The sequence below is a fragment of the Streptomyces sp. NPDC002669 genome (assembly GCF_042889165.1).
Taxonomy (GTDB): domain Bacteria; phylum Actinomycetota; class Actinomycetes; order Streptomycetales; family Streptomycetaceae; genus Streptomyces.
Window position 1 is genome coordinate 482,138 of the sequence record NZ_JBIAQQ010000001.1, and the last position, 90,136, is coordinate 572,273.

Consider the following 90,136-nt stretch of genomic DNA (forward strand, 5'->3'; position numbering starts at 1 on the left):
GTCGCCGCGCTGCTCGCCGTGTGGAAGGCCGGTGCCACCCAGCTGCCCGTCGATCCCACCCATCCCCGTGATCGCATCGCCCTGCTGTTCGACGACGCCGAGCCCGTCCTGCTGCTCACGTCGCAAGCGGTCGACCCCGCACTCGACTGGTTCACGGGCGCCCCCCGCTTCGTCGTCGACACCCCCGCGTCACAGGACCTGCTCGCCGCGTACTCCTCGGCGAAGGTGGTACGCGCGGACGATCCGCAGGCCGTCGCCTACATCATCTACACGTCCGGGTCCACCGGACGGCCCAAGGGCGTCGCGGTGGCGCACCACCCCGTCCACACCTATCTGCGCTTCGCGCTCGACACCTACACCGGGCTGGCACGGGCGTCCGTGGTGCACTCGCCGGTCTCCTTCGACCTGACCGTCACCGCGCTGTACGGCCCGCTCATCGCGGGCGGCAGCGTCACCCTCGTGGACGCCTTCGAGGAGGGCGCGCACGTACCGTTCGTCAAGGCCACTCCTGCCTATGTGCCGCTCCTGGACTCGCTCGACGTGCGGCAGTCCCCGGACAGCGGCCTGGCCCTCGGTGGTGAACTGCTGCTCTGGCAGTCCCTGGCCGGCCGTCGCCGGACCAACCCGCACACCACGATCTTCAACGAGTACGGCCCGACCGAGACCACCGTGGGCTGTTCGTACCTGCGGATCGGCCCCGAGGACGCCCTGCTCTCCGGCCCCGTCCCCATCGGCCGGCCCATTCCCGGCACCCTCATGTACGTACTCGACTCCCTGCGCCGACTGGTGCCGCCGGGGCGGACCGGCGAACTGTACATCGCCGGCGACTGCCTGGCCCAGGGGTACCTCAACGACCCCCGCAGGACGGCCGAGCGGTTCCTCCCCGACCCCTTCGGCCCCGAGGGCACCCGGATGTACCGCACCGGGGATCTCGCCCGCTGGCGCACCGACGGAAACCTGGAGTTCATGGGCCGCACCGATTCCCAGGTGAAGGTGCGCGGACACCGGATCGAGCTGGGCGAGATCGAGGCGGTCCTCGCCGGACACCCGTCCGTGGGCACCGCGGTCGCGGTCGCCGAACCGATCGGTGACACCGACCACCGCCTCGTCTGCTACGTCACCCCGGAGCCGGGCCACCCCGCTCCGGATCTCACGGACCTCGCGTCGTGGGCGTCCGCGCGACTGCCGGAGTACATGGTGCCGCAGACCTTCATGGTGCTCGCCGAGATACCGCTGACCGACAACGGCAAGGCCGACAGGGATCTGCTGCCCTCCCCCCGTGAGCGGCTCGCCGGCGCCGGCACCAAAGCACCGGTCACCTCGGAGGCCGTGATTCTCTGCGGTCTGTTCGCCGAGATCCTGGGGCTGGAACAGATGGACCCGCACGACGACTTCTTCGACTGGGGCGGCAGTTCGCTGACGGGCGCCCAGCTGGTCTCCCGGGTCCGCGCCGTGATGGGAAGCGGCTTCACCCTTGCCGATCTGCTGCGCCTCCGCACGCCCGCGGCCCTGGCCGAGTGCCTCACCCCGCAGCGGAAACTGCCCGAACTCGTGCCGCGGAAGGGCGCCCGGGACCACCTCCCGCTGTCCTACGCGCAGCAGCGGCTGTGGTACCTCGCCAAGCTGCACGGAAGCACCGACGCCTACCACATCCGCAGCGGCCACCGGCTCCGCGGCCTGCTCGACGAGGCCGCGCTCGCGGCCGCCCTCGTGGACGTCGTGGAGCGCCACGAGGTGCTGCGCACGGTCATCCGCACCGAGGCCGGCCGGCCGTCCGCGGTGGTGCTCCCGGCCGGGGAGGGCCCCCCGCTCATGGTGTCGCGGACCTCCGGGGCCCGGCTGGACGAGGACGTCGCCGCCCTGGTCCGCAAGCCCTTCGCCCTGGACAGGGATCTGCCGATCCGCGCGGAGCTGCTCGCCCTGGACCACGACGACCACGTCCTGCTCCTGACGCTGCACCACGGTGTCGCCGACGGCTGGTCACTGGCTCCCCTGCACCGCGACCTCGGCCGCGCGTACGCGGCGCGGGTCCGGGGCACCGCCCCGCAGTGGTCACCGCTGCCCGTCCAGTACGCCGACTACGCCGCCTGGCAGCGGACCGCGCTCGCCGACAGCACCGCACTCGCCGAGCAGGAGCGCTACTGGACGGAGCGGCTCGCCGACGCGCCGGCGCTGTCCGGACCGCCCGCCGACCGGCCCCGGCCGCCCGTCGCCGGCCACCGCGGCGGCACCGTGCCCTTCGCTCTGGCCGCCGACGCCCACGCCCGCCTCGCCGCGTTCTCCAGGACGTCCGGCGTCACCCTCTTCATGGCGCTGCACACCGGTCTCCTCCTCGCGCTGAAGCGGGTCGGGGCGCCCGACGACCTCGTCATCGGTTCGCCGGTCGCGGGCCGCTCCGACGAGAAGCTGGCGGATCTGGTGGGCTGTTTCCTCAACACGGTGCCCCTGCGCACCGATCTGTCCGGCGATCCCACGGTGGCCGAACTGGTCGGCCGGGTACGGAACGAGGACCTCGCGGGGCTCGCGGCCCAGGACGTGCCGTTCGACCGGGTGGTCGAGCTGGTCAAGCCCGCCCGGGACCTGGCCCACCACCCCGTCTTCCAGATACTGCTCTCCTTCAACAACACCGCGAGTGCCGCGCTGCGGATCGAGGGGCTGGAGGCGGAAGCGATCGCGGTGGAGTCCCCCGGTGCCAAGTTCGACCTGACCCTCGACGTCACGGAGCGGCGTACGCCCGACGGGCGGCCGGCGGGACTGGCCGGGACCCTGGAGTACGCGACGGACCTCTTCGACCGGAGCAGCGCGGTGCGGATGGCGGCGCTGCTGGAACGGGCCTGCGTCGCGCTGGCCGCCGCAGGGCCCGACGACCGGATCTCCGGTCTCCTGACGGACGCGCCCGGAGCCGGCTCCCGGTTGCCGGGGGCGCGGCGGGGCGGTGGCCGATGAGCCTCCGCGTGCTGGCGGCGGACCGGAACCGGGCCGAATGGCTCGCCGCGTGGGAGCGGAGCCGTTCGAGGGAGCCGTTCGGTCACCCCGACTACTGCGCCCTGTTCACCGCGCCGGGCGTCACACCTCTGTGCGCGGTGCGGGAACCGGAAGCCGGCGGGGAGGGGCGCGCCGCCCTGCCGGGGGCTCTCTTCCCCTTCCTGCTGCGCGAGTTGTCCACCGAGCCGTGGACGGCCGGCGGTGAGGCCCGGCGCGATGTCGCCGTGCCCGCCGGGTACGGCGGTGCCTTCCTCTTCGGCGACGCGCCGTTCGTGGACCCGGCGAGCGCTGCCGGGTACGCGGCCGAGTTCTGGGACGGCTTCGCCGCGTGGTCCCGGCGCAGCGGGGTGGTCTGCGCGGACGCGCGGATCTCGCTGTACGAGGACGAGATCCTGCCGATGGCCGGCTGGACGCGCACCCGGTCCTCGGACAACGTGGTCGTCGACATCGACCGGTACCGGGCACACGGCGGCGAGGGCTTCTCCAGGTCGCTGCGGAGGAACGTCCGCCTCGCGGTGCGCAACGGGGTGCGGGTCGAACCGGACGACTCCCCCGAGGCGTTCGAGGCGTTCCTCCCGCTGTACCACGAGACGATGGACCGTCGCGGAGCCATCGACTACTACCGCTTCTCGCCCCGTTTCTTCGACGGGCTGAAGGAGCTGGTGGTCAAGGGGCTCGCGCGCCTGTTCCTCGGCCGCGGCCCGGACGGAACCCCGCTGTGCGGCGAGGTCGTCCTGCTCGGCGGGACGCGCGCGTACGCGTTCCTGGCCGGCGGCGACAGAACGGCCCACCGGCTGCACGCGAACGAGCTGGTGCGCTCCACCATCTGCTCCTGGCTCGCCGGGGGCCACTGGAACGAGTTCGTGCTGGGCGGCGGCAACAAGCCCGACGACGAACTCTTCCAGTACAAGCTGCGGTTCGCCCCCGAAGGGCGCCGCCCCTACCACGTCGGGGCGGTGATCCATGCGCCGGACTCGTACGCCGAACTGGTCCGGACCCGCGCCGCGTACCAGCGGTCCCGGGGGCTCCCGCCCCATCGGGCCCGGCGTTTTCCCGAATACCGCTAGGCCGCGGCCGGAACGGTTCGCCGGCTCGCGACGCCCGGCGGGCCGCCCGGTCACGGCACCGGCCGGTCCCAGGTCCGAAAGAAGGGAAATACCTTGAAGAACCCCTTGCCCGCCTCGCTCGGCGGTGTGCCGGTGCTGGAGACCGAGATCCCGATGGCACGCCCCACGGTCGTCTCCGACGGTCCTCTGTTCGAGTCCATGCGGGAGATCCTGTCCTCCGGCCAGATGACCAACGGCCGTCACGTCGCCGCCTTCGAGCGCGAGGTGGCCGACTGGGTCGGAGTGGAGCACGCCGTAGCCGTGTCGAACTGCACGACCGGCCTGTTGCTGGTGCTGCGCTGCCTGGGGGTGAGCGGCAGTGTGGTGCTTCCCAGCTTCACCTTCATCGCGAGCGGCCACGCGGTGCTGTGGAACGGGCTCGCCCCCGTCTTCGCGGACGTCCGTACCGACAGCTTCTGCCTGGACCCGGATCGGGTGGACGCCGCGCTCGGCGGGGACACGGGGGCGATCCTGTCGGTCCACACCTTCGGCGCCCCGTGCGACATGGAGGCGCTGGAGTCCTTGGCGGCCGCGCGCGGGGTCCCGCTCGTGGTCGACGCCGCCCACGGCTTCGGGGCGCGTTACGAGGACGACAGCCGGGTGGGGACCAAGGGCATCGCGGAGGTGTTCAGCCTCAGCCCCACCAAGCCCTTCTCCACGGGGGAGGGCGGTATCGTCACCACGAATGACGCCGCGCTGGCCCGCGACCTCAGGATTGCCCGGAACTACGGCAACCCCGGCTCGTACGACAGTGTGCTGCTCGGCCTCAACGGGCGCCTCCCGGAAATCGCCGCCGCGATCGGCCGGCGCAGCCTGCCCCATCTGTCCGGCTGGCTCGACCGGCGCGTGGCACTCGCCGAACGTTACCGGAGCAACCTGGGTGATCTCCCGGGGATCTCCTTCCAGCAGGTGCGGGACGGCGCCAAGAGCGTGTACAAGGACCTGTGCCTGCTGGTGGAGCCCGAACAATTCGGCCTGGACTGCTCCCAGTTGGAGCAGGCGCTGGCCGCGGAGAACATCCCGTCCCGGCGCTACTTCGCACCGCCGCTGCATCGCCAGAGCGTCTACCGGAAGTGGGCGAGCGGCACGGCCGATCCCCTGAAGGGCACGGAATGGCTCGCCGACCGCGCGCTCACCCTCCCGCTGTACTCCCACATGGCGGCCGACGTGGTGGACAGCGTCTGCGAGGCCGTCCGCCGCGTCCATGAACACGCGGACTCGTTACGGGCCGCGCTGCCCCCGCGGTGAGAGCCGGGGTCCGCCGTCCGTACGGCGCGGTCGGGCGACCGGACGTTCCACCGAAGATCCTTTCGGCGCACGGCACTTGATATACATCAGGGTTGTACCGTCGGTCCCGGTGCACGTCGGCGGGACCGACGGGAGGGTCCGACAGCTTGACGAACCGCGCCGCGGAGGCGCCCTGCGCCAGGGAGAGCGCTGCATGAACTACGTTGCCGAACTGCGCCGACTCGTCGGGACGCGGCCGCTGATCCTTCCCGGCACCTCGGTCCTGATCCTGGACCGGGCGGGGCGGGTCCTGCTCGTGGAGCGTACCGACATCCCCGGCTGGGGCCTCCCCGGCGGGCTGATGGAGCCGGGCGAGTCGTTCGAGACGACGGGGCGGCGCGAGGTGCGGGAGGAACTGGGCCTGGAACTCGACGAGGTGAGCCTGCTCGACGTGTTCTCGGGGCCGGAGTACTACTTCCGGTACGACCACGGGGACGAGGTGTTCAACGTCACCGCGGCGTTCACCGCCGTGGCCCGGGGGGACCTGCGCATCCACGAGGACGAGATCCGCAGTGCCGTCTACTTCCCGGTCGACGAGCTTCCGGAGCACGTCATCGATCCGGAGATGCCCATTCTCCGCCACTACCTGGAGAAGCGCCGCCGCGAGGCGGCCGACGGGACCCCCGGACCGCGATGACGCGGCCCGCCGACGACGGCGGGGCGGGGGCGGCGGGGCCGCGACGTACGCGCCCGCCCGGCCCGACGCGGTCCGCGACCCGCCGGCCGCGTGACTACGGCGCCCCGTCGAACTCGACGAACACCACCGCCGCGTCGTCGACCGACTTGTCCCGGGGGAAGGAGTCCCGCCCGGCGTCGGCCCGCTCCGCCGTCCGCACCCGGCAGATCAGCCCCTGTGGGCCCTCCCGCTCCAGCAACTCGACGCACTGCGTCCAGGTACCGAGGCCGAACGTCTCGACCCAGTTGCCGGCACCGTCCGTGAGCGCCGCGAGGGAACGCACCTCCGAGCGGGGGAGGGTCCCCGTCAGCGCCTTCGCCGCGACGTCCGGATCGGCCGCGGCGGTGAAGAATCCGCCGGGGCTGTTCCGCAGTCCCCTGCTGACCCGTGCGTACTCCTCGGCCGCCGCAGCCCGCTCGGCGGAGCCGACGGGGTGCGCCTCCTCCACCTCCCGCAGGGCGGAGAGCCGCTTCGACGGGCCGGGCTCCAGGCGGTCGAGCGGCTTGTCGAGAACGGGCCTCACCACCCGGTCCCGGCCGCGGATCAGCAGCATCGAGTCCGAGAGCACCAGGTGATCGAGGCGGTCACCGTGCCAGCGGGCCGCCACCACCGTCGACTGCGGGGTCTGCACCTGGGTGAGATCGCAGCTCGTGGCGTGCGCCCCGGCCGTCCGCGCGATGGCCTCGCCCAGGCAGTCGGCGAGCGACGCGTCGGCCCTCGCGCAGGCGAGCCGCAGCAGCTCCCCGCCGAGCCGGGCGGTGAACCAGGGCACACCGTGACGGCATCCCACGCCCGAGCCACCGACCCCGTCCAGCACCACCAGCGCCCCGACGTCACCGGCCAATGACACCGCGGCGTAGTCCTCGTTGATCTGCCCGGCGCCCCGGGACACGCAGTCGAGCTGTACGCGCATCAGGCCGCTCCCCCGTCCGACATCCGGACGATCCCGGTGCGGTGCGAGCGCACCGCCTTCTCCAGACTCCTGCGGTCCAGCTTCCCGCTGAGCGTCAGCGGCATCCGGTCCACCTCGACGATCCTTGCCGGAACCATGTAGGAGGGCAGGAAGGCGGCGAGTTCGGCGCGCAGCCGGGGGGCCGTCGGCGCGGTGTCCGGCTCGCTCGGCACGAAGCAGCCGACGATCATGGGGTCTCCCTGTCTGCTGGGCAGCACGACGGCGGCCGCCTCCCCGACGCCCGCGCACGCGTTCAGCCGTGCTTCGATCTCGCCCAGCTCGATGCGGTTTCCGCGCAGTTTGACCTGCTCGTCGTCACGGCCGAGGAAGCGGAGCGTGCCGTCTTCGTCCTGGACGGCCAGGTCGCCGGTGCGGTACCGCACCGGCTCGCCCGGCCGCCGCACGAAGGCCGCCGCGGTCTGCTCGGGACGGCCCAGGTACCCGAGGGCCACCGCGCCGCCGAGGCAGATCTCGCCGGGGACGCCACGCGGAACGGGTCGGCCGTCCCTCAGCAGTTCGACGCGCACATGGGGCATGGCGGTGCCGATCGCCGTACCCGGTCGGCCGGTCGGGGACAGGACCTCGGGGGTGAGGTGCTGGCAGGTGGCATAGACGGTGCCCTCCGTGGGGCCGTACAGGTTGTGGAACTCCGCCCCCGGCGTGATGTCCCGTTCGATCCAGCGGGAGACGGTCCGCGGTTCCACCGGTTCCCCCGCCAGGAGCACGTGGCGCACGGCGGGGAACGTCACCCCGGCCCGCTCCGTGGCCCGGAGAAGGTAGCGGAAGACGGTGGGCACGTGGCTGAGGACCGTGGCCCGGCCCTCGGCCAGCAGACGCACGAGACGCCGCGGATCCACGGTGGCCTCCTCGGGAACGACGAGCAGCCGGGCCCCGGTGACCAGTGGGGTCCACGACTCGGCCACGCTCACGTCGAAGCACGGGGAGGTGAACTGCGCCCAGACCTCTTCGGGTCCGAAGCCGAAGCGGTCGACGAAGCCCTCCAGGAAGGCCCGCACGCTCGGGTGGCCGAGCACCACGCCCTTCGGCCGCCCGGTCGATCCCGAGGTGTGGATGACGTACGCGGTGCCGGGCGGCACCTCGACCCCGGCGGCGTCCGGCGGCGCGCATTCCCTCAGCAGGAACGCGTCCCCGTACGCGTCGTCGCCGTCGCCGTCCTCGACGAGGAGTCGTACCCCGGCGTCCCGGAGAATGTACTCCTGGCGTTCCTCCGGATAGGCGGGATCGATCGGCACGTAACCGCATCCGTGTTTCCAGATGCCCAGCATGGCCGCGTACATCCGCCATCCGCGACGCATGCGGATGGCGACGAGCGAGCCGGCGCGGATTCCCCCGGCGGCGATGCGTTCACGCACCCGATCGGCCACCGCGCCGAGTTCCGCGTAGGTGACGGTGCGTTCCGCGTCCTGGATCGCCACGGATTCCGGAAAGGACGCGATCGTTTCTTCGACCCACGCGTCGACACGTTTCCCCATCGCGAAGCGACCCCTTCCGGCCGGGAACTCGTATGCGGGACCGTGTTCCCCGCCCCGAGAGGCTGCCGCCCGCCACGGGGCCGGTCAACCCCGTCCCACCGCGTGAGGTCATCAGTTGACCCATCCCCAGGGGTCGTATTGCGATCCGCCCGGGCCGGTGGTTGGCTGCGGAGCCGTGCCCGGCCCGTGACCCGCCGGACGGGCCGACCGCGCCGGACCCGGTCATCCGGACACCAACCCGCCCGCCTGGAGGTTCGCTTGCGTATCTATTTATCCGGCCAAGGGGCATTCGCCGTGCAGGTGGCCGAAGCGCTCGGGGATTCGCACCACACGGTGGTCGGCATCGCCGCCCCCTATCTCCGCCGGGGGCAGTCCGACGACACCAATCCCATGCACTGGGACAGGCTCCGCAACTGGGCGCTCGCCCACGGCATTGCCTGGACTCCGTCCGAAGACCTGCGGGCCGACCGGGTTCCCGCCGGCACCGATGTCGTGCTGGCCGCTCATTCCCACGCCTTCATCGGCCGGCACACCCGCGCGCGGGCCCGGGTCGCGGCCCTCGGGTACCACCCGAGCCTGCTCCCCCTGCACCGCGGACGCGACGCGGTGCGCTGGACGGTGCGGGACAAGGACCGGGTCACCGGCGGAACGGTCTACCACCTGACCGAACGGACCGACGGCGGCCCCATCGCCGCGCAGGAGCACGTGCTCATGCCTCCGGGTCACACCGCACAGCAGTTGTGGCGCGATCTGCTGGCACCGCTGGGCATCCGTCTCATCCTGCGCGTGCTGCGCGACCTGGAGGACGGCGTCCGGGTGGAGGTGCCCCAGGACGAGGCCTGCGCGACCTGGGAGCCCGCCATGGAGACCCCGCCGTTGTTCAAGCCCGAGCTTCCCGCCCTGGGCAACACGTCGACCGAATCGGTCATCGCGGACCGGTGGGCGCTGGTCGACCGATGAGGAGCCGGTGAGCCGGACCGGTACCACCTTGCGGCAAGGAGGCGGAAGAGGGTGTCGTTGATCGGGACCACCGCGGCGGACCGGCGAAAGCCCGCCCACCGCGACCCCAACGTGCTGCGATGGGTGGCGGCGTACACCGCGTCCGTCGCCGGGGACTCGGTGTACTTCCTCTCCCTGGCCTGGGCCGCCGCGGCGGTCGGCGGCCCGTCGGCCGCGGGCTGGGTCACGGCGGTGGGCGCCCTGCCGCGGGCGCTGCTCATGCTGGCGGGCGGGGTGATCGCCGACCGCTTCGGTCCTCGGCCCACCATCATCGTCAGCGACGCGAGCCGGTGCGTGTTCATCCTGGTGGCGGCGTACCTGCTGTGGGCCGTGTCTCCGGGGCTGTGGCTGCTGCTCCCGCTGGCGGCCGTCTTCGGCATCGTCGACGCGTTGTTCATGCCGGCGGTGGGAGCTCTGCCCCCGCGCATCACGCGGCCCGATCAGCTCGGCCGGGTGCAGGCCATGCGCTCGCTCGCGGTCCGGGCGGGGAACCTGGCCGGGCCGGCGATCGCCGGAGCGGCGCTCACGACCGGGCGGCCCGCGGTGGCGTTCGCGGTGGCCGGGGTGCTCTTCCTGCTGTCGCTCGTCCTCCTGATCGCCGTACGCACCCGGCCGCTGCCCGCCGGGGAGGCCGGTGACAAGCCGGCCCTGCAGGACTTCAAGGACGGCCTCGTGTACATCCGGCGCCATCGCGTCCTGGCTCCGCTGCTCACCGTCATCGGACTCAGCGAGATGTGCTTCTCGGGTCCGGTGGGGCTGGCCCTCGTCCTGTTGGCGGACGAACGCGGGTGGGGCGCCTCGTCGGTCGGCTGGATGCTGGGAGCGTTCAGCGTCGGGGGCGCCGCGGGGGCGATCGCGCTGGCCGCGCGCCCGAGGCTGGACCGGGCCGGGCCGGTGTGCGCCGCGTTCTTCGCCCTGACCGCCGCCGCCACGGCCGCGCTGCCCGCGATGCCCGGCCCTCTCCCCGCGACCTGTGTCGCGGCGCTGATCGGCACCGCCAGCGGCATGGCCGGCATCGTCGCCCACACGCTGGTGCAGACGCACAGCGACCCCGACTACCTGGGACGGGTCACCGCGGTCCTCACCCTGGGCACCGTGGGCCTGTCCCCCCTGGTGTTCCCCCTGACGGGCATCGCGGCCTCGGCGTGGGGCACGGGTTACGTCCTCGTCGGCTGTGCCGCGATCACCGCCTCCGCCGCCGTCACGATGACGGCCAAGCAGGCCCTCAGAAGAGCCACGACCTAGTCCGTGTCCCCGAGCCGCCGTCCACGGCACGGAGCCGGGTCGGGGACAGCCCGCGCAGCACCGCATATCAGCCGGACAGCTTCACGGAGGAGCGCATATGACTGCATCACCTGATGAACCGGTGTACCTCGGGATATCACTCGGTCCTATCGACCCGGCCGTCGCCGCCGTGCGCGGGGGCCGTGTCATCGCGTACGCCGAGGAGGAGCGCTTCGTCCGGAACAAGCACGCGGACGGCTTCTACCCGATCCGGTCCCTCAAGTACTGCCTGGCGGAGGCCGGAACCACCCTCGACGGCGTGGCGGGGGTCGGTATCGGCTGGGACCTGCAGGCCTACACCGACGGCACCATGGCGAAGTTCTACGCGCAGATCTCCCAGGACGCCGCCCCGGACCAGGCCACGCTCGACTGGCAGGCCGGCACGCTGAGGACCTACCACTCCGATGTCATGGAGTCGGTCCACCACCGCGCCTGGCGGCGGGAGTTCGGTGACCTGGCCTTCCCCCCGCTGCGTTCGGCGCCGCATCACTACACGCACGCGTTCCAGGCGGCGATGGAGTCGCCGTTCGAGACCGCCGTCACCCTGACCGCGGACGGTTCGGGGGACCAGCACACCACGGTCGTGTGGCTCAAGCGGGGAACGGAACTCAGGCCGATCCGGGAGATCCGGATGCCCCATTCGCTCGGCTGGTTCTACGCCGCCTTCACCGAGTACCTCGGATTCGACGCGTACGACGGCGAGTACAAGGTGATGGGCCTCGCCGCCCACGGCTCCGCGGACCCGCGACTGCGCGAACTGGTCGGCCAGGTGCTGCGGGAGGCCCCCGACGGGATCGAGTACCGCCTCGATCCCACGTACATCCACCACGGGAAGCACTCGTACTCCGGGCGCTTCACCGACAAGTTGCCGCAGTTGCTCGGGGCACCTCCCCGGCTGCCGGGCCAGGAGGTCAGCGGTTGGCACATGGACCTGGCCTTCGCCGTCCAGGAGGCCCTGGAGGACGCCGCCTGCCGTCTGGTCCGCTGGGCGATCGCCGAGACCGGGATACGGAACGTCTGCATCGGCGGGGGCGTCGCGCACAACGTCAAGATGAACTCACGGATCTTCGAACTGCCGGAAGTGGCGGATGTGTTCGCGCATCCGCTGTGTGCCGACAGCGGTGGCGCGGCCGGGGCCGCTCTCGTCCTGTGCCACACGGAGACGGGGGCGCTTCCGGGGCCGCTGCGCACCCTGGCGCTCGGACCGGCGGAGCCGCCGGAGACCGTCGAGCGGGTGCTGCGCAATGCCAAGGTCCGGTTCGAGGAGCCCGAGGACGTCTTCGCCGAGACGAGTCGCGCGCTCGCGGCCGGTGCCGTCGTCGGCTGGGTGGAAGGCCGCCTGGAGGCAGGCCCCCGGGCCCTCGGCCAGCGCAGCATCCTCGCCGATCCCCGCTCCGTCGCCACCCGGGACAAGGTGAACGCGGTCGTCAAGCAGCGCGAGTTGTGGCGGCCCTTCGCCCCCGCGATGACGGTGTCGGCCGCCGACCACTACTTCGAGCGCCACTCGGACTCGCGCTTCATGACGATGGCGTTCCGGGCCGGCGAGTCGCTGTCCGCGCAGGCCCCCGCCGTCGTGCACTCGGACGGGACGTCCCGGGTCCAGATCGTCCACAAGGACAGCTGCCCCCAACTGCACCGGCTTCTTGAGGAGTTCGAGCGGGAGACCGGTGTTCCCGTCCTCCTGAACACCTCGTTCAACGTACGGGGGGAACCGATCGTGAACACCACCGAGGACGCCCTGCGCACCTTCTGGGCGACCGGACTGGACCTGCTCGTGCTCGGCGGACGCTTCATCGTGAGGAAGGGCGACTCATGACAGACCGGATTCTGGTGGTGGCCGCGCACCCGGACGACGACGTCCTGGGCATGGGCGGTACCGTCGCCAAACACGCGCTCGTGGAAGGCGCGGAGGTGTCGGTGCTGTGCGTCACCGACGGGAGTTCGAGCCAGTACCCGGGCGACCGGAAGATCCTGGAACTGAAATGGCAGGAGGCCCAGCGCGCGGCCAAGCTCCTGGGGGTCCGCGAGTACCTTCAGAAGGACCTGCCGGACATGCGCCTGGACTCGGTCCCCCACGTCGAGATCAACCGGGTGGTGGAGGAGGCCGTCGAGGCCATCGGTCCGAACATCGTCTACACCGTCCACCCCGATGTGAACCTGGACCACCGGGCCGTCTTCCGGTCCGTGATGGTCGCGACACGTCCGCGTACCGGCGGTCCGGTGCGCCGGGTGCTCAGCTACGCGCCGATGTCCAGTGTGGAATGGACGCCGCCGTTCGAGGCGACGTTCCGGCCGACGTGGTTCTCGGACATCTCCGCGACCCTGGACACCAAGGTCGCCGCGTTCGCGTGCTTCGAGACGGAGACGCGCGCCTGGCCGCATCCGCGGTCGCCCGAGAGCATCCGGGCCCACGCGGCCGCCTGCGGCAGCGGCATCGGGCGGGAGGCCGCGGAACCGTTCGTCCTCGTACGAAACATCCATGACTGACCCGGTGGGGACCCGGCGGACGCAACGGGCGATCGCCGACCTCATGGGAACCCTGGACCGCACCGACCCTTTCGGGGAGGCGCAGTTCGCCGCGCTGGAGACGGCGCTGTCGCTCCTGAGGGCGGGCACACCGCACCGGGCCCGGGTCCCGGACCCGCCGCAGGAACACGGGGCCGATCCGCTGAACCTGCTGTCGGAGGCACTCGCATCCGCCCGCGCGACCGTCGTCGCAACCAGCTACGCGTTCACCAGGCTCAGCGACGCGCGGCGGGCCCCACGACGTACCGGCCCCGCCGATCCGCCGGCCCGCCCGGCACGCGTCACCCCCGGAAACGGCTCACAGGTAGACAAGGCGAGAGGAACAGTCAGTTGAAACAGCTGCATGCGGACTACGGCGACCTCGCTGCCGCACGGCCGATCGACGTCGACACACCGGACGGTGCCGAACAAGTGGCCCGCCACGCCGAGAGTTTCGGATTCGCGGTGGCCCGCCCGGGCGCGGCGGGCTCCCCCGAGGAGATTCTCGGCCACCTGGCCGAGGTGCTGGGGCTGGGCGCCCCGCACATGCCGGGAACCGCCCATCTCGAAAGCAACACCAGCCCCTACAAGCACGTCGTCAACGCCATGGACCCCGAGGGCTGGCACGTCGACGGACTGCTGGAGCAGCTCGGCACGGTCCGTACGACCGCGTTGTACTGTGTCCGGCCCGCCCTCCGGGGCGGGGCCACGGCGCTCTTCAACTCCATAGCCGCCTATGGCGAGTTGCGTCGGACCGACCCGGAGGCGGCCGACGCCCTGCTGGCTCCGACGGTTCTGACCCGGCATGCCATGCTGCTCACCGGCGGCTACGGCGAGGGGATCACCGGGCCCGCGTTCGCCGTGGCCGATGACGGCACGGTGAGTACCCGGTACTCGGACAACCACACGTGCACATGGGACCGTTCGGTGGGGACCGACGGGAGCCTGGACCGCGCCCTCGAATTCCTCCGGAAGGCGGCGCACGAGAGCCGGTACCGCGTCGACGTACGCCTCGACGCGGGAGAGGTCCTTCTCCTTCGCAACGACCGGCTCGCCCACGACCGCATGCCGTTCGAGGAGGACCCGGCCGCCCCGCGCCGGCTCGTCCGGGCCCTGTACACCAGGCCGCCGCAGGCGCGCCGGGACTGACCCCCGTCCGCTCGCTCCGGCCCCGGCCGCACTCCGGGGCCGGCGCGTACGGGCGGGAGGTCAGCGGTGCTGCGACAGACGGGCTCCGACCGACGCGCAGACGTCCCGGAGCGGGGCGACGAAGGCCGGGATCCTGGACTCGCACTCCTCGCGCCTGCCGATGACGCTGAGCGCACCGAGCGGGACATCGCCCTGCAGCAGCGGGGCGGCGACCATGAGGTGGTCGGAGGTGGGGCCCACGGTCACGGAGTAGCCCCGGGCCCGCACCCTCCGGAGGTCGCCGGGATCGCAGCCGTTCCCCAGATGGGCGAGGATGACCTTTCCCGCGGCGTCGGCGGTCAGCGGCCGGACCGTTCCCGGGGACGCCTCCGCCGGCGCGCCCTGCGGCCCCCGGCACCATTCGATGCAGGTCTGCTGGGGGGTGTCCACCAGAAGGGCCGCATGCAGACAGATCGTCATTCCCAGCCTTTCCCTGAGGGAATGCATCTCCTGCCGGGTCTCCGGTGAAGTGGACCTGGCGTCGAGGGTGCCCGGACGCCCCTCCCCCACCAGGGAAAGCGCGTAGCGCCCGTGCCCCATCTGTGTGATCAATCCTTCCCGCAGGGCGGATTGCATGATCCTCTGCACCGTCGAACGGCTTAACTCCGATCTGCCCACGATCGCGTTGAGTGAATGCGCCCCGGGTCCCATGTTCCGCATCGCCCCCAGCACCCGGAAAGCCCGGTCGGACACTCGCTCTCCACTCCGGGGCGGGGCAGGCTCAAAGCGGGGCATCTTTCCTCCAAATAGCCGCTGCCGAAAATGAGCGGTGGATGAGATCGGGCCAACCGGAGCCGCCCCCGGAGGACGCCGAACCGATCACACCACAAGCACCCGCATCAATACATACGGGATTTCGATCATGCGTCGACCCCACACGCCCGGACACCACCGAGCCGAATACATCAACTACCGAATGACACTCCGGGCATAAATAGCAACAGGAGTCGAAGATCACTGGAAAGCGACAGTAATCCGCACCCATATCGGCGTCAACATGGCCGAACACCAGCCAGGAATGCACCGAAAGTGCAAACGGGACACATGGGAACCATTGCTGACCGAAATTCGATCGTTTAGGAAGCGGCCGAAACAAGGGCTGCAATAGCCGGAAAACGAAAAGCCACAGAGAGCCCTATAGCACACACCTCGACACCGGTTTTTGGCCTGAGTGATTGCCTCCTCCCGGCTCTTTCGGCTCCGCCGTTCCTCCTGCCGGGACTCACCGGTGGGGTCCGAGTTCCGCTTCCGCCCTTTCAGCGGCCGACATCGCGGGCGAGATCCAGGCCGAGGACGCGGTCGAGGTGGGCGAAGGTCTCGAACTTGGCACCCGGGGGGACGTCGGGGCGGTCGGTGAGGGCGGTGAGCAGGTCGAGGACGGCGGCGGCGTCGAGGTTCTCGGTGAGGGCCGCGTACGACTGGCGCAGCAGGTCGGCGGGGATCGGCTTGGAGGGGTGGCGCGCCCAGTCGGCCACCTGTCCGCGCCACCGGCGCAGGGTCTGCCGGGCCGTGGCGAGGGCGGGGCCGGTGATCGTGAGGGGGGTGGTGTGGGGGTGGCCGAGGAACAGCAGGCGCACGGCCAGGGGGTCGGCGGTGTCCGACGGATCGGGAGCGCCCAGGAGTTCCCGGGTGGAGGTGCCCTGTTCCGGCGGGGCCGTGTCGACCCGGCCCACCTCGATCCGGACCCCGGTCGCGAGGTCGCCGTCGTCGCCCGGCGGGAGGACGCGCACGTCGGCGGGGCCGCCGAGGGCCGCGTCCGGGCGGTGCGGGGTGAGGGCGTTCGGGGGGTGGATGCCGAGCACCGTCATGATCCGGTCCAGCGCTCCGGCCCGGTCGGGCGTCAGTTCCCCGGTGGTGAGGGCCGTGACGACCTGGAGTCCGTTCAGTTCCGCGGTGCGTGCCAGGACGTCACCGACCAGGAGCACGCGCAGGTGCCACGGGCCGATCCCGGTGCCGGGGTCCTGCGTCGTGCCGGTGCCGATGGGTGGCAGGTGGACGCTGCTGCGCAGCAGGCGGCGCGGGGCGGCGGGGACGTCCACGAGGTGGCCGGTGCGGGTGTCGGTGATGCGCAGCATGGTGCGGAGGCTAGTCGCGGGGGCCTCCCGGGTGGGGGAGCCCGTGCGGTGTCGTCCGTGCGGGGCGGGTGATCGGGGGTGGCCGGTTCCGGGTCACTCCTCCTCGGTCAGTTGCTCGTCCAGTTCGTCGAAGAGCAGCTCGCCGTGGTCGATCTGGCCGGTCCGGTAGGCGGACCGGGCCACCAGGTGGGCGGCCACGGGGCCGGTCATCAGCTGGAAGAAGCCGATCAGGCCGAGGGTCGCCAGGTCCATGCCGCTGCGCAGGCGCAGGGCGACCCCGGCGAGGGCCAGGAGCATGCCGAGGGTCTGCGGTTTGGTGGCGGCGTGGCTGCGGGAGAGGACGTCGGGGAGGCGGAGCATGCCGATCACGCCGAGCAGGCAGACGGCCGCGCCGACGAGGACCAGTACGGCGCCGGTCATGTCGAGGACCTGGAGCCAGACGTTCACCGGGGCTCCCCCTCGCCGCCGCCGTCCGGGGTCCGGCGCGGCGGCCGGTCCCGGACGGCGATGAAGCGGGCGATGCCGACCGACCCCGTGAACCCGAGGAAGGCCAGCACCAGCATGATCGGGAAGTAGAACGAGTCGCGCGCGAAGGCCGACTTGGCGGCCAGGCCCGCGATGATGAGGGCGGCGCACACGTCCAGCGAGATCGCCCGGTCCAGCATGGACGGGCCCCGCCAGATCCGGGCGAGCAGTCCCGCCCCGGCGACGACGATCAGCACGACGGACGCGGTGAGCAGCGCCCGTTCGACGGTTTCCGGCGTGCTCATGCACCGACTCCCTTGCCGGGTGCGACGGGTGGCGGTGGCTCGGCGACCCGGGCGATCTCGTCGGCGGTGCCGAAGGCGCGTACCGTCAGCGCCTCCAGGCGCCACACCGAGCGCCGTGCCGCGTCGAGCACGGCGGGCCGGTCCGCGTCGAGGACGTGCAGGAAGACGGTGGCCGTGGCGCGGCGCACCTCGACGACCGATCCGCCTGGGACGTTCGACACGGCGACGGCGGTGGCGGCGAGCATCAGGTCGGAGCGGCAGCGCAGCGGTACGGCGATGACGGCGGCCCGGTGCGGATGGTCGACGAAGATCTGCCGGGTGACGCGTACGCCCGAGGTGTACATGTCGTAGAGCAGATAGCCGGCGAGCATCAGGATGCCCCAGGGGTGCAGACGGAGCCCGAGGTCGACCCGGGGCAGCGGGAAGGCCAGGCAGACGACCACCGCGACGACCGCGCCGGTCAGCAGGTTGGCCCAGTTGAGGCCGGACCAGAGGAACATCCAGATGAAGGTGAGCCAGGCGATCAGCGGGAGGTCGAGCACGCGCCGTCGGCGTCCGGTGAACTCGCAGCTGAAGGGCGGCAGGTCCTTGTTCCGGAAGGACAGTTTGATCAGTCGCTTCACCGGCCGAGCACCGCCTGCGTGTAGGGCGTCCGCGCGATGAGTTCGGCGGCGGCGCGGTCGGTGTAGGAGGTCAGCGGTCCGGCGAACACGGTGAAGGCGAGACCGAGTCCGACGGCCGCCGCGGTCGCCCCGGTCATCGGCCGGGGCAGTTTCGTCGTGGTGGTGACGGCGTGGCCGTGCAGGGTGGCCGTGACCGCCCGTCCGGCGGGCTGGTGGCGGGGGTGCACCGGTTCGTCGCCGCTGGCGGGGATGTGGTCGGGGCCCTCGTCGGTTTCGGTGTCGTCCTCGTCGGAGCCGGACTCCAGGACGGTGCCGTACGCGGCCTGTCCGGGCGGCGCGGCCCGCCAGAACGCCAGGTTCCAGACCTTGGCCATCACGTAGAGGGTCAGGAGGCTGGTCACCGCCGATCCGGCGACGAGGGTCCACGCCCAGAAGCCGCCGTCGGCGACCCCGGCCCGCATCAGCCCGAGCTTGCCGATGAAGCCGGACAGCGGCGGGATGCCGGCCAGGTTCATGGCGGGGACGAAGAACAGCGTGGCGAGCAGCGGGGCCGCCTTGGCGAGGCCGCCGATCCGGGTGAGTTCGGTGGTGCCGCCCCGGCGTTCGATCAGCCCCGCCACCAGGAAGAGGGTGGTCTGGACGGTGATGTGGTGGGCGACGTAGACGATCGCGCCGCCGTACGCGTCCCGGGTGGCGAGGCCGATGCCGAAGACCATGTAGCCGATGTGGCTGATGAGGGTGAAGGAGAGCAGCCGTTTCAGGTCGGTCTGGGCCACGGCTCCGAGGATGCCGACGACCATCGAGGCGAGCGCGGTGGCCATCAGCAGGTCGCCGAGCCGGTTGCCGGGGAAGAGCAGTGTCTCCGTGCGGAGCATGCAGTAGACGCCGACCTTGGTGAGCAGGCCCGCGAAGACCGCGGTGACCGGGGCGGGTGCGGTCGGGTAGGAGTCGGGGAGCCAGGCTGCGAGCGGGAAGACGGCGGCCTTGATGGCGAAGACGGTGAGCAGCATCGCCTGGATCAGGGTCTGCACCCCCGGCGGCAGTTCGCCGAGCCGTTCGGCCAGTTGCGCGAAGTTGGCGGTGCCGGCCGCCGCGTACGTCATGGCGATGGCGGTGAGGAACAGCATCGACGAGAACAGCGAGATGATCACGTAGGTGGAGCCGGCCCGGACCCGGGGGCCGGTGCCGCCGAGGGTGAGCAGGACGAAGCTGGCGACCAGCATGATCTCGAAGCCGACGTAGAGGTTGACCAGGTCGCCGGCGAGGAAGGTGCAGGAGACCCCGGCGACCAGGATCAGGTACGCGGGGTGGAAGACCGCGACGGGGGTCTCCTCGTCGCGGTCGGCCATGCCCTGGCCGAGGGAGTAGACCAGCACGCAGAGCGTGACGGCGGAGGACACCGTCAGCATCAGCCCGGAGAGCCGGTCGGCGACCAGGGTGATGCCGAGCGGCGGTGCGAAGTCGCCGAGGTCGACGGTGAGCGGGCCGCGGAGGTCGGCGACGATCATCAGGGTGACGGAGAGCCCGAGCACGGCGCCGAGCACGGCGACGCTGATGAGGCGCTGGACCTGTTTGAGCCGGGTGCCGAAGGCGAGGCTGAGGCCGGTCGCGCAGAGCGGCAGCAGCACCGGCAGGGGGACGAGTGCGTTCATCCGGTGGCTCCTGGATCGGCGTCGTCGGGGCGGGGGTTCTCCGGGGGGCCGTCTGCGGCGCGGGGAGCTCCCGGGGAGCGCCCCCGCGGGCCGTCCCCGGGGCGCGGACCGTTCTCGGAACGGGGGGCCTCCGGCGGGTCGTTGCCGGTGCTTCGTTCCCCCGGGCCGGTGTCCTCCGCGCGTGGCCGCTGCCGCGCGTAGTCCTCGGGGTCCGCGCCCAGCACGTCGTGCCAGAGGTCGCCGGTGGCGTACCGGCCGCGTGCCTGCAGGGCCCGGTCGGCGCGCAGCCGGGCCCGCAGCCGGCGGCGTTCCTCGCGGTAGCGGGCGCGCTGCTCGTCCGTGACGTCGTCGGCGGCCCGGTACCGCTCGCGCAGTTCGTCGCGTTCCCCCAGCACCTCGGCGCGCAGCGCGATGCGCCGGTCCTCCAGGTCGTCGTGGACCTCGTCCGTGCCGGTCAGCTGGTGGCTGCGGTACGCCATGGCGAGGAGGAACGCCGTGGTGGCGAGGGTGATGACGATCGCGGTGAGCGCGATGGCCTGCGGCAGCGGGTCGGTGACCCGTCCCAGCGGGACGCCGTAGAGGAGCGGTTCCTCGCCGGCCGCGCCGGTGGCGGAGAGGACGAGCAGGTTGATGCCGTTGCCCGCGATCACCGCGCCGAGCAGGATGCGGGTGAGCGGCCTGGTGAGCATGAGGATGCCGCCGACCGCGCAGAGCACCACGGCGGTGGCCAGGAGCGAGACGCTGACCGTCATTCGGCGACGCCTCCCGTCCCGGGGGTTGTTCCCGGTGGTGCGCCGGTGCCGGCCGCCGCGGTCCTCGCGGCCGCCTTCTCGATCACGGCCCGCTCGATCTGCCGGTCGATCTTGGCGCCGAGCGCCCGCACGATGTCCAGCACCACGCCCAGGACCAGCAGGTAGACCCCGAAGTCGAAGAGGACCGGCGTGCCGAGGTGGTACTCGCCGATCAGGGGCAGCCGGCCGTGGTGGGTCCAGGCGTGCAGGACCGTTCCGTCGGTGAGGCCGAGCAGGGCGACCCCGGTGGAGACGAACAGTCCGAGGCCGGTGAAGAGTCCGGGCTGGAGCGGTGCGGCCTCGGCGAGTTCGAAGCGTCCGCCCGCCAGGTAACGGGTGATCAGCGCGAGTCCGGCGACGAGTCCGGCGACGAAGCCTCCGCCCGGCATGTTCTCGGCGCAGAACAGCAGGTACACCGAGAGCACCAGGATCGGGTGGAACAGCAGCCGGGCCACGACCTCGAAGACGATGGAGCGGTGTTCGGGCGCCAGCGTCGAACCGGCCGCGAGCCAGCCGCGTTCCGGTGCCCCCTCGTCGCCGTGCGGAAGCCCCGTCAGGCCGGGGGACGTCACCGACCAGGCGGTCCGTCCCCGGATCTCCTCGCGCGGTGGTTCCTCGGTGCGGCGGTGCAGGTAGATCAGGCTCGTCACCCCGATCGCCGCCGCGGCGAGGACGGCGGACTCCCCCATCGTGTCCCAGGCTCGCAGGTCGACCAGGATGGTGGCGACGACGTCCTTGAGCCCGTGGTGGGAGACCTCCTCGACCATGGCCGCCCCCGCCGGGTCCGCGGTACGGGCCGCCGCCGCGACCCACACCACCACGCCGAGCGTCGCCGCCGCGGCCAGGGCCACCGGGATGCGCACCGCGCGCCGCCAGGTGCTGACCGACTCCTGGAAGTGCACCGGCATCCGCCGCAGCACCAGCACGAAGACGATCATCGACACGGTCTCGACGCAGAACTGGGTGAGTGCCAGGTCGGGGCCGCCCTGGACGACGAAGAGCAGCGCCGCGCCGTATCCGGTCAGCCCGGCCAGCACCACCGCCTTCATCCGGCGGCTGACGGTGAGGCACAGGAGGGCGGCCGCGCAGGTCAGCGCGGCGACGGCGCCCTGCAGGGGGACGTCCCAGAGCCGCGGGGCCGCGGCCCCCTGCCAGGGCCGGTCCACGCCGAGGACGGTGAGCTGACCGGCCAGCATCACGAGCAGGGTGGTGGCGAGGTAGACGGAGAGCGAGCCGCGCTGGACGAGGCCGGTGAGCTGGAGCGAGAACCGTTCCAGGCCGAGCAGCAGATGTCCGAAGACGCTGTCGGCGGTCGGCCAGGCGATCCGGCGGGAGAGCCGGGTCACGGTGGTGCGGCCCAGGAAGAGCACCGCGCCGCCCGCCGTGGCGAGGGTGGAGAGCAGCAGGGCGGTCCCGAAACCGTGCCAGAGCGCGAGGTGGTACGGGTACGGGGACGGCGGGAACGCGTCCGCGTACGCGCTCAGCAGCCGGTCGGTCCATTCGACGCCGGGTCCCAGCGCCAGCCCGCAGAGCGCGAGCAGCGCGGGCGGCGCGAGGAAGGCCGGGCCCACCCGGTGCACCGGGGTGTCCGCGACGCCGGGCTTGCGGGCGAAGGCTCCCCAGACGAACCGCGCGGTGTACGCGACGGTCAGGGCCGAGCCGGCGACGGTGAGGCCCAGCGCCCAGTGGTCGGCGGTGGAGCCGTGCAGCAGTGCCTCGAACGCGGCTTCCTTGGCGGCGAATCCGAGCAGCGGCGGCAGGGCCGCCATGGACGCGGCGGCGAGTACCGCGACCGCGCAGACGTGCGGCAGGGCCCGTCCGACGCCGGAGAGCCTGCGCAGGTCACGGCTGCCGGCCGCGTGGTCGACGATGCCGGTGACGAGGAACAGCGGGGCCTTGAAGCAGGCGTGACCCAGGATCATGACGGCGGCGGCCAGTGCCGTGTCCCGGGTGCCGGCCCCGGCGAGCAGGGTGAGGAAGCCGAGCTGGCTGACGGTGCCGTAGGCGAGGACCAGTTTGAGGTCGTTCAGACGCAGGGCCCGCCAGCCGCCGAGCAGCATGGTCACGGCGCCGAGGACGATCACGACGGGCCGCCAGACCGGCACGTCGGCGAAGGCGGGCGCGAGCCGGGCGACCAGGTACACCCCGGCCTTCACCATCGCGGCGGCGTGCAGATAGGCGCTGACGGGCGTCGGTGCGGCCATGGCGTTGGGCAGCCAGAGGCTGAACGGCCAGATCGCCGACTTCGACAGGGCCCCGCACAGGATCAGCAGCACCGCGACCGAGAGGGCGGGGCCCGTGGGGGGCGGGTCGGCGAGGATGGCGGAGATGCGGTAGGTGCCCGCCATGTGGCCGAGGAGCAGGAAGCCGACGAACATCGCGAGGCCGCCGAGCGTGGTGACGGTGAGCGCCTGGAGTGCGGAGCGGCGGCTGTGCTTCTGCTCGCTGTCGTATCCGATCAGCAGGTACGAGAAGACCGTGGTCAGCTCCCAGAACACGTAGAGCGAGATCAGGTCGTCGGCGAGGACGAGGGCGAGCATGGCGCCCGCGAACGCGAGCAGGTTCCCGGCGAATCCGGCCAGTTGCGGGGTGCGGCCGGTGAAGTACGAGGCGCAGTAGAGCAGAACGAGGGTGCCGATCCCGGCCGCGAGCAGCACCATCAGTTCGGCGAGCGCGTCGAGCCTGAGGTCGACGGTGACGTCGTAGGCGGGCATCCACGGCCACGACCGGGTGACGGAGCCGCCGGACGCGGTGGTGTTCCACTGCGTGGCCGCCCACACGGTGGTGGCGGCCGGGGGCAGCGCGAGGAGGACGAAGGCGCGGCTGCCCAGCGCCCGCACCAGCGGGCGCGCGCAGGCGGCCAGGACGAAGTGGCAGACGATGAGCGCGGTCATGCGGCGCCGGTGGGCGTCCCGCGCCCGCTCCGGGCGGATGTTCGCTGCCTGAACGATGGATTACGGGCAAAGAGCACCGAATACAGATATATCCCTGAAAGCCCTTCACCCGTACGGCGCGCCGCACCCGGTGCGGCGCAGTGGGTCCGTCACCCCGGGCGCAACCCCGGAATCGGCCACTCCCCACCACCGCCGAGGACCGGAAGAGGCGCGGGACATACCCCCGGCCGCCATACGAACCCGTGTGAAACGGGCTGCTTCAGGGTTCGGTGAGGAAACTGCGGGCGATCGGTGATGCGCATGTGAGCCCGCTTTCTGTTCCTTTTTTCACTGTGACTAATATCTTCCCGTCCAGATTCTCAACGGATTTGACCAGTCATGAGGCTGGCACCATCGTCAAGGAGCACGCCCTGCGCACGCGCGCCTCACGGCGGACCGGATCGACCCCCATGTCGTTGCGGACAGCCCTGCTCGTACTGGCCATCGTTCCCGGTGTCGCACTGGCCGCCCTCTGGGCCGTCACCAGCGGCCAGACCCTGCTGGACTTCCAGCGCCAGGCGACCCAGGGGCAACTGGCCCAGAAGGCCGGTCAGCCGTCCAACATCGTGTACTACAACCTGCAGGAGGAGCGTCGGCTCAGCGCCGAGGCGCTCGCCCGGCACAAGGGCGCCGCCGAGGCACTCCAGCAGCAGCGCAAGCTGACCGACAAGGCGGTCGAGAGCTTCCGGTCGCTCTCCGACGTGGCCACCGACGACGCCCCCTCCGAGGTCCGCGACGCGGTCGCCGAGGCCCGCAAGGCGATCGACCAGCTGCCCACCCAGCGCACCCTCGTCGACGAGGGGGGCAAGGAGCAGCAGAAGGCCGTGTACGGCTACTACACGGACCTGATCGCGGTCGACCTCGAACTCTTCGCGGCCCTCAGCCACGTCGACAACGGCCACATCACCACGCTCTCGCAGCCGCTGGTCGAACTGTTCTGGACCAAGGAGATGATCTCCCGTTCGGATGCCCTGCTGGCGCGCGGCTGGGCCGACGGGAAGCTGAGCACCGCGGATCTGCGACTGGTCCGCGAGGCCGTCTCCGGCCAGGAACTCCAGTACTCCACCAGGGTCGTCCCCATGCTCCCCGCGGACGAGAAGGCCATGTGGCAGGAGATCATCCGCAGCGACGCCTGGAAGGCCAAGACCCGGGTGGAGAACAAGGTGCTGCGCCCGGCCGAGGCCGACGCGGACGGGTTCGTCGCCCTGGACGCCCGGCAGGAGACCTGGCGCGGGGCGATCGACGAACTCGACCCGCAGATCGAGAAGCTGCTGGAGCACCGCACCGCCCTCGTGGTCGAGGAGGGCAAGGGCAGTGTCATGTCGCTGCTGCTCAGGATGGTGCTGACCAGCGTCATCGGTCTGCTGGCCGTGGTCGCGGTCATCTGGACCACCTGGCGCCTCACCCGTAACCTCCGGCGCCGGATCGGGCATCTGCAGGAGCGGGCCGAGGAGCTGGAGAAGGCCCTGCCGGAGGTCGTCGAGCGGCTCGCGCAGGGCGAGCGGATCGATGTCGAGGCCGAGGCCCGGGCCATCGAGCGCGACGGCGAGAACGCCGGCGACGACGAGCTGACCCGGCTCGGCGACGCCCTCAACCTGGCCCGCACCAGTGCGCTGGCCGCGGCCGTCAAACAGGCCGACCAGCACCGCGGCTTCGAGCGCCTGCTCCAGCGCATCGCCCGCCGCACCCAGCAGCTGATCGGCCAGCAGCTGAAGAAGCTGGACGAGCTGGAGCGCAAGCACGAGGACCCGGAGGTGCTCAACGGCCTCTTCGACCTCGACCACCTCACCGCCCGACTGCGGCGGTACGAGGAGAACCTGGTGATCCTGTCGGGCGGTTCGCCGCACCGGCGCTGGCGCAAGCCGGTCCCGCTGCTGGACGTGATGCGTTCCGCGCAGGGCGAGGTGCAGGACTACCGGCGCGTGGTGCTGGACATCGACGGCAGCCCCTGGCTGTCGGAGCGCGCCGTCGGCCCGGTCTCCCACGTGCTGGCCGAGCTGATCGAGAACGCGCTCAGCTTCTCCCGGCCGCCGAGCCCGGTCGAGGTCAGGGCCGCCAAGGTGATCCGGGGCCTGGCCATCGAGGTCGAGGACCGCGGCCTCGGAATGGACGAGGAGCAGCTGGCGGCGGCCAACGAGCTGATGGCCCGGCCGCCCCGCATGGACGTGCTCGCCCACGCCGACGACATCCGTCTCGGCCTGTACGTGATCGCGCGCCTCGCCGACCAGCACGGGCTGCGGGTGGAGTTCCGCTCCTCGGCGTACGGCGGCACCCGCGTGGTCGTGCTCGTGCCCGACGAACTCACCGTGCCCGAGCCGCGGACCGGCCCGGTCGGCGTGCCGTCCCCCGCGCCCGCCCCGGCCGCCGCTCCCCCGGCCCCGGCACCGGCCGCCGCTCCCGACGGCGCGCTGCCCACCCGCGTACAGGGCCAGGCCCTGGCCGGAGTCACCGCGCTGAACGCCGCGGGCGCCCCCCACGCCGGCGCGGAGCAGCCGTACCCGGCGGAGCGGGAACAGCGGACCCACCAGCCGGACCCGGCCCCGTTCCCCGACCGGGAACAGCCGTACGCCGTACCGGGGAACCCGGCCGCGGGCCCGGAGCGGTCCCCCGCCGAGCCGGCGCAGGGCGCTTCCCACGGGATGCCGGAAAGCCCCTACACCGCACCGGCCACGCCGTACTCCACGCACGAGGACCCGTACGGACAGGCCGAGCGGCCGTACATGACGGCGGCGGGGCAGTACCCCGTGGATCAGCCGCCGTACCCGGCGTCCGAGCAGCCGTACACGGTGGCCCAGCAGCCGTACGCCGCGCCGTATCCCACCGGTGCCGGGGACGGCCCGTCCCTGCCGGGCCCCGGCCCGCAGGCCGCCCGGACCGCGCAGCTGCCGGTCTCCGTGCCCGACCACCCGGCCCCGCCGGAGCCGGAGGCCGTCCACCGGGAGGACGGGGCCGACCGGTCCGTTCCCTCCACGCCCACGCCCGGAGCGGAACCCCCGTTGCCGCGCCGGGTGCGCCAGGCCAGCCTGGCCGACGAACTGCGGATCGCGCCGGCTGCCCGGCCCACCGCACCGGACCAGCCGGGACGGCAGGAGAACCCGCCGTCGCGGCCGGCGGCGCCGCGCCGGGCCGGAGCCGCGATCGGGGCGTTCCAGCGCCGGTCCCGCGCCGCCCGCGCCACCGAAGAGGCGTCCACGCAGCCCGCACCGCCCGCCATCCCCCTCCCTACGAGAGAAGAACGGCCATGACACGCACAACCGCCACTCACCAGGACCTCGACTGGCTGCTCGACGGGCTGGTGGACTCGGTGGCCGAGACCCTGAACGCAGTCCTGCTCTCCGACGACGGCCTGGTGGTCAGCCACTCGCGCACCATCGAACGCCCCGACGCCGAGCGGCTGGCCGCGATCTGCACCGGCCAGCAGAGCCTGGCCCGCGGTGTCGGCCAGCTCTTCAACGGCGGCAGCGTGCACCAGGTGATCGTCGAGCTGAACGAGCTCTGGCTCTTCATCATCTCGGCCGCTCAGGGCACCCACCTGGCCGTGATCGCCTCCCAGGAGGTGGACGCCGAGATCATGTCGCTCGCCATGCACAACCTCGTGCAGCAGGTCGGCCAGAAGCTGAGCACCCCGGCCCGCAGCGAGTTCGACGCCTTCGGTACCGGGGGCGGGCAGCTCGCGTGACCCCGTACTGGGAGGAGGAGGACGCGGAGGACGGTGCGGGCACGATGGTGCGCCCGTACACCATCACCCGGGGCCGGACCGCTCCCGAGCGGGACGACTTCAGCCTCATCACCGTACTCACGACCGTCCAGGACCCCCGGGACGAGCGCGGCGCGCCGGTCCTGCCGGGGCGGCTCCAGCCGGAGCACCGGATGATCCTGGACCGCTGCCGCCGCCCGTCCGCGGTCGCCGAGGTCTCGTCCGACCTCGGCCTCCCGGTGTCGGTGACCAAGATCCTGCTGGCCGACCTCGTCGCCCAGGGCCTGCTGCTGGCCCGCGCCCCGCTCTCGGTGGCGCGGGCGGCCGGCGGGGCCGACATGGGCCTGCTCGCCGCCGTTCGTGACGGACTCCGGAGACTCTGAACCACATGACAAGCAGTCAGGCGGCCCCCGCCGCCGTCAAGATACTCATCGCCGGAGGCTTCGGCGTCGGCAAGACCACCCTGGTGGGCGCGGTCAGCGAGGTCACCCCGCTGCGCACCGAGGAGTACCTGACCCAGGCCAGCGTCGGCGTCGACGACCTGGCCGGGGTCGGTCAGAAGGACACCACCACCGTGGCCCTGGACTTCGGCCGGATCACGGTCAGCCCCGAGCTGGTGGTCTACCTCTTCGGCACCCCGGGCCAGGAGCGTTTCTGGTTCATGTGGAACGACCTGGTCAACGGGGCGCTCGGCGGCGTGGTGATCGCCGACACCCGCAGGCTGGAGACGAGCTTCGCCTCGATCGACTTCTACGAGAGCCGGGACATCCCGTTCGTCGTGGCGATCAACTGCTTCCACGGCCACAACTCCCGCAGCCCCGAAGAGATCAGGGCCGCCCTCGACCTCGACCCGCACGTTCCGCTGCTGATCGGCGACGTCCGGGAGCGGGCCTTCGGCCGGGACGTGCTGCTGGCCCTGGTCGACCACCTGATGAGCCTGCCCGTCGCGGCCGGCTGACCTCCGGCCGCGTACTTCCCGCACTTCCCGTACTTCTTCTCGTTCTGGAGAGATCTGAGATGGCAACACCCCTGCGCGTCCTCGTCCACGGCGGCGGCATCGGCGGGCTCACCCTCGCCACCGCCCTGGCCCGCGGCGGTCACACCGTCGAGGTCGCCGAGCTCCGCGACGAGCTGGAGGCCCTCGGCGTCGGCATCATCCAGCCGTCCAACGCCCTCCACGTCATGCGGGAGATCGGGGTCCTCGACGCGTGCCTCGCGGCGGGCTTCGAGTGGGAGGTGCTGACCATCGCCGACCCGGCGGGCAACACCCTCGCCGAGATACCCCAGCCCCGGATGGGCGACGCCCCCTCCAACAACGGCATCCCGCGGCCCGCCCTGGCCCGGATCCTGAACTCCGCCGCCGTCGCCGCGGGCGCCAAGATCCGCTTCGGCACCACCATCACCGAGCTGACCGACGACGGCGCCGGGGTGGACGTCACCCTCTCCGACGGCTCCTCGGGCCGCTGGGACCTGGTGGTCGGCTTCGACGGCATCGGTTCGCCGCTGCGCACCCGGCTGTACGGGGACCGTTACGCCCCCCGGTACACCGGCTTCGCCAACTGGCGGGTGACGGTGCCCCGGCAGGACCGGGTCCGGGGTGTCCTGATGAGCACCGCGGGGCAGGAGGCCAAGGCTCTGCTGACCCCGATCACCGAGGAACTGATGTACCTGGGCGCGGTGTTCGCCGAGGCCGAGGACTTCCGGCCGGACCCGCTGCGGGCCCACGAGCAGCTCTCGGAGCGGCTGGCGATGTTCTCGGGACCGGTCGCCGAGGCGCTCGGCCACGTCACCGACCCGGCCGCCGTGGTGTACTCGCGGATCTCCCAGGTGACGGTGGAGGAGCCCTGGCACGTCGGGCGGGTCGCCCTGGCCGGTGACGCCGCGCACGCCTCCACCCCGCACATCGCGCAGGGTGCGGCGATGGCCGTCGAGGACGCCCTGGTGCTCGCCCGGTCGCTGGACTCCGAGGACGGGGTGCCCGCGGCCCTCGCCGCGTGGGAGGCCCGCCGCCGGCCCCGCGCCATGTGGGTGCAGGCCATCTCGCGCGCGGTGCTCAAGCAGGAGACGGGCAGCCCGACCACGCCCGAGGAGGACGAGCTGCTGAAGGTCGGCATCCCGGGCGCGGCGCACGTGCTGGTGAAGCCGTACTGACCGACGGCCGTACGGGCCCGGCCCCCGGGCCCGTACGGCCGCCCGCGGCAACGTTCCTGACGGCAGGTCAGGGAAGTACCGCGATCCCGTCGAGTTCGACGAGGGCCTGTTCGTCCCAGAGCCTGGCCACTCCGACGACCGCCATCGCCGGATAGTCCCGGCCCGCCAGCCGCCGCCAGATCCTGCCCAGTTCGGCGGCTCTCTTGCGGTAGTCGGCCACATCGGTGGCGTACACGGTGACCCTGGCCAGGTCCGCCGGGGCACCGCCCGCCGCGCGCAGGGCGGTGAGCAGGTTGGTGAGCGCCGTCGCGAACTGCTCGGTCAGGTCGTCGCCGACCACCGCGCCGTCCTGGTCGAGCGCCGTCTGCCCGGCCAGGAAGACCAGTTGGCCGCCGGTGGCCGTGACGGCGTGCGAGAAGCCCGTGGGCGGGGCCAGTTCGACGGGGTTGATCCGGTGGACCGGACTCATGCGGATGCCTCCCGGTTCGCGTACAGCTCCTTGGCGATGATGGTGCGCTGGACCTCACTGGCGCCTTCGTAGATCCGTGGCGCGCGGACCTCCCGGTAGAGGTGTTCCAGGAGGTGGCCGCGGCGCAGGGCGCGGGCGCCGTGCAGTTGGACGGCGGCGTCGACGACGTACTGGGCGGTCTCGGTGGCGTACAGCTTGGCCATGGCGGCGCGGCGCGGCACACCGGGTTCCCCCGCGTCGTACGCGGCGGCGGCCGCGTACACCAGGAGCCGGGCGGCCTCGACGCGGGTGGCCATCTCGGCGACCTGGTGGGAGACGGCCTGGAGGTCCTTCAGCGGGCCGCCGAACGCGGTGCGGTGCGCGGTGTGCTCCACGGTGGCGTCGAGGGCGGCGCGGGCCATGCCGACGGCGAACGCGCCGACGCTGGGCCGGAACAGGTTGAGGGTGTCCATGGCGACGCGGAAGCCCCGGTCCGGTTCGCCGAGCACGTCGTCCGGGGTGACCGGGACCCCGTCGAAGGCCAGGGCCCCGATGGGGTGCGGCGAGAGCATGTCGAGGGCGGTGCCGGTGAGTCCGGGGCGGTCGGCGGGGACCAGGAACGCGGTGACGCCGCGCGATCCGGCGCCGGGGGTGGTGCGCGCGAACACGGTGTAGAAGTCGGCCTCGGGCGCGTTGGAGATCCAGCACTTCTCGCCGGTCAGCCGCCAGCCGTCGCCGTCGCGTCCGGCCGCCAGGGCGAGGGCCGCCGCGTCGGAGCCGGCTCCCGGCTCGCTGAGCGCGAAGGCGGCCACGGCGCGCCCGGCGCGCACCCCGGGGAGCCAGCGGGCGCGGTGGGCGGGGGTGCCCGCCCGGACCACGGGGTGGGTGCCGAGCCCCTGGAGGGCCAGCGCGGTCTCGGCCTCCGGGCAGGCCCGGGCCAGGGACTCGCGGAGCAGGCAGAGGTCGAGGGCGCCGGAGTCCAGCAGCCGGTCGATGAGGCCCGCCGCGCCGAGTGCGGCGATCAGGGGGCGGTTGACGTGGCCCGGCTCGCCCTTCTCGGCGAGGGGGCGCAGTTGTCGCCCGGCGAGGGTTTCGAGCTCCTCGCACCAGGCGGTCTGTTCCGGATCGAGTGAGAATGCCGTCATACGGGCGCCTCTCCTGTCGCGTCTCGTCTGCTTGCTTCCCGTTCCCGTCCGCTCGTTCTTCCGTACCCGTCCGCGCCCGCCTTCCCGGCCTTCCGTCACCCGGTCGGCCGTTCCCCGTCGGCTCGTTCCCCCGTCGACTCGCTCTATCGCGGACCGTTGACTACCGTCACACAAACGATACGCTCCAAGGGCGACAAGGGGGCGATCCGTCATGGACCCGAACACCTCAGCGCACCTCGACACCTTCGCCAGGGACCACCTGCCACCTCCGGACCAGTGGCCGCACCTGCTCTTCGACCTTCCCGAACTGCGTTATCCCGACCGCCTCAACTGCGCGGCGGAGCTGCTGGACCGCACGATCGACCGCCTCGGCCCAGACCGCCCCGTCTTCCGCACCGCCGACGGCGCGGTCTGGAGCTACGGGGAGCTGCGGGAGCGGGTGGACCGGATCGCCCACGTCCTCACCTCCCGCCTCGGGGTCGTCCCCGGCAACCGCGTCCTGCTGCGCGGCCCCACCACGCCCCGACTGGCCGCCTGTTGGCTGGCGGTGCTGAAGGCGGGCGCGATCGCCGTCACCGTGCTGGACCGGCAGCGGCCCGCGGAGCTGTCCACCATCTGCTCGATCGCCCGGGTGAGCCATGCGCTGTGCGACGCCGGGGCCGTCGACGACCTGGTGCGGGCCGAGGTGCCGGGGCTGCGGATCACGGTGTACGGGGGCGGGGACGAGGACGACCTGCTGCGTCTGACCGGCACCGTGACGGGCCCGTACCGGGCCGTGGACACGGCCGCGGACGACGTCGCGCTGATCGCGTTCACCTCGGGCACCACCGGGCGCCCCAAGGGCTGCGTGCACTTCCACCGGGACGTGCTGGCGATCGCGGACACCTTCTCGCGCCATGTGCTGCGGCCCACGCCCGACGACGTGTTCGCGGGCAGCCCGCCGCTCGGCTTCACCTTCGGGCTCGGCGGCCTGGTGGTGTTCCCGCTGCGGGCCGGTGCCAGCGCCCTGCTGCTCGAACAGTCCGGCCCGGACCGGCTGCTGCCCGCGCTCGCCGCCCACCGGGTCTCGGTGCTGTTCACCGCGCCGACCGCCTACCGCCTGATGCTCGACCACGTCGACGAGCACGACCTGGGCGCACTGCGGCGCTGCGTGTCGGCCGGGGAGAACCTCCCGGTGTCCACCTGGCGCTCCTGGTACGAGCGGACGGGGCTGCGCATCATCAACGGCATCGGCGCCACCGAGCTGCTGCACATCTTCATCTCGGCCGCCGACGAAGCGATCCGCCCCGGCACCACCGGCGTCCCCGTGCCCGGCTGGCAGGCCCGGGTCCTGGACCGCGACGGCGGGCCGGTGCCGGACGGCGAACCGGGGTTCCTGGCGGTGCGCGGTCCGGTGGGCTGCCGCTACCTCGCCGACGGGCGCCAGCGGGAGTACGTGGCGCACGGCTGGAACTTCACCGGCGACACCTATGTGCGCGAGCCGGACGGCTACTTCCGGTACGTCGCCCGCGCCGACGACATGATCATCTCCTCCGGGTACAACATCGCGGGCCCCGAGGTCGAGGACGCCCTGCTGCGCCATCCCGCGGTGGCCGAGGCCGCGGTGGTGGGCCGGGCGGACGAGCTGCGCGGCCAGATCGTGGTGGCGTACGTGGTGCTGCGCGAGGGCGCGGACGTTCCGGCCGACGCGTTGCGCGCGCACGTGAAGAACGAGCTGGCCCCGCACAAGTGCCCGCGCGTCGTCGAGTTCCTGCCCGCCCTCCCCCGTACCGCCACCGGGAAGCTGCAACGCTTCCGGCTGCGGGACGGCTGATCCCCGCGTCCCGAAATACGGGTGCCCCGCGCGGCGCGGACCCGGCAGGATGAGGCATGCCCTGGACCTTCACCGACGACGTCGACGTCTTTCTCGACGCGGCCGGCGCCTCGCTCGCCGCCCGGCCCGCCGAGAACACCGTGATCCTTACCGTCACCGCGACGCTCCGGCGCGAGGGCCCGCACGCCTACGGCGAGGCCGCCCCGTTGCTCGGCTGGTGGCGCGGGGCGGACGGCGAGGTCGCGGGGACGCTGGTGCGGACCCCGCCGCACCCGCCGATGCTGGGGTCCGTCGCCCCGGAGGCGCTCGAACCGCTGGTCGTCGCGCTGCCCCTGACCCGGATCAACGCGGACCGGGCCTCCGCCGAGGTGCTCGCCGGTCTCTGGCCCGGCCACCGGGTCGACCAGGAGCAGCGGCTCCACCGGCTGGGCACGCTGACCCCGCCCTCCCCCGCGCCCCCGGGCCGGCCCAGGGCCGCCGTCGCCGCCGACCGGGAACTGCTGGTGCACTGGCACCTCGCGTTCGCCGACGAGACCGGCCAGTCCGGCGCCCGCGTCGAACGGATGGTGGACGAGCGGCTGGCGTCCGGCGGGCTGACGCTCTGGGAGGACGGTGACGGCGTCCCGGTGTCGATGGCCGGCGCCTCGCCGCGGATCGCGGGCACGGTACGGATCTCGACGGTCCGCACCCCGCCCGAGCACCGCCGACGGGGCTACGCGGCCGCGGTGACGGCGGAGAGCAGCCGGGCGGCGCGGGATGCGGGCGCGCGGGAGGTGCTGCTCTTCACCGACCTGACGAACCCGACCAGCAACGGCGTGTACCGGCGCATCGGTTACCGGGCGGTCTCGGACCGACTGCTGATCAGCGCGGTGCAGCGGTGAGCGGGGCGGCGAGCGGCCCGCCGGAACCCGCCTGGCTGGTCGTGGCGAACGTGGTGCTGTGGCGGCGGTACGGGGATGGCGGGCAGGAGCTGCGCCCCGGCACGAAGGCGTACCGGGGCGGGGCGAAGGTGTACGTCGTCGACACCTACGCCGGGATGGGGCACCAGCAGCTGACCACCGTCGGCCACGGGCGGCACACCGGTCGCTGGATCACCATCGACACGGGGACCCGTCATCTCCACACCTTCCGGGCCCGGTTGGTGTACACCCCGGCCGTGCTGAAGCGGTGCCCCGGTCCGCTCGTGGCCGGCCGGGAGGAGGCCGAGGAGCTGGCCGCGCTGCTGGAGCGGGTCGCCCGGGAGGAGCGGCACGCCCATCACGGGGCTCCGCACCCCGACCCGTGCCTCTGCCACGAGTGCCTGCCGGTCACCCCAGGGTGAGCCGGGGTTTCGGGGCGTCCGTGCGGCCCGTCGGCGGGGTCCTGCTGCCAGCCCGGTACGGGGCCGGCCAGGAAGCGCCGGGCCCGGTGTAGCCCTGTTCGGCCGCCGCGTGCAGGGTCCAGTGCGGGTCGTACAGGTGGGGGCGGGCCAGGGCGCAGAGGTCGGCCCGGCCCGCGAGGAGCAGCGAGTTGACGTCGTCCCAGGAGGAGATCGCCCCGACCGCGACGACGGGCACGCACAGGGCGTTGCGGATCCGGTCGGCGTACGGGGTCTGGTAGGAGCGGCCGTACTCGGGGCGTTCGTCGGGCACGACCTGGCCGGTGGAGACGTCGATGGCGTCGGCCCCGTGGGCGACGAAGGCGCGGGCGATCTCGACGGCGTCGTCGGCCGTGGTGCCGCCCTCGGCCCAGTCGGTCGCCGAGATCCGGACGGTCATGGGCCGGGCGTCCGGCCATTGTTCGCGGATCGTGTCGAAGACCTCCAGGGGGAACCGGAGGCGGTTGGCCGGGCAGCCGCCGTACTCGTCGGTGCGGTGGTTGGTGAGCGGCGAGAGGAAGCCGGACAGCAGGTAGCCGTGGGCGCAGTGGAGTTCGAGCAGGTCGAAGCCGCAACGGGCGGCGCGGCGGGCGGCGGCCGCGAACTGCTCGCGCACGGCGTCGAGTCCGGCCCGGTCCAGGGCGTGCGGGACCTGGTTGACGCCGTCCCGGTACGGGATCGGGGAGGCGGCGGCGAGCGGCCAGTTGCCGTGGTCGAGCGGCTGGTCGATGCCCTCCCACATCCGGCGGGTGGAACCCTTGCGGCCCGAGTGGCCGAGCTGGACGCCGAGGGCGGTGCCGGGGGCGTTCGTGTGGACGAAGTCCGTGACGCGGCTCCAGGCGGCGGCCTGCTCGTCGGTGTAGAGGCCGGCGCAGCCGGGCGTGATGCGGCCCTCGGCGCTGACGCACACCATTTCCGTCATGACGAGTCCGGCGCCGCCGAGCGCGCGGGCGCCCAGGTGGACGAGGTGGAAGTCGCCGGGGACGCCGTCGACGGCCGAGTACATGTCCATGGGGGACACGACGACGCGGTTGCGGAGTTCGAGGCCGCGCAGCCGCAGCGGGGTGAACATCGGCGGGGTGTCGGGGAGGCCGCCGAACTCCTCCTCGACGGCGGCGGTGAAGGAGGGGTCGCGCAGGCGCAGGTTGTCGTGGGTGACGCGGCGGCTGCGGGTGAGGAGGTTGAAGGCGAACTGGCGGGGCGGCTGGTCGACGTAGGTGCCCAGTTCCTCGAACCAGCGCAGGCTGGCCGCGGCGGCCCGCTGGGTGGATTCGACGACCGGCCGGCGCTCGGCCTCGTAGGCGGACAGCGCGGCGGGCAGGTCGGGCTGTTCCTCGATGCAGGCGGCGAGGGCGAGGGCGTCCTCGACGGCGAGTTTGGTGCCGGAGCCGATGGAGAAGTGCGCGGTGTGGGCGGCGTCGCCGATGAGGACGGTGCTGCCGTGCGACCAGCGGGTGTTGACGACGGTGCGGAAGGCGGTCCAGGCGGACCGGTTGGAGCGCAGCGGCCGGCCGCCGAGCGCCTCGGTGAAGACCTTGGCGCAGCGCAGGGTCGAGTGCTCGACGGAGCAGGTGTCGAACCCGGCGGCCCGCCAGACCTCCTCGCGCATCTCGACGATGACGGTGGAGGCGTCGGCCGAGAAGGGGTAGCCGTGGAGCTGCATCACCCCGTACGCGGTCTCGGCGATCTCGAAGCGGAAGGCGTCGAGGGCGAAGTCGGCGGCGAGCCAGATGTAGCGGCAGCGGTGGGTGGTGAGGCGGGGGCCGAAGACGTCGGCGTGTGCGGCGCGGGTGGGGCTGTGCACGCCGTCGGCGGCGATCACCAGGTCGTGCGTGGCGGCCAGCTCGGCGGCCGGGGGCGCCATGGTGCGGAAGTGGAGACGTACCCCGAGGGACGCGCAGCGTTCGCGCAGGATCTCCAGGAGCCTGCGCCGCCCCAGGGCCGCGAAGCCGTGGCCGCCGGAGGTCTGGGTGACGCCCCGGTGGACGATGTCGATGTCGTCCCACCGGACGAATTCGTCCGTGAGCGCCCGGTACACGACGGGGTCGGCGTGTTCGATGCCGCCGAGGGTCTCGTCGGAGAGGACGACGCCGAAGCCGAAGGTGTCGTCGGGGGCGTTGCGCTCCCATACGGTGATGTCGCGGGCCGGGTCGAGCCGTTTGAGCAGGGCCGCGGCGTAGAGGCCGCCGGGGCCGCCGCCGATGACCGCGATCCGCCGCACGCCGGTCCGGGGCGCGGTCGCCGGGGCCCGGGCCGGGTCCTGGGCCGATCGGGAGGGCATCGCTACCGGCCCTGCCACTTCGGGGGCCGTTTCTCGGTGAAGGCGGCGTGGAATTCCGCGTAGTCCTCGCCGTGCATCAACAGGGCCTGGGTGGCGGCGTCCATCTCGACGGCGGCGGCGAGCGGCATGTCGAGTTCGGCGGTGAGCAGCGCCTTGGTCTGGGCGAGGGCGAGGGCCGGGCCGTCGGCGAGGCGGCGGGCGAGCGCCGCCGCCCGTTCGTCCGCCCGACCCTCCTCGGCCAGCTCGCTGATCAGTCCGATCCGTTCCGCCTCGGGGGCGCGGACCGGTTCGCCGAGCATCAGCAGCCGGGTGGCGTGGCCGAGGCCGACGACGCGCGGCAGCAGGTAGGCGGCGCCCATGTCGCCGCCGGAGAGGCCGACCCGGGTGAACAGGAAGGCGAACCGGGCGGACGGGTCGGCGATCCGGAAGTCGGCGGCCAGCGCGAGAACGGCGCCCGCGCCGGCGGCCACTCCGTGTACGGCGGCGACAACGGGGAAGGGGGTCTCACGCAGGGCTCGTACGACTTGTCCGGTCATCCGGTTGAAGTCGAGGAGTCGGGCGGTGTCCATGGCGAGCGTCGCGCCGATGATGTCGTCGACGTCCCCGCCGGAGCAGAAGCCGCGGCCCTCGCCCGCGAGCACCAGGGCCCGTACGGCACGTTCGCGGGACAGTTCGGCGAGCAGGTCGCGCAGGTCGGCGTAGGCGCCGAAGGTGAGCGCGTTGAGCTTCTCGGGCCGGGCGAGAGTGACGGTGGCGACCCCGTCGTCCACGGTCAGCCGCAGATGGCGCCACTCGTCCGTGCGGCGGGCGGAGCTGGGAAACGGGCTCATGGAGGGGGCTCCCCTTCAGCCGTCGGCTGCTACCTGCGATCGAACTTATCACCCGTACGTGACCTCCGTCACGAGAACGCAACACAGGGAGGACGGGAAAGAAGTGTCCAACGTCCCTTGCATACCTGTCGGTAGTCCCTTGTCCGATTTTTTGCGGTTCATAAGGTTGAAGAGGAGAAGTCTTGATCCGCAGAGAACACTCCCGTCACAGAGCACCCTCTCGCCCCGGAAGGGAAACCATGCCGTGTCTCCCGACGCACCCTTTACCACCTCGTGGCGGATCGATCTGCCGCACTCGACGGCGGCCGTGCCCATCGCCCGCGCCCTGATCCGCACCGCGCTCGCGGACATCGACGCGTCGACCTACGCCGACACCGCCGAGCTGCTCACCGCGGAGCTGGTCGCCAACGCGGTCGAGCACACCGGGAACGACGACCCCATCGAGCTGGTGGTGGAGCTCCTGCCGACCGGCTGCCAGGTGGAGGTGCACGACCGCGCCCCCGCCCCGCCCGGCGGCCTCACCTTTCCGCGGCCCGGCGAGGAGCCGGACCCCTGGCAGGAGCACGGCCGGGGGCTGCTGCTGATCCGCGCGCTCAGCTCGTCCTGCGGCCACCGTGCGACGGAGCACGGCAAGGCGGTGTGGTTCACCCTGCCCGCCCTCGTGCCCGAGAACTGACCCGCCCCGCCCCGGTGACCCGCCCCGCCCCGGTGACGCGCCCCGGGAACCGGCCGGACGCCCTCAGCGGCCCGGGTCCGCGGCCGCCAGCCGGGAACGGCCACGGCCGTAGCAGGCGTACACCGTCGCACCGACGGCCAGGAACACCGCGAACTGCGCCCAGGTCGCCCAGCCCGTCCCGTACATCAGGTAGAGGCAGAAGCCGACGCCCAGGAGCGGGCTCAGCGGATAGAGCGGCACCCGGAACGATCCCCGGACCTCCGGGTTGCGGCGGCGCAGCACGATCACCGCGAGGTTCACCACGACCATGGTGGCCAGCGTGCCGATGGTGGTCAGGTTCACCACCACGTCGAGCGACGAGAAGGCCGCCGGGACCGCGAAGACCACCGCCACGATCCAGGTGTTGGCGACCGGGGTGGCGGTGCGCGGCGAGACCCGTTCGAAGACCCGCGGGATCAGGCCGTCCCGGGACATCGACATCAGGATGCGGGTCTGTCCGTACATCACCGCGAGCACGACGGACGCGATCGCGACGACCGCCCCGAAGGCGATGATCCCGCCGCCGACCGTCGAACCGGTGACCTGGTCGACGACGATCGAGAGCGCCGCGGGCTTGTCGGCGACGGCGTCCGGGCCCAGGGCCCCGATCGCGGCGAGGCCCACCGCGCAGTAGAGCAGGGTGACCAGGCCGATGCAGATCATGATCGCGACCGGGATGTTCCTCCGCGGGTTCCTGACCTCCTCGCCGGCGGTGGTGATGGCGTCGAAGCCGATGTACGAGAAGAACGCCAGCGAGGCCCCGGCGGTGACCCCGGCCGGGCCGTGGGCGAAGAAGGGGGTGAGGTTGCCGCGCTCGAAGGCCGTGAAGGCGATGGCGCAGAACAGGAGCAGGATGGTGATCTTGAGGATCGCCATGGCGGCGGTGGCCCCGGCGCTCTCCCGCACGCCGCGCACCAGCAGGGTGGCGGCCATCATGACCACCAGGACGGCGGGCAGGTTGATCATGCCGCCGTCGCCGGGCCCGGCCGAGAGCGCGGCGGGCAGCTGCGCGCCGAAGAGGCTGTCCAGCAGTTCGTTGACGTACTGGCTCCAGCCGACGGCGACCGCGGAGACCGAGACGCCGTACTCCAGCAGCAGGCACCAGCCGACGAGGAACGCGACGCGCTCGCCGAGGGTCGCGTAGGCGAAGGAGTACGAGCTGCCGGAGACCGGGATGGCACTGCCCAGCTCGGCGAAGGAGAAGGCGGTGAAGATGCAGGTGATCGCGGCGAGGACGAAGGACAGCACGACCGCCGGACCCGCCTCGGCGACGCTGTCGGAGAGGCCCACGAAGATGCCGGTGCCGACGACGGCACCGATGCCGAAGCACACGAGCTGGAAGAGGCCCATGGTGCGCTTGAGCCCGTGCCCCTCCAGGTCGGCGCCGGACTCTGCGATCAGCTGGTGGGGGCTCTTGACGCGCGCCCCGGACGGGCGCGCGGGACTCGATGGGCGCAGCGGACTCACGGGGATGGTCTCTTCTCTGGTGGAACACGTGGGGGGGACGCGCACCGGAGCCGTGGGGACCCCGGGCTCCGTCACCGGTCCCGGCATCGGGCACGACCCCGGGGGCCGGGTCCGGGCCGGTTCCGGAACCGGTGGCGCGCACGGAAATGGGGTTCGAGCGTGCGAGCCCGAACCCCACCAAGAGGCAACATATTAGTCACCTGTCCGTATGTTCACCCAATCGGGCGCATGTCCATGCAATCGTCAGCCGCGGCCGGCCAGGGTCGCCACCAGGACGGCCTTGATCGTGTGCATCCGGTTCTCGGCCTCGTCGAAGACGACCGAGTGCGCGGACTCGAAGACCTCGTCGGTGACCTCCAGCTCGGCCAGCCCGTACGCGGCCTCGATCTGCCGCCCCACCTCGGTGCCGAGGTCGTGGAAGGCCGGGAGGCAGTGCATGAACTTCACGTCGGCGTTGCCGGTGGCGCGCAGCACGTCCATGGTCACGGCGTACGGCGCGAGGGCGGCGATGCGCTCGGCCCAGACCTCCTTGGGCTCCCCCATCGAGACCCAGACGTCCGTGACGACGAAATCGGCTCCCCGGACGCCCGTGGCGATGTCCTCGGTGAGCGTGATGGTCGCGCCGCTCCCCGCGGCCAGCCGGCGGGCCTCGGCGACGACCGTTTCGTCGGGCCAGTACGCCTCGGGGGCGACGATCCGGACGTCCATGCCCAGCAGGGCGCCGGTGACCAGGTACGAGTTGCCCATGTTGAAGCGGGCGTCCCCGAGGTAGGCGAAGGCGATCCGCTCCAGCGGCTTGTCACTGTGCTCGGTCATGGTGAGGACGTCGGCGAGCATCTGGGTCGGGTGCCAGTCGTCGGTGAGTCCGTTGAAGACGGGCACGCCGCCGTACGCCGCCAGCTCCTCGACGGCGGCCTGGCTGTCGCCGCGGTACTCGATGCCGTCGAACATCCGGCCGAGGACCCGGGCGGTGTCCTTCACCGACTCCTTGTGCCCCAGCTGCGAGCCGGAGGGGTCCAGGTACGTGGTGGACGCGCCCTGGTCGGCGGCGGCCACCTCGAAGGCGCAGCGGGTGCGGGTCGAGGTCTTCTCGAAGATCAGCGCGATGTTCCTGCCGCGCAGCCGCTGCACCTCGGTCCCCGATTTCTTGGCGGCCTTGAGCTCGGCCGCGAGGTCGACCAGGCCGCGGAACTCCTCGGCCGTGAAGTCCAGTTCCTTGAGGAAGTGGCGGCCTGCGAGGTCTATGGCCATGGGGCGGCTCCTGGTTCGGGCGGGGTTCGCACATGCACTGACACTGGAAGTGTATACGAGGCAATGCATCGCTATACAGGGTGGTGTGTCCGTGCCGCTCCCCGCCCCCGTGCCGGGGCCGCCCCTACACCGGGTCGCGCACCACCGGACAGCTCATGCAGCGCGGGCCGCCCCGCCCCCGGCCGAGTTCGCTGCCCCGGATCTCGATGACCTCGATGCCCTCCTTGCGCAGGTGGGTGTTGGTGGTGGCGTTGCGCTCGTAGGCGACGACCACGCCCGGTTCGACGGCCAGGACGTTGCAGCCGTCGTCCCACTGCTCGCGCTCGGCGGCGTGCACGTCCTGGGTGGCCGTGAGCACCCGGATCGAGTCCAGCCCCAGGGCGTGCGCGATCGCCCGGTGCATGTGCTCGGGCGGGTGGTCGGTGACCTTCAGGTCCCTGGGCCCGTCCCCCGGCTCGATGGTGTACGAGCGGAGCATGCCCAGGCCCGCGTACTGGGTGAAGGTGTCGCCGTCGACCATCGTCATCACCGTGTCGAGGTGCATGAACGCGCGGCGCTTGGGCATGTCGAGCGCCACGATCGTGCGCGCCGAACCGGCGTCGAACAGTCCGCGGGCCAGCATCTCCACCGCCTGCGGTGTGGTGCGTTCGCTCATCCCGATGAGGACCGCGCCGTGGCCGATGACCAGCACGTCGCCGCCCTCGATGGTGGAGGGGTAGTCGTCCTGCCCCTCCGACCAGTGGTGGAAGGCACCGGCCTCGGGCCCGGTGAACAGGGGATGGTGACGGTAGATCGCCTCGAAGTGGACGGTCTCGCGCTGCCGGGCCGGCCAGCGCATCGCGTTGATCGACACCCCGTCGTATATCCAGGCCGAGGTGTCCCGGGTGAAGAGGTGGTTCGGCAGCGGGTCCAGCAGGAAGTCGTCCTGGTCCATGACGTGGAAGCGGACCGACGTCGGCTCGCCGTGCCGCTCCAGGAACTCCCGCTTGGTCATACCGCCGACGAGCGCGTCGGCCAGTTCGGTACTGGGCAACTCCTCGAAGGCGGTGCGCAGATGCTCGGTGGCGAGCGGCCCGTACTCCTTCTCGTCGAAGACCCGGTCCAGGACGAGCCGTCTGGCCACCGGGATGTCCAGCGACTCACGGAGCAGATCGCCGAAGAGGTGCACCTCCACCCCCCGGTCGCGCAGCACGTCCGCGAAGCCGTCGTGCTCCTCCCGGGCACGGCGCACCCAGAGCACGTCGTCGAACAGGAGCGCGTCCTTGTTGCTCGGGGTGAGCCGCTTCAGTTCCAGATCGGGGCGGTGCAGGATGACGCGGCGCAGCCGCCCGGTCTCGGAGTCGACATGGAATCCCATGCCTTCATCCTCACCGGGCGGAGCGCCGTTCACCCGGCGAATCGCCAGCGGGTTTCCGTCGGTCCCGCCGAGGCACCCGCCGGCGACCCGGGCCGGCCGCCGCTCAGAGCCGCGGGTCGACCGGCTCCGACTCCAGGGCCAGCACCGCGAACACCGCCTCGTGGACCCGCCACAGCGGCTCCCCCTCGGCCAGCCGGTCCAGCGCTTCGAGCCCCAGCGCGTACTCCCGCAGCGCCAGCGACCGCTTGTGCCCGAGGAACCGGCCGCGCAGCCGCTCCAGGTTCTCCGGGCGGGTGTACTCGGGCCCGTAGATGATCCGCAGGTACTCCCGGCCGCGCACCTTGATGCCCGGCTGGACCAGTCTGCCCCGGTCGTCCCGGACCAGTGCGGCGAGCGGCTTGACGACCATTCCCTCGCCGCCGCGGCCGGTCATCTCCAGCCACCAGTCGACACCGGCGCGCACCGACGTCTCGTCCCCGGTGTCGACGACGAGCCGGCGGGTGACCTGGAGCAGCCCGGTCGGGTCGTGCTCGACCAGCCGGTCGAGCCAGGCCAGCTGCTCGTCGTGCGGCACGGCGGCCAGCGAGCGCCCCTGGACGGCGAGGATCTGGAACGGCGCGAGCCGCACCCCCTCCAGGCCCTCGGTGCTCCAGCAGTAACGCCGGTACGCCTCGGTGAACGCCGCGGCGTCCTCGGCGCGCCCCTGCTGACGCCCGGCGAGCTCGCCCACGTCCACGCCGCGCGCCGCCGCTGCCGCGAGGGCCGCGTCGGCCACCGGGAGGACGGCGCCGGACGAGGCGCCGACCGCGGCGTACTGCGAGCGCAGCAACCCGCCGGCCTTGAGGGACCACGGCATCAGCTCGGCGTCGAGCAGCACCCAGTCGGTGCCCCACTCCTCCCAGAGCCCGGCGGCGGTGACGGCCGCGCGCAGCCGGCCGAGGATCGTCTCGGTGAGCGCGGCGTCGTCGAGGAACGGCCGTCCGGTACGGGTGTACAGCGCCCCGGTCGGACCGTCCGCGGCGCCGGAGTCCTCGGGTGCGGCCCCGACGCCGAACCGTTCGCGGGCGGCGGCCGCGTCCCGGCAGACGAGCGCCACCACACGCGAGCCCATGTGCTTCTCCTCGCACACGACCCGGTCGACCCCGTCCGCCCGGTACTGGGCGAAGGCTTCGGCCGGATGCTCCAGGTAGCCCTCCTCGTGCGAGGTCGCGGTGGGCGCCATGGTCGGCGGGAGGTAGCCGAGCAGCCGGGGGTCGACGGCGAACCGGCTCATCACCTCGAGCGCGGCGGCGGCGTTCTCCTCGCGGACCGCGATGCGGCCCATGTGCCGGGTCTCGACGATCCGGCGGCCCTGCACGTCGTCGAGGTCCAGCGGTCGTCCTTCCCGGCCGCCGGGCGCCTCCGTGGCCAGCGGCTTGGTGGGCTCGTACCAGACCTTCTCGGCCGGTACGTCCACCAGTTCGCGCTCCGGCCAGCGCAGTGCGGTCATCTTCCCGCCGAAGACCGCGCCGGTGTCCAGGCAGATGGTGTTGTTCACCCAGGAGGTGTTGGGCACCGGGGTGTGGCCGTAGACCACGGTGGCCCGGCCCCGGTACTCCTCCGCCCACGGGTAGCGCACGGGCAGGCCGAACTCGTCGGTCTCGCCGGTGGTGTCCCCGTAGAGCGCGTGCGAGCGGACCCGCCCGGAGGTGCGTCCGTGGTACTTCTCCGGCAGCCCGGCGTGGCAGACGACGAGCTTGCCCCCGTCGAGCACGTAGTGGCTGACGAGCCCCTCGATGAACTCCCGCACCTGTCCTCGGAAGGCCGGATCCCTCTCGTCCTCCCGGTCCAGCTGCTCGATGGTCTCGGCGAGGCCGTGGGTGTGCTGGACCTTGCGGCCCTTGAGATAACGGCCGAGCTTGTTCTCGTGGTTGCCCGGTACGCACAGGGCGTTGCCCGCCGCGACCATGGCCATGACCCGGCGCAGCACTCCGGGGCTGTCGGGGCCGCGGTCCACGAGGTCGCCGACGAAGACCGCCGTACGCCCCTCGGGGTGCGCGCCGTCGACGTACCCGAGCTTGCCGAGCAGGGTCTCCAGCTCGGAGCTGCAGCCGTGGATGTCGCCGATGACGTCGAAGGGACCCGTGAGGTGGCGCAGGTCGTTGTAGCGGCGCTCCAGCACCACTTCGGCGTTCTCCGCCTCCTCCTCGGTGCGCAGGACGTGCACCTTGCGGAAGCCCTCGCGCTCCAGGCCGCGCAGCGAGCGGCGCAGCTCGCGGCGGTGTCGCTGGACGACGTGGCGCGGCATGTCGGCGCGGTCGGGGCGGGAGGCGTTGCGCGCGAGGCATACGTCCTCGGGCAGGTCGAGGACGATCGCGATGGGCAGCACGTCGTGGCTGCGGGCCAGTTGGACCAGCTGCCTGCGGCTCTCCGACTGCACGCTGGTCGCGTCCACGACGGTCAGCCGTCCGGCGGCGAGCCGCTTGCCCACGATGTAGTGCAGGACGTCGAAGGCGTCACCGCTGGCGCTCTGGTCGTTCTCGTCGTCGGCGACCAGCCCGCGGCAGAAGTCCGAGGAGACGATCTCCGTGGGCTTGAAGTGCTTGCGGGCGAAGGTGGACTTGCCGGAGCCACTGGCCCCGATGAGGACCACGAGGGAGAGGTCGGTCACCGGCAGTGTGCGCGAGGTACCGGTCATGCGGCTTCCGCCTCCTTCCCGTTCTCGTTGTTGGTGTCGTACTTGGTGTCGTGCTTGGTGTCGGCCATCGTGAACACGGCCATCTGGGTGGGCGGTCCCACCTCGGGGTCGTCGTCCCCCACGGGGACGAAGGCGACCTCGTACCCGTGTCGCCGCGCCACCTGTCCCGCCCAGTCGCGGAATTCGGCCCTGGTCCATTCGAACCGGTGGTCGCCGTGGCGCGCGTGCCCGGCGGGCAGCGTCTCCCAGCGGACGTTGTACTCGACGTTCGGCGTCGTCACCAGCACCGTGCGGGGGCGGGCCGACCCGAACACGGCGTACTCCAGCGCGGGCAGTCTCGGCAGGTCGAGGTGTTCGACGACCTCGCTGAGGACCGCGGCGTCATATCCCTTGAGCCGCTTGTCGGTGTAGGTGAGCGAGCCCTGCCGGAGCGTGACCCGGCCGGCCTGCCGCTCCCCCATCCGCTCCAGCTTCAGCCGGCGCGAGGCGATGGCCAGGGCGCGCATGGAGACGTCGACGCCGACGATCTCCGTGAAACCCACGTCCTTCAGGAGCGCCTGCACCAACTGGCCCTGGCCGCAGCCCAGGTCGAGCACCCGGCTCGCGCCCGCGGTGCGCAGCGCCCCGAGGATCGCGGCGCGCCGCTGCTCGGCGAGCGGCACCGGCTTCTCCTCGGTGTCGGTCGTCTCGTCCACGGCGTTGTCGATGCTCTCGACGTCGAGGTCGTCCGACTCCGCGAGCCGTACCATTTCGAGCTGCTGCATCGCCTGCCGGGTCAGACCCCAGCGCCGGGACAGGTAGCGGCTGGTGATCAGCTTCTGCTCGGGGTGGGTGGCGAGCCATCCCTCCCCCGCCCGCAGCAGCTTGTCCACCTCGTCCGGTGCGACCCAGTAGTGCTTGGCGTCGTCGAGCACCGGGAGCAGGACGTACAGCTGTCGCAACGCGTCCGCCAGCCGCAGCTCGCCCTCCAGCACCAGCCGTACGTACCGGGAGTCCCCCCATTCCGGGAACTGCTCGTCCAGCGGTACGGCCACCGCGTCCACGCTCGTCCAGCCGAGCGGCCCGAAGAGCTTGCGCACCAGCTCCGCGCCGCCCCGGGCGGGCAGTGCGGGGACTTCGATGCGCAGCGGCATCGGCGCCTCCACGCGCTCCGGCAGGGCCCGGCACACCCCTCGCAGCGCGGACTTGAAGACCGTGCTCATCGCGACGGAGAGCAGCGAGGAGGCCGCGTACGGGCGGTCGTTGACGTACTGCGCGAGCGCCGCGTCGGGGGCGCCGCCCCGGCCCTTGCCCTTGCCGCGCCGCACCAGCGCCACGGCGTCCACCTCCAGCAGCAGCGCCGCGGTGCAGCGCTCGACGGATGCCTCCGGGTAGAAGACATGCGCGGTGCCGTGCGAGGTGGAGAACGCCTGCGCCTTCTCGGGATGCTTGTGCAGCAGGAAACCGAGGTCGGTCGCGGGACGTTCCGGGATGCCGGTCGTACTGATTGTCAGGAACACACGTCCGAGTATGGTCCGGTTCACTCCTCCCCCACCAGGTAATTTCACCCGCCCGGCCGTCCCGTCGTCCTTTCTTCCGGCTGCTCCGCCACCGGCTGTCCGAGCATCCCGGCCAGCTCCGCGACGAGGTCCGGGCCGACCCGGCAGCAGCCGCCGATCAGCCGGGCCCCGGCGCTTCGCCACGCGCTCGTCCGCCCCGGATCGAAGGTGGGGGCACCGGCCCAGGCCCGTCTCCCGGCGTCCCACCGCTCGCCGCTGTTGGGATAGACGACCACCGGCTTGTCCGCCGCCCCGGCGGCCACCCGCACCGCCCGGTCCGCGTCCCGCGCGTCGCAGCAGTTCACCCCCACCGCCAGCACCTGGTCCCGCCCCGCGGCCAGGGCGAAGGCATCCTCCAGTGGTTGCCCGGCCCTGGTCCGGTCGCCCGCCACGCTGTACGAGAGCCAGACGGGCAGTCCGCACCCCTCCACCGCCCGCAGCAACGCCTCGGCCTCGTCGATGTCCGGCACCGTCTCCAGCGCCAGCACATCGGGCCCGGCGGCGGTCAGCGCCTCGATCCGGGGCCGGTGGAACCGCTCCAGTTCCCGCACGGAGAGCCCGTAGCGGCCGCGGTATTCACTGCCGTCCGCCAGCATCGCCCCGTACGGGCCCACCGAGGCGGCGACCCAGACGTCCCGCTCCACCGCACCGGCCGCCCGCCGCGCCAACCGCACACTGCGGGCGAACAGCTCCTCGGCCTCCGCCCGTCCGATGCCGCGCCGCTCGAACCCCTGGAAGGTCGCCTGGTACCCGGAGGTGATGAGCACCTGCGCGCCCGCCCGCACATAGGCCGCGTGCGCCGCCTCGATCTGTTCGGGTCCGTCGGCCAGCAACCGGGCCGACCACAGGGCGTCGGACAGATCGCAGCCCTGCGCCTCCAGCTGGTTGGAGAGCCCTCCGTCCAGCAGGACCGGCCCCTGTGCGAGGGCGCGTTCGAGCGTACGGCCGGGCCGTTCACCGGCCCGAGGGCCTTCGGGGACGGTCGGGCCGTCGGCTGCACTGGCGGATCCCACGGATGACTCCCTCGGTCCTTCACTCATTCGGAACAGAAAACGGAACAGGAAACGGGACTGGACGGGGGGCCGGGCGGGGCCGAGGCGGGCCGGGGGCCGGGACGGCGATCGCTCCGTCCGGTCTCCCGACCGGCCGGACCCGGCCCGCTCGCCCCGGCCCGGACGACCGGGGCCACGCCCCGACCCGGCCGCCCCCGGTCCGCGCCCCGGCTCAGGCGAGCTGGGACTGCACCTGGGAGGCGATCAGCTCCAGGTGGTCCAGATCGTCCAGGTCCAGGACCTGGAGGTAGATCCGGGACGAGCCGATCGCGCCGTACCGGCCGATCTTGTCGACCACCTCGGCGGGCGAGCCCGCGAGCCCGTTCGCCTTCAGCTCCGCCACCTCACGGCCGATGACGGAGGCACGGCGCGCCACCTCGGCGTCGTCCTTCCCGACACAGACCACCAGGGCGTTGGAGTACACCAGGTCGTCGGGGTCGCGGCCGATCGCCCCGGCCGCGTCCCGGACCCGGCCGAACTGCTTCTCGCTGTCCTCCAGGGAGGCGAAGGGAATGTTGAACTCGTCCGCGTACCGGGCGGCGAGCCGCGGCGTGCGCGTCGCGCCGTGACCGCCGATCAGGACCGGCACCTTGGCCTGCGCCGGCTTGGGCAGCGCGGGCGAATCGATGAGCTGGTAGTAGGTGCCGTCGAAGCTGAACGTCTTGCCGACCTCGGTGGCCCACAGCCCGGTGACGATCTCCAGCTGCTCCTCCAGCCGGCCGAACTTCTCCTTGGGGAACGGGATGCCGTATGCCTTGTGCTCCTCCTCGAACCAGCCCGCTCCGAGGCCGAGCTCCACGCGCCCGCCGGACATCTGGTCGACCTGCGCGACCTGGATGGCGAGCACACCGGGCAGCCGGAAGGTGCCCGCGGTCATCAGGGTGCCGAGCCGGATCCGCTTGGTCTCGCGCGCCAGCCCGGCCAGGGTGATCCATGCGTCGGTCGGGCCGGGCAGCCCGTCCCCGGGGCCCATGCGGAGGTAGTGATCGGAGCGGTAGAAGGCGTCGAAGCCGAGGTCCTCGGCCGCCTTGGCGACGGTGAGCAGGGTGTCGTAGCTCGCCCCTTGCTGGGGCTCGGTGAAGATTCGAAGATCCATGCATCCATCCTGCACCTCCGGACACCGGGCCTTCCTCCTCACCTCCCTCCCCCGCGCCGTCCCCGCCGGAGTCCGGTAGGGTCGCCCCCCGTCGTCCCGCACCGCCGCCGCCCGGGCCCCGGCGGCCCGCGCGCTCACGGCAGGCCGCGCCCCGCCGCCGTCGAACCCGCCGGGCCGCGAGCCGCACCGTACGGACCGTCCCGCTCCCTGCCGCGCTCCAGATCCTGCTGCCGCTCCCGGTCCTGCTCGTCGAGGCGGCGGAGCATCCCGTGGACCCGGTCCATGGACTCGTCGGCCGCGTCGATGGCCTCCATGCACTGCCAGTAGAGGCTCTGTTCGTCGGTCTCGCAGGCCACTCCCACCAGGGCCATCCCCACCTCGCCCAGCAGCGCGCCCAGGCCCGTCAGCGTCGCCCTCGGCTCGGCCAGCTCCGAGAGCTGCGCGGCCCGCGCCACCCCCGCCCGCGCCGCCGGGTGGTCCAGCGCCCCACCGCTGCGCCCGCCGATCTCGCTGAGTCCGCGCGCCTCGGCCCGTAACGCCTTGGGGCCGTCGGCGGCCAGACGGCTGCCGATCGCCTGGGCCAGCGCCTGGGCCTGCCATGCCTCCGCGATGATGTCCGGCGTTCCCCTGCTCTGAGCCAGCGCACGACGACTGACCCCGACAAGCCGCTCCGCTTCCATGCGTTCCCCCGTCCGTACGAAAAGCCGCTCACCTCATCCATTACCCACAGTGAGGTCACCGGTACCGAAAAGCCAGAGGAATTCGGAAATCTATGGACACAAAATCGATTGTGGATAAGTTGATCACTCCGAAGAGTGACGGCGAGATGATTCGGAGGTGTCCGGGAGTCCCGGCACCGGGAATCGGGCCTCGTTCCGGTCGATCTTCTCGGCCAGCGCCTCCAGCGGATCGATCCCCAGCACCTCGCAGAACTGGAGCAGATACGCGAGGACGTCCGCGACCTCGTCCGCGACCCGGTGCGCCGTCCCGGGACTCTCCATCACCCGTGCCGACTCCTCCGGCGTCAACCACTGGAAGATCTCGACCAGTTCGGACGCCTCGACGCTCAGCGCCGCCGCCAGGTTCTTCGGGGTGTGGTACCGCCCCCAGTCCCGCGCGGCCGCGAACGCGGCGAGTCGTCGCTGCAGGGCCCGTACATCAAGTTCCGTCACGGGCCCAGGTCTACCATCGACACCCCGGGGACCTCCCGGGCCCCTGCCGCTCCGGACTCCGAGACCGTCCCCAGCAGCCGGAGGTGTCCGGCCCCGCCGATCGCCACCGCCAGGGACAGGAGTTCACGCAGCTGCCGTCCGTCCAGGTCCCGGTCGAACCCGTCGGTCAGCACGGTGAGGGGCTGCACGGCCGACGGCACCTCGTCCGCGGGGTCCACCGCCTGCACCCCGGGGCCGGTGAGCAGCACCAGGGCCAGCGCGAGGTACCTCAGCTCGCCGTCGCCGAGCCGGCCGATCGGCGTGGCACGCCCCTCGCCGCGGGCGACCGTCGCGCTCAGCGATCCGTCCCCGAGCCGTTCGACGTCCAGCCCGGTCACCGGCCCCGCGCAGCCGGCGCGCACCGCCGCGACCAGCCGGGCGCGGCGCCGGGCGGACCGCGCGTGCACCCGTTCCAGCACCGCGGCGATGTTCTCGCAGCTCCGGCGCAGCCCGGCGGCTCCGGGCGGTGCGGGGGCCCGCATCCGCCGCGGCTGCGGCTCGCACCGGAAGACCGACCGCAGGGCCACGACCATCTGCTCGGCCGCGGCCAGGACCTGTAACTGTCCCTCGGTCCGGCCCGCGACCCGCAGCGGCAGCAGCGCCGTTCCGAGCCGGTCGCCCGGCAGCGGCGCCCGGGTCACCGGGACCACGTCGGCGGTGTGCCAGGCCGCCTGGACCGTCGAACGCCCCGGGTCGCACAGCGCGGTGGTGAGCAGGGTCTCGCCACTGCCGGTGAGCCGTTCGCCGGCGATCCGGAGGGTGGGCTCCGTCTGGACGGCGACGTCGAGCCGCACCGGGCCCGCCGGGCCGTCCGCCGTGCAGCCGATCCGGAACCCGCGCCGCCCCTGGGCGTCGGGCACGGCGCCCTCCGGCACACAGCCGCCCGGATCCGGGAACACCGCCTCCAGCGGTTCCCCGTCGGCCAGCCGCGCCAGCGCCCCGTACGCCCGCAGCACGTTCGTCTTGCCGCTGCCGCCGGGTCCGCCCAGGAGCGTGACCGGGTGGATGGGGAAGGTCGCGCCCCGGTGCGAGGCGAAGGCGGACAGCCGCAGCTCGGTGACGATCGGGCCGATCGGGCGGCTCCGGCCCGCGACGCGGCCCCGCTCGACGGAACGGGCCCGCCCGCCGGACGTTCCCGTCCCGGCGGCCGCCGGTGCGGGAACGGGCTCGGGCAGGTCGGCGGAGGACGGCGGGATGGCATCCGGGCGGAGAGCAGTCATGGGCGGACCGTACGCAGGGCACGCCCTGCCGAACCGTTCCGCCTGAACGACCTTCCTACGATCGGGCTACGCGGTGAACCGCCGTGCCCCACCGGGCCGGGACGTGCGGCCCGTACGGTCGTGCGGACCACACGTCCCGGCCCGGGGGGCTCGTTCGCCCGACGCGGCGCCCGCGCCCCGGTGGAGCCGGTGAGACCGGTGAGCTCAGTGGGACTGGTCGGGCCTGCGGGACCGGTGCAGCCGGTGGGTCGGGCCGGCTGGGCCCGCTACGAGCCGGGGATTCCCGCCGCTGCCGCGGCCCCCTCGACCTCCATGCCGAGCGGCGACAGCAGGAAGACGTTCCGGTCCACCCGGTGCATGCCGCTCTCCAGGCCGAAGACGACCCCGCTGGTGAAGTCCAGGATCCGCTTGGCCACGTCCGTCTCGGCGCTGGTCAGGTCGAGGAGCACCGGGATCTGCGCGACCAGGTACTCGGCCACCTCCCGGGCGTCCGCGAAGACCTGGACCCGCAGCACGACGAGCCGTCGCTGCTCGCTCGCCGCGCTCTCGTCGGGGACCGCGCGATGGTCCACCCTGGACGGCCACTCGTTGCGGCTGCGCAGAGGCACGACCTGGGCAAGCCCCTCCCACTGCTCGTCCGTGACGTCGTACCTGTCGTACCTGCTCACCGGACCACCCCGTCTGTGCTTCGGTCCGCGTTGCGCCCGCTGCGCTCGCTGTTCATCGTGCAATTCTCTCGCCACTCACCCGTTCGGCGTACCACCGACACGGTTCACCGGCCGATCGACACCGCCGAAGGCTCCTCGGGCCCGTGCCCGGAAGGCCGGTGTCGCTCGGTTTCCGCGGTCATGTCGACGGGGGTGAACCGTACCGGAAGCCGGACCAGCGCCCGGTGGAAGGGTCCCGGACGCCACTTCAGCCCGCTGACCGGAACTGCCAGTTCCGCGTCGCACAGCTGGCTGGTGAGCTGTTCGATCGCGGTCATGGCGATGAGCAGCGCCGGCTGTTTCGCCGGGCAGCGGTGCGGGCCCGCGGACCAGGCCAGGTGGGCGCTGGAGCCGGAACGGGGCACGGGGTTCACCAGGTCGGGGGCGGACTGGGCGTTGGCCGCGGCGTAGGAGACCAGGATCAACTGCCCCGCGCGCAGCCGTACACCGTGGAACTCCGTGTCGTGCCGGGGGTAGTGGGCCGCCAGGTTGGCCAGCGGCGGATCCTGCCAGAGGACCTCGTCGATCGCCTCGTACGCCGTCTTCGCGCCGCCGTGCAGCGTGCCGGCGTAACGGGTGTCGGTGAGCATGTGCAGCAGCGCGTTGCCGATCAGATTGGTCGTCGGGTCGTGGCCCGCGCTCATGATCAGGGTGATCTGACGCACGGTCTCGTCGTTGTCGAGACCGGCCGGATGGCCGAGGAGGTGCGAGGTGAGGTCGCGGCGCGGGCGGGCGCGCCGGTCGGCGACCAGGGCGGTGACGACCTCGACCAGGTCGGCGTAGGCGGTGGCGGCGTCCTCGGCGGAGTTGAACATTCCGGCGGCGGCCTCGACGACGCGTTCGCTGTCCTTGCGCGCGATGCCGAACCAGGTGACGAAGACGTGCACGGGAAGCCGCCGGGCGTACTGGGCGATGAGGTCGCCGCTCCCGGCGGCGGCGAATTCACCGATGAGCCGCTTCGCGACCCGGGTGACCTCGGCCCGCAGGACGTGCGGTTCGATCAGGGCGAGGCCGTCGTTGATGGCGGCGCGGTAGCGGGCGTGCACCTCGCCGTCGCTGAAGAGCGCGGTGGGCCGGTGGCCGAGCACGGGCAGGACCGGTGAGTCCTCGGGGACGGTGGCCTGCCAGGCTCGCGGGTCCTTGGTGAAGGTGTGGGTGTCGCGCAGCAGGTCGACGGCGGCCTGGTAGTCGGTGACCAGCAGGGCCTCGATGCCGGGGGCGATCCGGACCGGGGCGAGGGGGCCGTGCTCGCGCAGGCGCAGGTAGTGGCCCTGCGGGTCGGCGGCGAAGTCCGGGCCGTACAGCGCGAGGGACTGCGGCGGCTGTGCGTACGGTGTCATGACGGGTCCTCGGGCCGGGGCATCCGGGTCAGCACGTGTTCGGCCAGGGCGATCAGCGCGTCGATGCTGCCGCGGCGTTCGCGGGCGTCGCACTGCACCAGCGGGGTCTCGGGCGCGAGGTCGAGGTGCCCCCGCAGGACCTCGTCGGGGTGGGCGGGGGCGTCCGGGAAGCGGTTGACGGCGACCGCGTACGGCAACCCCTGCTCCTCGACCATGTCCATGACCGCGAAGGAGTCGGCGAGCCTGCGGGTGTCGACCAGGACGAGGGCGCCGAGCGCACCGCGCGCGATGTCCTCCCAGAGCGGGAGGAACCGCTGCTGGCCGGGGGTGCCGAACATGTAGAGCACCAGGTCGTCCGGGACGGTGAGCCGGCCGAAGTCGATCGCGACCGTGGTCGTGGTCTTGTCCGGCAGTCCCGCGGTGTCGTCGAGCCGGGTGCTGGACTGGGTCATCGCCTCTTCGGTGTGCAGCGTGGCGATCTCCGACAGCGTACGGATCAGGGTGGTCTTGCCCACGCCGAACGGCCCCGTGACGACGAGCTTCATCAGGGTCCTGGCGGCGGGCGGCAGATAGCCGACGCCGGTGCGTTCAGTGGAGGGAGCGGAGTCCAACGAGCAGCCTCTCGACGAGCGACCGGTCGATCTCCCCGGCGCTGGGGATGGGCGGTCGGGTGTGCAGATGCCCGGCGGCGGCGAGGTCCGTGGCCAGGAAGACGGTGGCGCTGACCGGCAGGTCCAGGTGGGCAGCGCATTCGACGACGGTGAGCGCGCCCGGTTCGAGCAGCTCGCACAGCCTGCGCTGTTGCGAGCCGAGGTCCGGGGGCAGGTCGGTGCCGGTGCGCACGAGCACGTCGAGCCGGTCGAGCGCGGGACCGGCGGGCGTGGTCCGGCCGCCGGTGACCAGATAGGCGGGGATCAGACGGCGCCCCGGTCCGGCGGTCATGGCCGGGCGGTGGTGTCCGGCTTGCGGGCGGGTGCGTTCATCGCCCGGGTGAGGGCGGTGACCTGCACCTGCATCTGGTAGGCGATGTCGCCGAGCTTGGCCCCCGGCTCCGCGAACAGGGCGAGCGTGGTGTTGTTCCCGGCCGGTACGACGATGGCGAAGCCCAGGTCGGACTCGACGACCGTCTGGGCCAGGCGCGGTGCCTCGGCTTCGGTGAAGGCCGTGGTGAACGCGCGGGCCGCGGCGTGCAGCGTGGCGGTCATGGCGGCGACCCGTTCGCCGGAGGCACGGTCCAGGCCGGGCGAGGCGCCCTCGACGAGTCCGTCGCCGGTGGCGACCACCGCGTGCTGGACACCGGGCAGTTCCAGCAGGGGGGTCAGCACCCATGCGAGGTCACCGGTGGTGGGGGTGGGAGCGCTCACGGCTTGTCGTCTCCTTGGTCGTTCTGGCGGTCGTGGTCGTCCTGGTGGTCGTGGTCCGGAGCGGGTGCGGATGACCGGTCCGCGAGGCTCCTGCCGTTGAGGGTGCCCTGCTGGAGCGCCGCCCAGGAGGCCCCGGCCTGCTCGGGCGTACGGGGCGCCTGTTCACGGCCCTGTTCGGCAGTGGGCACGGGCCGGGCCGGGGCCGGGCGCGGAGTGCGCCGGCGGCGGCTGGGCAGTCCGGTGGCGGGCCCGGCGGCGGGTTGCGACACGGGTACGGGCTCCTGCTCGGCCGGGACGGGAACGGCGGGGGCGGCCGCGGGAACGGCGGGGGCGGCCGCGGGCGGCTGCGCGCGCACCGGTTCGGGGGCGAGGACGGAGAGCGTGCGGTCGTCCTCCAGCACGGTCAGCAGGTGGGCGGGGACGCGCAGCATCGTGCGCATCCCGCCGAACGGCGACGCCTCGATGTGACAGTCGAAGCCGTACTGCGCCACCAGCCGGCCGACGACGGCGAAGCCGGTCTGCGGCGGGTCGCCCAGCTCGGTCAGGAGGACCTCGTCCGGCCCCGCCAGCAGGGTCCGCGCCCGGTCGAGCGCGTCGTCGTCCATGCCGATGCCCGCGTCGTCGACCACCAGGAAGGCGCCTCGGCCGCCGCTCTGCTGGAGGGTGACCTGGACGTCGGTGTCGGGGTGCGAGTAGGCGGTGGCGTTGGCGAGGAGTTCCGCCAGCGCGATGGCGAGGGGTTCGGCGGCGCGGGCGACCAGGGCGAGCCGTTCGTCGCGCAGATGGTTGGCGACCTTCACGCGTTCGTAGCCGGCGACCCGCGACTGGGCCCCGAGGACGATCTCGACGAGCGGTGAGTTCTGGCGGGCGAGGCCCGGCCAGGCGTCGCAGAGCACGGCGGTGGTCTGGGTGCGCCGCAGGGCCAGCTCGTTGCGGAAGTCCAGTTGCAGGATGCGCGGGTCGTCGTACTCGTGCTGGAGCTCGTGCAGCAGCTGCTGGGACTGGTTGAGCAGGGACTGGATCTTGGCGGAGGTGCCGCGCATCGCCGCGCGGGCGGCGGCGTCGACGCGTCCGCGCTCCTCCAGGACGGCCGCGCGGGCCGCCTGCACCGACTCGGCGAGCAGCCGGGCCGCCTCGCCGTCGATCTCGGTCGCGTCCCGCAGTCCGGGGACCTGGGCCGTGGGATGGGAGAGGGCGATCGCGACGGCGGGTATCCGCTTGCGGGCCAGCTGGCGGATCTCCTCGGTGAGGGCCGCGGTGCGGGCCTCGGCCGCCTTCGCCTGACGCTCTGCCACCTCGACCCGGCCCAGGGCCGTGTACTCGGCACGGGCCGCGTTCTGCGCCCGGGCCATCGCCGCCACGGCAGCGGCGACGGCGATCACCGCCACTATCCATCCCATGCCGTCACCGCATTCCTGTCGTCGGATCGGTCGTCCGGCCCGAGCGACGGCCGAAGCTCCGTCTGCTGCCTACTGTCGTGCCGGGTCCGCCGACCGCGGGGCCCGCTCCGTCTCCCGGGCCACCACGGCGACATCGGTCATCACTTCGAGCACACCGGGCAGTTCGGTGCCGTCCAGGTGCCGGTACTCGCTGCCGACGGTCACCACCAGCCGCTCCGGAAGGCCGAGTTCCGGGTGGCGGCCCTCGCCGATGATCCGGCGGGCCGCCTCGACGGAGGGGACACCGGCGGCGTGGAAGGCGTGGGCGCGCTCGCGCACGTACTCCAGGTACACGATGTGGTCGCGCACCCCGGCCCGGTCGAGGATCGGGCCGTGTCCGGGGACTATGGTCCCGGCACCGGTGGCCAGCACCTGTTCGCAGGCCGAGATCACGTTGCCGATCGGGCCCGCCCAGTGCACCGGGTGGTCGCCGGGCCGCTCCGGGGTGGACGAGAAGATGACGTCGCCGCTGAACACGGCGTCCTGCACCGGAAGGTGGACTATCAGGTCACCGGCGGTGTGCGCGGGCGGCAGCGAGGAGATCCGGACGGGGTAGTCGCCCAGGGTCAGTTCGAGTTCCCCGGTGAAGTACGTGGTCGGCACGACCGGTTCGGTGCCCGACCAGTCGAAGACGCCGAAGTGGCGCGCGAGGTAGTCCCCGAGCGGTGTGGTCCGGTCGCCCGCGGTGACGAGGGCGTGCTGCTGCTTGGGCGTGGGGTCGTAGTGGATGTGCTCCCGGGCCTCGCGGGTCACGATGATCTCCGCGTCCGGGAGCACCCCCGCGCCCCAGAAGTGGTCGCCGTTCGCATGGGTGACGATCACCCGGTCGACGTGGACGCCCTCGGGCAGCCGCTTCGTGGACTCGGCCAGGAACCGGCCGGCCAGCACGGGGTCGTACGGGGTGTCGATCCAGAGCGCGCCGCGGGACGAGACGAGGAGACCGCAGTTCGCCAGCCCCCAGCCCCGTTTCGGCGGGAGCCAGGCGTACAGGCCCTGCCCCAGGTCAACGACGTCCCCACCCGCGATCGACATGGACGCGATTATGCCGACCCCGATCCGGCAACGCGTTCGAACTCGGCCACTGCCCTATCCCATTGGCGTGAAATCGCCCTTCATTTTGCCCATCGGCACGGTGCCGGTCACCCTGAGAAATCGACACCCCGCATCCCTACATGCCGCATTCGGCGCAGTTCATGCCAATTCAGTCGGCGATGTCACACACCGAGACGGGCATCCCTCACGGAGCGACCAAACCAGAACAAGCCGATTACCCACCGAGCATGGCTGAAAACAGCTGTCCGAAGATCTTTGTGGCAGCGCCGGAAGGCGTCGGCCCGGAGGACCCCGTACGGTCCGCGCGCGTGGACCCGCGCACGGGCCCGCGCGCGGCCGGACCGGCGGGGACGTCACACGGTCCGACGGACCTGGCCGCCCTCGAAGTAGGCGATCAGTTCCGGGTCGAGGGCGGGCACCTCGTACGGCACGCCGCCCTCGCGCAGGGAGCGGGTCGCGAGCACACCGGCCGCGACGCTCATCCGGGCGGCGACCGGCGAGGTGTCGGTGACGCCTCCCTCGCGCACGAACCGGCAGAATTCCCGCATGATCCGGGTGTCCCCGCCGCCGTGCGAACCGCCCGCGTCCGGCACCCGGTAGGTGATGTCGGCGTCGCGACGGTATCCGCTGGGGCCGGAGTTCCAGACCCTGACCTCGTCGCCGGGGCCGTCGCCGAAGTTCTCCAGCCGGCCCTCGGTGCCGATGACCGTGTAGTTGCGCCAGTAGTCGGGGGTGAAGTGGCACTGCTGGTAGGCGGCCACGACGCCGTTGTCGAGCTGCATGTTCATCACCGAGACGTCCTCGACGTCCACGACGTGGTGCAGGTCCTTGCGGGCCGTCGGCGGCCAGTCGAACTCGCGCAGCCAGTTCTCCGGGCGCGGGGTGTCCGGCTCGCGGCGCGGCAGGCCGCCGTAGACGAGGAGGTCGCCGAGCGCGTTGACGCGGCGGGTGTAGCCGCCGGCCAGCCAGTGCAGGACGTCGATGTCGTGGGCGGCCTTCTGGAGCAGCAGGCCGGTGGTGCGGGTCCGGTCGGCGTGCCAGTCCTTGAAGTAGTAGTCGCCGCCGTAGCCGACGAAGTGGCGCACCCAGACCGTCCGGGGCTCGCCGATGTCGCCGCGGGCGATGATGTCGCGCATCAGCCGCACCACGCCCATGTGGCGCATGTTGTGTCCGACGTACAGCTTGGTCCCGGTCTCGTACGCGGCACGCAGGATGTTGTCGCAGCTCTCGACGGTGATGCCGAGCGGCTTCTCGACGAAGACCGGCTTGCCGGCCCGCAACGCGTCGACGGCGATGGTCTCGTGGGTGTCGTCGGGGGTGGCGACGACGATCGCGTCGAGGTCGTCGCGGTCGAGGAGCAGCCGGTGGTCCTCGACCGCGACGTCGGTGCCGAACCGCTCGGCCTCGCGCCGCCGCACCTCGGGGTCGAGGTCGCAGACGGCGGTGATCGCCGACCCCTGTCCGGGGTGGTGGGCGGAGGTCGCGATGGTACGGCGCAGGCCGAGCCCGATGACGCCGAGTCGCAGGTCTGACACGGTGGTCCCTTCTCTGTCTGTACTGGTGGTTCGGGGTCCGCGCCGTGGGGCGGACGGGTCCGTACAGGACGGGTTCATAGTTCACGACAGCGCACACTGATGGCAAGAGTTGTTCATTTCTCGGTCTTAGCAAACATGAATGGGCATCGATTCGCCGTTCATCGCGCACGGCACGCGCAACACGGTCCCGCCGCGCGCGAAAAAGCGAGGGGCGGGCACCCCGGCTCCGGGATGCCCGCCCCTCGCCGGGCGGCCGTCGTTCAGACCGTGACGACCGTGACCCCGGCCTCCGTGAAGCGGGCGGCCGCCTCGGGCGCGATCCCCTTGTCGGTGACCAGGAAATCGACCTGCCCCAGATCGCAGACCCGGGCGAAGGCCCGCTTGCCGATCTTCGAGGAGTCGGCGGCCACGACCACCCGTTGCGCCTGCTGGGCGAGCAGCCGGTTGATGCTGGCCTCGCCCTCGTGGTGGACGTACGCGCCGCGCTCGGTGTCGATCGCGTTGACGCCCAGCACGGCGACGTCCAGGGTGATCTCGCCCAGCACCCCGCTGGCCAGCGGGCCCGTCAGTTCGTACGACTGGGGCCTGGCCACCCCACCGGTCACCACGATCTTGATCTGCGGGCGGATCACCAGCTCGTTGGCGATGTTGAGCGCATTGGTGACGACGGTCAGCGTCGGCTGGCCGCCCGCCCCCATGGCACCCTCGCCCACGATGTCGGAGCGCATCGCCAGCGAACGGGCCACCTCGGTCAGCGTCGTGCCGCCGGTCAGCCCCACCACCTCGCCGACCGCCACCAGTTCGGAGACCGCGCGGCCGATGGCCTGCTTCTCCGGGGCGTGGCGGCCGGTCTTGTAGCGCAGGGCGAGCTCGTAGCTGACGCCGTGCGCCACCGCACCGCCGCGGGTACGGGTGAGCAGCTGCTGCTCGGCGAGCTGGTCCAGGTCGCGGCGGATGGTCGCGGCCGATACGTCCAGCGTGGCGGCGGCGTCCTCGACCTCCACCCGGCCGTTCTTGCCGACGAGTTCCAGCAGCGCGTTCCACCGGGTATCCCTGGACAAGAGAACTCTCCTCACCGGCCCGGTCTTCGGGCACCCATCCCCTTGGATACGGTCGCCGGACCCGCGCAAGCGTCGCACAGGGCCCCGCCCAGTCAAGCATCCTGCACTCTGTTTGCTTGAAGATGTTCATATAGCGCGTGTAACGTGCGTAAACGAGCATCCCACTACGAGTACGGAGTGCAGACGTGTCTTTTGTCGAGACCGAGACCGCCAGTCAGCCGGAGTGCTGGCGCCGTGCCGCCGAGCTGGCCCGGACCGACGCGGGCGCGCTGCCCGCCACCGGCGAGCGCATCGCGGTCGTCGGCTGCGGCACCTCGTTCTACATGGCCCAGGCGTACGCCGCGCTCCGCGAGGGTTCCGGGCAGGGCGAGTCCGACGCCTTCGCCGCCTCGGAGTTCCCGTTCGGCCGCGGCTACGACCGGGTCGTCGCCCTCACGCGTTCGGGGACCACGACCGAGGTCCTGGAACTGCTCGGCCGGCTCCGGGGCACCACCCGCACGGTGGCCATCACCGCCGACCCGGACACCCCGGTCATGGCGGCCGCCGACGACGTCGTCGTGCTCGACTTCGCCGACGAGCGGTCCGTCGTGCAGACCCGGTTCGCCACCACGCTGCTGACCCTGCTCCGCGCCCACCTCGGCCTGCACACCGACGACGTGGTCCGCGACGCGGAGACCGCGCTGGCCGAGCCGCTGCCCGAGGGCCTCCTGGAGTGCACCCAGTTCACCTTCCTCGGCCGCGGCTGGACGGCGGGGCTCGCCAACGAGGCGGCGCTCAAGATGAAGGAGGCGTCGCTGTCCTGGACGGAGTCGTACCCCGCCATGGAGTACCGCCACGGTCCGATCAGCATCGCCACCGCCGGCACCGCGACCTGGATGTTCGGCACCACCCCCGAGGGGCTCGCGGAGCAGGTGCGGGCGACCGGCGCCCTGTGGGTGGAGAGCGGTCTGGACCCGCTGGCCGAGCTGGTGCGCGTCCAGCGCCTGGCGATCGCCCGCGCCGCCGCCCGCGGCCTGGACCCGGACAGCCCGCGTCACCTGACCCGCTCGGTGGTGCTCACGGAGTCGTGACCCCCACGGCTCCCGTGCTCCCGGAGGGGTCGGACGAACCGGCCCCTCCGGACGCGCGTCGGGCTCAGGACTCCTCGAAGTAGGCGTCCAGTACCTCGTCGAGTTCCGCCGCCCACTTCTTCAGGTCGCTCCTGGCCGGTGCCTCGACCTCGGCGTTGAACCACCGCCGGGTCGACATGTGGACCGTGACGGTGAACCGGCGGCCGAACCGGGCGGTCTTCGTCTCGACGGCGCCGACCTCGTCCCACCGGAAGTCGGCCTCCTGGTCGTCCAGGCGGAACCGGACACCGGTGCGGTCCACGGTGATCGACCCGCGTCGGTCGCTCACCTCGAACGCCGGGCCGTCCGCCTTCTCCCCTTCCTCCGGCGCCGGTTCGGTGGCGGACCCGGAGCCGGTCTCCGCGACGGTGCCGGCGTCGCCGTCCCGGTCCGTCCGTTCCTGGTCGGTCCTTCCCGGCTCCGCCACCGGTTCCTTCTCCGCCACCGGTTCCTTCTCCGGGGCCGGTTCCTGGCTCGTGTCCGGCTTCACGGCGGCGGCGGGGGCCGTGAGGCCAGGGATGTACGCCGGGTCTGTCCCTGCGGCGTACCCGGGCTGAGTGTTCGGATCTATGCGCTGCTCCACGGCGGGCAGTATGGCCGACGAACCTGTACGGAGCCAGCGCCCCTGCCGTGCGGGGGCCGCCGCGCCCTCCTCCGGACCCGTCCCACCGGGTCAGCGGCCGTGTGCCGCCAGGAGTTCGGCGGTCCGGTCCAGCGGGAGCGCCGGGACGTGGTGCCCGGCCCGGCCGGTCATCGCGTGGGCCCCGGTGAGCACGTTGAGCACGGCCTCCTCCACCGACTCGACCACCGCCTCGTAGAAGGGGTCCATCCGGCCCCAGGGCACGAAACGCATCGTCTCGTACGGCGCGCTGCCGTCGTTCTCGGGGAACGTACTGGTCAACGCGGACGGGTTGGCCGTGGAGAAGGTCAGGAAGAGGTCGCCGGAGAAATGACTGCCGGTGGTACCGGTGCGGGCGAGGCCCAGGGTCACCCGGCGGGCCAGCGCCTTGCACTGCCCGGGCAGCAACGGGGCGTCGGTGGCCACCACGACGATCACCGAGCCCGCTCCGGGCGGCACCGGGCGTTCCCCGCCGGGCTCCGCGACGGGCGGCTCCGCCACCGGTCCGGACAGTTCGCGCCCCACCGGCACGCCGGCCACGACCAGTTCGCGCCGCGCGCCGAAGTTGGCCTGGACGAAGGCGCCGACGGTGTACCGGTCCTCGCCGTACCGCACCACCCGCGAGGCGGTGCCCGAGCCGCCCTTGTAGCCGTAGCAGCGCATGCCCGTGCCGCCGCCGACGCACCCCTCCTCGACCGGGCCGGAGGCCGCCGCCCCGATCGCCTCCGCCGCGTGGCCGGGCCGCACGGCCGCGCCGTGGATGTCGTTGAGGTGACCGTCCCAGGTCTCCGTGACCACCGGCAGCAGCCACTCCGGCGCCATGCCGCCGCAGTTGGCCCGCACCCATTCCACGACGCCCCGGTGCACGGGACCGACCGCGTACGTGTTGGTGATGACCACCGGCACGGCGAGCGAGCCGCTCTCCTCGATCCAGGCGGTGCCGGTCATCTCGCCGTTGCCGTTGAACGAGTGCCAGCCGGCCGCGCAGGGCGTGCCCACGCCGTCCCGGCCGCGCGGCAGGAGCGCGGTCACCCCCGTCCGCACGTCGTCGCCCTCGACGAGCGTGACGTACCCGACCTCGACTCCCGGCACGTCCGTGATCGCGTTCCACTGACCGGGCTCGCCCGGCAACGGTATGCCCGCCTCACGTGCGCGCATGCGGCCCCCGCCGCGGTGATCTGCGTTCATGCGGTGAGAGGTTACGGGAACGGGGCGCGCCGGACGAGAGGGTCCGAGGGCCCTTCCGGGCTCCCCCGCGGCGGCCCTCAGTCCGGCTTCGCCACGACGATCGCGGTCACCAGCAGGCCGTCCGCGGCCAGCCACCGGCCGTGGAACTCCGACGGTTCCCCGGCCGACGGCTCCGGGACCGCGCCGAAGGGCGTCCCGGGGCTCGCGCCGCTCCCCGGCGTCGCCCGGGCGGCCAGGATCTCGGCGGTGAAGCCGCCGTCCGGGTGGAGCACGATGTCGGCCTCCTCGAAGCCCAGCCACCGGCGGGTCAGCGGGAACCACGCCTTGTAGACGCTCTCCTTCGCGCTGAACAGCAGCCGGTCCCAGTGGATGTCCGGGTTGCGCCGGCGCAGTTCGTGCTCACGCTCCTGTTCCGTGGTCAGCGCGATGTTGTCGTGCACGTCGTCGGGGAGCGGCGCGTTGTGCTCGGCGTCGATGCCGATGGTGAGCACGTCCGCGCCGCGCGCCACGACGGCGGCGCGGTAGCCCACGCAGTGGGTCATGCTGCCGACCGTGCCCTGCGGCCAGACCGGGGCGCCGCGTTCTCCCTTGAGGATGGGGACGGGCGCGATGCCCAGCTCCCCGAGCGCGCGGCGCGCGCAGTGACGCGTCGTGGTGAACTCCAGCCTCCGCTTCTCCACGTAGCGGTGGACCAGTTCCTCCTCGGCGGGCATCAGCACGGCGTCGGGCAGGTCGGAGAACACCTCTGCCGCTGCCACCCCCGACGGCAGAATCTTCTCGATCACGCTCTCCCCCTTGCCTGCTGACTGCCCGCACCCCGCGCCGGTTCCGGAGCCGACCCGTCCGGGCGCCGGACGGGCCGGCGCGCGGGACGTTCCGCCGATGCTCCCCGGCCGCGCCCGGCGCGGCCGGGTGCCGTCGGACCCGGCGTGCACGACGGTATCTCGTGTTCCGCGCCGTCACGCACGAAGGGGGCCGCACGAGGAGGGCCGCGCGGGCGGTGTCAGGACCCGGCGGGTTCCGGCCAGCGGATCCGGGTGGCGCACAGGGAGACCAGGACCGCCGAGGCGGCCACCGCCCCCATGCCCCAGACGAGGCTGCCGGCTTCCGCTATGAAGCCGATCACCGCGGGCCCGGCCAGCAGTCCGGTCGTCCCCATGGCGGCGACCAGGGCCAGCGCGTCCGTGCCCTGTCCCGCCGCCGCCACGTAGATGCACGGTGTGACGGCCGCGACGCCCAGTCCGACGCAGGCGAACCCGATCAGTGTCGGCACGACGCCACCGGCCAGCAGGGCGAGCGCCAGCCCCGTACCGGCCACCGCGCTGCCGACGCGGACGATCCGTCCGTCGCCCCAGCGGCTGCGCCAGCCGTCGGCGAAGAGACGGGCCAGCAGCATCATCCCCGAGACGACCGCGATGCCCAGGGGCGCGAGTTCCGGCGCCGCTTCGACCACGTCCTCCAGGTAGAGCGCCGACCAGTCGTTCATGGCGCCCTCGGTCACGGTGCCGAAGACCATCGCGCAGCCCATCCACACCGTCACGCGGGACGGCATGGTGAGCCTGCGGCGGCTCTTCTCCGGGGCCTGCTGCTCCGGGGGCCGCGGGTCCTCCGTCAGCAGGCCCTTCCGGGTCAGTCCGACCAGCAGCAACAGGAGGACGGCGGCCACCCCGAAGTGCACCGCGACCTGCGGGGTCACCGCGTTCACCCCGGAGGCGAGCAGCGCCGCGCACAGGGAACCGGCGCTGAACACGGCGTGCAGCCTGGCCATGGCGGTGCGCCGGTGGGTGGCTTCGAGCGCCGCCCCCTGGGCGTTCATCGCGACGTTCAGGCTGCCGACGGCGACCCCGTCGCAGCAGATGACCAGGAGCGCGACCGGATAGTTGGGCGCCGCGGCGAGCGCCGGCAGGAGCAGGCTCAGGAAGCCGACCGACACGAGTGCGAGCCGGCGCGATCCCATGCGTCTCATCAGGATCGCGACGAGGGGGAACGAGGCTGCCGCGCCCGCGCCGCAGGCCATCAGCAGCAGGCCCAGTTCCGCTTCCGTCAGGCCGAGTTCCGCCTTGATCGTGGGCAGCCGGGAGGCCCAGGTCGCGTACTGGAACCCGAGGAAACAGAACAGTGCCCCGATCGCCAGTTGCGCTCGGTGGAATTCGTCACGGACACCGGACATGTGCAATCAGCCCACTTCGTCTTTCGGAGGTACCCCGTGTGCCGGCAGGCCGGCGGGGTTCGTTCTTCCGGCCCGGACTCCCGGCACCGTCCTGGACATGTACACCGCGCCCGTCCCGTAGCTCGTCGGCGGTTCGGCCTCCCGGTGGGCCCGGTATCCGTGGGCCGCCCAGAAGGCGGCGCTGCCGCGGACGGCGACCAGGGACACCTCCTCGTACCCCTTCGATCCCGCCGTCGCCGTGAAGTGGCGCAGGAGGTTCCTCGCGAGTCCCCGGCCGCGGAACCGCCGGGCCACGACGAGGTCGTGCAGGTGCATGTTGCGCGAGTGGAAGACGATGCCCTCCTTCCGGTCCAGGTCGGGGTACTCGAACTTCGGGTAGGGCAGGGCCAGCAGGTATCCCGCGACCCGGCCGGCGTGGTCCAGGACGAAGCAGGTGGCCGGTGAGGCGTGGGCCCGGGACCGCAGCGCCTCCCGGCCCTCCGACAGCCCGTCGGCGGTGTACTCCTCGGCCTCCAGTGCGGTGATGCCGTCCCAGTCGTCCTCGGCTATGTGCCGTATGCGCACGTGGTGGTCCCTCTAGTCGCCGCGCGTCCACGCGTACGGAAGCGGATCGAAGCCGTTGAATCCCCGCGTCATGTATCCGGTCGCGTAGGCGCCGCTGGAGAGGATCCACACCGGGTCCCCCGAGGCGACCTCCCGGGGCACCGGAACGCGGTTGTGCTCGTGGGCGAAGGCGTCGTCGCTGTCGCAGGTGGGGCCCGCGACAACGGCCGGTACGCGGTCGCCGTCGTCGTGCGAGGGGAACAGCAGGCGGTACTGCAACTGGTCCATCTCGTAGAGGCCGTTGAACTTCCCGCAGCTCAGGTACAGCCAGTTCTCGCGGGCACCGTCGAGTTGCTGCCGGGACGACAGCCGCGCCACGTGTGCCCTGATCGCACCGTGGTCGGCCACCAGGTGGCGGCCCGGTTCCATGAGGAAGTCCAGCGGTGCCTCCGACACCGCCGCGAGGTGTTGTGTTCCCTCGCGGATCACGGCGAAGATCTTGTCCACCGGCGGGTCCAGGGGCCGTCCCCTGTTGTCCAGGTAGCCCAGTGCGGGCAGTCCGCCGCCGAGGTTGACGTGGTCCGGACGGATGCCCCGCCGGTTCAGCACCGTGAGCAGGCCGGCGAGGGACTCGAAGGTCTCCTGCCACGCCCGTGACGTCATCTGCTGGGAGCCGACGTGGACGGACAGGCCGGCCGGGGTCAGACCGGCCGAACGCGCCGCCTCCATCACCAGCACCGCGTCGGCGGCCGAGCAGCCGAACTTCCGGCTGAGGCCCCAGAGCGCCCCGGCCCCGCTGGTGGCCAGCCTGCAGAAGACCCGGGCACCGGGGGCGTGGGCCGCTGTCGCCGCCACGTCCTCCAGGCTGTCGGTCGCGAAGGTCCTGATCCCCATGCGGTGGGCGTCGGCGATGTTCCGGTCGGACTTGATGGTGTTGCCGTAGTGGATCCGGTCGGGCGGCACCCCGGTACGCAGGGCCTGGGCCACCTCGTTGGGGCTCGCCGCGTCGAAGCCGGAGCCCCGCTCCGCCAGACAGGCCAGGACCTCGTCCACCGGGCATGCCTTCATGGCGAAGCGGACGGAGATTCCCGGCAGTTCGCGCAGCAGCGCTTCGTACTGCGCCGCTATGCCGGTGAGGTCGAAGATGATCCGGTCGTCGTCGGCCGCCGTCAGGGCGGCGTGCATGTGTGTGTTCAGGCGCATGATGGTCCGGTTCCGCCTACCGGTCCGACGGGGAGAGGCCGGCGGGCCCGCCCGACGGGGAGGGGTCGGTGGGATCATCCGGCAGCCGGAAGTCGGTGGACCCGGCCGTCGGGTGAAGGGCGGTGGCCCTGCTCGCCCGGACCAGGGATTCCCAGGTCTCGGTCAGCAGCGCGAAGTCCTCGATGTCCGCACGGGCCTCTTCGAGCAGCTGTCGGCCACCTGCCGCCAGGACCTCGGCGAACTCGGCGTATCTGCCGCCCAGCTTCCGGTAGGAGCGGTTGAGGACGTCCAGCCGGTGCACGTTCTCCGCCCGGTCCGTCAGGGCGCTCCGCCGGGCGAGTTCGGCCACCGCCGCCGGCCGGACGCGGTGCCGGCCGTCGAGCAGTGCGGGGCCGGCCTCCGCCATCTTCTCGTAGATGAAGTTGAAATAGAGCATGGAGAGGAAGAACTTCGCGAACCGCAGCTGGTACGCCATGAACCCGGCGTCGGTCCTGCGTTCCGCGGTGTAGAAGTTCACGATGTTGCGGTTGTGCAGGACCCCGGGCAGCGTGCCGTCGTGCACCAGGTGCATGAGGAAGTAGTCGCTGCCGATGGTGTCGGTCGCGGGCGGCAGCGGCACCCGTTCGTACACCTCGTCCAGGAAGCTGATGTTGCACATGTCGACCCGCATCGGATCGACATGGGTGAGGACCGAGTGGTCGCGGACGAACGGGTCGGTGCCCGCGCCCCTGAAGGACTCCTCGACCAGTTCCCGCTTCTGCTCGTCCGACCAGTGCCCGGGGGCCCACAGGCCGACGACGTCGTGGTAGACGTCGCCGTCCAGTTCGGCGATCTCGCCGATGTCCACCGACAGCTCGCCGACGAAGGAACTGCCCACCATCGCAACCGGTTTGTGCGCGTGCTCGGGTCCGAGCACGGTCTCGGACACCCCGGCAGCCGCGTCGGCCGCGGACTTGCCGAGCGAGGCGAGTTCGTGGTGGATGGGGAAGACGGTCTCGCCGTCCAGGACCTGGTACGCGCTGTCGGAGTCCCGGCGGTGCACCGACCGGCAGCCGAGTGCGGCGGCGATCAGGAACGCCCGGTTGGTGCAGGCGCCGTAGGAGATGCCGTCCGGGAGCATGAGATCGAGCATCAGGCCGGGCTCGGCGACGCCGGAGCGCCGGATCACCCGCCGCAGGAAGTCCCGCTGTTCCGCCTCGCCGAGGTGGTGCACGACCACGTGCGGGGCCCGGCGCGCCCCGGCGACGACCCGGGCGTGTTCCGCGAACTCCCGTTCCTCCGAGGAGTCCAGGATCAGCAGGTGCACCTCGACGCCGAAGTGTTCGGCCGCGTGGTCCGCCTCCTCGCCGACGGCCGAGATCGTCGCGGCGCAGGCCCTGTTGGTCGGAAGGGTCAGACAGATTCGGCGCATGCCCGCTCTCCGGTCGACCGCTCGTCGTCCTGCCCGCGCCAGGACTTCAGCCCCAGCAGCTTCTCGCCGAGGTCGTTCAGCGTGGCAGTGCCGTACCTGAGGGATTCGTGCTTCGTGACGTCGCCGACGAGCGTCCCGTTCCACTCCGGGGTGGCGAGGTCGCGCCACGAATCGATCCGGGAGCGCCGCAGTTCGCCGTGCGACTCCAGCGCGGGCATCATCGAGAGGTACTGGACGGCGCGGACCTCGTCCCGCGAGGTGTTGCGGGCCACCCCGTGCGCGAGCAGGCCGTTCCAGATCAGCAGGTCCCCGGCCCGCAGCTCCGGGCGGATCACCGGGAACTCCGCGCGGTCGGTGTCCGGCCTGATCGGGTCGCGGTCCGCGGGCTGCCCGGTCTTCCACTCCTCGAACCGTCGGAAGAGTTCCGGCGAGCACTGGAAGCCGCCCGCCTCCGCCCGGGTGTCGTTCAGCGCGATGATGCCCTGGACCCGCTGGGGCAGGACGCCGAGTGTGGTGTCGACGTCCCAGTGCAGCTCGATGTCGAAGCCCTTGTCGGTGGGCGCGATGAGTGCCCGGTCCCGGTTCCCGACGTTGGGCGGGTTGAGGTTGAGCCGGTCCAGGGTCACCCACAGCTCTTCGCAGTCCCACACGTCGACGAAGGCGTCGTAGACTCGCTGCGTCTGCCGGCTGTCCCAGATGAGCTGGTGGTGGTACGCCTCGACGAACCCGTAGACGTGCAGTTCCCGGTCCAGGTCGTCCCGGAAGGGACGGTCCTCGTACCAGGTCTCGGGCCGGGCCGGGTCGAGTCCCTGGAAGTCCCAGGTGAAGTCGAGCAGGCGGCGCGCCGCGTCGGCCGGGATCGCCTCCCGCACGATGACGTAGCCGTAGGTCTGCCAGAAGTCGAAGTCCGCCTCGGACAGCACCCGCAGTTCCCGCGACTTCCGGATGTCCCTCAGTGGTGTCTGCGCCAGGTAGGACTCGCCGTCCGAGCTGAAGTAGGGGCGGTCCGAAGGGGATCGGTGCAGATAGGAGTCGGGCGTCGTCATGCATTCACTCCAGGGCTCGGGTGCTTCGTGGCTGGGCGGACCGACCGCTCCCCCTGCGGTACGGGTCCGGGCACGCCACCTCGGCGGGTGCCGGTGACGGCCTCGGCGCCGTCGCCGACCGGCGCCGGTGCGGCGCCGGTGCGGTGCTGCGGCCGTGCGACGGTTGTGGTCCGGGTCGTTCGGGCGACGGGCCGGCCCGCCAACCGGCCTCGTGCGTCCGGTGCGGCGGACGGGTCGGGAGGTGGTGGGGCGGACGGCGCCGCGTCGCGCGTCAGGTGCGGTGGCCGACGGTTCTGCCGGTCCGGTGAGCCGTGGCGGCGCCCTCGGCTCTCCCGGCTCTGTCGGTGTCGTGGTTCGCGCTCGGCCCTGCGGGCGGATCGGTTTCCAGGAAATGAATGTTTCCCAGTGCCTTGCTCACGTCTTCGCGGTCCTCCGGTCGAGCAGTTCCCGCCTCGACTCTTGTCGAGCCCCGGGCACCCGACAAGCCTTTCGGTGTACGCCGAATCCCCCCGGCGGCATGCCGGATCAGCTCCTCGATCTTTGACGTCTTCGCTGGTGGGAGGTGTGGCATCATCCTTCGGACACCGGGTGGCGCAGCGTTTTGGCCATGCCTGTCACCGGACCGGCAAGCGTCGTGAAGAACACAACACCGGGCGCGGCGCGAAGCGCCGGCCCGGTGTCAGGTGTCGGGTTGCGATGGGCCGCCGGTCCGGTGGCCGGTGCCGGCGGGCCCGTCGACCCCATCGGTCAGCCCTGTGATGCCTGCTGGCTCATCAGGCACTGCGTCAGCGTCATGCCCGAACGGTTCAGCTCGTACAGGACGCGCGTACCGGCCCGGTGGCGTTGCACCACACCGGCCGAGACCAGTGCCGAGAGATGCTGGGAGACCGTGCTCGCGGCGAGTCCCAGATGGTCGGCGAGCGCGGAGGTGGTGATCGGTTCGGCCAGTTCGCGTACGACCGAGGCGCGCCCCCGGCCCAGCAGGATCGCCAGGCGGTCCTCGCGCCGGTCCTGCGCGGTGCCCTCCCGCACCGGGCCGGTACGGCCGGTGTGCAGGAGCCCCGCTCCCCGTGCCGCGAAGGAGACCGTGGTCCGGCCGCCGGCGACCGACCACCAGTGGGTGCCGTCCGCGAACATCATCGGCACGGCGGTCAACCGCCCCGCTTCGTCGGCGTGTTCGAGCGGCAGACCCAGTTCATGGAGGAGCGCCGCTCCCCCGCTCATCGCCAGGGTGCGCGAGCGGAAGAGGATCTCCTCCTCCAGGCAGCGCGTCAGTCCGGCCTCGCGCGGTTCGATCGCGACGCGCCAGAAGTTCGCGAAATCGGCTGCCAAGTAATGGAGTTGACTCTCCGGGTCACGGATCAGCGCGGCGATCGGAGGATCCTCGACGGGCGCCGGGTACTCCCGGGCGATCTCGTCGCGGACCGGGGCGGCCGGGGTGCGCGCCAGTTCGTCCAGCTCCTCCGCGATCCCCGTCCGCCGCGCGGCGATGCCCGCCCCCAGGAACGAGGGGACGCGCCCCCGCCGCCGGGCCAGGGCGACCACGGACCTCAGGCGCGGCGTCAGCGCCCCGTGCGCCTCGCGGGCCCAGGAACGGTGGGGCCAGGGGGCGTCGGGGCCGTACCGGGTCAACAGCGCGACTGCACCGAACGCCTGCCACAGATCGCACAGCGCCAGCCGTACGTCGGGCTGCTGTCGGTCCATCAGCCCTCCAGGTCCGCACGTCGACGCACCGGAGCGAACACTCCGGCAAAGAGCCGACGGACCGTCAACTCCCATGCTCTGAAGTCGTGTTCACTTCGAATGAGCGACGCTTCGGCGCCGGAAGCGCATGACGGATCGAACATGAACCCCGCCCACCCCTCGTGGTCCAGACCAATGATGCACGAGCTTTCGGCACCCGCACGACGACTGTCAATAACGTTGTGCCCCAGGTCACACGACCGTCACTCGGGGCGAGCGCCCGGGCGCGGAAGGTAGCCTTCTCTGGTCTAGACATGTTGCCTGAAAGTGTGTTGACTTCCCGCCGGGAAGCGCCCTCTGAAGAGCCCCCACCAGGCCAACCGTCCTCCGGGAGACACCTTTCGGCCCCTCTCCCGTCACTCCGCCGCAACCTCCGTCCGATCCGCGGGGCGCCCTCGTCGGCGCGGTCGCGGCAGGACCGGGGCCGCCCCGGTTCACCCCGTCCGGGGACCGGCGGTCGCCTCGTCCAGGGCCTCGGCGACGGCCTCCAGGACCTCGACCGGACGCAACAGGTCCTCGTGCCCGAGGGGCTGCCTGCCCGTACGGGCCATCTCCAGGAACGCTTCGAGGCCCGGTACGCAGTAGTCCGCGCCGGGGACGAGCGTCCGCTGGGCCATGGCCTCACGGGTGAGGGCCATCGCGTGGAACGGGATCTGCTCCGTGCCGCCCGGCCGGACGAGGTTCACCACGACCCGGGTGCCGCCCGCGGTGAACGACGCGGTGACGGTGGTGTCGGTGAGGTCCGTGCGGATGCCCGAGATCGCTCCGGGTGCGAGCCGGAGGGCGATGTCCACCGCGTGGATCCCGTAGAAGAAGATTCCGTCGTACTCGCTGTCGGGGTCGGCGGGCCCGGACACGACGACCAGATGCGGTGCACCGTTCGCCGCCGACCGGGCCGCGAGTTCCTCGGTGTCCGGGATCCAGCGGAGCGCCGAGGACGAGGTGAGCGGCGCGCCGTGGGCGAGCGCGGTGTCGACCATGGCCCGGGCGTCCTCGGTGGTGCGGGCGAGCGGCTTGTCGACGAACACCGCGAGGCCCTCGGCCAGGAAGGGGACCGCGAGGTCGCGGTGGCGCGTGCCGTACCGGTCCGCGACGACGACGGCGTCGACCAGTCCGAGCAGCCCGGTGGGCTCGTCGACGATGCTCGTGATCCCGCCGGTGGCCGCCAGGGCGTCGTTGCGCGGACCGGGCCCGCCGCTGAGCGCCACGACGCGCGCGTCACCGGCCGCTCCGTCGACGTTGAGGTGGCGGACGATCTGGTCGACGTGGCTGCTGTCGGTGCCGACGATCCCGATGCGCATCCGGAGACGTTCCCTTCATCGGTGGCGGCGACCCGCCCGCCCGTGGTGCGGCATCGAGTCTCGCACAGGGGCGAACGGCCCCGGCCCGCGCCGCCAGGAGTGCCGTGCGGCAGCGCCACCGGACGCGGCTCCTCGGCCACCGCCACCTACCGATGGCTGTCGCCATCCGCGCAGGTGACCGACACAGCGCCCCGGCCCCTGCGCGCAGGTGCGCGGGCGTGCGGAAACGGGCGTGGTGCACCCGGCATCGCGCCCGGTACGCGCGGGCGCGCAGGCGTGCGCGCGGCGCTCCCCGCCCCCTCCCGGCGTGGTTGTCACCACCCCGGGCCAGGCATTACTGTCACCACGCCTTGGTGAACGGGAAATCCGGTGCGATACCGGTGCGGCCCTCGCCACTGTGATCGGGAAGTCCGGCTCCAGCCCCCTGCGGGCAGCCACTGGGTCCTCGGACCCGGGAAGGCGGAGCACGGGCGGTGGTACCCGTCAGCCAGGAGACCGGCCAAGGCGCGTCAACCATCCACGAGGTGCTGGAGAGGGTCTACTGAGCCATGCACATAGCCGAGGGCTTTCTGCCTCCGGCGCACGCGATCGCCTGGGGCGTCGCGTCCGCGCCGTTCGTCGTACACGGAGTACGGTCACTCACCCGTGAGGTCAAGGAACACCCGGAGAGCACCCTGCTCCTCGGCGCGTCCGGTGCCTTCACCTTCGTCCTGTCGGCCCTGAAACTCCCTTCGGTGACCGGGAGCTGCTCGCATCCCACCGGTACCGGGCTGGGCGCCATCCTCTTCCGGCCGCCGATCATGGCGGTGCTCGGCACCATCACCCTGCTCTTCCAGGCGCTGCTGCTGGCCCACGGCGGCCTGACCACGCTCGGCGCCAACGTCTTCTCGATGGCGATCGTCGGCCCCTGGGCCGGATACGCGCTGTACCGGCTGCTGCGGCGGTTCGAGGTGCCGCTGATGGTGGCGGTGTTCTTCGCCGCGTTCGTCGCCGACCTCTCCACCTACTGCGTCACCAGTGTGCAGCTGGCGCTGGCCTTCCCCGACCCCAGCAGCGGATTCCTGGGCGCGCTCGGCAAGTTCGGCTCCATCTTCGCCGTCACCCAGATCCCGCTCGCGGTGAGCGAGGGCCTGCTGACGGTGGTCGTGATGCGGCTGCTGGTGCAGTCCAGCAAGGGGGAACTGACCCGGCTGGGTGTGTTCCTGACCCGCCGGGCGACCCCGGACGGCGCGCCCGGGGGAGTGGCCCGATGAGCCGTAACGCGAAGATCAACGCCCTGTTGCTGCTCGTCGTGGCCGCGCTCGCGGTCCTGCCGCTGGCGCTCGGCCTCGGCGACCACAAGGAGGAGCCGTTCGCGGGCGCCGACGCCGAGGCGGAAACGGCGATCACCGAGATCGAACCGGACTACGAGCCCTGGTTCTCGCCCCTGTACGAACCGCCCTCCGGCGAGATCGAGTCGGCGCTCTTCGCCCTCCAGGCCGCGCTCGGCGCGGGCGTCCTCGCCTACTACTTCGGGCTGCGCCGGGGCCGCCGCCAGGGCGCGGAACTCGCGCAGGCGCAGGAGCGGGCACGGCGGGACACCGATGGCACGTCCCTCGGCGCCGACGGCTCCCCCGCCGGGGAAGCCTGAGCCCGCCGCATGCTGCCGATCGACGAGGCGGCGCACAGCAACCGCTGGCGCCGCCGTCACCCCGTGGACAAGGCCGTGCTCGGACTCGGGCTCACCGTGCTCGCGATCTCGCTGCCGCCCTGGCCCGGCGCGGCGCTCGTCCTGGTGACGGCGCTCGTGCTGCTGACCGGCCCGGCGGGCGTGCCGGGCCGGCGGCTGTGGCGGGCGTACCGGGTGCCGTTGGGGTTCTGCGTGACCGGGGCGGCCACCCTGCTGGTGCAGGTCGGCGGCCCCGACGGGTTCGTGGCCCTCGCCGACGACGGGCCGGTCCGGGCGGGAGAACTCCTGCTGCGCACCTCGGCCGCCTCCCTCGGGGTGCTGCTGTTCGCCTTCACCACACCGATGTCCGACCTGCTGCCGCGCCTGGTGCGGGCCGGGGTGCCCGCTCCGGTCGTGGACGTCGCCCTGGTGACGTACCGCATGAGTTTCCTGCTGCTCGACTCCATGCGCCTGATCCGTCAGGCGCAGGCGGCCCGGCTCGGGCACACCACGCGGGCCGCCGCCTGGCGTTCCCTCGGCGGGCTCGGCGCCACCGCGTTCGTCCGGGCCTTCGACCGGGCGGCGCGGCTCCAGGCCGGGCTCGCCGGCCGGGGCTACGACGGCACCCTGCGCGTCCTGGTGCCCGAGGCCCGGGTCTCCGTCCCCTTCACCGCGGCGAGCCTCGCGCTGCTCGCGGCACTGACCGTCATCACCCTCGTACTGGAAAGGCCGCTGTCATGAGCGAGCCCGCCGCCCTGGTCGCCCTGCGGGGCGCGTCCTTCTCGTACGAGGACGGGCCGACCGTGCTCGACGGCCTCGACTTCGAGGTGCGCGAGGGGCGCGCGCTCGCGCTGCTGGGCCGCAACGGCAGCGGCAAGACCACACTGATGCGGCTGCTCAGCGGCGGGCTGCGGCCGCGTACCGGGCAACTGACCGTCGAGGGGAACCCTGTCGCGTACGACCGCAAGGGGCTGACCCGGCTGCGCACGACCGTGCAACTGGTGGTGCAGGACCCCGACGACCAGCTCTTCGCCGCGTCCGTCCTCCAGGACGTGTCCTTCGGCCCGCTCAACCTGGGCCTGCCCGACGCCGAGGTGCGGGCGCGCGTCGACGAGGCGCTCACCGCCCTGGACATCGGCGCGCTGGCCGACCGCCCCACCCATCTGCTGTCCTACGGGCAGCGCAAGCGGACCGCGATCGCCGGCGCCGTCGCCATGCGGCCCCGGGTGCTGATCCTCGACGAGCCGACCGCCGGCCTCGACCCGGACGGTCAGGAGCGGCTGCTCGACACCCTCGACCGGCTCCGTGCGAACGGCACCACCGTCGTCATGGCCACCCATGACGTCGATCTCGCCCTGCGCTGGGCCGACGACGCCGCACTCCTCACCCCGTCCGGCGCGCACCTCGGCCCGGCACCCGCCGCCCTCGCCCGCACGGACCTGCTCCGACAGGCGGGGCTGCGCCTGCCGTGGGGCATCGTGACAGCCGAACTCCTGCGCACTCACGGCCTGTTGACCGAAAACACCACTGGTCCGCGCACCCCGGAGGAACTGGCCGCGCTGATGCCGGAGGTCCCGGCCGACCGCTGAGCCGCCGGGGCACGTCCCCGGGCTCATCCGCCGCGACGGACCCGCTCCCCCAGGTCCGAGAGCAGATCGTCGAGCACCGCCTCCTCCTCGACCCGGATCCCGTGCTCGGCGAGGGCGACGGCCAGGGCCGGGTCCCACGGGGTCGCGGCGGGCACGCCGGTCAGCCGCTGCGGTTCCGTCACCCCGGCCAGAGCGGCCAGGTAGTCGGCCGCCCCGAAGCGCCAGGGCCGCCACGCGACACCGCGCCCCAGCGTCGCGGCGATGCGCATCCCGCCCCAGTCGAAGTCGCCGTGGTGGAGGAACCCGGCTCCTCGCGCGGACAGGCCGCGCAGCAGGGCGAGCGCCGCCGCCGAGGGCTGCCCCTGGAGGCACACCATGGGCGGGCACGCCGGTCCGAAGGTGTCGGCGGCGGCGGACAGGACGGCCGGGTTCTCACACACGTACACGGTCCCCGCCCCCGGGAGGGCGCCGCTCGGGGCGTGCCGGGTGAGCGAACGCAGCGTCAGGACGGCGGGCTCCCCCTCGTCGGCCGCCCAGTCGAGGGCCGGTGTCCCCCGCAGGTTGAGGGTCAGGACGGTCGACGACACGTCGTCCCTGAGCAGCCCCGCCGACGCCCATGCCTCCCGCCGCCACTCGGCGCCGGAGCCGTCCGGGAAGCCCGTGAGGGCCCGGAGCCCCGAGAGGACCAGGGCGGCGAGCGGGGTTCCCTCGTCCAGGGCGTGGGCGCCGGAGAGATGGCGTGCCGCGAACGTCGCACGTGACACCGGAGGAACCGCGGGCAGTGCGCGCAGCGCCCGTACGGCGGCGTCCACCAGCGGACCGGCGGCTTCCGGGGCGCGTGCGAGCCGCCGTACGAGGCCGTCCCCGCGGACCCGTGCCGCCCAGTCGACCAGCCCGGGGCCCAGGGCGGCGAACGGTGCGTACGCGTCCTCCCAGGCCCGTTCCTCCCGGTCGTGCACCTCCGCGTGCACGGCGACGGGCCCGGTCAGGGCCACCACCGCGGCCTCCAGCCCGTCGGGACCGGCCCCGGACCGGCGCAGCACCTCGTCCACCGCGTCGAGGCGTACGGTCAGGGAGCGGCCCGCGCCGGGTGCGCGCCCCAGCAGGCGTTCGGCGGCCTCCCGCTGGAGTTCGTCGGGGTGGGCCAGGGTGACCGTGCCGGTCAGGGGCCGGCCGGCGGCCATCCGTCGGCGGGCGCGGTCCAGGAGCCAGGCGAGGCCGGGGTCGCCGAGCAGCCGCCCGAGGCGGTCGGCACCGGGGCGGTCGGAAGGGCTCACCCCCACAGGGACTCCTGCTCTCCCCGGTCCTGCGCGGCGGTGTCCCCCGGGGCCGGCACGGCGGTTCCGCCCGGTTCCTGTACGGAGGCGTCTCCCGTGCCCGGCACGGCGCCGGTTCCTCCCGGCTCCTGCGTACCACCGGTCCCCGCCGTCCCGGTGGCCGTTCCCCCGACGCCCCGGCCGCTCCGCTCGCGGCCGTCGGGCTGGAGGGGCACCGTCGTCGTACGCGGTGCGGTTCCCGGCTCGGTGCCGCGCCGCCGGTCGAAGCCGTCCCATTCCCACCGGGTCACCAGGACGGCGTCGATGTCGTCGACGCGGGAGAGCTGTGCGATGGCGATGCCGGGCACCTGCGGGTAGCAGGCCCATTCCCGTTCGCTGGTCATGACGACGTCGAGGTCGAAGGCGCGCAGCAGGCCGAGGCACTTGGCGCGGGAGTCGTCGTCCACTCCCGCGAACGCCTCGTCCAGGGTGACCAGTCGCGGGGCGTGCGCGCCGCCCGCGCTCGCGTAGTGGGAGGACGCGGCGGCGAAGAGCGGTACGGACGCCGCCAGGACGCGTTCGCCGCCGGAGGCGGGCCCGGTGGCGGGCACCCACTTGCCGTGCTGGTGCCGTTCGACGCCGAACTCGTGCCACGCCCGGTAGTCGAGGGCGGCGGTGAGGTCCTCCTGCCAGCTGCCCGCGCTGTCGTCGGCCTGGCGGCGGGCGATCTGCTCCTGGAGGAACACCCCGACCGCCGCCCGGTCCTGCGGCGACCAGGCGTCGGCCGACTGCCGCAGCCGTTCCCGGGCCTGGGCCAGGCCCTGCGGGGCCCGGCGGGAGGCACGCCACACCAGGCGCAGCTTCATGCCGGTCGAGGTCGGGCGTTCCTCCAGCTCCCGGTTCATGGCACGCACCCGGCGTTCGGCGGCCCCGATCAGTTCCTGGAGCGTCCCGGCCACCTCGGTGATCAGATGGGTCTCCAGGATCTCGCGTTCGTGCGCCGACAGGAGGCGGGTCAGCTCGGTGACCTCGGTGGCCAGCGCCTCGGCGAGTTCGGGCACGGCGCGCCGTCGGCCCTGGTAGACGATGTCGACCCGCATGCCGTCCTCGCCCGGCCGGGCCGTCGCGGTGTGCCCGTGCCGGGAGAGCGCCTCCTGGAGCCGGCCGAACTCCTCGCTCAGCCGTTTCTGGACGCGTTCCCAGGCCGCGTCCGAGTCGTCGGTGGAGGAGAGCCGGGACTCGATGGCACGGGCGAGGTTCACGGCGGGGGTCGCCGCCCACGTGCCTCCGTCGTCGTCCGGTACGGCGACGTCGGGGAGGGCTACGGCGAGCAGCCCGGTCGAGACGAACCGCTGGAGCGCCGCCACGGCGCGCCCGCGCGCGGCGGTGGCGTCCGTGACGTCCTCCTCCAACCGCTCGATGCGCCCCTCGGCGTGCCCGGCCCGCCGGTCCGCGTCGCGGATGTCCGCCTGTGCCCGCTGCTGTTCGTCCGCGCAGGCGCGGGCGGCGGTCGCGGTCTCCTCCAGCCGCCGCTGGAGTTCGGCGACGGCCGCTCCGACGGTGGAGCGGAGCGTGCGCAGGTGTTCGTCCGCGGAGGCGGCCAGGCGGCCCGCCTCCGCGGTGCGTTCCGCGAGTTCGAGGGCGCGGTGTTCGGCCCGGTCGGTCTCGGCCCGGTCGCCGGTGACCGCGTGCTCGGCGTCCGCGCGCTCGCGCAGGGCCGGCCACAGTTCCGCGAGGTGGGCGGTGTGATCGGCGAGTGCCTGACGCACGAGGGCCAGTGCCTCCCGGTCTGTGGGGAGGTGCAGGTCGGCGGCCGTCTCGCCGAGTTCGGCCGCTCTGCGCCCCGCTTCCCCGGCCGCCCCGTCGAGTTCGGCGGCCCGCTCCCGCTGCCGGGCGCGGGCCCGCCGGACCGCGTCGGTCGCGGCGGTGACCCGTGCGTGCGCGTGGCGCAGCTCGTCGTCGCCGGGTACGGCCGCGAGTTCGGCGTCGAGCACCTCGCGGCGCCCCGCCACCGCGCGCAGCTCCCCGGCCAGCCGCTCCCGCTCCGCCTCCAACTCGTCCCGTTCGACGTGCAGTTCGGCGATCCGGGCGCGGCGCGCCTGTTCCCGCGCGCCCTCCCCCACGTACTGGGCGCCGTCCTTGGCCCAGCTCCCGGTCAGCGCGCCGATACGGAAGCTCCCGTCCGTGGCGACCCAGGTGCCGCGGGACCCGGCCCCCCGGTCTCCCCCCGCCGGCCCGGCACCGTCCTCGCCGATCAGCCCGATCGAGGCCAGCAGGCGCTGGACCGCCTGTTCCCCCACGGCTGCGGCCCCCGCGTCGGCGTGGTCGACCGCCGGGCACAGCGCCCGGTCGAGGCCGTTCCCGCCGGACGGGTCCACGGGCGCGAGGAGTACGTCGAGGCCGTTCCCGCCGGGCCGGTCCACGGGCGCGAGGAACACGTCGTGCCCGTCCGCCGCGACGGCGGAACCGTCCGGCCGCACCCAGGCGTCGAGGAGCCCCGACGCCTCCAGGGCCGCCTCCAGTCCGGCGCGTTCGGCCCCGGTGACGTGCGGACGGAAGTCGACCAGCCGCCACAGCGGGGCCCCGACGCCTCGGGTCCGGACGTCGGGGGTGCGGGTGTACGGAGCCGAGGGGCCCCGCTGCCCGCCCGCTTCGAGCGCGGTCAATTCCTGTGCCACCAGCCGCTGCCGTTCCGCCGTCGCCGCCTCGCGGTGGGTCAGGGCGGCGGCCCGGTCGGCCAGGTCGGAGGCGAGGGCGCGGTGGGTTCCGGCCGCGGCGACGAGCGCCGGGTGGGGGCCGTTCAGGTGGCCCGCCCACTCCTGCACCGCGTCGAGCACCCCCGGCAGCCCGGCCGGCCGCAGCTCCGCGCACCCGGACAGGTGCTCCCGGACGGCCGCGACGAGCGCGCGCCCGGCCTGTGCGGCTCCTTCCTCGGCGCGGGCCAGCAGCTCCCCGGCGTGCGCGGCCTCCTCGTCGGCCTCGTCGGCGCGCAGCCGGGCGGCGTTGTGCGCCTCCCCGGCCCGTTCGGCGCGTTCGGCGAGGGCCTCCACGTGACCGACGGCACGCCGTCGGCCCGCCGTCGCCTCCTCCGCCGCGCGGCGCAGCGCCGTGACGGGGGCTTCCTCGGTCCGCGGGACGTCGAGCCGGGCCGCCGCGGCGCTCCCGGCCACCCGGCCCAGGACGTCGTCCAGTGCCTCCTGCGCGGCGGTCAGCCGGTTCGTCGCGGTGTCGAGCCGCCCCAGGGCCCGGGTGTGTGCCTGGTCGGCCGTCCGCCGGTCCGCCTCGGCGCGCGTCAGGTCCGCCGCCGTGCGGGAGGCGTCGACCGCCGCCTGGTCGAGCGCGCGGGCGTCGCGCATTTCGGGCCCGGTCCGCAGGGCCGCGTCCTGCGCGCCCAGCCGCGTCGCGTGCTCGTCGAGCGACGCGGCCCGTTCCTGGGCCTTCGCCCGGTCCGCCACGGCCTGTTCGCGGGCCTCCTGCGCCTTGAGGAGTTCGCGCTGGATGTGCTCGTAGCGGGCGTGTTCGGTGCGGGGCAGCCGGGCTCGGCGCCGGGAGGCGATGCGGGCGTAGCGCCGGTAGTGGTCGAGGAACCCCGACGACGCCTCCTCGGCCTCGCGGGCCGCCCGCAGCTGTTCCTTCTCCTCGTCCAGCGACCGGAACGCCTCCGCCGCGTCGGCGACGACCGCCTGGTCCATCGGCGGCAGCGCCTCCGTCAGTGCCCGGGACAGGGCCGCCTCGTTGGGGCGCTTGGACAGTTGGGGCTGGCGCAGCTGGATGAGAAGGTCGACGAGCGCGCCGTAGCGCTGCTCCCCCAGTCCGAAGAGGGCCTCGTCGACCGCCCGGCGGTACGTCTTCGCGGTGTCGTACACCATGCCGCGGCTGCCGACGGCCTCCGCGAGCCGGTCCCGGGACAGAGCCGTGCCGGTCGCGTCGAGCAGGTCGAGTCCGGCGCCGATCCGCTGGTCGGTCACCGCGAACCAGTGGCGGGCGATGCCGCGTCCGGTGACGGCCTTCAGCCCGCAGAGCAGGGTACGGAAATGGGGTTCGCCGGTGGTCCCGTCGAGCCGTCCGAACTCGATCCAGGTGTAGCCGAGCCGTTCGGGATGTGGGTGCTCGCCGCCCAGCAGCAGGTTCCACTCCATTCGTTTGCCCGGGTCGCCGTCGGGCTCGACCCGGCGGGCGGAGAGGTCCCCGTCCAGCAGGAACGGCAGGGTGAGGGCGAGCACCTTGGACTTCCCGGTGCCGTTGTTGCCGCGCAGCAGCAGCCGGCCGTCGCGGAACCAGAACTCCTCGACGTCGTAGTGGAACAGGTCGACGAGCCCGATGCGCAGGGGCCGCCACCGGCCGGGGGCGGGGTGGGGGAGGGCGGGGGCCGGGAGCCCGGTCGAGGCGCGGTTCACCTTTCGTCCTTCACGATCGTGTCCGGTGAGGTGGGAGGGTGCGGACGGTTCGGTGGTGTCCCCGGTTCCCTGATGACGGCCTCGCCGACCGCGTACCGCGCGAGGGCCGGCCGCGGCACGACGCCCCGCCCGGTGTGCTCGGCAAGTCCCAGGGCCACCAGTTTCTCCAGGGCCTGTGCCACCAGTACGGGTTCGGCACCCGGCTCCCTGGCCGACTTCGCCCAGAAACTGCCGTGTTCCGCGGCGAGTTCGCGCACCCGTCGTGCCAGCTCCGCCGGTGCCACGGGCCGCCCGGCTTCCGCCAGGTGCTGGGCGAGCAGCAGGGTGACGTGCCCGTGCGTGCCCTGTTCCGGCATGCGTACGTCGGTGAGGTCGTCCAGGGGGTCCACCATGGCGACGCCCTCGGCGCGCACCTCGGGAACCAGCCCGGTCAGTTCGCCGATCCGCGCGGTGATGAAGCCGCGCTGCCGGGTCAGGTAGGCCAGTTCATCGTCGGTGAGGTCGTCGTAGTAGAGCACCGGGTCGTCGAGGAGGAGGCGGGTCAGCTTCCAGCGGATCGCGCGGAACCTCAGTTCGTCGCTGTCGAGGGCGGTCCGCGCCGTCATCTCCACCAGCCGTTCCTCGAACCCCTCGGCCTCGACGAGGGAGGGGCCGCGCAGGAACGCCGGCATCCCGGCCAGCACGCGGCGCCGCACGTCGTACAGCACGTCCCCGGATCCGCTGATGTACGCCTCCTCGTCGCCCGCCACCCTTCGCAGCACCCCGGCCCGCAGCAGCAGCCGCACGACGGCCGCGAGGTCGAGGCGTTCGTCGCGCCGTTCCAGGGTGAACACGATCCCGGCGGCGACGAGTTCGGGATCGGCGGCGGCCAGAACGATCTGTTCGGCGAGCCGGCCGAGCGCCACCTGGGCCTCGCCCCGTTCCAGCGCGGCCAGCGCCAGGCAGAGCAGGACGTAACGGCGCCTGGTGAAGGGCAGTGCGGTCCGGGTGGCCTCCCGGGCCGGATGCGTGGCGTCGGTGAGGGTGCCCGGCGTCTTGCGCAGCCGCGCGGCGTCGGCGTCCGTGCGCAGCGTCCAGCCGACGTTGCGCTCGAACCACTCGCGCAGTTCGGCCTGGTGCCGTCGCACCAGCCGGAACTCGTCGGCGTACGGCCCGTCGGCGGTGAGCAGCGGCTCCTTCAGCAGGGCACGCGCGGCGCGTTGCAGGTCGGCCCGGCGCTGGCCGTCGAGGACCTCGGCGAGCGGCCCGGTCACCGCCCCTCCCCCGACCCCGCGACCGTCCCGGCTCCGGCCGGCGCGGATGCGACCGGTTCGGCTCCGGCGGACGCGGGTGCGACCGGTTCGGATGCGACCGCCCCGGGTGCGAGTCCGGCCGACGGCCCGAACCGGATCTCCTCCGTGAGATCGATGATGTCGATCAGGTGGTCGGGCCCGCTGAACACCCCGTCGGGCGTGCGCACTTCGGCCGTCGAGCCGTCGTCGAGCGCGGTCAGCCGGATCTCCATGGTGCCGTCCCCGCTGGTGGCCACGGTGGTGGTCGTCTCCGGCCGCCAGGTGGCGAGGGCGTCGCCGAGCAGCCTCAGGAACAGCTGGAAGGCGACCTGATCGAGCTCCCCCAGCCGGGACAGCCGCACCGGTCCGCCCGTCGCGAGCCGCTCCCTGGCCGCCCTGACCTCCTCGGACTGTCTGGCGGCGATCTCGGCGAGCCGCCGCTTCGCCTCCCCCCGGTCGGCCACCCGGCGCGGCTTGCCACGCCGCTCGTAGCTGCCGGTACGGCGCAGCTGGGGGCTGATCCGCAGCGGTCGCGCCCCGGCCCACGGCGTCGAGGCCGGTTCGGGCGCGGCCGTCCGCTCGGTGAGGGTGTCGCCGTCGACGGTGAGGTGGCGGGACGGATACAACCCGAACGCCACCCGCCACAGCCGGTGCCGCGCCGCGTCGTCCGGTGCCTGGGCGAACCACCGGGCCAGCGTGCGGAAGTCGGCCGAACGGTCGGACCGCCCGGCCCGACGCTCGTTCAACTGCCGTACGACAGCCAGGAGTTGCGGGATCGACCCGAGCGCGCGCCCCCGCAGCAGCCGGGCCTGGGACTCCCGCCCCTCCCCCGAGACGAACCACTGCGCGAGCCCGGACCACCGGGCCGCCCACCGCTCGTACGCCGCCGCCTCCGCGTGCTCGGCCTCGTCGGGTGAGGCGTCGACGGCCTCCCGGGCGGCCGCGATCCGCAACAGCGGCCCCACCCGCCCCTGGTCCTCCAACTCCCCGATCAGCAGGGCGATCCGCCCGCCGAGGGTGATCAGGTCCTGGATGAACCGTTCCAGGTACTGGATCAGCCGGTCCTTGTACGCGAGGAACGCCTCGACCTCGATGTCGTGCAGGTCGATGGTGCGCTGGAGCGACCCCATGAAGGCACGGGCGTTGTCGGCGAGGTCGGTGAAACGCGCGGTCAGCACGGACAGGGCGACGTACGCCTTCGCCGGGTCCGGCTCGTCCTGCGCCGCGATCACCAGCAGCGCCCGCAGCTGCGTGACGATGTCGTGCAGCGCGACCGCCTGGAGCTCCCCGCGCCGTCCCAGCACCTCGTCGTACGCCCCCAGCGCCGCCTCGGCCGCCTCACCGGCCCGGGTGAGCTGGTAGATGAACCGCCTGCGGTAGAAGTCCTCGACCGCCGTCACCCGCGCGTGGTCCGGGTCGGCCCGCAGGTTCCCCCAGCCGACGAGGCTGTCCAGCGCCTTCGTCACCGCCTCCACATCGGAGGGCCGGCTCCCCGCCTCCAGGGCGGCGTACACGTCCTCCGGCCGCAGGTGCACGGCGAACCGTTCCTTGGCGGCGAGGAAGGCGCGCATCACCTGTCGGTAGAGGGGAGCGTTGGGGACGGTGAGGTGGGCGAAGGGACTGTAGTCGGCAGCGGACGGAACGGGGCCCCGGACCGCCGCCTCCCGGTTCCGCTCGCGAACCGGCCGCCGGTCCCGCGCGCTCCCCCGGTCTCCGTCCTCCAGCATGACCATGCGGTTCGCCGCCCCCACCCTCGCACTCGCGTCGCCCCGGATCGTTCCGAGTCGTTCCGGATCGTTCCGCCCTTCCCGACCTCCCCACCCTACCGACCGTGATTCCGCCGTACCGATCGAGTGATGGCCAGGACCGGGCGGGCACCACGCGGGGTGACCGAGAGCCGGATGATGAAGCGGCCGGTGGGGGCGGAGTGTCGGGCGAGCCCCGGACGAAGTACCGAGTGAGACGCCACCGAGCGGCCGGTATGACGATTCATGTCACTCAGCATGGTCGGCCACCTCTACACCAACCAGTGACGACATCGGTACGCAACATCACCGTCGGGGCGGTGCGGCCTTACGCGGGGTGCCGACGAGCAGCTGGGCACGGACGAAACGGACGTGGAAATACGCGAACGCGGGTGTGACGGGGCAGGGAACGCAGGGCGGTGGCGACCGGATGGGGCCGTACGACGGAGACGACGAGGGGTCGGCGGCCGTACTGCGGACGGTCGGCCGGGTGGCGAAGACGTGCCGCGAGCGAAAAGGGCTCACCCAGGCCGAGTCGGGTGCGGCCATCGTCTACAGCAAGGAGCAGGTCTCCTCGGTGGAACGGGGACGGCGCGCACCGAGCGCGACGTTCCTGGAGAAGGCCGACGAGGTGCTGGAGGCGAAAGCGATCGAGATCTGCACCTATGCCAACTCCGTCGTCCACAGCCTGCTCCAGACTCCTGACTACGCAAGGGCTCTGTACGGGATGCGGCGTCCGGCGTTCTCCGAGGAGGAGGTGGAACGGCTTGTCGCCGCACGACTGGCGCGTCAGGGGATCTTCGAGGAGATCCAGGTGATGCCCACGGATCGCGAGGACCACGCCAGCCTCGCGGGGTCGCTCCAGTTGCTCCGGCTCAAGGGCGGAGACACCGTGGGGCACAACGAGGTTCAGCTCACCAATCAACTGATCTCCCATACCCAGAAGGTCCAGGTCCACAAAATCCGCCATGGCATCTTCCGGGCCCAGGCCCTCACCCCCGTGAGTCGCTGTCCCACATCGAAAAAGCGCTGGGCTGAGGGAGACAGGATGACCAACCCCTCGACAGGGAACAGTCCCGTGCCGAACTGGTTCAAGAGCAGCTACAGCACGAATGACGGCCCGGAGTGTGTGGAGGTCGCCCTCGCCCCCGGGACCATCCACGTACGCGACTCGAAGCACACCTGGGGCCCCAACTCGCCTTCGCCCCCGCCAATGAGCCGCCTTCGTGTCGTACACCGCCGATCACCACTGACACACTGCCGCGTTGATGCCCCGCACCGGGTGCGGGACATCAACGCGAGGCAGCCTCGAGCACCCGCACCAAGCCGCACACGGAGGCGGGCGAGATCAAGCTAACGCTCCACCCCCTCGTGGCGCCTACTGCCCTACGGGCATCGAGCACCTGCGAGAAGTGGTCCCCGAACTCCGATGACCTGTCGGCGACCGGCTCGCCGCCCTCCGACTTCGAGACGATGCTCCCGGCGAGAACCGTCGCCACGACGGACTGAAGGCCGTCGGGCCCCTTGGCCAGACCGTCCCTGGTCGGATGCAGGTTGAGGACGGGACGGCCTGGACGAGGCAAGTGATCCGGGTGGTCGAGCACCGGGGCTCGCGAAGGAGCCTCAGGCCTTGAGGGTGACCACGGCCTGTTCGACGGGTGCGCGGACCTCGCGTGGGACCGGTTCACTGTCTGCTGACCCATGAAAAGGGTCTCCCGCCATCCTCGACGCGGGGCGCGGACCGTGCCACCGGCATCCCGGCAGCCCTTGCTGGCCCAGCACGCGGTGTTGGCCTCGGCGAGGGCGTCTGCGATGCCGTGTCCGCGGGCCGCAGGCCGCTCGAATGTCATGGACGGCGACGGGAAGGGCCGGTGACGATGCCGCCCGGAACGCCTCCGCAGGGGGCGGCGCGAGAGCAGCCGGGACCTCGACAGCCTCGGTGATGTATGGGTACGTGGTCATGGTCCCGATGCCGAATCCGGCCGCGTGTTGGGCATACGGGTGGCCGTCGCGGAGATGGGCAGGAGCGAGCGGGGTCCGGCGGCCGGCTCCCGGGCGCTATCGGCGGGTACCGGGCTCCTGGCGACGCTGACGAAGCTTGGCGGACAGGAAGCGCGGGGCAGACCGGACACGTCGATGTCTGACGGGTGGACAAGCGCACAAAACCTCTGCTGGAAAAGCATTTCTTGGTCGGAAACCCATCTACCAGTGGCTTCACCTGCCTGTCAGCCCAACTGCCTGCCCAACCCGACAGGTCGGGAAGAGCTCACTGGGTCGATGCCAGTGCCTCGAAATTCGGCCAACTACGCAGGCTGCCCACCAGCACGCAGGAGTGGCGGGCTCAGCACCCATGCGTTGCCTCTTCGGTAGAGCGCGGCCGGGCGGCCCGTAGAGAGCATCCTCTGTTCGCCCGTAGCCTCCACGAACCCTGTGGTCCTCAGCACCTTGCGCCGAAAGTTGCTCGGGTCCAGCGGCCGCCCCCAGACGACTTCATAGACCATACGCAACTCGCTGAGGGTGAACTCCGAGGCGCAGAAGGCCGTGGCGACAGGGGTGTATTCGAGTTTGCGCCGGACCTCCTCCAAAGCCTCGGCAAGGATCTCAGAGTGATCGAACGCCAGCTTCATCCTGCCCCGGTCAAGCTCCTCCACGGTTGCCCAGTAGGCGTGCTCCGCATCGGTGCCGCCCACAGGCACTGGCAGGTCGGGCCCCAGAGCCAGGTATGCGACGGTGACCACTCGCCCTCTCGGGTCCCGGCCGGGATCACCGTAAGCACCCAGTTGTTCCAGGTGCAACAGCCCGCCGTCGATGCCGGCTTCCTCCCTCAACTCGCGCAGCGCCCCCTCCCTCAAGGTCTCGCTCTTCTGGACATACCCGCCAGGAAGCGCAGGCCGGCCGAGAAAGGGCTCCACCCCCCGGTCGACCAGGAGCACCATCAGGCGATCGCCACGCAGCGTGAAAATCGCCAGGTCCACGGTCACCCACGATGCCTCCACCTCATCGGAATCTTTCAGCCACTCATCCACGGGACCCCCTAAAGGTCACATTGACTTAAACACCCTCGCCTCTTATGGTCACATAGACCTTAACCTCAAGAGGCGAGGGCAGGGCATGGCCATTCCCCCCGTACCACCAGCAAAGGTCTCCGGCGACGAACTCACGGCTGCAACACGGCACTTGTGCGCGGGTTCGTACGTGGACGAACATTTCCGCGACCTCGTGATCGACAAGGTCTGCACGTCGCCGCACCGCAGGGTCGCCCCGTCCTACGGCTTCGACATAGTCCCTGTCATGCGCCACGCGTGGCGGGCCGCCACCCTTACAGCCGTTCTGCGCGTCACGCTGCTGGTGTCAGTGATAGCGCCTGCATACGCAGGCGCCCTGCCCGCGAGCGTTCTCGTGGCATGTGGCCTCGCCCTCCTGTGGCTGCTCCGTCTGGCTCTGCTCATACATCGGGGCAGCCGCGAGCCCCGGAGCGACCGAAAGCCCGGACGCCGCAACAAAGGGCCGCAGTACCGTCATCAGCGCCGTCTCCAACGAATCCTCCCGCGAAGGAAATCGGAGAAGTCACAGGCGCTACAACGCATCGGGGGTATCGCGCTCGGCCTGGTGGCGACCGGCCTCGCGATCGGGCTCGTCCACCCCCACCACGCCACCACTGCCCTTCACATGGGAACGAGCATCGTGGTCACGTGCCTGACCGTCGGAGCGTTACGCCAACTGCAGCTCAACCGGATCCTTCGGGCACCGACCCTGCGCCCCGGCCGGCTGTCCCCCCGGCAGCAGGTGGCCGACGTTCAGCAGAGGGACGTTCACACCGTGTATCGCCGTCCCCGCCACAGCCAGGACAAGGAAGCAACCGACGATGACCTGACCGCGTTCACCCTCTTCGGGGATGAGTCGCCATTCATCGGTGCCGGAGAGATCGTCTACCAATGGAACCCACCCATGAGCGTCCAACTCCTACGCCCTGTCGAGGACGACGACGCCCCTCTGCACGAACGGGAACACCCTGTACCTCCGTTCCAGGCCCACGAGCTCGTTGAGCACTTACGCGACGCGGTCCATCTGCTGAACACCGACAGTCACGATGTCCGCCTGCCCGCCCAGGTCAGGGACCGCGTCTATGTGTCCGAGACCGACGTGGCAGCCGACCGTTCCCTACTCCCCCGGAAGCTCACTGATGTAGATCTGCGGGAGATCATCAACACGCCAGGGTCGAAGGGACATCATTTCCTCGAGGTACACGACACCACTGGAGGGTGCGGAGTACGTCGCGACCGTCCTGCTCCACGTCAGCGTACGGGGACGGACCCTGATCATCTCCACGGCAGCGTGCGTGCTCGCACACACCCCGAGGTCCTTCCAACGGACAGCCGAATTCGGCCAGCACGGCCTCATCGCGGTCGTATGGGCCGCTTTCCGCGAACTGTCCGCCCTACCCCAGCAAGTCCAGCACTCGTGGCGGATCATCCGCTTTCTCCGCGCCCTGGTCAAAGCTGCCGTCCTCCCTCCGGATCTCACTTCCACGCCGATACGCAACATCCTCATCGGCAGTCGTATGAGCATCCGGGAACAGTCAGCCCAGGCGTGGTCCAAAGTGCAATTGGAGAAGACAGACATCCTCGGTCGGATGAAGACGATCGAGCAACGCCTGCTCCGGGCGGCAGGCGACTTCCTGCTGGCCAAGGGCGTGGACGCGTCAGGGTTCAACGACCGAGCCCTCAAGATCATCAACAGCGGAATCTTCAACTTCGGCGACAACAACACCATCAGCAACAACGCCGTGGGCGATGCGGCTCAAGTCGGCGCACCGGCGAACCCTGCCACAGGGGCAGACAACCCCAGCAACGGAGGAAATCCGTGAACACCAACCGAGGCATCAGCGCCCACGGAAGCAGCAACACCATCAGCAACAACGCCGTGGGCAACCACGCCCGAGTCGTCACGATGCCTCCCGAAGAACGAAGCGGCGTACCGGTGACTGGTTCAGTGGAACCAACGGATCGAGGCACGTGGGACATCGGGATCGTCACCATCCTCAGCGAGGAACTGCGCGCACTACGCGACGAGTTGAAGCTTGAACGACACAAGGAGCCAGGCGGCCTCTACTTCTATCGCGGAGAACACTCCACTCCGGACTCGACCGTTCGCATCGTCGCCACTCAGACTCAAAGTCAGGGGCAACGGTCGGCCATGGCCGCACTGGAGAATCTACGACGCCACTACACGCCTCGGTTGTGGGCTCTCGTCGGCGTGGGGGGTGGTATCCACGACGAGCACGCCCAGATCGGGAACGTCATCGTCTCGACCGAGGTCGTCTACTACGAAAACCGCAAGATCAATCCGCTCGGTGACATCCGCAGGCGCGGCGAACACCGGCAGGCCCCGGCTCAGGTGGTGCACGCAGTAAACGCATTCTTCACCGAGCACGGCACCCCCGCCCGTATCCACGGTCAACTGACCTCACGTTCCTCACAGGAATACGAGGTGTATCCGGGGCTGATCGGCTCCGGTGAAGCAGTCATCGCCGACCGCGAGAGCGACATCCGCCGATACCTCGCGCACTACAACGAGAAGGTGCTGGCGGTGGACATGGAGGCGGGCGGCTTGAGCCAGTACTGGCAGGAGAACTCCATCCATGACGAGATGAACCCCGGCTGGATCGTCATCCGAGGCGTGTCCGACAACGCCGACGAAGAGAAGGGGCACGCACACCACGAGCTAGCAGCCCGAAACGCCGCCCATGTTCTACGGCTTCTGCTGCCCTTCCTCTGCTGACGCAATCGATGCCCTGCCGAATGCAACCCAACACCGGAAGAGGGCTCCACATGAACGACTTCCTGATAGGGATCCTCGGCTCTCTGGCAGCCAGCGCGATCCTCCTCGTTCTCGGCTTGCTGCGCGGCGCCCGTCCCATGTGGTGGCTGATCGCTGTCTGCTCCCGATACACGAGAACCGGGCTCGGGCGCGTTTACCTCAACCAGTCCTCCGCCGAACAGGACCTCGCTCGCGACCTGCGACGAGCCCGCTGGGTCAAAGTCCTGGCAGGTCGAGGAAACGTACTCACCCGTGAGGTCTTCTCACCCTTGTGGTCGACAGAGCCGACCTCACAGTCCGTCCAGATCCTGTTGCCCGACCCCAGCCCCCGACAGGACTCGTGGCTCGATCGGCGCTCTCAAGAGGTAGCTCGGTTCGACCCAGGCTTCACCCGAGGTCTGCTCAGAAGCCAGGTCCGAACGAACATCGAATACTTGGCCCGGGTGACACAGACGAGGGACAGCATCGAACTGCGCACCTTCAACCTGCCGAACAACTGCCGTGTGATCGCGACGGACCGTGCCGCCTACCTAACTTTCTACAGCGCGTCGGCACACGGCAGGAACTCTCCGTGCCTGTATGTCCGGGCTCCTGGCATTCTGTACACCGCCGCTCTACGCCAATTCGACGCGACCTGGGCACACGCCACACCAGCCCTTCCGGCCCCCCTCCTCTGAGAACCAGGAAACCTACCTGATGTGGTGGGCCTTCATGACGAGAGCCAACAGCCTGAACATCCGCGTGCCCACTTGAAACCTCAGGTCAGACGGACACGCGGATAAGCCCCGCACTTCACTTGTTGGGCGAGTGAAACAGGCCGAGCAGGCATTGAATACCACGAAACCGTAGGTCAGAGCCCTTACTGATCGTTTCAGAATGAAGTCCGGAGTCGTCTCAAGCAAATGATGCTGCAGGCGAGTTGAAGCAGACCGAGATGGAGGTCGGCGCGTATC

At 72.1% G+C, this 90,136-nt stretch carries 76 protein-coding genes, 2 pseudogenes and 1 riboswitch (1 of these 79 only partly in view); of the genes and pseudogenes, 28 read left to right on the forward strand and 50 right to left on the reverse strand.

Going from position 1 to position 90,136, the window contains the following annotated elements; genetic code table 11:
* The 4 genes from ACFYW1_RS02120 to ACFYW1_RS02135 all read left to right on the forward strand — a co-directional run.
* A protein-coding gene (locus ACFYW1_RS02120) for an amino acid adenylation domain-containing protein (protein ID WP_388985745.1) crosses the window boundary here: on the forward strand, nucleotides 1–2,946 show its 3' portion. 1,545 nt of this gene lie to the left of the window's left edge; the window shows 2,946 of its 4,491 coding nt (coding positions 1,546–4,491); its start codon lies beyond the left edge, outside the window; it ends in the stop codon at nucleotides 2,944–2,946.
* Complete coding sequence (locus tag ACFYW1_RS02125; protein ID WP_388985747.1) at nucleotides 2,943–4,052, forward strand: GNAT family N-acetyltransferase; 1,110 nt, start codon at nucleotides 2,943–2,945, stop codon at nucleotides 4,050–4,052. The genes ACFYW1_RS02120 and ACFYW1_RS02125 overlap by 4 nt, the downstream gene beginning before the upstream one ends.
* A gap of 93 nt (nucleotides 4,053–4,145) precedes the next feature.
* Nucleotides 4,146–5,339, forward strand: coding sequence for a DegT/DnrJ/EryC1/StrS family aminotransferase (locus tag ACFYW1_RS02130; RefSeq protein WP_388985749.1), 1,194 nt, complete (start codon nucleotides 4,146–4,148; stop codon nucleotides 5,337–5,339).
* Between the two features lie 193 nt (nucleotides 5,340–5,532).
* The gene (locus tag ACFYW1_RS02135) at nucleotides 5,533–6,015 is read left to right on the forward strand and encodes an NUDIX hydrolase (RefSeq protein ID WP_384216780.1); all 483 of its coding nucleotides are present in this window, start codon (nucleotides 5,533–5,535) and stop codon (nucleotides 6,013–6,015) included.
* Nucleotides 6,016–6,109: 94 nt separating this feature from the next.
* On the opposite strand, the gene ACFYW1_RS02140 is transcribed toward ACFYW1_RS02135, so the two are convergent.
* Complete coding sequence (locus ACFYW1_RS02140) at nucleotides 6,110–6,967, reverse strand: protein phosphatase 2C domain-containing protein (RefSeq protein WP_388985751.1); 858 nt, start codon at nucleotides 6,965–6,967, stop codon at nucleotides 6,110–6,112.
* Nucleotides 6,967–8,499, reverse strand: coding sequence for an amino acid adenylation domain-containing protein (locus ACFYW1_RS02145; RefSeq protein WP_388985753.1), 1,533 nt, complete (start codon nucleotides 8,497–8,499; stop codon nucleotides 6,967–6,969). The genes ACFYW1_RS02140 and ACFYW1_RS02145 overlap by 1 nt, the downstream gene beginning before the upstream one ends.
* Before the next feature lie 294 nt (nucleotides 8,500–8,793).
* Between ACFYW1_RS02145 and ACFYW1_RS02150 the strand changes: the two genes are divergently transcribed.
* The 6 genes from ACFYW1_RS02150 to ACFYW1_RS02175 all read left to right on the forward strand — a co-directional run bounded on the left by ACFYW1_RS02150 (nucleotide 8,794) and on the right by ACFYW1_RS02175 (nucleotide 14,436).
* Nucleotides 8,794–9,459, forward strand: coding sequence for a formyltransferase family protein (locus ACFYW1_RS02150; RefSeq protein WP_388985755.1), 666 nt, complete (start codon nucleotides 8,794–8,796; stop codon nucleotides 9,457–9,459).
* A gap of 51 nt (nucleotides 9,460–9,510) precedes the next feature.
* Nucleotides 9,511–10,743, forward strand: coding sequence for an MFS transporter (locus ACFYW1_RS02155; RefSeq protein ID WP_388985757.1), 1,233 nt, complete (start codon nucleotides 9,511–9,513; stop codon nucleotides 10,741–10,743).
* 97 nt (nucleotides 10,744–10,840) lie between these two features.
* Nucleotides 10,841–12,598, forward strand: coding sequence for a carbamoyltransferase (locus ACFYW1_RS02160; protein ID WP_388985759.1), 1,758 nt, complete (start codon nucleotides 10,841–10,843; stop codon nucleotides 12,596–12,598).
* The gene (locus tag ACFYW1_RS02165; protein ID WP_388985760.1) at nucleotides 12,595–13,269 is read left to right on the forward strand and encodes a PIG-L deacetylase family protein; all 675 of its coding nucleotides are present in this window, start codon (nucleotides 12,595–12,597) and stop codon (nucleotides 13,267–13,269) included. Before ACFYW1_RS02160 ends, ACFYW1_RS02165 begins: the two co-directional genes overlap by 4 nt.
* Nucleotides 13,262–13,642 carry a hypothetical protein gene (locus ACFYW1_RS02170; RefSeq protein ID WP_388985762.1) on the forward strand — a complete coding sequence of 127 codons (381 nt, stop codon included), beginning with the start codon at nucleotides 13,262–13,264 and terminating at the stop codon, nucleotides 13,640–13,642. The genes ACFYW1_RS02165 and ACFYW1_RS02170 overlap by 8 nt, the downstream gene beginning before the upstream one ends.
* Entirely contained in the window at nucleotides 13,639–14,436 is a 798-nt protein-coding gene (locus ACFYW1_RS02175; RefSeq protein ID WP_388985764.1) for a TauD/TfdA family dioxygenase, read from the forward strand. The genes ACFYW1_RS02170 and ACFYW1_RS02175 overlap by 4 nt, the downstream gene beginning before the upstream one ends.
* A gap of 60 nt (nucleotides 14,437–14,496) precedes the next feature.
* Here ACFYW1_RS02175 and ACFYW1_RS02180 read toward each other — a convergent pair whose 3' ends face one another.
* From ACFYW1_RS02180 to ACFYW1_RS02220, 9 genes and pseudogenes are all read right to left on the reverse strand, one after another.
* Entirely contained in the window at nucleotides 14,497–14,895 is a 399-nt protein-coding gene (locus tag ACFYW1_RS02180) for a hypothetical protein (RefSeq protein WP_388985913.1), read from the reverse strand.
* A gap of 132 nt (nucleotides 14,896–15,027) precedes the next feature.
* Nucleotides 15,028–15,210, reverse strand: a pseudogene (locus ACFYW1_RS02185) (helix-turn-helix domain-containing protein); the annotation flags it as partial.
* Between the two features lie 521 nt (nucleotides 15,211–15,731).
* A complete protein-coding gene (locus ACFYW1_RS02190) occupies nucleotides 15,732–16,550 on the reverse strand; it encodes a hypothetical protein (RefSeq protein WP_388985766.1) in 819 nt (272 codons plus the stop codon).
* A gap of 93 nt (nucleotides 16,551–16,643) precedes the next feature.
* Nucleotides 16,644–16,997: a monovalent cation/H(+) antiporter subunit G gene (gene mnhG, locus ACFYW1_RS02195; protein WP_388985768.1), complete on the reverse strand. Its 354-nt coding sequence runs from the start codon at nucleotides 16,995–16,997 to the stop codon at nucleotides 16,644–16,646.
* Complete coding sequence (locus ACFYW1_RS02200) at nucleotides 16,994–17,320, reverse strand: monovalent cation/H+ antiporter complex subunit F (RefSeq protein ID WP_388985770.1); 327 nt, start codon at nucleotides 17,318–17,320, stop codon at nucleotides 16,994–16,996. The genes mnhG and ACFYW1_RS02200 overlap by 4 nt, the downstream gene beginning before the upstream one ends.
* Complete coding sequence (locus ACFYW1_RS02205) at nucleotides 17,317–17,943, reverse strand: Na+/H+ antiporter subunit E (protein ID WP_388985772.1); 627 nt, start codon at nucleotides 17,941–17,943, stop codon at nucleotides 17,317–17,319. Before ACFYW1_RS02205 ends, ACFYW1_RS02200 begins: the two co-directional genes overlap by 4 nt.
* Complete coding sequence (locus ACFYW1_RS02210; RefSeq protein ID WP_388985774.1) at nucleotides 17,940–19,595, reverse strand: Na+/H+ antiporter subunit D; 1,656 nt, start codon at nucleotides 19,593–19,595, stop codon at nucleotides 17,940–17,942. The genes ACFYW1_RS02205 and ACFYW1_RS02210 overlap by 4 nt, the downstream gene beginning before the upstream one ends.
* Nucleotides 19,592–20,347 (reverse strand): Na(+)/H(+) antiporter subunit C, encoded by a 756-nt coding sequence (locus ACFYW1_RS02215; RefSeq protein ID WP_388985775.1) that lies wholly within the window; start codon nucleotides 20,345–20,347, stop codon nucleotides 19,592–19,594. The genes ACFYW1_RS02210 and ACFYW1_RS02215 overlap by 4 nt, the downstream gene beginning before the upstream one ends.
* Nucleotides 20,344–23,280 (reverse strand): Na+/H+ antiporter subunit A, encoded by a 2,937-nt coding sequence (locus tag ACFYW1_RS02220; RefSeq protein WP_388985777.1) that lies wholly within the window; start codon nucleotides 23,278–23,280, stop codon nucleotides 20,344–20,346. Before ACFYW1_RS02220 ends, ACFYW1_RS02215 begins: the two co-directional genes overlap by 4 nt.
* Before the next feature lie 449 nt (nucleotides 23,281–23,729).
* Here ACFYW1_RS02220 and ACFYW1_RS02225 point away from each other — a divergent pair, with 449 nt between their 5' ends.
* Genes ACFYW1_RS02225 through ACFYW1_RS02245 form a run of 5 tightly spaced genes read left to right on the forward strand, consistent with a single transcriptional unit; the run spans nucleotide 23,730 to nucleotide 29,167 of the window.
* Entirely contained in the window at nucleotides 23,730–26,564 is a 2,835-nt protein-coding gene (locus tag ACFYW1_RS02225; protein ID WP_388985779.1) for a nitrate- and nitrite sensing domain-containing protein, read from the forward strand.
* A complete protein-coding gene (locus tag ACFYW1_RS02230) occupies nucleotides 26,561–26,998 on the forward strand; it encodes a roadblock/LC7 domain-containing protein (RefSeq protein ID WP_388985781.1) in 438 nt (145 codons plus the stop codon). The genes ACFYW1_RS02225 and ACFYW1_RS02230 overlap by 4 nt, the downstream gene beginning before the upstream one ends.
* Nucleotides 26,995–27,399, forward strand: a complete 405-nt coding sequence (locus ACFYW1_RS02235; RefSeq protein WP_388985783.1) for a DUF742 domain-containing protein — start codon at nucleotides 26,995–26,997, stop codon at nucleotides 27,397–27,399. The genes ACFYW1_RS02230 and ACFYW1_RS02235 overlap by 4 nt, the downstream gene beginning before the upstream one ends.
* Nucleotides 27,400–27,404: 5 nt before the next feature.
* On the forward strand, nucleotides 27,405–27,974 hold the full coding sequence (locus tag ACFYW1_RS02240) for an ATP/GTP-binding protein (protein ID WP_388985785.1): 570 nt from the start codon (nucleotides 27,405–27,407) through the stop codon (nucleotides 27,972–27,974).
* A 59-nt stretch (nucleotides 27,975–28,033) separates the two neighbouring features.
* Complete coding sequence (locus ACFYW1_RS02245) at nucleotides 28,034–29,167, forward strand: FAD-dependent monooxygenase (protein WP_388985787.1); 1,134 nt, start codon at nucleotides 28,034–28,036, stop codon at nucleotides 29,165–29,167.
* A gap of 67 nt (nucleotides 29,168–29,234) precedes the next feature.
* Here ACFYW1_RS02245 and ACFYW1_RS02250 read toward each other — a convergent pair whose 3' ends face one another.
* Both ACFYW1_RS02250 and ACFYW1_RS02255 read right to left on the reverse strand, forming a co-directional pair.
* Nucleotides 29,235–29,636: a RidA family protein gene (locus ACFYW1_RS02250; protein WP_388985788.1), complete on the reverse strand. Its 402-nt coding sequence runs from the start codon at nucleotides 29,634–29,636 to the stop codon at nucleotides 29,235–29,237.
* On the reverse strand, nucleotides 29,633–30,760 hold the full coding sequence (locus ACFYW1_RS02255) for an acyl-CoA dehydrogenase family protein (RefSeq protein WP_388985789.1): 1,128 nt from the start codon (nucleotides 30,758–30,760) through the stop codon (nucleotides 29,633–29,635). Before ACFYW1_RS02255 ends, ACFYW1_RS02250 begins: the two co-directional genes overlap by 4 nt.
* A 211-nt stretch (nucleotides 30,761–30,971) precedes the next feature.
* Between ACFYW1_RS02255 and ACFYW1_RS02260 the strand changes: the two genes are divergently transcribed.
* The 3 genes from ACFYW1_RS02260 to ACFYW1_RS02270 are packed head-to-tail and all read left to right on the forward strand — an operon-like array spanning nucleotide 30,972 to nucleotide 33,894.
* A complete protein-coding gene (locus ACFYW1_RS02260) occupies nucleotides 30,972–32,573 on the forward strand; it encodes an AMP-binding protein (RefSeq protein ID WP_388985791.1) in 1,602 nt (533 codons plus the stop codon).
* A gap of 56 nt (nucleotides 32,574–32,629) precedes the next feature.
* The gene (locus tag ACFYW1_RS02265) at nucleotides 32,630–33,454 is read left to right on the forward strand and encodes a GNAT family N-acetyltransferase (RefSeq protein ID WP_388985793.1); all 825 of its coding nucleotides are present in this window, start codon (nucleotides 32,630–32,632) and stop codon (nucleotides 33,452–33,454) included.
* Entirely contained in the window at nucleotides 33,451–33,894 is a 444-nt protein-coding gene (locus ACFYW1_RS02270) for a hypothetical protein (RefSeq protein WP_388985795.1), read from the forward strand. The genes ACFYW1_RS02265 and ACFYW1_RS02270 overlap by 4 nt, the downstream gene beginning before the upstream one ends.
* Here ACFYW1_RS02270 and ACFYW1_RS02275 read toward each other — a convergent pair.
* Entirely contained in the window at nucleotides 33,881–36,211 is a 2,331-nt protein-coding gene (locus ACFYW1_RS02275) for a bifunctional salicylyl-CoA 5-hydroxylase/oxidoreductase (RefSeq protein ID WP_388985797.1), read from the reverse strand. The genes ACFYW1_RS02270 and ACFYW1_RS02275 overlap by 14 nt on opposite strands.
* A gap of 2 nt (nucleotides 36,212–36,213) precedes the next feature.
* Nucleotides 36,214–37,041 (reverse strand): enoyl-CoA hydratase family protein, encoded by an 828-nt coding sequence (locus tag ACFYW1_RS02280; protein ID WP_388985799.1) that lies wholly within the window; start codon nucleotides 37,039–37,041, stop codon nucleotides 36,214–36,216.
* A 244-nt stretch (nucleotides 37,042–37,285) separates the two neighbouring features.
* On the opposite strand from ACFYW1_RS02280, the gene ACFYW1_RS02285 reads away from it, so the two are divergent.
* Complete coding sequence (locus tag ACFYW1_RS02285; protein WP_388985801.1) at nucleotides 37,286–37,717, forward strand: ATP-binding protein; 432 nt, start codon at nucleotides 37,286–37,288, stop codon at nucleotides 37,715–37,717.
* 63 nt (nucleotides 37,718–37,780) lie between these two features.
* Here ACFYW1_RS02285 and ACFYW1_RS02290 read toward each other — a convergent pair whose 3' ends face one another.
* The 19 genes from ACFYW1_RS02290 to ACFYW1_RS02380 all read right to left on the reverse strand — a co-directional run bounded on the left by ACFYW1_RS02290 (nucleotide 37,781) and on the right by ACFYW1_RS02380 (nucleotide 59,124).
* Nucleotides 37,781–39,223 (reverse strand): amino acid permease, encoded by a 1,443-nt coding sequence (locus tag ACFYW1_RS02290; RefSeq protein ID WP_388985803.1) that lies wholly within the window; start codon nucleotides 39,221–39,223, stop codon nucleotides 37,781–37,783.
* Nucleotides 39,224–39,466: 243 nt separating this feature from the next.
* On the reverse strand, nucleotides 39,467–40,474 hold the full coding sequence (gene argF / locus ACFYW1_RS02295) for an ornithine carbamoyltransferase (protein WP_388985804.1): 1,008 nt from the start codon (nucleotides 40,472–40,474) through the stop codon (nucleotides 39,467–39,469).
* Between the two features lie 124 nt (nucleotides 40,475–40,598).
* On the reverse strand, nucleotides 40,599–41,831 hold the full coding sequence (locus ACFYW1_RS02300) for an arginine deiminase (protein WP_388985806.1): 1,233 nt from the start codon (nucleotides 41,829–41,831) through the stop codon (nucleotides 40,599–40,601).
* A gap of 103 nt (nucleotides 41,832–41,934) precedes the next feature.
* Nucleotides 41,935–44,508, reverse strand: a complete 2,574-nt coding sequence (locus tag ACFYW1_RS02305) for a polynucleotide kinase-phosphatase (RefSeq protein ID WP_388985808.1) — start codon at nucleotides 44,506–44,508, stop codon at nucleotides 41,935–41,937.
* On the reverse strand, nucleotides 44,505–46,007 hold the full coding sequence (locus tag ACFYW1_RS02310) for a 3' terminal RNA ribose 2'-O-methyltransferase Hen1 (protein WP_388985810.1): 1,503 nt from the start codon (nucleotides 46,005–46,007) through the stop codon (nucleotides 44,505–44,507). The genes ACFYW1_RS02305 and ACFYW1_RS02310 overlap by 4 nt, the downstream gene beginning before the upstream one ends.
* Nucleotides 46,008–46,051: 44 nt before the next feature.
* The gene (gene mmuM / locus ACFYW1_RS02315) at nucleotides 46,052–47,059 is read right to left on the reverse strand and encodes a homocysteine S-methyltransferase (RefSeq protein ID WP_388985812.1); all 1,008 of its coding nucleotides are present in this window, start codon (nucleotides 47,057–47,059) and stop codon (nucleotides 46,052–46,054) included.
* A gap of 211 nt (nucleotides 47,060–47,270) precedes the next feature.
* The gene (locus tag ACFYW1_RS02320) at nucleotides 47,271–48,194 is read right to left on the reverse strand and encodes an LLM class F420-dependent oxidoreductase (RefSeq protein ID WP_388985814.1); all 924 of its coding nucleotides are present in this window, start codon (nucleotides 48,192–48,194) and stop codon (nucleotides 47,271–47,273) included.
* Between the two features lie 134 nt (nucleotides 48,195–48,328).
* On the reverse strand, nucleotides 48,329–48,874 hold the full coding sequence (locus tag ACFYW1_RS02325) for a DUF6099 family protein (protein WP_351831395.1): 546 nt from the start codon (nucleotides 48,872–48,874) through the stop codon (nucleotides 48,329–48,331).
* A gap of 123 nt (nucleotides 48,875–48,997) precedes the next feature.
* Nucleotides 48,998–49,366 (reverse strand): nucleotide pyrophosphohydrolase, encoded by a 369-nt coding sequence (locus tag ACFYW1_RS02330; RefSeq protein WP_388985816.1) that lies wholly within the window; start codon nucleotides 49,364–49,366, stop codon nucleotides 48,998–49,000.
* Complete coding sequence (locus ACFYW1_RS02335) at nucleotides 49,363–50,625, reverse strand: ATP-binding protein (protein WP_388985818.1); 1,263 nt, start codon at nucleotides 50,623–50,625, stop codon at nucleotides 49,363–49,365. The genes ACFYW1_RS02330 and ACFYW1_RS02335 overlap by 4 nt, the downstream gene beginning before the upstream one ends.
* A gap of 266 nt (nucleotides 50,626–50,891) precedes the next feature.
* Nucleotides 50,892–51,293, reverse strand: a complete 402-nt coding sequence (locus tag ACFYW1_RS02340; RefSeq protein ID WP_388985820.1) for a cell division protein SepF — start codon at nucleotides 51,291–51,293, stop codon at nucleotides 50,892–50,894.
* Between the two features lie 104 nt (nucleotides 51,294–51,397).
* Entirely contained in the window at nucleotides 51,398–52,672 is a 1,275-nt protein-coding gene (locus ACFYW1_RS02345; protein ID WP_388985822.1) for a cytochrome P450, read from the reverse strand.
* Nucleotides 52,669–53,283 carry an ATP/GTP-binding protein gene (locus ACFYW1_RS02350; RefSeq protein WP_388985823.1) on the reverse strand — a complete coding sequence of 205 codons (615 nt, stop codon included), beginning with the start codon at nucleotides 53,281–53,283 and terminating at the stop codon, nucleotides 52,669–52,671. The genes ACFYW1_RS02345 and ACFYW1_RS02350 overlap by 4 nt, the downstream gene beginning before the upstream one ends.
* Nucleotides 53,261–53,614 carry a DUF742 domain-containing protein gene (locus tag ACFYW1_RS02355; protein ID WP_388985824.1) on the reverse strand — a complete coding sequence of 118 codons (354 nt, stop codon included), beginning with the start codon at nucleotides 53,612–53,614 and terminating at the stop codon, nucleotides 53,261–53,263. Before ACFYW1_RS02355 ends, ACFYW1_RS02350 begins: the two co-directional genes overlap by 23 nt.
* Nucleotides 53,611–54,036 carry a roadblock/LC7 domain-containing protein gene (locus ACFYW1_RS02360; RefSeq protein ID WP_388985826.1) on the reverse strand — a complete coding sequence of 142 codons (426 nt, stop codon included), beginning with the start codon at nucleotides 54,034–54,036 and terminating at the stop codon, nucleotides 53,611–53,613. The genes ACFYW1_RS02355 and ACFYW1_RS02360 overlap by 4 nt, the downstream gene beginning before the upstream one ends.
* A complete protein-coding gene (locus ACFYW1_RS02365) occupies nucleotides 54,033–55,436 on the reverse strand; it encodes an ATP-binding protein (RefSeq protein WP_388985828.1) in 1,404 nt (467 codons plus the stop codon). Before ACFYW1_RS02365 ends, ACFYW1_RS02360 begins: the two co-directional genes overlap by 4 nt.
* Before the next feature lie 69 nt (nucleotides 55,437–55,505).
* Nucleotides 55,506–56,507 carry an MBL fold metallo-hydrolase gene (locus ACFYW1_RS02370; RefSeq protein ID WP_388985830.1) on the reverse strand — a complete coding sequence of 334 codons (1,002 nt, stop codon included), beginning with the start codon at nucleotides 56,505–56,507 and terminating at the stop codon, nucleotides 55,506–55,508.
* A 374-nt stretch (nucleotides 56,508–56,881) separates the two neighbouring features.
* Nucleotides 56,882–58,063, reverse strand: coding sequence for a Gfo/Idh/MocA family protein (locus tag ACFYW1_RS02375; RefSeq protein WP_388985832.1), 1,182 nt, complete (start codon nucleotides 58,061–58,063; stop codon nucleotides 56,882–56,884).
* A 260-nt stretch (nucleotides 58,064–58,323) separates the two neighbouring features.
* Nucleotides 58,324–59,124: a DeoR/GlpR family DNA-binding transcription regulator gene (locus ACFYW1_RS02380; protein WP_388985834.1), complete on the reverse strand. Its 801-nt coding sequence runs from the start codon at nucleotides 59,122–59,124 to the stop codon at nucleotides 58,324–58,326.
* A 185-nt stretch (nucleotides 59,125–59,309) separates the two neighbouring features.
* Between ACFYW1_RS02380 and ACFYW1_RS02385 the strand changes: the two genes are divergently transcribed.
* The gene (locus tag ACFYW1_RS02385; protein ID WP_388985836.1) at nucleotides 59,310–60,194 is read left to right on the forward strand and encodes an SIS domain-containing protein; all 885 of its coding nucleotides are present in this window, start codon (nucleotides 59,310–59,312) and stop codon (nucleotides 60,192–60,194) included.
* Between the two features lie 64 nt (nucleotides 60,195–60,258).
* On the opposite strand, the gene ACFYW1_RS02390 is transcribed toward ACFYW1_RS02385, so the two are convergent.
* From ACFYW1_RS02390 to ACFYW1_RS02435, 10 genes are all read right to left on the reverse strand, one after another.
* Nucleotides 60,259–60,816 carry a hypothetical protein gene (locus ACFYW1_RS02390; protein WP_388985838.1) on the reverse strand — a complete coding sequence of 186 codons (558 nt, stop codon included), beginning with the start codon at nucleotides 60,814–60,816 and terminating at the stop codon, nucleotides 60,259–60,261.
* A gap of 90 nt (nucleotides 60,817–60,906) precedes the next feature.
* Nucleotides 60,907–62,040 carry a P1 family peptidase gene (locus ACFYW1_RS02395; protein ID WP_388985840.1) on the reverse strand — a complete coding sequence of 378 codons (1,134 nt, stop codon included), beginning with the start codon at nucleotides 62,038–62,040 and terminating at the stop codon, nucleotides 60,907–60,909.
* Between the two features lie 77 nt (nucleotides 62,041–62,117).
* On the reverse strand, nucleotides 62,118–62,825 hold the full coding sequence (locus tag ACFYW1_RS02400; protein ID WP_388985842.1) for a 4'-phosphopantetheinyl transferase: 708 nt from the start codon (nucleotides 62,823–62,825) through the stop codon (nucleotides 62,118–62,120).
* Nucleotides 62,826–63,043: 218 nt separating this feature from the next.
* The gene (locus ACFYW1_RS02405; protein WP_388985844.1) at nucleotides 63,044–64,210 is read right to left on the reverse strand and encodes an MFS transporter; all 1,167 of its coding nucleotides are present in this window, start codon (nucleotides 64,208–64,210) and stop codon (nucleotides 63,044–63,046) included.
* Between the two features lie 6 nt (nucleotides 64,211–64,216).
* Nucleotides 64,217–64,774 (reverse strand): GNAT family N-acetyltransferase, encoded by a 558-nt coding sequence (locus ACFYW1_RS02410; RefSeq protein ID WP_388985846.1) that lies wholly within the window; start codon nucleotides 64,772–64,774, stop codon nucleotides 64,217–64,219.
* A 12-nt stretch (nucleotides 64,775–64,786) separates the two neighbouring features.
* The gene (locus ACFYW1_RS02415) at nucleotides 64,787–65,956 is read right to left on the reverse strand and encodes a type III PLP-dependent enzyme (protein WP_388985848.1); all 1,170 of its coding nucleotides are present in this window, start codon (nucleotides 65,954–65,956) and stop codon (nucleotides 64,787–64,789) included.
* A 16-nt stretch (nucleotides 65,957–65,972) separates the two neighbouring features.
* Entirely contained in the window at nucleotides 65,973–67,367 is a 1,395-nt protein-coding gene (locus ACFYW1_RS02420) for a DUF6271 family protein (RefSeq protein ID WP_388985850.1), read from the reverse strand.
* Nucleotides 67,349–68,413 carry a phytanoyl-CoA dioxygenase family protein gene (locus ACFYW1_RS02425; protein WP_388985852.1) on the reverse strand — a complete coding sequence of 355 codons (1,065 nt, stop codon included), beginning with the start codon at nucleotides 68,411–68,413 and terminating at the stop codon, nucleotides 67,349–67,351. Before ACFYW1_RS02425 ends, ACFYW1_RS02420 begins: the two co-directional genes overlap by 19 nt.
* A 747-nt stretch (nucleotides 68,414–69,160) precedes the next feature.
* Nucleotides 69,161–70,117, reverse strand: a complete 957-nt coding sequence (locus ACFYW1_RS02430) for an ArsR/SmtB family transcription factor (RefSeq protein ID WP_388985854.1) — start codon at nucleotides 70,115–70,117, stop codon at nucleotides 69,161–69,163.
* Between the two features lie 473 nt (nucleotides 70,118–70,590).
* A complete protein-coding gene (locus ACFYW1_RS02435; protein WP_388985856.1) occupies nucleotides 70,591–71,457 on the reverse strand; it encodes a Gfo/Idh/MocA family protein in 867 nt (288 codons plus the stop codon).
* Nucleotides 71,458–71,791: 334 nt separating this feature from the next.
* A riboswitch (cobalamin riboswitch) is annotated at nucleotides 71,792–71,976 on the forward strand.
* A gap of 29 nt (nucleotides 71,977–72,005) precedes the next feature.
* Here ACFYW1_RS02435 and ACFYW1_RS02440 point away from each other — a divergent pair.
* Genes ACFYW1_RS02440 through ACFYW1_RS02455 form a run of 4 tightly spaced genes read left to right on the forward strand, consistent with a single transcriptional unit; the run spans nucleotide 72,006 to nucleotide 74,694 of the window.
* Entirely contained in the window at nucleotides 72,006–72,710 is a 705-nt protein-coding gene (locus ACFYW1_RS02440; protein WP_388985858.1) for an energy-coupling factor ABC transporter permease, read from the forward strand.
* On the forward strand, nucleotides 72,707–73,087 hold the full coding sequence (locus ACFYW1_RS02445; protein WP_388985860.1) for an energy-coupling factor ABC transporter substrate-binding protein: 381 nt from the start codon (nucleotides 72,707–72,709) through the stop codon (nucleotides 73,085–73,087). Before ACFYW1_RS02440 ends, ACFYW1_RS02445 begins: the two co-directional genes overlap by 4 nt.
* A 9-nt stretch (nucleotides 73,088–73,096) precedes the next feature.
* Nucleotides 73,097–73,846 carry a cobalt ECF transporter T component CbiQ gene (gene cbiQ, locus ACFYW1_RS02450; protein WP_388985862.1) on the forward strand — a complete coding sequence of 250 codons (750 nt, stop codon included), beginning with the start codon at nucleotides 73,097–73,099 and terminating at the stop codon, nucleotides 73,844–73,846.
* Nucleotides 73,843–74,694, forward strand: a complete 852-nt coding sequence (locus ACFYW1_RS02455) for an energy-coupling factor ABC transporter ATP-binding protein (protein WP_388985864.1) — start codon at nucleotides 73,843–73,845, stop codon at nucleotides 74,692–74,694. Before cbiQ ends, ACFYW1_RS02455 begins: the two co-directional genes overlap by 4 nt.
* A gap of 23 nt (nucleotides 74,695–74,717) precedes the next feature.
* On the opposite strand, the gene ACFYW1_RS02460 is transcribed toward ACFYW1_RS02455, so the two are convergent.
* Genes ACFYW1_RS02460 through ACFYW1_RS02475 form a run of 4 tightly spaced genes read right to left on the reverse strand, consistent with a single transcriptional unit; the run spans nucleotide 74,718 to nucleotide 83,345 of the window.
* Nucleotides 74,718–75,971, reverse strand: coding sequence for a TIGR02679 family protein (locus ACFYW1_RS02460; RefSeq protein WP_388985866.1), 1,254 nt, complete (start codon nucleotides 75,969–75,971; stop codon nucleotides 74,718–74,720).
* Nucleotides 75,968–80,347, reverse strand: a complete 4,380-nt coding sequence (locus tag ACFYW1_RS02465; protein WP_388985868.1) for a TIGR02680 family protein — start codon at nucleotides 80,345–80,347, stop codon at nucleotides 75,968–75,970. Before ACFYW1_RS02465 ends, ACFYW1_RS02460 begins: the two co-directional genes overlap by 4 nt.
* A complete protein-coding gene (locus ACFYW1_RS02470; protein ID WP_388985870.1) occupies nucleotides 80,344–81,600 on the reverse strand; it encodes a TIGR02678 family protein in 1,257 nt (418 codons plus the stop codon). Before ACFYW1_RS02470 ends, ACFYW1_RS02465 begins: the two co-directional genes overlap by 4 nt.
* A complete protein-coding gene (locus ACFYW1_RS02475) occupies nucleotides 81,597–83,345 on the reverse strand; it encodes a TIGR02677 family protein (protein ID WP_388985872.1) in 1,749 nt (582 codons plus the stop codon). Before ACFYW1_RS02475 ends, ACFYW1_RS02470 begins: the two co-directional genes overlap by 4 nt.
* 355 nt (nucleotides 83,346–83,700) lie before the next feature.
* On the opposite strand from ACFYW1_RS02475, the gene ACFYW1_RS02480 reads away from it, so the two are divergent.
* Complete coding sequence (locus ACFYW1_RS02480) at nucleotides 83,701–84,720, forward strand: Scr1 family TA system antitoxin-like transcriptional regulator (RefSeq protein WP_388985874.1); 1,020 nt, start codon at nucleotides 83,701–83,703, stop codon at nucleotides 84,718–84,720.
* A 207-nt stretch (nucleotides 84,721–84,927) separates the two neighbouring features.
* Here the strand turns inward: ACFYW1_RS02480 and ACFYW1_RS02485 are convergent.
* Nucleotides 84,928–85,546: pseudogene (locus ACFYW1_RS02485) on the reverse strand (IS5/IS1182 family transposase); the annotation flags it as partial.
* 120 nt (nucleotides 85,547–85,666) lie between these two features.
* Nucleotides 85,667–86,389, reverse strand: coding sequence for an NUDIX domain-containing protein (locus ACFYW1_RS02490; protein WP_388985876.1), 723 nt, complete (start codon nucleotides 86,387–86,389; stop codon nucleotides 85,667–85,669).
* Between the two features lie 1,313 nt (nucleotides 86,390–87,702).
* Between ACFYW1_RS02490 and ACFYW1_RS02495 the strand changes: the two genes are divergently transcribed.
* Genes ACFYW1_RS02495 through ACFYW1_RS02505 form a run of 3 tightly spaced genes read left to right on the forward strand, consistent with a single transcriptional unit; the run spans nucleotide 87,703 to nucleotide 89,860 of the window.
* Entirely contained in the window at nucleotides 87,703–88,230 is a 528-nt protein-coding gene (locus ACFYW1_RS02495; protein ID WP_388985878.1) for a hypothetical protein, read from the forward strand.
* The gene (locus tag ACFYW1_RS02500; RefSeq protein WP_388985879.1) at nucleotides 88,227–89,144 is read left to right on the forward strand and encodes a hypothetical protein; all 918 of its coding nucleotides are present in this window, start codon (nucleotides 88,227–88,229) and stop codon (nucleotides 89,142–89,144) included. Before ACFYW1_RS02495 ends, ACFYW1_RS02500 begins: the two co-directional genes overlap by 4 nt.
* Before the next feature lie 50 nt (nucleotides 89,145–89,194).
* Entirely contained in the window at nucleotides 89,195–89,860 is a 666-nt protein-coding gene (locus tag ACFYW1_RS02505; protein WP_388985881.1) for a hypothetical protein, read from the forward strand.
* The last annotated feature ends 276 nt before the right edge of the window (nucleotides 89,861–90,136 follow it).

Bases quoted from the DNA above. Each gene is read 5' to 3' on its own strand.
- ACFYW1_RS02320 (WP_388985814.1), bottom strand. From the start codon at position 48,194: ATGGATCTTCGAATCTTCACCGAGCCCCAGCAAGGGGCGAGCTACGAC.
- ACFYW1_RS02300 (WP_388985806.1), bottom strand. From the start codon at position 41,831: ATGGGATTCCATGTCGACTCCGAGACCGGGCGGCTGCGCCGCGTCATC.
- ACFYW1_RS02335 (WP_388985818.1), bottom strand. From the start codon at position 50,625: ATGACTGCTCTCCGCCCGGATGCCATCCCGCCGTCCTCCGCCGACCTG.
- ACFYW1_RS02425 (WP_388985852.1), bottom strand. From the start codon at position 68,413: ATGACGACGCCCGACTCCTATCTGCACCGATCCCCTTCGGACCGCCCC.
- argF (WP_388985804.1), bottom strand. From the start codon at position 40,474: ATGGCCATAGACCTCGCAGGCCGCCACTTCCTCAAGGAACTGGACTTC.
- ACFYW1_RS02265 (WP_388985793.1), top strand. From the start codon at position 32,630: ATGCCCTGGACCTTCACCGACGACGTCGACGTCTTTCTCGACGCGGCC.
- ACFYW1_RS02475 (WP_388985872.1), bottom strand. From the start codon at position 83,345: ATGCTGGAGGACGGAGACCGGGGGAGCGCGCGGGACCGGCGGCCGGTT.
- ACFYW1_RS02135 (WP_384216780.1), top strand. From the start codon at position 5,533: ATGAACTACGTTGCCGAACTGCGCCGACTCGTCGGGACGCGGCCGCTG.
- ACFYW1_RS02280 (WP_388985799.1), bottom strand. From the start codon at position 37,041: ATGAGCCCGTTTCCCAGCTCCGCCCGCCGCACGGACGAGTGGCGCCAT.
- ACFYW1_RS02215 (WP_388985775.1), bottom strand. From the start codon at position 20,347: ATGACGGTCAGCGTCTCGCTCCTGGCCACCGCCGTGGTGCTCTGCGCG.
- ACFYW1_RS02250 (WP_388985788.1), bottom strand. From the start codon at position 29,636: ATGAGTCCGGTCCACCGGATCAACCCCGTCGAACTGGCCCCGCCCACG.
- ACFYW1_RS02190 (WP_388985766.1), bottom strand. From the start codon at position 16,550: ATGCTGCGCATCACCGACACCCGCACCGGCCACCTCGTGGACGTCCCC.
- ACFYW1_RS02395 (WP_388985840.1), bottom strand. From the start codon at position 62,040: ATGAACGCAGATCACCGCGGCGGGGGCCGCATGCGCGCACGTGAGGCG.
- ACFYW1_RS02200 (WP_388985770.1), bottom strand. From the start codon at position 17,320: ATGAGCACGCCGGAAACCGTCGAACGGGCGCTGCTCACCGCGTCCGTC.
- ACFYW1_RS02325 (WP_351831395.1), bottom strand. From the start codon at position 48,874: ATGGAAGCGGAGCGGCTTGTCGGGGTCAGTCGTCGTGCGCTGGCTCAG.
- ACFYW1_RS02220 (WP_388985777.1), bottom strand. From the start codon at position 23,280: ATGACCGCGCTCATCGTCTGCCACTTCGTCCTGGCCGCCTGCGCGCGC.
- ACFYW1_RS02160 (WP_388985759.1), top strand. From the start codon at position 10,841: ATGACTGCATCACCTGATGAACCGGTGTACCTCGGGATATCACTCGGT.
- ACFYW1_RS02245 (WP_388985787.1), top strand. From the start codon at position 28,034: ATGGCAACACCCCTGCGCGTCCTCGTCCACGGCGGCGGCATCGGCGGG.
- ACFYW1_RS02440 (WP_388985858.1), top strand. From the start codon at position 72,006: ATGCACATAGCCGAGGGCTTTCTGCCTCCGGCGCACGCGATCGCCTGG.
- ACFYW1_RS02140 (WP_388985751.1), bottom strand. From the start codon at position 6,967: ATGCGCGTACAGCTCGACTGCGTGTCCCGGGGCGCCGGGCAGATCAAC.
- ACFYW1_RS02170 (WP_388985762.1), top strand. From the start codon at position 13,262: ATGACTGACCCGGTGGGGACCCGGCGGACGCAACGGGCGATCGCCGAC.
- cbiQ (WP_388985862.1), top strand. From the start codon at position 73,097: ATGCTGCCGATCGACGAGGCGGCGCACAGCAACCGCTGGCGCCGCCGT.
- ACFYW1_RS02230 (WP_388985781.1), top strand. From the start codon at position 26,561: ATGACACGCACAACCGCCACTCACCAGGACCTCGACTGGCTGCTCGAC.
- ACFYW1_RS02180 (WP_388985913.1), bottom strand. From the start codon at position 14,895: ATGACGATCTGTCTGCATGCGGCCCTTCTGGTGGACACCCCCCAGCAG.
- ACFYW1_RS02420 (WP_388985850.1), bottom strand. From the start codon at position 67,367: ATGCGCCGAATCTGTCTGACCCTTCCGACCAACAGGGCCTGCGCCGCG.
- ACFYW1_RS02260 (WP_388985791.1), top strand. From the start codon at position 30,972: ATGGACCCGAACACCTCAGCGCACCTCGACACCTTCGCCAGGGACCAC.
- ACFYW1_RS02370 (WP_388985830.1), bottom strand. From the start codon at position 56,507: ATGTCGATCGCGGGTGGGGACGTCGTTGACCTGGGGCAGGGCCTGTAC.
- ACFYW1_RS02405 (WP_388985844.1), bottom strand. From the start codon at position 64,210: ATGTCCGGTGTCCGTGACGAATTCCACCGAGCGCAACTGGCGATCGGG.
- ACFYW1_RS02455 (WP_388985864.1), top strand. From the start codon at position 73,843: ATGAGCGAGCCCGCCGCCCTGGTCGCCCTGCGGGGCGCGTCCTTCTCG.
- ACFYW1_RS02445 (WP_388985860.1), top strand. From the start codon at position 72,707: ATGAGCCGTAACGCGAAGATCAACGCCCTGTTGCTGCTCGTCGTGGCC.
- ACFYW1_RS02435 (WP_388985856.1), bottom strand. From the start codon at position 71,457: ATGCGCATCGGGATCGTCGGCACCGACAGCAGCCACGTCGACCAGATC.
- ACFYW1_RS02145 (WP_388985753.1), bottom strand. From the start codon at position 8,499: ATGGGGAAACGTGTCGACGCGTGGGTCGAAGAAACGATCGCGTCCTTT.
- ACFYW1_RS02210 (WP_388985774.1), bottom strand. From the start codon at position 19,595: ATGAACGCACTCGTCCCCCTGCCGGTGCTGCTGCCGCTCTGCGCGACC.
- ACFYW1_RS02240 (WP_388985785.1), top strand. From the start codon at position 27,405: ATGACAAGCAGTCAGGCGGCCCCCGCCGCCGTCAAGATACTCATCGCC.
- ACFYW1_RS02125 (WP_388985747.1), top strand. From the start codon at position 2,943: ATGAGCCTCCGCGTGCTGGCGGCGGACCGGAACCGGGCCGAATGGCTC.
- ACFYW1_RS02415 (WP_388985848.1), bottom strand. From the start codon at position 65,956: ATGCGCCTGAACACACACATGCACGCCGCCCTGACGGCGGCCGACGAC.
- ACFYW1_RS02345 (WP_388985822.1), bottom strand. From the start codon at position 52,672: ATGACACCGTACGCACAGCCGCCGCAGTCCCTCGCGCTGTACGGCCCG.
- ACFYW1_RS02165 (WP_388985760.1), top strand. From the start codon at position 12,595: ATGACAGACCGGATTCTGGTGGTGGCCGCGCACCCGGACGACGACGTC.
- ACFYW1_RS02355 (WP_388985824.1), bottom strand. From the start codon at position 53,614: ATGACCGCCGGACCGGGGCGCCGTCTGATCCCCGCCTATCTGGTCACC.
- ACFYW1_RS02365 (WP_388985828.1), bottom strand. From the start codon at position 55,436: ATGGGATGGATAGTGGCGGTGATCGCCGTCGCCGCTGCCGTGGCGGCG.
- ACFYW1_RS02225 (WP_388985779.1), top strand. From the start codon at position 23,730: ATGTCGTTGCGGACAGCCCTGCTCGTACTGGCCATCGTTCCCGGTGTC.
- ACFYW1_RS02275 (WP_388985797.1), bottom strand. From the start codon at position 36,211: ATGCCCTCCCGATCGGCCCAGGACCCGGCCCGGGCCCCGGCGACCGCG.
- ACFYW1_RS02430 (WP_388985854.1), bottom strand. From the start codon at position 70,117: ATGGACCGACAGCAGCCCGACGTACGGCTGGCGCTGTGCGATCTGTGG.
- ACFYW1_RS02505 (WP_388985881.1), top strand. From the start codon at position 89,195: ATGAACGACTTCCTGATAGGGATCCTCGGCTCTCTGGCAGCCAGCGCG.
- ACFYW1_RS02305 (WP_388985808.1), bottom strand. From the start codon at position 44,508: ATGACCGGTACCTCGCGCACACTGCCGGTGACCGACCTCTCCCTCGTG.
- ACFYW1_RS02255 (WP_388985789.1), bottom strand. From the start codon at position 30,760: ATGACGGCATTCTCACTCGATCCGGAACAGACCGCCTGGTGCGAGGAG.